Below are 115,343 nucleotides of genomic sequence, written 5' to 3'. Positions count from 1 at the left end.
GTTTTCAAAGGCGAAGTGTAGCCTGTTTCCTTATCTAATCCCAGCCGGTCGATCACCCTCGCAGTAAAAGTAAAAAAGTGTCCATAACGTGGCACAAACGGCAATGACTGGTTAGCATAAATCTATTAGGCGGCATGACGCTGCATTGATGTATTTACACTTAGAGGATGCGCTTGTGGAAAAAGCCAAACAAGTTACCTGGCGGCTGTTGGCTGCCGGTGTCTGTCTGCTGACGGTCAGCAGCGTGGCGCGAGCCGACTCACTGGATGAGCAGCGTAGCCGTTACGCGCAAATCAAGCAGGCCTGGGATAATCGACAAATGGATGTGGTCGAACAAATGATGCCTGGACTGAAGGATTATCCGCTTTATCCCTACCTGGAATACCGCCAGATTACCGATGACCTGATGAATCAACCGGCGGTCAAGGTCACTAACTTTGTTCGCGCTAACCCCACGCTTCCTCCCGCTCGCACGCTACAATCTCGCTTCGTCAATGAACTGGCGCGGCGTGAAGACTGGCGTGGTCTGTTAGCTTTTAGCCCGGAAAAACCAGGGACTACCGAAGCGCAATGTAATTATTACTATGCGAAATGGAATATCGGGCAGAGCGAAGAAGCCTGGCAGGGGGCGAAAGAACTTTGGCTAACCGGAAAGAGTCAGCCTAACGCTTGCGATAAGTTGTTTAGCGTCTGGCGCGCGTCCGGTAAGCAAGAACCACTGGCTTATTTAGAGCGTATCCGCCTGGCGATGAAAGCGGGCAATACCGGGCTGGTGACGGTACTCGCAGGGCAGATGCCTGCCGATTATCAAACTATCGCCTCGGCGATTATTTCGCTGGCGAACGATCCTAATACAGTGCTGACCTTCGCGCGTACTACCGGAGCGACTGATTTTACCCGCCAGATGGCAGCGGTGGCGTTTGCCAGCGTGGCGCGCCAGGATGCAGAAAACGCACGGCTGATGATCCCGTCGCTTGCCCAGGCGCAGCAGCTTAATGAAGATCAGATTCAGGAGCTACGCGATATCGTCGCCTGGCGTCTGATGGGCAACGACGTCACCGACGAGCAGGCGAAATGGCGCGATGACGCCATTATGCGTTCGCAATCCACGTCGTTAATTGAACGACGCGTGCGGATGGCGCTTGGCACTGGCGACCGTTCTGGCCTGAATACCTGGCTGGCACGCTTGCCGATGGAAGCGAAAGAGAAAGATGAATGGCGTTACTGGCAGGCGGATTTACTGCTGGAACGCGGTCGTGAAGCGGAAGCAAAAGAGATTTTGCATCAACTCATGCAACAGCGTGGTTTCTACCCGATGGTTGCTGCACAGCGGATCGGCGAAGAGTATGAGCTGAAGATTGATAAAGCGCCGCAGAATGTTGACAGCGCCCTGACTCAGGGGTCGGAGATGGCGCGCGTGCGCGAGTTGATGTACTGGAATCTCGATAATACCGCGCGTAGCGAGTGGGCCAATCTTGTGAAGAGCAAGTCAAAAGCAGAGCAGGCTCAACTGGCGCGATATGCTTTCAATAACCAATGGTGGGATCTTAGCGTTCAGGCAACGATCGCCGGGAAGCTGTGGGATCATCTGGAAGAGCGATTCCCGCTGGCCTACAACGATCTTTTCAAACGCTACACCAATGGCAAAGATATCCCGCAAAGCTATGCAATGGCGATTGCCCGCCAGGAGAGCGCCTGGAATCCGAAAGTGAAGTCGCCGGTAGGCGCCAGCGGCCTGATGCAGATTATGCCTGGCACAGCGACCCATACGGTGAAGATGTTCTCAATTCCAGGTTACAGCAGCCCAGGACAATTGCTTGATCCGGAAACGAACATCAACATTGGCACCAGTTACCTGCAATATGTTTATCAGCAGTTTGGTAATAACCGTATTTTCTCATCGGCAGCCTATAACGCGGGACCAGGGAGAGTGCGTACCTGGCTTGGCAACAGCGCCGGACGTATCGACGCGGTGGCATTTGTCGAGAGTATCCCGTTCTCCGAGACGCGCGGTTATGTGAAGAACGTGCTGGCTTATGACGCGTACTATCGCTATTTCATGGGCGATAAACCGACGCTTTTGAGCGCCACAGAATGGGGGCGTCGTTACTGAACCGCCCGTTTATGATATGCTATCGTACTCTTTTGCGAGTACAACCGGGGGAGGCATCAGGCTTCCCCCGCTAACAATGGCGACACACTATGGCTCAACAATCACCCTATTCAGCAGCGATGGCAGAACAGCGTCACCAGGAGTGGTTACGTTTTGTTGACCTGCTTAAGAATGCCTACGAAAACGATCTCCATTTACCGTTGCTAAACCTGATGCTGACGCCGGATGAGCGCGAAGCGTTGGGGACTCGCGTGCGTATCGTAGAAGAGTTGTTGCGCGGTGAAATGAGCCAGCGTGAGTTAAAAAATGAACTCGGCGCGGGCATTGCGACCATTACTCGTGGATCTAACAGTCTGAAAGCCGCGCCTGTCGAATTGCGCCAGTGGCTGGAAGAAGTGCTGCTGAAAAGCGATTGATTTTGTAGGCCTGATAAGACGCGTCAGCGTCGCATCAGGCATTGCGCACCGAATGCCGGATGCGTCGTGAACGCCTTATCCGTCCTACAATGGCTGATATACCGCATTATGAAACGGACTTAGCGCCAGGATCACCGCCTGGTGATAGACGCTGGCGCGGGTGAGTTTCCCGGCGGTAAACACGCCGATCGCGCCCTCTTTACGGCCAATCTCATCAATGCCGGTATAACGCGACATCACGGGGCCAAGCGCCTCGCCCTCACGCACTTTCTCCAGAATCACCGCAGGTAACGGCAAAGTTGCCGAACGCGCTTCACCGCGCTGGCTCGCGTTTTCAATCACCACCCAACTGAAGGTGCTGTCACCATCAATACCCGCTTCAATTGCTACCCAAAAATCAGCCTCTGGGCGTAAACGACGAGAATTTGCTACCCGATTTCGTGCGCCAGCGCGCGTTTCCTCACTGCCAAAGGGCTGTTCCGGTACGCCGCTCTCGACGGCAACGGACTCAATGTGGCAGGATCCTTCGCCGAAGATCTCGTGAAATGCCTGCAGAATGGCCTGAATTTTAGCGGGATTGGTGGTCGCACAGACAACATGGTGCATAATCAGGATTACTCACAAAATTAACGTTAAAGCAGTATACGGAAAAAAAGCATGTTACAGGTATACCTTGTCCGCCACGGTGAAACACAGTGGAACGCCGAGCGACGTATTCAGGGCCAGTCTGACAGCCCGCTGACTGCAAAAGGTGAGCAACAGGCAATGCAGGTGGCGAACCGTGCCAAAGAGCTTGGCATTACGCATATCATCAGTAGTGATTTAGGCCGCACCCGGCGTACGGCGGAAATCATCGCCCAGGCTTGTGGTTGTGACATCATCTTTGATTCCCGCTTGCGTGAGTTAAATATGGGCGTGCTGGAGAAAAGACACATTGACTCTCTGACTGAAGAAGAAGAGAACTGGCGTCGTCAACTCGTCAATGGCACCGTTGACGGGCGTATTCCTGAAGGCGAGTCGATGCAGGAACTTAGCGATCGCGTTAACGCAGCACTGGAATCTTGTCGGGATTTACCACCGGGAAGTCGACCACTGCTGGTGAGTCACGGTATCGCGCTGGGATGCCTGGTGAGTACCATTCTGGGCTTACCGGCATGGGCAGAACGCCGCTTACGTCTGCGTAACTGTTCTATTTCGCGCGTGGATTATCAGGAAAGCCTGTGGCTGGCATCTGGCTGGGTAGTTGAAACCGCAGGGGACATCTCGCATCTGGACGCCCCTGCATTAGACGAGCTACAGCGTTAACGACGTATTGGAATAAGCAGCTCGCAGCGCAGATTAATTGGGCGATCACCCGCTTTGGCATCTTCTGCCGGGTAGTATCGCTCAATATCCTGACCTTTACGGCGGGTCAGGTTGAGCATCGGCATACAGGTTCCGTATACCGTCAGAATAAACTCCTGCACGCCGGTTCCCAGACCTTCGTAGGTAAACATCACATAGTCGCCACCCTGCAACAGTACCGGATGTCCCGTCAGTACATAGCCGTCAGCTTGATCCCGAGCCAGAGCCGTGGTGTAAAACACTTCTTGCTCGTCATCTTTATCCTGGCTTGGACGCGTTTCGTTCAAACCGTAAAGCACTGGTGGAATGGTTGGCGAGTTGCCGAGAAAATCGTGCCAGAACTGGTAGCGCATTTCGTGGCGGAAATCAGAGATTTGCTCCAGCGAACAGGAGTAGCTCTGGGTAACACCAATCAGCGGCGTATCTTCCAGGGTGACAAATTTGTGCTCTGGCATGGTAAATTCACCCAGACGCAGCGGCGGGCGAATACCAAAGGCGCTCCATTCAGGAGAACGGCGGTAAAGTGCGGGAGTCTGGGCAAACTGCTTCTTGAATGCGCGGGTAAATGTCTGTTGAGAGTCGAAGCGGTATTGCAGCGCGATATCCAGAATCGGACGCGCAGTCAGGCGTAGTGCGACCGCCGATTTCGACAAACGACGAGCACGAATATACGCGCCAATAGCATGGCCAGTGACATCTTTAAACATTCTCTGTAAGTGCCACTTGGAATAACCTGCTTTCGCCGCTACATTGTCGAGCGACAGGGGCTGATCCAGATGACCTTCCAGCCAGATTAAAAGGTCGCGAATAATGCCGGCCTGATCCATAAAATATCCTCATCCTTTCAACAACGAGCACCTGACATCAGGTAATTGGATAATAGCATTTTTTGTTGTTTTAGCATTCAGTGTTTTTTTTCTTAGCAGAGTATGTTTTAGGTCTTGACGGAGATAAAAATATTGAGTTTTTGTTCTTAATCAATATGTTATTTATCATGGCGAACTAATTGCTCAGTGTAACTTATAAAAATGGTAACAATATGAAATACAAGCATTTGATCTTGTCCTTAAGCCTGATAATGCTGGGACCATTGGCTCATGCGGAAGAAATTGGTTCGGTCGACACCGTATTTAAAATGATCGGCCCGGATCACAAAATTGTCGTGGAAGCCTTTGACGATCCCGATGTAAAAAATGTCACTTGTTATGTGAGTCGGGCGAAAACCGGCGGTATTAAAGGGGGATTAGGTCTGGCGGAAGATACTTCCGATGCGGCCATTTCCTGCCAGCAGGTAGGGCCGATTGAACTGTCGGATCGCATTAAAAACGGCAAAGCTCAAGGCGAAGTCGTGTTCAAAAAACGGACTTCTCTGGTCTTTAAGTCGTTACAGGTCGTGCGTTTCTATGACGCCAAACGCAACGCGCTCGCTTACCTGGCTTACTCCGACAAAGTTGTCGATGGTTCACCGAAAAATGCCATCAGCGCCGTTCCTGTCATGCCGTGGCGACAATAACAGAGGCGATTTATGCAACGGGAAACGGTCTGGTTAGTGGAAGACGAGCAAGGGATAGCCGACACGCTGGTCTACATGTTGCAGCAGGAAGGTTTTGCCGTCGAGTTCTTTGAACGGGGCTTATCGGCGCTGGATAAAGCGCGCCTGCAGGTTCCTGACGTTATCATTCTCGATGTCGGCCTGCCTGATATTAGCGGTTTCGAACTGTGTCGCCAGTTGCTGGCGCTCCATCCTGCGTTGCCTGTACTGTTTCTGACCGCCCGTAGTGAAGAGGTGGATCGCCTGCTTGGGCTGGAGATTGGCGCTGACGACTACGTGGCTAAACCGTTTTCACCTCGCGAAGTGTGCGCCAGGGTGCGCACCTTACTGCGTCGGGTGAAGAAGTTTTCTACGCCGTCTCCCGTCATCCGTATTGGTCATTTTGAACTGAATGAACCTGCGGCGCAGATCAGCTGGTTTGACACGCCATTAACGCTGACGCGGTACGAATTTCTGTTGTTGAAAACGTTACTCAAGTCGCCAGGCCGCGTCTGGTCACGCCAGCAATTGATGGATAGCGTCTGGGAAGATGCACAGGACACTTACGATCGCACTGTCGATACTCACATCAAAACGCTGCGCGCCAAACTGCGCGCTATAAATCCCGACCTTTCGCCAATTAATACTCATCGCGGAATGGGATACAGCCTGAGGAGCCTGTAATGCGCATCGGGATGCGCCTGTTGCTGGGCTATTTTTTACTGGTGGCGGTGGCAGCCTGGTTCGTACTGGCAATTTTTGTCAAAGAAGTTAAACCGGGTGTGCGAAGGGCGACGGAAGGTACGCTGATCGACACCGCAACGTTGCTGGCGGAGCTGGCGCGTCCCGATTTGCTCTCTGGTGACCCCGAGCATGGACAACTGGCGCAGGCGTTTAACCAGCTACAAAATCGCCCGTTTCGCGCCAATATCGGCGGCATTAACAAAGTGCGCAATGAATACCATGTCTATATGACTGATGCGCAGGGCAAAGTATTGTTCGATTCGGCAAACAAAGCCGTGGGACAGGATTATTCCCGCTGGAATGATGTCTGGCTAACGTTGCGTGGTCAGTATGGTGCGCGCAGCACGTTGCAAAATCCTGCCGACCCCGAAAGTTCTGTGATGTATGTCGCCGCGCCGATTATGGACGGTTCACGGCTTATTGGCGTTTTGAGCGTAGGCAAACCGAACGCGGCGATGGTACCGGTCATTAAACGCAGCGAGCGACGAATTTTATGGGCGAGTACCATTTTGCTGGGGATTGCGCTGGTGATTGGTGCGGGAATGGTTTGGTGGATCAACCGCTCCATTGCCCGACTCACCCGCTATGCTGATTCCGTTACCGACAATAAACCCGTTCCTCTCCCTGAACTCGGCAGTAGCGAGCTGCGTAAGTTAGCGCAGGCGCTGGAAAGTATGCGCGTGAAGCTGGAAGGGAAAAACTATATTGAGCAGTATGTTTACGCATTAACTCATGAGCTAAAAAGCCCACTGGCGGCGATTCGTGGCGCAGCGGAAATTTTACGTGAAGGCCCGCCGCCAGAAGTGGTGGCTCGCTTTACCGATAATATTTTGACGCAAAATGCGCGAATGCAGGCACTGGTGGAAACGTTATTACGCCAGGCAAGATTGGAGAATCGCCAGGAAGTGGTTCTTTCTGCGGTTGACGTAGCGGCATTATTTAACCGCATCAGCGAAGCGCGCACCGTGCAGTTGGCAGAAAAAAATATCACTCTGCATGTTATGCCTACAGAGGTTAAGGTTGCTGCTGAACCTGCGTTACTGGAGCAGGCGCTGGGGAATTTACTGGATAACGCCATCGATTTTACTCCCGATCATGGCTGCATAACGCTTAGTGCTGTGGCAGATGAGGAGCAAGTTACGCTTAAGGTGCAGGATACCGGCAGTGGCATTCCTGACTACGCGCTGTCGCGCATTTTTGAACGCTTTTACTCTTTACCGCGTGCAAATGGGCAAAAAAGCAGTGGTCTTGGGCTGGCGTTTGTCAGCGAAGTTGCCCGTTTGCTCAATGGCGAAGTCACGCTGCACAACATGCCGGAAAGCGGTGTGCTGGCCTCGCTTCGGCTTCACCGTCACTTCACATAACTTCAAATTCTTCTCACATAGCCTTCATACACTGCCGTCATTGCAAAGGAGAAGACTATGTTGAAATCCCCCCTGTTCTGGAAAATGACCACTTTGTTTGGCACGGTGTTGCTGTTGTTAATTCCATTAATGTTGATTCGGCAGGTGATTGTCGAACGTGCCGATTACCGGAGCGATGTGGAAGATGCGATTCGCCAAAGCACCAGCGGACCGCAAAAACTCGTTGGGCCGCTCATCGCTATTCCTGTGACCGAGCTTTATACGGTGCAGGAAGAGGATAAAACCGTGGAGCGGAAACGAAGTTTTATCCATTTTTGGTTACCTGAGTCGTTGATGGTTGATGGCAATCAGAACGTGGAAGAACGGAAGATCGGTATTTATTCCGGCCAGGTCTGGCACAGTGATTTAACGCTGAAAGCCGATTTTGACGTTTCGCGTCTTAGCGAACTTAATGCGCCAAATATCACCTTAGGCAAGCCGTTTATCGTGATTAGCGTTGGTGATGCGCGTGGCATTGGCGTGGTGAAAGCGCCTGAACTTAACGGAACTGCGCTGAGCATTGAACCTGGCACCGGGTTAGAGCAAGGCGGGCAGGGCGTGCATATCCCTTTACCCGAAGGAGACTGGCTGAAGCAGAACCTGAAGCTGAATATGGCGCTGAATTTAAGCGGTACTGGTGATTTTTCTGTGGTGCCGACGGGACGTAATAGCGAGATGACCTTAACCAGCAACTGGCCGCACCCCAGTTTTTTAGGCGATTTTTTGCCAACGAAACGGGAGTTAAGTGCATCCGGTTTTCAGGCACAATGGCAAAGTAGCTGGTTTGCTAATAATCTCGGTGAGCGTTTTGCTTCAGGCAATGATAGCGGCTGGGAAAATTTCCCGGCGTTTAGCGTCGCAGTCACTACGCCAGCCGATCAGTATCAATTAACGGATCGGGCGACCAAGTACGCCATTTTGCTGATCTCGCTAACTTTTATGGCCTTCTTTGTCTTTGAAACATTAACGGCAAAGCGTTTACACCCGATGCAATATTTGCTGGTAGGGCTGTCATTGGTGATGTTTTATTTGCTCTTGCTGGCGCTTTCTGAACATACCGGTTTTACCGTGGCATGGATAATCGCCAGTCTGATTGGGGCGTTAATGAACGGTATTTACTTGCAGGCAGTATTAAAAGGCTGGCGCAACAGCATGTTGTTTACTCTCGCGCTGTTGTTGCTGGATGGCGTGATGTGGGGACTGCTGAATTCTGCCGATAGCGCGCTGTTGTTGGGAACCTGTGTGCTGGTGGTGGCGCTGGCTGGCATGATGTTTGTGACACGTGATATCGACTGGTATGCATTTTCACTACCGAAAATGAAAACCAGTAAAGAAGTCACAACAGACGATGAGTTACGCATCTGGAAATAATGTTGAAAAATAAAAACGGCGCTAAAAAGCGCCGTTTTTTTGACGGTGGTAAACCGATTAATCTTCCAGATCACCGCAGAAACGATAACCTTCACCGTGAATGGTGGCGATGATTTCCGGCGTATCCGGCGTAGATTCGAAATGCTTACGAATACGACGGATTGTCACGTCTACAGTACGGTCGTGCGGCTTCAGCTCACGGCCGGTCATTTTCTTCAGCAGTTCAGCACGGGACTGAATTTTGCCTGGGTTTTCACAGAAGTGAAGCATGGCGCGGAACTCGCTGCGCGGCAGTTTGTACTGCTCGCCATCAGGGCCGATCAACGAACGGCTGTTGATGTCCAGTTCCCAACCATTGAACTTGTAGCTTTCAACGCTACGACGTTCTTCGCTGACAGTACCCAGATTCATGGTACGAGACAGCAGGTTGCGTGCACGGATAGTCAGTTCACGCGGGTTGAACGGTTTGGTGATGTAATCGTCTGCACCGATTTCGAGGCCGAGAATTTTATCGACTTCGTTGTCACGGCCAGTCAGGAACATCAACGCAACATTCGCCTGCTCGCGCAGTTCACGCGCTAACAGAAGACCGTTCTTACCCGGCAGATTGATATCCATGATCACCAGGTTGATGTCATATTCAGAGAGGATCTGATGCATTTCCGCGCCATCTGTCGCTTCGAAAACATCATAGCCTTCCGCTTCGAAAATACTTTTCAACGTGTTGCGTGTTACCAACTCGTCTTCAACGATAAGAATGTGCGGGGTCTGCATGTTTGCTACCTAAATTGCCAACTAAATCGAAACAGGAAGTACAAAAGTCCCTGACCTGCCTGATACATGCTGCAAATTAACATGATCGGCGTAACATGACTAAAGTACGTAATTGCGTTCTTGATGCACTTTCCATCAACGTCAACAACATCATTAGCTTGGTCGTGGGTACTTTCCCTCAGGACCCGACAGTGTCAAAAACGGCTGTCATCCTAACCATTTTAACAGCGACATAACAGGCTAAGACGTGCCGGACACCCAATAAAACTACGCTTCGTTGACATATATCAAGTTCAATTGTAGCACGTTAACAGTTTGATGAAATCATCGTATCTAAATGCTAGCTTTCGTCACATTATTTTAATAATCCAACTAGTTGCATCCTACAACTAATAAACGTGGTGAATCCAATTGTCGAGATTTATTTTTTATAAAATTATCCTAAGTAAACAGAAAGATATGTAGCGTTTTTTAACAATTGAACGGTTAGTACAGTCAAGAAATAGTTTAGCTTTTTTTAAGTTAAGTAAAGGGCTTTTTCTGCGATTTGCGTTAATATTTTGTAAATTCTCTCCGCGCAGTAAGTTGACATTCATCACTCTATTCGCGGTTATTTGGTCAAGAAGAGTAGCAACATGCGTTTGACGATTATTCTGGTTGCACCCGCCAGAGCAGAAAATATTGGGGCAGCAGCGCGGGCAATGAAAACGATGGGTTTTAGCGAACTGCGGATTGTCGATAGCCAGGCGCACCTGGAGCCAGCCACCCGATGGGTTGCTCATGGCTCCGGTGATATTATTGATAATATTAAAGTTTTTCCGACGCTGGCTGAATCGTTACATGACGTAGATTTCACGGTCGCCACTACAGCGCGTAGTCGGGCGAAATATCATTACTACGCGACACCGGTGGAACTGGTGCCATTGTTGGAAGAAAAATCGGCGTGGATGAATCATGTGGCGCTGGTCTTTGGTCGTGAAGATTCCGGGCTGACCAACGAGGAACTGGCACTGGCTGATATTCTTACCGGTGTGCCAATGGTGGCAGATTACCCTTCGCTCAATCTGGGGCAGGCGGTGATGGTCTATTGCTATCAATTAGCAACATTAATACAACAACCGACGAAAAGTAACGCAACGGCAGACCAACATCAACTGCGCGCTTTACGCGAACGTGCCATGTCGTTGTTAACGACGTTAGCGGTGGCAGATGACACAAAACTGGTCGACTGGTTACAGCAACGTCTGGGGCTTTTAGAGCAACGAGATACCGCAATGTTGCATCGTTTGTTGCATGATATTGAAAAAAATATCACCAAATAAAAAACGCCACGTCATGTTGTTTTTAGGTTTTCATTCTGACTGCAACGGGAAATCTGTCTCTGAATGGATTAAAAAAGAGCATCTGCCAGCAGCTTATGAACTGGTTGCCTTCCGTGAGTAAATTAAAATTTTATTGACTTAGGTCACTAAATACTTTAACCAATATAGGCATAGCGCACAGACAGATAAAAATTACAGAGTACACAACATCCATGAAACGCATCAGCACCACCATTACCACCACCATCACCATTACCACAGGTAACGGTGCGGGCTGACGCGTACAGGAAACACAGAAAAAAGCCCGCACCTGACAGTGCGGGCTTTTTTTTCGACCAAAGGTAACGAGGTAACAACCATGCGAGTGTTGAAGTTCGGCGGTACATCAGTGGCAAATGCGGAACGTTTTCTGCGGGTTGCCGATATTCTGGAGAGCAATGCCAGGCAGGGGCAGGTGGCTACAGTCCTCTCTGCTCCCGCCAAAATAACCAACCATCTGGTGGCGATGATTGAAAAAACGATTAGCGGCCAGGATGCTTTGCCCAATATCAGCGATGCCGAACGTATTTTTGCCGAACTTCTGACGGGACTCGCCGCCGCCCAGCCGGGATTTCCGCTGGCGCAACTGAAAACGTTCGTCGATCAAGAATTTGCCCAAATTAAACATGTTCTGCATGGTATCAGCCTGTTGGGACAGTGCCCGGACAGCATCAACGCTGCGTTGATCTGCCGTGGTGAAAAAATGTCGATCGCCATTATGGCCGGTGTACTGGAAGCGCGCGGACATAACGTTACCGTTATCGATCCGGTCGAAAAACTGCTGGCAGTCGGTCATTACCTCGAATCTACCGTCGATATTGCTGAGTCCACCCGCCGTATTGCGGCAAGCCGCATTCCGGCTGACCACATGGTGCTGATGGCAGGTTTCACCGCCGGTAATGAAAAAGGCGAACTGGTGGTGCTGGGACGTAACGGTTCCGACTACTCCGCTGCGGTACTGGCCGCCTGTTTACGTGCCGATTGTTGCGAGATCTGGACGGACGTCGACGGTGTCTATACCTGCGACCCGCGTCAGGTGCCCGATGCGAGGTTGTTAAAGTCGATGTCCTATCAGGAAGCGATGGAGCTTTCCTACTTCGGCGCTAAAGTTCTTCACCCCCGCACCATTACCCCCATCGCTCAGTTCCAGATCCCTTGCCTGATTAAAAACACCGGAAATCCACAAGCGCCAGGGACGCTCATCGGTGCCAGCCGTGATGAAGACGAATTACCGGTCAAGGGCATTTCCAATCTGAATAACATGGCAATGTTCAGCGTTTCCGGTCCAGGAATGAAAGGGATGGTCGGCATGGCGGCGCGCGTCTTTGCAGCAATGTCACGCGCCCGCATTTCAGTGGTGCTGATTACGCAATCGTCTTCCGAATACAGCATCAGTTTCTGCGTTCCACAAAGCGACTGTGTGCGAGCTGAACGGGCAATGCAGGAAGAGTTCTATCTTGAACTGAAAGAAGGTTTACTGGAGCCGCTGGCGGTGACGGAACGACTGGCCATTATCTCGGTGGTGGGCGATGGTATGCGCACGCTGCGTGGGATCTCGGCGAAATTCTTTGCCGCGCTGGCTCGTGCCAATATCAACATTGTCGCCATTGCTCAGGGTTCTTCTGAACGCTCAATCTCTGTCGTGGTAAATAACGATGACGCGACGACTGGCGTGCGCGTTACCCACCAGATGCTGTTCAATACCGATCAGGTTATCGAAGTGTTTGTGATTGGCGTTGGCGGTGTTGGCGGCGCGCTGCTGGAGCAACTAAAGCGTCAGCAAAGCTGGCTGAAGAACAAACATATTGATTTACGAGTCTGTGGCGTTGCTAACTCGAAGGCGTTGCTGACTAATGTGCATGGCCTCAACCTGGAAAACTGGCAGGAAGAACTGGCGCAAGCCAAAGAGGCGTTCAACCTTGGGCGCTTAATTCGCCTGGTGAAAGAATATCATCTGCTGAACCCGGTCATTGTTGACTGCACCTCCAGCCAGGCGGTGGCGGATCAATATGCCGACTTCCTGCGCGAAGGTTTCCACGTTGTCACGCCGAACAAAAAGGCCAACACCTCGTCGATGGATTACTACCACCAGTTGCGTTATGCGGCGGAAAAATCGCGACGTAAATTCCTCTATGACACCAACGTCGGTGCGGGATTACCGGTCATTGAGAATCTGCAAAACCTGCTCAATGCAGGTGATGAGTTGATGAAATTCTCCGGCATTCTTTCTGGTTCGCTTTCATACATCTTCGGCAAGCTAGACGAAGGCATGAGTTTCTCTGAGGCGACCACGCTGGCGCGGGAAATGGGGTATACCGAACCGGATCCGCGTGATGATCTTTCTGGTATGGATGTGGCGCGCAAACTGTTGATTCTCGCCCGTGAAACTGGACGTGAACTGGAGCTGGCGGATATCGAGATCGAACCTGTGCTGCCCGCAGAGTTTAACGCAGAGGGTGATGTTGCAGCTTTTATGGCGAATCTGTCACAGCTCGACGATCTCTTTGCCGCGCGCGTGGCGAAGGCTCGTGATGAGGGTAAAGTTTTGCGCTATGTTGGCAATATTGATGACGATGGCGTCTGCCGCGTGAAAATTGCTGAAGTGGACGGTAACGATCCGCTGTTCAAAGTGAAAAATGGCGAAAACGCCCTGGCCTTCTATAGCCACTATTATCAGCCGCTGCCGTTGGTTCTGCGCGGATACGGCGCGGGCAATGACGTTACGGCTGCCGGTGTCTTTGCCGATCTGCTACGCACCCTCTCATGGAAGTTAGGAGTCTGACATGGTTAAAGTTTATGCTCCGGCTTCCAGTGCCAATATGAGCGTCGGGTTTGATGTGCTTGGCGCGGCGGTAACGCCTGTTGATGGCGAGTTGCTTGGGGATGTGGTGACGGTTGCGGCGGCAGAGACATTCAGCCTCAACAACCTTGGACGGTTTGCCGACAAGTTACCGTCAGAACCTCGAGAAAATATCGTTTATCAGTGCTGGGAGCGTTTTTGCCAGGAGTTGGGCAAGCAAATTCCAGTGGCGATGACCCTGGAAAAGAATATGCCGATCGGTTCTGGTTTAGGTTCCAGCGCCTGTTCGGTGGTCGCGGCACTGGTAGCGATGAATGAACACTGCGGCAAGCCGCTCAATGATACCCGTTTGCTGGCTTTGATGGGCGAGCTGGAAGGACGTATCTCTGGCAGCATTCATTATGACAACGTGGCACCGTGCTTTCTTGGTGGTATGCAGTTGATGATCGAAGAAAATGGCATCATCAGTCAGCAAGTGCCGGGGTTTGATGAGTGGCTGTGGGTGCTGGCGTATCCGGGGATTAAAGTCTCGACGGCAGAAGCACGAGCTATATTACCGGCGCAGTATCGCCGCCAGGATTGCATTGCGCACGGGCGACATCTGGCGGGCTTCATTCACGCCTGCTATTCCCGTCAGCCTGAGCTTGCCGCGAAGCTGATGAAAGATGTTATCGCTGAACCCTACCGTGAACGTTTATTGCCAGGCTTCAGGCAGTCGCGGCAGGCGGTTGCGGAAATAGGCGCGGTAGCGAGCGGTATCTCCGGCTCCGGTCCGACATTGTTCGCTCTGTGTGACAAGCCGGATACCGCCCAGCGCGTTGCCGACTGGTTGGGTAAGAACTACCTGCAAAATCAGGAAGGTTTTGTTCATATTTGCCGGCTGGATACGGCGGGCGCACGAGTACTGGAAAACTAAATGAAACTCTACAATCTGAAAGATCACAACGAGCAGGTCAGCTTTGCGCAAGCCGTAACCCAGGGGTTGGGCAAAAATCAGGGGCTGTTTTTTCCGCACGACCTGCCGGAATTCAGCCTGACTGAAATTGATGAGATGCTGAAGCTGGATTTTGTCACCCGCAGTGCGAAGATCCTTTCGGCGTTTATTGGTGATGAAATCCCGCAGGAAATACTGGAAGAGCGCGTGCGCGCGGCGTTTGCCTTCCCGGCTCCGGTCGCCAATGTTGAAAGCGATGTCGGTTGTCTGGAATTGTTCCACGGGCCAACGCTGGCATTTAAAGATTTCGGCGGTCGCTTTATGGCGCAAATGCTGACCCATATTGCGGGTGATAAGCCAGTGACCATTCTGACCGCGACCTCCGGCGATACCGGGGCGGCAGTGGCTCACGCTTTTTACGGTTTACCGAATGTAAAAGTGGTTATCCTCTATCCACGCGGCAAAATCAGTCCCCTGCAAGAAAAGCTGTTCTGTACGCTGGGCGGCAATATTGAAACCGTTGCCATCGACGGCGATTTCGATGCCTGTCAGGCGCTGGTGAAGCAGGCGTTTGATGATGAAGAACTGAAAGTGGCGCTGGGGTTAAACTCCGCTAACTCCATTAACATCAGCCGGTTGCTGGCGCAAATTTGCTACTACTTTGAAGCTGTGGCGCAGTTGCCGCAAGAAGCGCGCAACCAGCTGGTTGTCTCGGTGCCGAGCGGTAACTTCGGCGATTTGACGGCAGGCCTACTGGCGAAATCTCTTGGCCTGCCGGTGAAGCGTTTTATTGCTGCGACCAACGTGAACGATACCGTGCCGCGTTTCCTGCACGACGGGCAGTGGTCGCCAAAAGCCACCCAGGCGACGTTATCCAACGCGATGGACGTGAGTCAGCCGAACAACTGGCCGCGCGTGGAAGAGTTGTTCCGCCGCAAAATCTGGCAACTGAAAGAGCTGGGTTATGCGGCGGTGGATGATGAAACCACGCAACAGACGATGCGTGAGTTAAAAGAGCTGGGCTATACCTCAGAACCGCACGCTGCTGTGGCTTACCGTGCGCTGCGTGACCAGTTGCATCCAGGCGAATATGGTCTGTTCCTTGGCACCGCACATCCGGCGAAGTTTAAAGAGAGTGTGGAAGCGATTCTCGGTGAATCGCTGGCGCTGCCAAAAGAGCTGGCAGAACGAGCTGAATTACCGCTGCTTTCTCATAATCTGCCCGCCGATTTTGCCGCGTTGCGCAAGCTGATGATGAATCATAAGTAGTATCCATTAATTTCCTGAAAATGGCCGGGCTTGCGTTTATGCAGTTCGGCTTTTTTATGGAGAAAACATGAGAAAAATCGACAGAAAAAAAGGAGAAATTTTCAATAAATGCGGTAACTTAGCTCTTTGAATTGTAGAGAATGACAACGGGGATTCTTTTACCGTAAGCTCCTCATATCGGCCCATAACTGGCAATGATAAAAGGAGTCACCTGTGAAAAAGATGCAACCTATCTTACTCGCACTTTCCCTGATTCTGGTCGCTCCTATGGCAGCGCAGGCTGGGGAAATAATGCTAGTACCATCAGTGAAATTACAGATTGGCGATCGCGACCACCGTGGTTACTACTGGGATGGCGGTTACTGGCGTGACCGTGACTGGTGGTATCGAAATTATGAATGGCGAGACAATCGCTGGCACCCACACGGAGCGCCGCGTCATAATTGGTATAATGATCATCGAAATGATCACCGTGGAGATCATCGACACGATCACGGCGGCGATCATCGTCCGGGTCCGGACAGGCACCATCGGTAAATACAAATGCCGGATGACCTCCGGCATTTACCGCAAACTTAACGCAGTTCGTAGCGTTTAAACACCAGTTCGCCATTGCTGGAACTGGCTTCATCGAAGAAGTAACCTTCACTATTAAAACCAGTCAGTTGCTCTGGTTTGGTCAGGCGATTTTCAATAATAAAACGACTCATCAGGCCACGCGCTTTCTTAGCGTAGAAGCTAATAACCTTAAACTTACCGTTCTTCTCATCGAGGAACACCGGCTTGATAATCTCAGCATTCAGTTTCTTCGGTTTCACTGATTTAAAATACTCATCTGACGCCAGATTAATCACTACCTGATCGCCTTGCGCTTCGAGCGCCTCGTTCAGCTTGTTTGTGATCACATCACCCCAGAATTGGTACAGATCTTTACCCCTGGCGTTCTCAAGACGAATACCCATCTCCAGACGATATGGCTGCATTAAATCAAGTGGGCGCAGTACGCCATACAAACCGGAAAGCATACGCAGGTGCTGCTGGGCAAAAGCGAAATCTTCTTCACTGAAGGTTTCGGCCTGCAAACCTGTGTAGACATCGCCTTTGAACGCCAGAATCGCCTGTCGGGCATTCTCCGGGGTGAAATCTGGCTGCCAGTCTTGAAAGCGAGCGGCGTTGATACCCGCCAGTTTGTCACTGATGCGCATCAGCGTGCTAATCTGCGGGGGCGTCAGCTTCCGCGCTTCGTGAATAAGCTGCTGAGAGTTGTCTAACAGCTCCGGCAACGTATAGCGCGTGGTAGCCAACGGGCTTTGATAATCAAGCGTTTTCGCAGGTGAAATCAGAATCAGCATATCCAGTCCTTGCAGGAAATTTACAGCGACTGTAGCAAAAAAAGCGGATGAATTGATCGATAGTTGTGATTAGTCCCGCGAAACATCATCCCACGTATCAGGCGCGAGTTGCTGGTCGATATCCGGGTAGCGCAGCGGATCAAACACCGGACGCACACCAAGTTTGCGCTGGCGAAGATAATCACTGGCAATGGTATGCACTACCGGAGAGAGCAGCAAAATAGCGGTCAGATTAGTGATAGCCATACACGCCATAATAATATCAGCCAGTTGCCACATCATGGGCAGACTAAGTAACGTGCCACCAATCACGGTGGTAAAGATGCAGATACGCAGGCACCAGATCGCTTTGGGGCTGTTCAGGCGTAAAAAGAAAAGATTATTTTCTGCATAAATGTAATTGGCGACGATGGAGCTGAAGGCAAACAGAATTACCACTATTGTAACAAACTCTGCTCCCCAGGAACCCATTAGTGCTCGCATCGCTTTCTGGAGAAGTTGTATACCCTCCAGCGGCATATAGGTTGTACCGTTTCCGGCCAGTAATATCAGCATGGCGCTCGCCGTGCAGATGACCAGGGTGTCGATGAAAATGCCGATCATCTGGACAATGCCTTGCGCAGCCGGATGCGGCGGCCAGGATGCCGCTGCCGCTGCTGCGTTTGGTGTCGAACCCATTCCCGCCTCATTAGAAAACATACTGCGCTGAAAGCCGTTTGTAACCGCCTGACTCAGGGTGTAGCCCGCCGCGCCGCCTGCCGCTTCCTGCCAGCCAAAGGCGCTTTCAAAAATAGACCAAATGACGTGAGGAAGTTGCTCGATATTCATCGCACAAATGGCCAGACTGGTGAGTACCCAGATTAATGCCATCGCAGGGACAAACCATTGCATCAGTCGGGCTACGCCATGAATACCGTGGGTTATCGCCAACAGAGTAAAGACGGCGAGAATGATGCCAGTTACTAATGGTGGAACATCAAACGCAAAATTCATCGCGCGGGCAACGGCGTTTGCCTGAACACCGCTGAAAATCAATCCGTAGGCAATGAGCAAAAAGATAGCGAATAGCACGCCCATCCAGCGCATCCCCAATCCACGTGCCATATACCATGCTGGACCACCGCGAAACTGCCCATTAGCGTCACGTTCTTTATAAAGCTGGGCAAGGGAACATTCTGCAAAAGAGGTTGCCATGCCGATAAACGCGGCAATCCACATCCAGAAGATAGCCCCGGGGCCACCGGCAGTAATGGCCAACGCAACACCTGCGAGGTTACCGCTGCCGACGCGCGCGGCAAGACTAGTGCACAGTGACTGAAAAGAGGTTAAGCCACCCGGTTGGGGATGAACGCTATTTTTGAGACTTTTGCCAAACTGGCGAATGTAGCGAAACTGAACGAATCCGGTGCGAAAAGTGAACCAGCAACCTGCACCGAAGAGCAGGTAGATCATCACTGATCCCCATAGTACATTGTTAATAAAAGAGAAAAAATCAGGCATTCGTATCCCTCTTGTCGCCGGCACGCGGTTACATTCCTGTGTAAACGTTACCAATTGATTAAGAATTATATACGATGTGCATTGGTAGATAACGCCTGTGTAGCATACTCGAGTTTTTGTTTAAAAATGGCGAGCGATATCAACGCAGTGTCAGAAAACTTAAACAGTCTCGCCTGGCTATAACCCTCTCGTCTGCGGTTGCGCTGTCGTTGCGTCGTGATATCATCAGGGCAGACCGGTTACATCCCCCTAACAAGCTGTTTAAAGAGAAATACTATCATGACGGACAAATTGACCTCCCTTCGTCAGTACACCACTGTAGTGGCCGACACTGGGGACATCGCGGCAATGAAGCTGTATCAACCGCAGGATGCCACAACCAACCCTTCTCTCATTCTTAACGCAGCGCAGATTCCGGAATACCGTAAGTTGATTGATGATGCTGTCGCCTGGGCGAAACAGCAGAGTAACGATCGCGCGCAGCAGATCGTGGACGCGACCGACAAACTGGCAGTAAATATTGGTCTGGAAATCCTTAAACTGGTTCCGGGTCGTATCTCCACTGAAGTTGATGCGCGTCTTTCTTATGACACTGAAGCGTCAATTGCGAAAGCAAAACGCCTGATCAAACTCTACAACGATGCGGGTATCAGCAACGATCGTATTCTGATCAAACTGGCGTCTACCTGGCAGGGTATCCGTGCTGCTGAACAGCTGGAAAAAGAAGGTATCAACTGTAACCTGACTCTGCTGTTCTCCTTCGCTCAGGCGCGTGCTTGTGCGGAAGCGGGCGTGTTCCTGATCTCTCCGTTCGTTGGTCGTATTCTGGATTGGTACAAAGCGAATACCGATAAGAAAGAGTACGCTCCGGCAGAAGATCCGGGCGTGGTTTCTGTATCTGAAATCTACCAGTACTACAAAGAGCACGGCTATGAAACCGTGGTTATGGGCGCAAGCTTCCGTAACATCGGCGAAATTCTGGAACTGGCAGGCTGCGACCGTCTGACCATCGCACCGGCACTGCTGAAAGAGCTGGCTGAGAGCGAAGGGGCTATCGAACGTAAACTGTCTTACACCGGCGAAGTGAAAGCGCGTCCGGCGCGTATCACCGAGTCTGAGTTCCTGTGGCAGCACAACCAGGATCCAATGGCAGTAGATAAACTGGCGGAAGGTATCCGTAAGTTTGCTGTTGACCAGGAAAAACTGGAAAAAATGATCGGCGATCTGCTGTAATCATTCTTAGCGTGACCGGGAAGTCGGTCACGCTACCTCTTCTGAAGCCTGTCTGTCACTCCCTTCGCAGTGTATCATTCTGTTTAACGAGACTGTTTAAACGGAAAAATCTTGATGAATACTTTACGTATTGGCTTAGTTTCCATCTCTGATCGCGCATCCAGCGGCGTTTATCAGGATAAAGGTATCCCTGCACTGGAAGAATGGCTGACATCGGCGCTAACCACGCCGTTTGAACTGGAAACCCGCTTAATCCCCGATGAGCAGGCGATCATCGAGCAAACGTTGTGTGAGCTGGTGGATGAAATGAGTTGTCATCTGGTGCTCACCACGGGCGGAACTGGCCCGGCGCGTCGTGACGTAACGCCCGATGCGACGCTGGCAGTAGCTGACCGCGAGATGCCGGGCTTTGGTGAACAGATGCGCCAGATTAGCCTGCATTTTGTACCAACCGCGATCCTTTCGCGTCAGGTGGGTGTGATTCGCAAACAGGCACTGATCCTTAACTTACCCGGTCAGCCGAAGTCCATCAAAGAGACGCTGGAAGGTGTGAAGGATGCTGAGGGTAACGTCGTGGTGCACGGTATTTTTGCCAGCGTACCGTACTGCATTCAGTTGCTGGAAGGGCCATACGTTGAAACGGCACCGGAAGTGGTAGCGGCATTCAGACCAAAGAGTGCAAGACGCGAAGTTAACGAATAAAAAAATCCCCCCGAGCGGGGGGATCTCAAACAATTAGTGGGATTCACCAATTGGCAGAACGGTGCGGCCAAACTGCTCGTTCAGCACTTCACCCATCGCCAGATAGATTGCGCTGGCACCGCAGATCAAACCAATCCAGCCGGCAAAGTGGATGATCGCAGCATTACCGGCAATGTTACCGATCGCCAGCAGGGCAAACAGCACGGTCAGGCTAAAGAAAACGAATTGCAGAACGCGTGCGCCTTTCAGCGTGCCGAAGAACATAAACAGCGTAAATACGCCCCACAGACCCAGGTAGACACCAAGGAACTGTGCATTTGGCGCATCGGTCAGACCCAGTTTCGGCATCAGCAGAATCGCAACCAGCGTCAGCCAGAAAGAACCGTAAGAGGTGAATGCGGTTAAACCGAAAGTGTTGCCTTTTTTGTACTCCAGCAGACCGGCAAAAATTTGCGCAATGCCGCCGTAGAAGATACCCATGGCAAGAATAATACCGTCCAGAGCGAAATAACCCACGTTGTGCAGGTTAAGCATAATGGTGGTCATGCCGAAGCCCATCAGGCCCAGCGGTGCCGGATTAGCCAACTTAGTGTTGCCCATAATTCCTCAAAAATCATCATCGAATGAATGGTGAAATAATTTCCCTGAATAACTGTAGTGTTTTCAGGGCGCGGCATAATAATCAGCCAGTGGGGCAGTGTCTACGATCTTTTGAGGGGAAAATGAAAATTTTCCCCTGTGTCAGGTATCAGGGCTGAGTGGCGCTAATCATTCGTCGCAGACAGGCGATTTGTAACACCGCTGGAATTGTCACCCGAAAGGCAGTGCCGCTAACGGCTTTAACCCCATTTAATGCTGCACCCACCGGCCCTCCCAGACCCGCGCCGCGTAGCAGACCATGCCCAAGCACGCTCATCGCAGCGTGGGTACGCAAAATGCGGGTCAGCTGGCTGGAAAGCAGATGCGACACGCCTTTGGCCAGTTGCTTGTCTTTCATCAATAACGGCAGCAGCTCTTCCAGTTCGTTAACCTTCGCGTTGACGGTCTGCAAAAACTCCTTTTTATGCGTCTCGTCCATTTTCTTCCAGGTGTTGCGCAGAAAATGTTCGAGTAACTGTTGCTCTATTTCAAAGGTAGACATCTCTTTATCGGCTTTCAGTTTCAGCCGTTTGGAGACGTCGAGTAAAATAGCGCGATACCGTTTGCCGTGTCCGCGCAGTTTGTTAGCGATGCTATCGCCGCCGAAATGTTGTAATTCCCCGGCAATTAGCTGCCAGTTGCGGCGATGCTGCTCTGGATGCCCTTCCATCGATTTAAACAGTTCGTTGCGCATTAATACGCTGGACAGGCGGGTTTTGCCTTTTTCATTATGAGTGAGTAAGCGGGTAAAGTTTGCCAGCTGTTCTTCGCTGCAATGCTGTAGAAAATCTAAGTCCGAATCATGTAGATAATTGACGTTCATGTCATTGTGGCTTCTGTATTAAAAGATTAGTCGTCGCCGATAATTTTCAGCGTGGCCATATCCGATGAGTTCACCGTATGACCGGAAAAGGTGATTTTTGACACGCAGCGTTTGTTGTCGTTATCGCTGTTAATGTTGATCCAGCCGGTGGTTTGCCCTTCTTTGATTTCAGCCGGAATGTTCAGGCTTTGGCTGGCGCTACGGGCTGCTTTGAAATAAACCGACGCGGCGCTTAACTGTAAATCGCCATGATCGGCAGTGAGTTGTATGCGTTTTACAATGCGGCAAACGGGGAGTTTCAACGTCAGATCGTTGGTTTCGTTACGCGGCATGGCAATGACGCCGAGGATTTTATGGCCGTTGGCCTGCGCGGTGCAGCACAGCATCAGGCCGAGCACGAGGCTGGCGGAAATCATAAAAATGGATTTCATGAAGATTCTCTTAGCGGGGAGCAGTCGGGGGAAGAATAGCCACTAGTTTACTGCTGACGAAAAGAAGATTCAGGTGAGTAATCTTTTCTTTTTATTACAATTTTTTAGTGAATGATTTGTGTGAAATTCATTTTTTACGTGAATATTATTGCTCCCTTTTTTTCACTTCTTCCGGCATATCGTGAAATTTCTGCGCAAAAGCACAAAAAATTTTTGCATCTCCCCCTTGATGACGTGGGTTACGACCCCATTTAGTAGTCAACCGCAGTGAGTGAGTCTGCAAAAAAATGAAATTGGGCAGTTGAAACCAGACGTTTCGCCCCTATTACAGACTCACAACCACATGATGACCGAATATATAGTGGAGACGTTTAGATGGGTAAAATAATTGGTATCGACCTGGGTACTACCAACTCTTGTGTAGCGATTATGGATGGCACCACTCCTCGTGTGCTGGAGAACGCCGAAGGCGATCGCACCACGCCTTCTATCATTGCCTATACCCAGGATGGTGAAACTCTGGTTGGTCAGCCGGCTAAACGTCAGGCAGTGACGAACCCGCAAAACACCCTGTTTGCGATTAAACGCCTGATTGGCCGCCGCTTCCAGGACGAAGAAGTGCAGCGTGATGTTTCCATCATGCCGTTCAAAATTATTGCTGCTGATAACGGCGACGCTTGGGTCGAAGTTAAAGGCCAGAAAATGGCACCGCCGCAGATCTCTGCTGAAGTGCTGAAAAAAATGAAGAAAACCGCTGAAGATTACCTGGGTGAACCGGTAACTGAAGCTGTTATTACCGTACCGGCATACTTTAACGATGCTCAGCGTCAGGCAACCAAAGACGCAGGCCGTATCGCTGGTCTGGAAGTAAAACGTATCATCAACGAACCGACCGCTGCTGCACTGGCTTACGGTCTGGACAAAGGTACTGGCAACCGTACTATCGCGGTTTATGACCTGGGTGGTGGTACTTTCGATATTTCTATTATCGAAATCGACGAAGTTGACGGCGAAAAAACCTTCGAAGTTCTGGCAACCAACGGTGATACCCACCTGGGTGGTGAAGACTTCGACAGCCGTCTGATCAACTACCTGGTTGAAGAATTCAAGAAAGATCAGGGCATTGACCTGCGCAACGATCCGCTGGCAATGCAGCGCCTGAAAGAAGCGGCAGAAAAAGCGAAAATCGAACTGTCTTCCGCTCAGCAGACCGACGTTAACCTGCCGTACATCACCGCAGATGCGACTGGTCCGAAACACATGAACATCAAAGTGACTCGTGCAAAACTGGAAAGCCTGGTCGAAGACCTGGTGAACCGTTCCATTGAGCCGCTGAAAGTTGCTCTGCAGGATGCTGGCCTGTCCGTATCTGATATCGACGATGTTATCCTCGTTGGTGGTCAGACTCGTATGCCGATGGTTCAGAAGAAAGTTGCTGAGTTCTTTGGTAAAGAGCCGCGTAAAGACGTTAACCCGGACGAAGCTGTGGCAATCGGTGCTGCCGTTCAGGGTGGTGTACTGACTGGCGACGTGAAAGACGTACTGCTGCTGGACGTTACCCCGCTGTCTCTGGGTATCGAAACCATGGGTGGTGTGATGACGACGCTTATCGCGAAAAACACCACTATCCCGACCAAGCACAGCCAGGTGTTCTCTACCGCTGAAGACAACCAGTCTGCGGTAACCATCCACGTGCTGCAGGGTGAACGTAAACGTGCGGCTGATAACAAATCTCTGGGTCAGTTCAACCTGGATGGTATCAACCCGGCTCCGCGCGGTATGCCGCAGATCGAAGTTACCTTCGATATCGATGCTGACGGTATCCTGCACGTTTCCGCGAAAGACAAAAACAGCGGTAAAGAGCAGAAGATCACCATCAAGGCTTCTTCTGGTCTGAACGAAGATGAAATCCAGAAAATGGTACGCGACGCGGAAGCTAACGCCGAAGCAGACCGTAAGTTTGAAGAGCTGGTACAGACTCGCAACCAGGGCGACCATCTGCTGCACAGCACCCGTAAGCAGGTTGAAGAAGCAGGCGACAAACTGCCGGCTGACGACAAAACTGCTATCGAGTCTGCGCTGACTGCACTGGAAACTGCTCTGAAAGGTGAAGACAAAGCCGCTATCGAAGCGAAAATGCAGGAACTGGCACAGGTTTCCCAGAAACTGATGGAAATCGCCCAGCAGCAACATGCACAGCAGCAGACTGCCGGTGCTGATGCTTCTGCAAACAACGCGAAAGATGACGATGTTGTCGACGCTGAGTTTGAAGAAGTCAAAGACAAAAAATAATCGCCCTATAAACGGGTAATTATACTGACACGGGCGAAGGGGATTTTCCTCTCCGCCCGTGCATTCATCTAGGGGCAAATCAAAAAAAATGGCTAAGCAAGATTATTACGAGATTTTAGGCGTTTCCAAAACAGCGGAAGAGCGTGAAATCAAAAAGGCCTATAAACGCCTGGCCATGAAATATCACCCGGACCGTAACCAGGGTGACAAAGAGGCCGAGGCGAAATTTAAAGAGATCAAGGAAGCTTATGAAGTTCTGACCGACTCGCAAAAACGCGCGGCATATGATCAGTACGGTCATGCGGCATTTGAGCAAGGCGGCATGGGCGGCGGCGGTTTTGGCGGCGGCGCAGACTTCAGCGATATTTTTGGTGACGTTTTCGGCGATATTTTTGGCGGCGGACGTGGTCGTCAACGTGCGGCGCGCGGTGCTGATTTACGCTATAACATGGAGCTCACCCTCGAAGAAGCTGTACGTGGCGTGACCAAAGAGATCCGCATTCCGACTCTGGAAGAGTGTGACGTTTGCCACGGTAGCGGTGCAAAACCAGGTACACAGCCGCAGACCTGTCCGACCTGTCATGGTTCTGGTCAGGTGCAGATGCGCCAGGGTTTCTTTGCCGTGCAACAGACCTGTCCACACTGTCAGGGGCGCGGTACGCTTATCAAAGATCCGTGCAACAAATGTCATGGTCATGGTCGTGTTGAGCGCAGCAAAACGCTGTCCGTTAAAATCCCGGCAGGGGTGGACACTGGAGACCGCATCCGTCTTGCGGGCGAAGGTGAAGCGGGTGAACACGGCGCACCGGCAGGCGATCTGTACGTTCAGGTTCAGGTTAAACAGCACCCGATTTTCGAGCGTGAAGGCAACAACCTGTATTGCGAAGTCCCGATCAACTTCGCTATGGCGGCGCTGGGTGGTGAAATCGAAGTACCGACCCTTGATGGTCGCGTTAAACTGAAAGTGCCTGGCGAAACCCAGACCGGTAAGCTGTTCCGTATGCGCGGTAAAGGCGTCAAGTCTGTCCGCGGTGGCGCACAGGGTGATTTGCTGTGCCGCGTTGTCGTCGAAACACCGGTAGGCCTGAACGAGAAGCAGAAACAGCTGCTGCAAGAGCTGCAGGAAAGCTTCGGTGGCCCAACCGGCGAGCACAACAGCCCGCGCTCAAAGAGCTTCTTTGATGGTGTGAAGAAGTTTTTCGACGACCTGACTCGCTAACCTCCCCAAAAGCCTGCTCGTGGGCAGGCCTGGGTAAAAATAGGGTGCGTTGAAGATATGCGAGCACCAATAAAGTGGCGGGGAGCACTCCCCGCCGTTGCTCTTACTCGGATTCGTAAGCCGTGAAAACAGCAACCTCCGTCTGGCCAGTTCGGATGTGAACCTCACAGAGGTCTTTTCTCGTTACCAGCGCCGCCACTACAGCGGTGATACAGATGACGATCAGGGCGACAATCATCGCCTTATGCTGCTTCATTGCTCTCTTCTCCTTGACCTTACGGTCAGTAAGAGGCACTCTACATGTGTTCTGCATATAGGGGGCCTCGGGTTGATGGTAAAATATCACTCGGGGCTTTTCTCTATCTGCCGTTCAGCTAATGCCTGAGACAGACAGCCTCAAGCACCCGCCGCTATTATATCGCTCTCTTTAACCCATTCTGTTTTATCGATTCTAATCCTGAAGACGCCTCGCATTTTTATGGCGTAATTTTTAAAGGATTCAATTAATTAACGTTGATTTCTCCCTTTATTGCAATTATTGACAAATAAGTTGGATATATTTGAAATATTGCCCTAACAAACAGCTCCGGCTTACAACAAATTACTTATTCCGAATAAACCCCTCAGAAATCTTGACATTAGGCTATGATTATCAGGGTTTGAGGTCATCAGCCACCGCTTTCGAGCGCCAACAACACTTCCTCTGCTAGTGACATAATCTTCTTTATAGATCGTTAAAAGCGAATTGTTCCTACACTATAATCTGATTTTAACGATGATTCGTGCAGAGTAAAATAGTAAAAACGATCTATTCACCTGAAAGAGAAATAAAAAGTGAAACATCTGCATCGATTCTTTAGCAGTGATGCCTCGGGAGGCATTATTCTCATCATTGCCGCTGTTCTGGCGATGATTATGGCCAATAGCGGTGCAACCAGTGGATGGTATCACGACTTTCTTGAGACGCCGGTTCAGCTGCGGGTAGGTTCTCTTGAAATCAATAAAAACATGCTGTTATGGATAAATGACGCGCTAATGGCGATATTTTTCCTGTTAGTTGGTCTGGAAGTTAAACGCGAGCTGATGCAAGGATCGTTGGCCAGTTTGCGCCAGGCTGCGTTTCCGGTTATTGCCGCAATCGGCGGGATGATTGTCCCGGCATTGCTCTATTTGGCCTTTAACTACGCCGATCCTATCACTCGTGAAGGGTGGGCAATCCCGGCGGCGACTGATATTGCCTTTGCCCTCGGTGTCCTGGCGTTATTGGGAAGCCGTGTACCGTTAGCACTGAAGATTTTTTTGATGGCGCTGGCTATTATTGACGATCTTGGAGCCATCATTATCATCGCCTTGTTTTACACTAATGACTTGTCAATGGCCTCTCTTGGCGTTGCTGCTGTAGCAATTGCGGTGCTCGCGGTGCTGAACATTTGTGGTGTTCGCCGCACGGGAGTTTATATTCTGGTCGGCGTGGTGTTGTGGACTGCAGTGTTGAAATCAGGCGTCCACGCAACGCTGGCAGGCGTCATTGTCGGTTTCTTTATTCCATTGAAAGAGAAGCATGGTCGTTCTCCGGCGAAGCGCCTGGAGCATGTATTGCACCCGTGGGTGGCTTATCTGATTTTGCCGTTGTTTGCTTTTGCCAATGCCGGCGTTTCTCTGCAAGGCGTGACGCTGGATGGCCTGACCTCCATCCTGCCATTAGGGATCATCGCCGGTTTGCTGATTGGCAAGCCGTTGGGTATTAGTTTGTTCTGCTGGCTGGCGCTGCGTTTGAAACTGGCGCATTTGCCGGAGGGAACCACTTATCAGCAAATTATGGCGGTTGGTATCCTGTGCGGTATCGGTTTTACTATGTCTATCTTTATCGCCAGCCTGGCTTTTGGTAGCGTAGATCCAGAACTGATTAACTGGGCGAAATTGGGCATTCTGGTTGGCTCAATCTCTTCGGCGGTAATTGGATATAGCTGGTTACGCATTCGTTTACGTCCATCAGTTTGACAGGACGATGTTCCGGGGAGCCATAAATGGCTCCCTTTTCATTCTTATCAGGGAGAGAAATGAGCATGTCTCATATCAATTACAACCACTTGTATTACTTCTGGCATGTCTACAAAGAAGGCTCTGTGGTTGGCGCAGCGGAGGCGCTTTATTTAACACCACAAACCATTACCGGACAGATCCGGGCGCTGGAAGAGCGCCTGCAAGGGAAATTATTTAAGCGTAAAGGACGCGGTCTGGAACCCAGTGAACTGGGGGAACTGGTCTATCGCTATGCCGATAAAATGTTCACATTAAGCCAGGAAATGCTGGATATCGTCAACTATCGCAAAGAGTCCAACTTATTGTTTGATGTTGGTGTGGCAGATGCCCTTTCCAAACGCCTGGTCAGCAGTGTTCTGGATGCAGCCGTTGTAGAAGACGAGCAGATCCATCTACGCTGTTTCGAATCGACGCACGAGATGCTGTTAGAGCAGTTGAGTCAGCATAAGCTGGATATGATCATCTCTGACTGTCCGATAGACTCCACCCAACAGGAAGGGCTGTTTTCCATGAAAATTGGCGAGTGTGGCGTCAGTTTCTGGTGCACTAACCCGCTGCCGGAAAAGCCGTTTCCTGCCTGTCTGGAAGAGCGTCGCTTACTTATTCCGGGGCGTCGCTCAATGTTGGGACGCAAGCTATTAAACTGGTTTAACTCTCAGGGCTTAAACGTTGAAATTCTGGGGGAGTTTGATGATGCGGCGTTGATGAAAGCCTTTGGGGCGACGCATAACGCTATTTTCGTTGCGCCTTCGCTGTATGCCAATGATTTTTATAATGATAACTCGGTTGTGGAGATAGGGCGAGTTGAGAACGTCATGGAAGAGTACCATGCGATTTTTGCCGAAAGGATGATTCAACACCCTGCGGTACAGCGTATTTGCAATGCCGATTACTCTGCGCTGTTTACGCCAGCCACGAAATAACTATTCGTACTTTGCAGGCTGCAGTTTTGGCCTGCTGGAGACATAAAAAAACCCGCTTACGCGGGTTTTTTTACAAAGCTGACAACAAAAGGCGATTAAGCCAGTTTGTTGATCTGCGCAGTCAGGTTAGCCTTATGACGTGCAGCTTTGTTTTTGTGGATCAGACCTTTAGCAGCCTGACGGTCCACGATCGGTTGCATTTCGTTAAATGCTTTCAGTGCAGCAGCTTTGTCGCCAGCTTCGATAGCTGCGTATACTTTCTTGATGAAAGTACGCATCATAGAGCGACGGCTTGCGTTGTGCTTACGAGCCTTTTCAGACTGAATGGCGCGCTTCTTAGCTGATTTGATATTAGCCAAGGTCCAACTCCCAAATGTGTTCTATATGGACAATTCAAAGGCCGAGGAATATGCCCTTTTAGCCTTCTTTTGTCAATGGATTTGTGCAAATAAGCGCCGTTAATATGGCGGCGCTCGTTACGTAGTGATGGCGCAGGATTCTACCAGCTTGCGTGGTGTGAATACAGCTTTTCCGCGATAAAATTGCAGCGGGTCGTTAGTTTCTTACCGTGATTTGCGCCATGGCAATGAAAAGCCACTTCTTTCTGATTTCAGTACTCAATCGCCGGTTAACCTTGACCGCTGTACAAGGTATACTCGGACGATTTTCACTGTTTTGAGCCAGACATGAAGCTGATACGCGGCATACATAATCTCAGCCAGGCCCCGCAAGAAGGGTGTGTGCTGACTATTGGTAATTTCGACGGCGTGCATCGTGGTCATCGCGCGCTGTTGCAAGGGTTGCAGGAAGAAGGGCGCAAGCGCAACTTACCGGTGATGGTGATGATTTTTGAGCCTCAACCGCTGGAACTGTTTGCTACCGACAAAGCCCCGGCACGTCTGACCCGACTGCGGGAAAAACTGCGTTACCTTGCAGAGTGTGGCGTTGATTACGTGCTGTGCGTGCGTTTCGACAGACGTTTCGCGGCGTTAACCGCGCAAAATTTCATCAGCGATCTTCTGGTGAAGCATTTGCGGGTAAAATTTCTGGCTGTTGGTGATGATTTCCGCTTTGGCGCTGGTCGTGAAGGTGATTTCTTGTTATTACAGAAAGCGGGCGCGGAATACGGCTTCGACATCACCAGTACGCAAACTTTTTGCGAAGGCGGCGTGCGTATCAGCAGTACCGCTGTGCGTCAGGCATTGGCAGATGACAACCTTGCTTTGGCGGAAAGTTTACTGGGGCACCCGTTTGCCATCTCCGGGCGCGTTGTCCACGGTGATGAGTTAGGGCGCACTATTGGTTTCCCGACGGCGAATGTACCGCTACGCCGTCAGGTCTCCCCGGTGAAAGGGGTTTATGCGGTGGAAGTGCTGGGCCTCGGTGAAAAGCCGTTACCCGGCGTTGCAAACATCGGAACACGCCCAACGGTTGCCGGTATTCGCCAGCAGCTGGAAGTGCATTTGTTAGATGTTGCAATGGACCTGTACGGTCGCCATATACAAGTAGTGTTGCGTAAAAAAATACGCAGTGAGCAGCGATTTGCGTCGCTGGACGAACTGAAAGCGCAGATTGCGCGTGATGAATTAACCGCCCGCGAATTTTTTGGGCTAACAAAACCGGCTTAAGCCTGTTATGTAATCAAACCGAAATACGGAACCGAGAATCTGATGAGTGACTATAAATCAACCCTGAATTTGCCGGAAACAGGGTTCCCGATGCGTGGCGATCTTGCCAAACGCGAACCGGGAATGCTGGCGCGTTGGACTGATGATGACCTGTACGGCATCATTCGTGCGGCTAAAAAAGGCAAAAAAACCTTCATTCTGCATGATGGCCCTCCATATGCGAATGGCAGCATTCATATTGGTCACTCGGTTAACAAGATTCTGAAAGACATAATCATCAAGTCCAAAGGGCTTTCCGGTTATGACTCGCCGTATGTGCCAGGCTGGGACTGCCACGGTCTGCCAATCGAGCTAAAAGTAGAGCAAGAATACGGTAAGCCGGGTGAGAAATTCACCGCCGCCGAGTTCCGCGCCAAGTGCCGCGAATACGCTGCGACCCAGGTTGACGGTCAGCGCAAAGACTTTATTCGTCTGGGCGTGCTGGGCGACTGGTCACACCCGTACCTGACCATGGACTTCAAAACTGAAGCCAATATCATCCGCGCGCTGGGTAAAATCATCGGCAACAGTCACCTGCACAAAGGTGCGAAGCCGGTGCACTGGTGTGTTGACTGCCGTTCTGCGCTGGCAGAAGCGGAAGTTGAGTATTACGACAAAACCTCCCCGTCCATCGACGTTGCTTTCCAGGCAGTCGATCAGGATGCGCTGAAAGCGAAATTTGGCGTCAGCAACGTTAACGGCCCAATCTCGCTGGTTATCTGGACTACTACGCCGTGGACTCTGCCTGCAAACCGCGCAATCTCCATTGCACCGGATTTCGACTATGCGCTGGTGCAGATCGACGGTCAGGCCGTGATTCTGGCGAAAGATCTGGTTGAAAGCGTAATGCAACGTATCGGCGTGACCGATTACACCATTCTCGGCACGGTGAAAGGTGCAGAGCTTGAGCTGCTGCGCTTTACTCATCCGTTTATGGGCTTCGACGTTCCCGCAATCCTCGGCGATCACGTTACCCTGGATGCCGGTACTGGTGCTGTTCACACCGCGCCTGGCCACGGCCCGGACGACTATGTGATTGGTCAGAAATACGGCCTGGAAACCGCTAACCCGGTTGGTCCGGACGGCACTTATCTGCCGGGTACTTACCCGACGCTGGATGGTGTGAACGTCTTCAAAGCGAACGACATCGTCGTTGCGCTGTTGCAGGAAAAAGGCGCGCTGCTGCACGTTGAGAAAATGCAGCATAGCTATCCGTGCTGCTGGCGTCACAAAACGCCGATCATCTTCCGCGCGACGCCGCAGTGGTTCGTCAGCATGGATCAGAAAGGTCTGCGTGCGCAGTCACTGAAAGAGATCAAAGGCGTGCAGTGGATCCCGGACTGGGGTCAGGCGCGTATCGAGTCGATGGTCGCTAACCGTCCTGACTGGTGTATCTCCCGTCAGCGTACCTGGGGCGTACCGATGTCACTGTTCGTGCACAAAGACACTGAAGAGCTGCATCCGCGTACTCTCGAACTGATGGAAGAAGTGGCAAAACGCGTTGAAGTTGACGGCATCCAGGCGTGGTGGGATCTTGATGCGAAAGAGATCCTCGGCGATGAAGCTGATCAGTACGTGAAAGTGCCGGACACATTGGATGTATGGTTTGACTCCGGATCTACCCACTCTTCTGTTGTTGACGTGCGTCCGGAATTTGCCGGTCACGCAGCGGACATGTATCTGGAAGGTTCTGACCAGCACCGTGGTTGGTTCATGTCTTCCCTAATGATCTCCACCGCGATGAAAGGCAAAGCGCCGTATCGTCAGGTACTGACTCACGGCTTTACCGTGGATGGTCAGGGTCGCAAGATGTCTAAATCCATCGGCAACACCGTTTCGCCGCAGGATGTGATGAACAAACTTGGCGCGGATATTCTGCGTCTGTGGGTGGCATCAACCGACTACACCGGCGAAATGGCTGTTTCTGACGAGATCCTGAAACGTGCTGCTGACAGCTATCGTCGTATCCGTAACACCGCGCGCTTCCTGCTGGCAAACCTCAATGGTTTCGATCCAGCAAAAGATATGGTGAAACCGGAAGAGATGGTGGTACTGGACAGATGGGCCGTGGGTTGTGCGAAAGCGGCTCAGGAAGACATCCTCAAGGCTTACGAAGCATACGATTTCCACGAAGTGGTACAGCGCCTGATGCGCTTCTGCTCCGTTGAGATGGGCTCTTTCTACCTCGACATCATCAAAGACCGTCAGTACACCGCTAAAGCGGACAGCGTGGCGCGTCGTAGCTGCCAGACTGCGCTGTATCACATTGCAGAAGCGCTGGTGCGCTGGATGGCGCCGATCCTCTCCTTCACCGCTGATGAAGTGTGGGGCTACCTGCCGGGCGAGCGTGAAAAATACGTCTTCACCGGTGAGTGGTACGAAGGCCTGTTTGGTCTGGCAGACAGCGAAGCGATGAACGATGCATTCTGGGACGAGCTGCTGAAAGTGCGTGGCGAAGTGAACAAAGTCATCGAGCAGGCTCGTGCGGATAAGAAAGTCGGCGGTTCTCTGGAAGCGGCAGTGACCCTGTACGCGGAACCCGAACTGGCGGCGAAACTGACCGCGCTGGGTGATGAATTACGATTTGTCCTGTTGACCTCTGGCGCTGCCGTTGCAGACTATAACGACGCACCTGCTGATGCGCAGCAGAGCGAAGTACTCAAAGGGCTGAAAGTCGCGTTGAGTAAAGCCGAAGGTGATAAGTGCCCACGCTGCTGGCACTACACCCAGGATGTCGGCAAGGTGGCGGAACACGCAGAAATCTGCGGCCGCTGTGTCAGCAACGTCGCCGGCGACGGTGAAAAACGTAAGTTTGCCTGATGAGTCAATCGATCTGTTCAACAGGGCTACGCTGGCTGTGGCTGGTGGTAGTCGTGCTGATTATCGATCTGGGCAGCAAATACCTGATCCTCCAGAACTTTTCTCTGGGGGATACGGTTCCGCTGTTCCCGTCGCTTAATCTGCATTATGCGCGTAACTATGGCGCGGCGTTTAGTTTCCTTGCCGATAGCGGCGGCTGGCAGCGTTGGTTTTTTGCCGGTATTGCGATTGGTATTAGTGTGATCCTGACGGTGATGATGTATCGCTCGAAGGCTACGCAAAAGCTAAACAATATCGCTTACGCGCTGATTATTGGCGGCGCACTGGGCAACCTGTTCGACCGTCTGTGGCACGGCTTTGTGGTCGATATGATCGACTTCTACGTCGGCGACTGGCATTTCGCCACCTTCAACCTCGCCGATAGCGCAATCTGTGTCGGTGCGGCATTGATTGTGCTGGAAGGTTTTTTACCTTCTAAAGCGAAAAAACAATAATAAACCCTGCCGGATGCGATGCTGACGCATCTTATCCGGCCTACCGATTGCTGCGAAATCGTAGGCCGCATCCGGCAAAAATCCTCAAATACAAGAGCAAACCTGCATGTCTGAATCTGTACAGAGCAATAGCGCCGTCCTGGTGCACTTCACGCTAAAACTCGACGATGGCACTACCGCCGAGTCTACCCGCAACAACGGTAAACCGGCGCTGTTCCGCCTGGGTGATGCTTCTCTTTCCGAAGGGCTGGAGCAACATCTGCTGGGGCTGAAAGTGGGCGATAAAACCACCTTCTCGCTGGAGCCAGATGCGGCGTTTGGCGTGCCGTCACCAGACCTGATTCAGTACTTCTCCCGCCGTGAGTTTATGGATGCAGGCGAGCCAGAAATTGGCGCAATTATGCTTTTTACCGCAATGGATGGCAGTGAGATGCCTGGCGTGATCCGCGAAATTAACGGCGACTCCATTACCGTTGATTTCAACCATCCGCTGGCCGGGCAGACCGTTCATTTTGATATTGAAGTGCTGGAAATCGATCCGGCACTGGAGGCGTAACATGCAGATCCTGTTGGCCAACCCGCGTGGTTTTTGTGCCGGGGTAGACCGCGCTATCAGCATTGTTGAAAACGCGCTGGCCATTTACGGCGCACCGATATATGTCCGCCACGAAGTGGTGCATAACCGCTACGTGGTCGATAGCCTGCGCGAGCGTGGGGCTATCTTTATTGAGCAGATCAGCGAAGTGCCGGACGGTGCGATCCTGATTTTCTCTGCGCATGGCGTTTCCCAGGCGGTACGCAACGAAGCGAAAAGTCGCGATCTGACGGTATTCGACGCCACCTGCCCGCTGGTGACCAAAGTGCATATGGAAGTTGCCCGCGCTAGTCGTCGTGGTGAAGAATCTATTCTCATCGGCCACGCCGGGCACCCGGAAGTAGAAGGTACGATGGGTCAGTACAGCAACCCGGAAGGGGGAATGTATCTGGTTGAATCGCCAGACGATGTGTGGAAGCTGACGGTCAAAAACGAAGAGAAACTCTCCTTTATGACCCAGACCACGCTGTCGGTGGATGACACGTCTGATGTTATCGACGCGCTGCGTAAACGCTTCCCGAAAATTGTCGGGCCGCGCAAAGATGACATTTGTTACGCCACTACCAACCGTCAGGAAGCAGTACGCGCCCTGGCAGAGCAGGCGGAAGTTGTGCTGGTGGTCGGTTCGAAAAACTCCTCCAACTCCAACCGTCTGGCGGAACTGGCACAGCGTATGGGCAAACGCGCGTTTTTAATTGACGATGCGGCAGATATCCAGGAAGAGTGGGTGAAAGAAGCGAAATGCGTCGGTGTGACTGCGGGCGCATCAGCTCCGGATATTCTGGTACAGAACGTCGTCGCACGTTTACAGCAGCTTGGCGGTGGTGAAGCCATTTCGCTTGAAGGCCGTGAAGAAAACATTGTTTTCGAAGTGCCGAAAGAGCTGCGTGTCGATATTCGTGAAGTTGATTAAGTCATTAGCAGCCTAAGTTATGCGAAAATGCCGGTCTTATTACCGGCATTTTTTATGGAGAAAACATGCGCTTGCCGATTTTTTTGGATACCGACCCTGGTATCGACGATGCCGCAGCGATTGCTGCCGCGATCTTTGCCCCACAACTCGATCTCCAATTGATGACGACTGTCGGAGGCAATGTATCGGTGCAGAAAACTACCCGAAATGCGCTGCAATTGCTGCATTTCTGGGATGCGGATATCCCACTCGCCCAGGGGGCGGCAACACCGTTGGTACGCGCACCGCGTGATGCGTCTTATGTTCATGGCGAATCCGGCATGGATGGTTATGACTTCGTTGAGCACAATCGAAAACCACTGGAGAAACCGGCGTTTCTGGCGATTCGTGATGCGCTAATGTGCGCGCCTGAACCCGTTACCCTGGTGGCGATCGGGCCGTTGACGAATATCGCGCTATTGCTTTCACAGTGCCCGGAATGCAAACCGCATATTCGTCGTCTGGTGATCATGGGCGGTTCTGCCGGTCGTGGCAATTTCACGCCGAATGCCGAGTTTAATATTGCGATTGATCCTGAAGCGGCGGCCCAGGTCTTCCAGAGCGGACTGGAGATTGTGATGTGTGGCCTGGACGTCACCAATCAGGCGATGCTCACTCCCGAATATCTCACCACACTACCGGAATTGAATCGCACCGGAAAAATGCTTCATGCACTGTTTAGTCACTACCGCAGCGGCAGTATGCAAAGTGGCCTGCGAATGCACGATCTCTGTGCCATTGCCTGGCTGGTTCGCCCGGACTTGTTCACTCTCAAGCCGTGTTTTGTGGCGGTAGAAACACAAGGTGAATTTACTACGGGTACGACAGTCGTCGATATTGACGGTCGGCTGGATAAACCGGCAAATGTTCAGGTTGCGCTGGATCTGGACGTGAAAGGTTTCCAGCAGTGGGTGGCGGAGGTGCTGGCGCTGGCGCCGTAACCTGTCACATGTTATCGGCATGTAGTCATTCACTGACTCATGCCTTTCACTGATATCCCTCCCTGTTTATCATTAATTTCTAATTATCAGCGTTTTTGGCTGGCGGCGTAGCGATGCGCTGGTTACTCTGAAAACGGTCTATGCAAATTAACAAAAGAGAATAGCTATGCATGATGCAAACATCCGCGTTGCCATCGCGGGAGCCGGGGGGCGTATGGGCCGCCAGTTGATTCAGGCGGCGCTGGCATTAGAGGGCGTGCAGCTTGGCGCGGCGCTGGAACGCGAAGGATCTTCTTTACTGGGCAGCGATGCTGGCGAACTGGCTGGAGCAGGAAAAACCGGCGTTATCGTACAAAGCAGCCTTGATGTTGTAAAAGATGATTTTGATGTGTTTATCGATTTTACCCGTCCGGAAGGTACGCTGAACCATCTCGCTTTTTGCCGCCAACATGGCAAAGGGATGGTGATTGGCACCACGGGTTTTGATGACGCAGGTAAACAGGCGATTGGTGAAGCTGCCAAAGATATTGCGATTGTCTTTGCCGCCAACTTTAGCGTCGGTGTCAACGTCATGCTTAAGTTGCTGGAGAAAGCGGCTCAGGTCATGGGTGACTACACTGATATCGAAATTATCGAAGCGCATCATCGACATAAAGTCGATGCGCCGTCAGGCACTGCGCTGGCGATGGGGGAAGCGATTGCCCATGCGTTGGATAAAGATCTGAAAGATTGTGCCGTTTACAGCCGCGAAGGGCATACCGGTGAACGAGTTCCCGGAACGATAGGTTTTGCCACCGTCCGCGCCGGAGACATTGTGGGCGAGCATACTGCGATGTTTGCCGATATTGGTGAGCGTCTGGAGATCACTCATAAGGCTTCCAGCCGCATGACATTTGCTAACGGCGCAGTAAGATCGGCATTGTGGCTGAGTGGCAAGAAAAGTGGCCTTTTTGATATGAGAGATGTGCTTAATCTCAATAAATTGTAACCACAAAAAATTTGTAATGGCGCAAAAATAACACATTTAATTTATTGATTATAAAGGGCTTTGATTTTCAGCCCTTTTATTTTTGGTGTTATGTTTTTGAATTTTATTCAAGTGCTAAAAATTACATGTTTTGTCTTCTGCTTTTGTTGTTTTAATGTAAATTTTGACCATCTGGTCCACTTTTTTTCTTCGTGTTCTTTGTTTACACATTCTTCTCGCTGCGCAAGCGTTTTCCAGACCTTGTTAGATTGTGTTTTTGTCGGTTAGTGCCTGTAAAATAGGTGTGAGGCATAAAATTATATAATAAATCCCGCTATTGAGTTGACTTTTAGCGCCCATATCTCCAGAATGCCGCCGTTTGCCAGAAATTCGTCGGTAAGCAGATTTGCATTGATTCATCGCATCATTGTGAATTAATATGCAAATAAAGTGAGTGAATATTCTCTGGAGGGTGTTTTGATTAAGTCAGCGCTATTGGTTCTGGAAGACGGAACCCAGTTTCACGGTCGGGCCATAGGGGCAACAGGTTCGGCGGTTGGGGAAGTCGTTTTCAATACTTCAATGACCGGTTATCAAGAAATCCTCACTGATCCTTCCTATTCTCGTCAAATCGTTACTCTTACTTATCCCCATATTGGCAATGTCGGCACTAATGACGCCGATGAAGAATCTTCTCAGGTACATGCACAAGGTCTGGTGATTCGCGACCTGCCGCTGATTGCCAGCAACTTCCGTAATACCGAAGACCTCTCTTCTTACCTGAAGCGCCATAACATCGTAGCGATTGCCGATATCGATACCCGTAAGCTGACGCGTTTACTGCGCGAGAAAGGCGCACAGAACGGCTGCATCATCGCGGGCGACAACCCGGATGCGGCGCTGGCATTAGAAAAAGCCCGCGCGTTCCCTGGCCTCAATGGTATGGATCTGGCAAAAGAAGTGACTACCGCAGAAGCCTATAGCTGGACACAAGGGAGTTGGACGCTGACCGGCGGCCTGCCAGAAGCGAAAAAAGAAGACGAGCTGCCGTTCCACGTCGTGGCTTATGATTTCGGTGCCAAGCGCAACATCCTGCGGATGCTGGTGGACAGAGGCTGTCGCCTGACCATCGTTCCGGCGCAAACCTCTGCGGAAGACGTGTTGAAAATGAATCCGGACGGTATCTTCCTCTCCAACGGCCCTGGCGATCCGGCACCGTGCGATTACGCCATTACCGCCATCCAGAAATTCCTCGAAACCGACATCCCGGTATTTGGTATCTGCCTCGGTCATCAGCTGCTGGCGCTGGCAAGTGGGGCGAAGACCATCAAAATGAAATTTGGTCACCACGGCGGCAACCATCCGGTGAAAGATATTGAGAAAAACGTGGTGATGATCACCGCCCAGAACCACGGTTTTGCGGTGGACGAAGCAACATTACCTGCAAACCTGCGTGTTACACATAAATCCCTGTTCGACGGTACGTTACAAGGGATTCATCGCACCGATAAACCGGCGTTCAGCTTCCAGGGGCACCCTGAAGCCAGCCCAGGTCCACACGACGCAGCGCCGTTGTTCGACCACTTTATCGAGTTAATTGAGCAGTACCGTAAAACCGCTAAGTAATCAGGAGTAAAAGAGCCATGCCAAAACGTACAGATATAAAAAGTATCCTGATTCTGGGTGCGGGCCCGATTGTTATCGGTCAGGCGTGTGAGTTTGACTACTCTGGCGCGCAAGCATGTAAAGCCCTTCGCGAAGAGGGTTACCGCGTCATTCTGGTGAACTCCAACCCGGCGACCATCATGACCGACCCGGAAATGGCTGATGCGACCTACATAGAGCCGATTCACTGGGAAGTGGTACGTAAGATTATTGAAAAAGAGCGTCCGGATGCGGTGCTGCCAACGATGGGCGGTCAGACGGCGCTGAACTGTGCGCTTGAGCTTGAGCGTCAGGGCGTGCTGGAAGAGTTCGGCGTCACCATGATTGGTGCTACCGCCGACGCGATTGATAAAGCAGAAGACCGCCGCCGTTTCGACGTGGCGATGAAGAAAATCGGCCTCGAAACCGCGCGTTCTGGTATCGCACATACTATGGAAGAGGCGCTGGCGGTTGCCGCTGAAGTTGGCTTCCCGTGCATCATTCGACCTAGCTTTACTATGGGCGGTAGTGGTGGCGGTATCGCCTATAACCGCGAAGAGTTTGAAGAAATTTGCGCCCGTGGTCTGGATCTCTCCCCGACCAAAGAGTTGCTGATTGATGAGTCGCTGATCGGCTGGAAAGAGTACGAGATGGAAGTGGTGCGTGATAAAAACGACAACTGCATCATCGTCTGCTCTATCGAAAACTTCGATGCGATGGGCATCCACACCGGTGACTCCATCACCGTGGCGCCAGCCCAGACGCTGACCGACAAAGAATATCAAATCATGCGTAACGCCTCGATGGCGGTACTGCGTGAAATTGGCGTTGAAACTGGCGGTTCCAACGTTCAGTTTGCGGTTAACCCGAAAAACGGTCGCCTGATTGTTATCGAAATGAACCCGCGTGTGTCGCGTTCTTCGGCGCTGGCATCGAAAGCCACCGGCTTCCCGATTGCCAAAGTGGCGGCGAAACTGGCGGTGGGTTACACCCTTGACGAGCTGATGAACGACATCACCGGCGGGCGTACTCCGGCTTCCTTCGAACCGTCCATCGACTACGTGGTTACTAAAATTCCTCGCTTCAACTTCGAGAAATTCGCCGGTGCGAACGACCGTCTGACCACCCAGATGAAATCGGTTGGCGAAGTGATGGCGATTGGTCGCACGCAGCAGGAGTCCTTGCAAAAAGCCCTGCGCGGCCTGGAAGTGGGTGCGACCGGCTTCGACCCGAAAGTGAGCCTCGACGACCCGGAAGCCCTGACCAAAATCCGCCGCGAACTGAAAGATGCTGGCGCAGAGCGTATCTGGTACATCGCCGATGCCTTCCGTGCGGGCTTGTCTGTAGACGGCGTTTTCAACCTGACCAACATTGATCGCTGGTTCCTGGTGCAAATTGAAGAGCTGGTGCGTCTGGAAGAGAAAGTGGCAGAAGTGGGCATCACAGGCCTGAACGCTGACTTCCTGCGCCAGTTGAAACGCAAAGGCTTTGCTGATGCGCGTCTGGCAAAACTGGCGGGCGTGCGTGAAGCGGAAATCCGCAAGCTGCGCGACCAGTATGACCTACATCCGGTCTACAAACGTGTGGATACCTGTGCGGCAGAGTTTGCTACCGACACCGCTTACATGTACTCCACTTATGAAGAAGAGTGCGAAGCGAATCCGTCTACTGACCGTGAAAAAATCATGGTGCTCGGCGGCGGCCCGAACCGTATCGGTCAGGGTATCGAATTCGACTACTGCTGCGTACACGCCTCGCTGGCGCTGCGCGAAGACGGTTACGAAACCATTATGGTTAACTGTAACCCGGAAACTGTCTCTACCGACTACGACACGTCCGACCGTCTCTACTTTGAGCCGGTAACCCTGGAAGATGTGCTGGAAATCGTGCGTATTGAGAAGCCGAAAGGCGTTATCGTTCAGTATGGCGGTCAGACCCCGCTGAAACTGGCGCGCGCACTGGAAGCCGCTGGCGTGCCGGTTATCGGCACCAGCCCGGATGCCATCGACCGTGCAGAAGACCGTGAACGCTTCCAGCACGCGGTTGACCGTCTGAAACTGAAACAACCGGCGAACGCTACCGTTACCGCTATTGAAATGGCGGTTGAGAAGGCGAAAGAGATTGGCTACCCGCTGGTGGTGCGCCCATCTTACGTTCTCGGCGGTCGGGCGATGGAAATCGTCTACGATGAAGCCGACCTGCGCCGTTACTTCCAGACGGCGGTGAGTGTCTCTAACGATGCGCCGGTGCTGCTGGATCATTTCCTTGATGACGCGGTAGAAGTTGATGTGGACGCCATCTGCGACGGCGAAATGGTGCTGATTGGCGGCATCATGGAGCACATCGAGCAGGCAGGCGTGCACTCCGGCGACTCCGCGTGTTCTCTGCCTGCGTACACACTGAGCCAGGAAATTCAGGATGTGATGCGCCAGCAGGTGCAGAAACTGGCCTTCGAATTGCAGGTACGCGGCCTGATGAACGTGCAGTTTGCAGTGAAAAACAACGAAGTCTACCTGATTGAAGTTAACCCGCGTGCGGCGCGTACCGTTCCGTTCGTCTCCAAAGCCACCGGTGTACCGCTGGCAAAAGTGGCGGCGCGCGTGATGGCAGGGAAATCGCTGGCTGAGCAGGGCGTAACTAAAGAAGTTATCCCGCCGTACTACTCGGTGAAAGAAGTGGTGCTGCCGTTCAACAAATTCCCCGGCGTTGACCCGCTGTTAGGGCCAGAAATGCGCTCCACCGGGGAAGTGATGGGCGTCGGTCGCACCTTCGCTGAAGCGTTTGCTAAAGCGCAACTGGGTAGTAACTCCACCATGAAGAAACACGGTCGTGCGCTGCTCTCCGTGCGTGAAGGCGACAAAGAACGCGTGGTTGATCTGGCGGCAAAACTGCTGAAACAGGGCTTCGAGCTGGATGCGACCCACGGTACGGCGATTGTGCTGGGCGAAGCGGGTATTAATCCACGTCTGGTGAACAAAGTGCATGAAGGTCGTCCGCACATTCAGGATCGTATTAAGAATGGCGAATATACCTACATCATCAACACCACGTCAGGTCGTCGCGCGATTGAAGACTCCCGCGTGATTCGTCGCAGCGCGCTGCAATATAAAGTACATTACGACACCACCCTGAACGGCGGTTTTGCTACCGCGATGGCACTGAATGCAGATGCGACCGAAAAAGTTATTTCGGTACAGGAAATGCACGCGCAGATCAAATAATAGCGTGTCATGGCAGATATTTTTTATCCGCCAATTTGATCGAATAACTAATACGGTTCTCTGATGAGAACCGTTTTTTTTACCAGTAAGGATAATCTTTCCGGGAAACTCTATTTTTGATGATGTAAGCAGGATTTAGCTCACACTTATTGACAGGGAAGTTGCATACTATCGATATATCCACAATTTTAATATGGCCTTGTTTGATTGCTTCAAAACGAGTCATAGCCAGACTTTTAATTTGTGAAACTGGAGTTCGTATGTGTGAAGGATATGTTGAAAAACCACTCTATTTGTTAATCGCCGAATGGATGATGGCTGAAAATCGCTGGGTGATAGCAAGAGAGATCTCTATTCATTTCGATATTGAACACAGCAAGGCGATTAATACCCTAACTTATATTCTGTCGGAAGTCGCAGAAATAAGCTGCGAAGTTAAGATGATCCCTAATAAGCTGGAAGGGCGGGGATGTCAGTGCCAGCGACTGGTTAAAGTGGTCGATATTGATGAGCAAATTTACGCGCGCCTGCGCAATAACAGCCGGGAAAAATTAGTCGGCGTAAGAAAGACGCCGCGTATTCCTGCCGTCCCGCTCACAGAACTTAACCGTGAGCAGAAGTGGCAGATGATGTTGTCGAAGAGTATGCGTCGTTAATTTAATTTCGTTGATACCGTGCGGCCTGGTTGCCGGATGCGATGCTGGCGCATCTTATCCGGCCTACGGTTGCGCTCCTGGTTGGTCGGATAAGGCGTTTACGCCGCATCCGATGATGTTACCGCTTTGGCGTCACATCCGTCGTCCCCTGCAAACGGGGACGATTTTCCTCCATTTGCCTCAACGGTTGCGTTTCATGTAACGCTGCATGGCAGCGCCCGACAAGATCCTGATACTCTTTGGTATTCAATTGCTTCCAGTGCAACTCGTCATCGCTGACGCTGCGCACGGCACGGGCTGGCGTGCCCATCAACAACTGGCGTTTCTCGCCGCGAAAGCCTGCTTTGACAAAGCTCATGGCGGCAACAATGCTCTCTTCACCAATGACCGCGCCATCCATAATCACGCTGTTCATCCCGACCAATGCATCACGACCGATCACACAGCCATGCAGGATAGCGCCATGACCGATATGACCGTTTTCCCCGACAATGGTGTCAGTATCGCTGTAGCCATGCATAATGCAGCCATCCTGAATATTGGCTCCCGCTTGCACAATCAGTCGTCCGTAATCACCACGCAGCGAGGCGAGGGGGCCGATGTAGACACCGGCTCCCACAATTACATCGCCAATCAATACCGCACTGGGATGGACAAACGCCGTCGGGTGAACCACCGGAATTAATCCCTCAAAGGCGTAATAGCTCACGGTTATTAACGCCCTTTCCACACCGGATCGCGCTTCTCAGCAAACGCCAGCGGCCCTTCAATGGCATCTTCCGAATGCAGAACTGAGGGATAGTTTTTCAACACACCGCTGCGAATATAGCGATATGCCTCTTCAACCGGCATTTCGCTGGTGGTGCGATAGATCTCTTTCAGTGCCGCAATCGCCAGCGGGGCGCTGTTAACCAGCTGCTGCGCCAGTTCGCGGGCGTTATCCATCAGTTCGGTCTGGCTAACCACGCGGTTGACTATCCCCCAACGCAGCGCCTCTTCTGCGTCCATTCGTCTGCCGGTCATCACCATTTCATTGACGATGGCAGGTGGCAGGATCTTCGGCAGACGCAGCACGCCGCCGCTGTCCGGGACAATACCCAGTTTGGCTTCCGGCAGGGCGAAGCTGGCATTATCGGCACAAACAATAAAATCTGCCGCCAGCGCCAGTTCAAAGCCGCCGCCAAAGGCGTAGCCGTTCACGGCTGCGATAACCGGTTTATCGAGATTGAAAATTTCGGTTAACCCAGCAAATCCGCCTGGCCCGAAATCAGCATCCGGCGCTTCGCCTTCTGCTGCCGCTTTTAAATCCCAGCCGGCGGAAAAGAATTTCTCTCCGGCTCCGGTAATAATAGCGACGCGCAATTGCGGATCGTCACGGAAATTAAGAAATACTTCGCCCATCTCAAAGCTGGTTTTTGCATCAATAGCATTGGCTTTTGGACGATCAAGGGTAATTTCCAGAATTGATCCATTGCGGGTCAGATGTAATGATTCACTCATTCCTTTTCTCCATTTTTATTTTTTCAGGGACGACAACATCCCTGCAAAGAATGCATTTATTTTTAGAGCGTGATTATTAGCTGGCAGGATAATTCCCTGCCATTATGTTTATTTCAGATTCTTTCTGATTATTTTCCCCGAGCAATTACGCGGCAGATCTTTTCTGATCTCCAGATAAGAAGGCACTTTAAATTTCGCCATATTTTGTTCACAGAAGCAGAAAAATTCTTCCTCGCTCAATGTTTCACCTTCATTCAGCACCACAAAGGCCTTGATAGCTTCATCGCGAATAGAATCTTTAATACCAACAACCACGATATCCTGAATTTTCGGATGGGTGGCGATGATATTTTCCAGCTCCACGCAGGAAACATTCTCGCCACCGCGTTTGATCATGTTGCAGCGACGATCGACGAAATAAAAAAAGCCCTCTTCGTCGCGGTATCCGGTATCGCCAGTATGAAGCCAGCCATCGGCTTCCAGGACTTTGGCGGTGGCTTGCGGGTTGAGAAAGTACTCTTTGAAGATGGTTTTCCCCGGTTCGCCTTTAATGCAGATTTCGCCGATCTCTCCCGCCGGGAGCGGACGATTGTGATCGTCGCGGATCTCCGCTTCGTAGCAAAATCCCGCCCGGCCAATCGACGGCCAGCGCCGTTTATCGCCAGGACGGTCGCCGATAATGCCAACGATGGTTTCCGTCATCCCATAAGACGTCAGCAAACGAACGCCGAAGCGTTCACAAAAAGCGTCTTTTTCCTGCTCCGACAGGTTGAGATAAAACATCACTTCCCGCAGGCAGTGTTGTCGGTCGTTCGCAGAAGGCGGCTGCACCATCAACGTACGAATCATCATCGGAATACATTCGGTAACGGTGGCATGGTACTTCTGTACCTGTCCCCAGAAGGCGCGGGCGCTGTATTTCTCGACCAGCACAAAGGTGGCTCCGGCAGAAAACGCCGCCATCGCCGCAGTGCACTGGCAATCGATATGAAATGCAGGCATTACCGTCAGGTAGACGTCATCGTCACGCAGGGCGCACTGCCAGGCGGAGTAATATCCGGCGAAGCGCAGATTGTAATGGGTAATCACCACCCCTTTCGGTCGGGAGGTGGTGCCGGAGGTAAAGAGAATTTCCGCCGTATCGTCGGTCGATAGCGGCGGCGCATAGCACAAGGTGGCAGGTTGTTGCTCTTTCAGTTGAGTAAACGAACTGACGCCATCATCAGCGGGAAGCGCCACATCGGTCAGGCAAATGTGCCGTAGCTGCGTAGTATCTTCCTGCTGAATCTGTTGATACATGGAATAGAATTGCGCACTGGTCACCAGCAGGCACGCCTGGCTGTTTTGCAGGATCCACGCACTTTCTTCGCGCAGCAGGCGGGCGTTAATCGGCACCATAATCGCGCCAATTTTTGCCAGCCCGAACCAGCAAAAGATAAATTCCGGGCAGTTGTCCAGATGCAGCGCGACCTTGTCGCCTTTGCGGATCCCCAGCGTATAAAACAGGTTTGCCGTGCGGTTAATCTCCTGATTTAACTCAAGATAACTGTACCGGTTAACGACTCCGCCGCTGGATTCACAAATCAGCGCCGTTTTATGACCGTAAACGTCCGCCAGATCGTCCCACATTTGACGTAGATGTTGTCCGCCAATGATATCCATTGCACCTCTATCCATTTTGTTCGTTTGTTATTGAGCGGGCGCTAGTCGGGTAACCCGACCTACGCCACGCGTTTAATCCTCAACTTTGGCCAGACCTTTGCTGACCAACTCCTGAATGTCGTTTTCGCTGTAGCCGATATTTTTCAAAATGGCAGCCGTGTCCATGCCGTGCGATGGCATTCCGCGCCAGATTTGGCCGGGGTTATTTTTGAATTTCGGCATGATGTTCGGCCCTTTGCAGGTGCGACCATCCATCGTTTGCCACTGAGTGATTGATTCGCGAGCCACATACTGTGGATTGCTTTCCAGTTCCGGTACGGTCAGTACTTTGGCACAGGCGATATTCAGTTCGGCAAAGCGTTCTTTTACTTCCGCGATGGTGTGTGCTGCCAGCCAGGTATCGAGTTTCTCTTCAACCAGCGGGCCGTAAGGGCATTCGATACGGTGGATAAGCTGAGTGCCTTCCGGGATTTCCGGTGTACCAAGCAGATGCGCAAGGCCAATATCTTTAAAGCACTCTGCGATCTGAGTAATACCCACCAGTTCCATCACGATGTAGCCGTCGGCGCATTTGTACAGACCGCAACCGGCGTAGTAGGGATCTTTCCCTTTGGTCATACGCGGGCACATTTCGCCGCCGTTGAAGTAATCCATCATGAAGTACTGACCCATGCGCAGCATCACTTCATACATGGCGATGTCGATGCTTTCGCCTTTTCCGGTTTCGCGCACTTTATACAGTGCCGCCAGCGCCGCCGTGGTGGCGGTCAGGCCGGAGAAGTAGTCAGCGGTATAGGGGAAGGCAGGCATTGGCTGGTCAACATCACCGTTCTGGATCAGGTAGCCACTGAAGGCCTGGGCGATGGTGTTATAGGCCGGAAGGTTGGTGTACTCCTCGGTGCCGTACTGACCAAAACCGGACAAGTGAGCGATAACCAGTTTCGGGTTGTGCTGCCACAGGACTTCATCAGTAATGCCACGGCGGGCAAAGGCTGGGCCTTTACTGGCTTCGATGAAGATATCGGTGGTTTCCATTAATTTCAGAAACGCTTCGCGACCTTCATCTTTGAAGATATTTAACGACAGTGCGTGCAAATTGCGGCGGGAAAGCTGCGGGTAGTTCGGTTGAACGCGAATGGTGTCGGCCCAGGCGACGTTCTCGATCCAGATAACTTCCGCCCCCCATTCTGCGAACATTTGCCCGGCAAACGGTCCGGCGATTTCGATACCGGAGAAGACAACCCGTAATCCGGCCAGCGGTCCGAATTTCGGCATGGGTAGATGATCCATTATTTGCTCCTGAAAAATTTGGTTATGCCTGATAAGACGCGACAAACGCCCTATCAGGCAGCGCACGGACTTAGCGGTATTGCTTCAGCACCGCACGACCCAGCGTCAGGATCTGCATTTCGTCAGATCCCCCGGAGACGCGGTCTACACGCAGGTCACGCCAGAAGCGGCTGATGCGGTGGTTACCCGCAATCCCGACGCCGCCCAGCACCTGCATTGCGCTGTCCACCACTTCAAATGCCGCATTGGCGCAGAAGTATTTGCACATCGCAGCATCGCCAGAGGTGATGGTGCCGTTGTCTGCTTTCCACGCTGCTTCATACAGCATGTTTTTCATGGAGTTTAATTTGATCGCCATGTGGGCGAATTTTTCCTGAATCAACTGGAAACGACCAATAGCCTCGCCAAACTGCACTCGCTGATTGGCGTAGCGCGCCGCATCTTCAAAGGCGCACATCGCCGTACCGTAGTTGGTGAGGGCTACCAGGAAACGTTCATGGTCGAACTCTTCTTTCACGCGGTTAAAGCCGTTACCTTCCCGACCGAACATGTCTTTCTCGTCCAGTTCCACGTCGTCAAAGGTGATTTCACAGCAGCTATCCATACGCAGACCGAGCTTTTCAAGTTTGGTCACTTTGATGCCCGGTTTGCTCATATCAACAAACCATTCGGTGTAGACAGGTTTGTCCGGAGAAGCACCGTCGCGCGCCATCACCACGATGTACGGGGTGTAGGCGCTGCTGGTAATAAAACACTTACTACCATTAAGATAAATCTTACCATTTCTACGGGTATAAGTCGTTTTCAGGCTACCCACGTCGGAGCCCGCGCCCGGTTCGGTAATCGCTGAGTTCCACATCTGCTTACCCGTGCCACGGAACGCCATAATCTTGTCGATCTGCTCTTGTGTGCCTTCGCGCAGGAAGGTGTTAAACCCACCCGGCAACTGGTACAGCACGTAGGTTGGCGCCCCCAGACGCCCCAGTTCCATCCACACGGCGGCGAGGGTGACGAATCCTGCGTCCAGACCACCGTGTTCTTCGGGGATCAGCAGGCTATCGATACCCATATCCGCCAGTGCTTTAACAAATCGTTCCGGGTAGACGCTGTCACGGTCGCACTCGGCAAAATAGGCTTCCCAGTTTTCACTGGCCATCAGTTCACGGATACCGGCGACAAACAGTTCCTGCTCATCATTTAAATTAAAATCCATCTTTCAACCTCTTGATATTTTGGGGGTTAATTAATCTTTCCAGTTCTGTTTCGCGTCTTTAATAAAGGAGAGCGTCACCATAATGTTGACGAAGAACAGCGGGCATCCTCCGGCGATAATGGCGGTTTGAATCGGTTTCAGGCCGCCGAGCGCCAGCAGAACAATGCCGATAATGCCAACCAGAATTGACCAGCCGATACGCACCAGCAGCGGCGGCTCTTCGCCGTCGCGTACTTCGCGGCAGGTGGACATCGCCAGGGTATAAGAGCAGGCGTTAACCAGCGTAACGGTGGCAATAAAGCAAAGAATGAAGAAGCCCCACATGGTGGCGGTGCTGAGCGGCAGAGCGGCCCAGGTTTCGATGATGGCGCGCGCCACACCGTACTGTTCGATCAGGTTCGGAATGTTGATGATGTTTTTATCTATCAACAGCAAAGTGTTACTACCAAGCACGGTCCACAAGATCCAGGTGGAGGCTGTCAGCCCCAGCACCATGCCGAAGCACAGTTCACGCACGGTACGACCACGGGAAATACGCGCCAGGAAGATACTCATCTGGATAGCGTAAATCACCCACCATGCCCAGTAGAAAACCGTCCAGCCCTGCGGGAAGCCGCCTTTGGCGATAGGATCGGTATAGAACAACATGCGCGGCAGATACATCAGCAACATCCCCACCGAGTCGGTGAAGTAGTTCATGATGAAGCTGGCACCACTGACGATAAACACCCAACCCAGCATCAGGAAGCTCAGGTAGCTACGCACATCACTGGCGATACGTACCCCTTTTTGCAGGCCGCAGGCGACGCAAATGGCGTTGAGGATAATCCAGCAGGTAATGATGATGGCGTCCAGTTGCAGGGTATGCGGAATGCCAAACAACCACTGCATACACTCGGTCACCAGCGGTGTGGCAAGGCCGAGACTGGTGCCCATCGCGAAGATCAAGGCGACGAGATAGAAGTTATCGACAATAGTACCGAACAACCCTTTGGCGTGTTTTTCACCTACCAGCGGCACCAGGGTGGAGCTGGGGCGAATCACTTCCATTTTGCGGACAAAGAAGAAGTAAGCGAAGGCGACTGAAAGGAAGCTGTAAGTGGCCCACGGCAGAGGTCCCCAGTGGAACAAGCTGTAAGCCAGCCCTAACTCTTTCGCGCCGGTTGAGTTAGGTTCTAAGCCAAACGGCGGGGTGGAGATGTAGTAGTAGATCTCAATAGAGCCCCAGAACAGTACGGCAGCAGACGTACAGGAGGCGAACATCATAAAGATCCAACTGGCGGTACTAAATTCAGGCGGTTCGTTACCTAAACGCTTTTTGGCATACGGGCCAAACACCAGCCAGAACCAGCCGAAAAGCATCACCACCATATACCATTCAAATGCCCATCCCCATACATTGGTGACGTAACTGAATACAGCATTAATAACGACATTCGCCGCATCCAGATCTCTGACTGTAAGCCAGCAAAGTATGCCAACGATTATTAACGGCGGAAAGAATACCTTCGGTTCTATTCCCGTTTTTCTCTTTTTATCTTTCATGAGTTAATTCCACTGTGAAAACGAATATTTATTTTGCGTTCCCGTTTGTTTTATTTTTGTTAACATTTAATATAATTATTATTAACCTCGTAAACGCGTTAATGGCTAACTCATAATGGGTATTCAATTGGCTGCATTCTGTGATTTGAATCACATTTTTCTATCGGGTAAAAACAAGAGCTTTTGATGTTAATATTATTTATTAATCAATTAGTTATGTTTGGTTGTGCGTAAAAAAATAGCATCTGACTTTCAATATTGGTGATCCATAAAACAATATTGAAAATTTCTTTTTGCTACGCCATGTTTTCAATATTGGTGAGGGACTTAACAATATTGAAAGTTGGATTTATCTGCGTGTGACATTTTCAATATTGGTGATTAAAGTTTTATTTCCAAATTAAAGGGCGTGATATCTGTAATTAACACCACCGATATGAACGACGTTTCCTTCATGATTTCTGGAGATGCAATGAAGATTATTACTTGCTATAAGTGCGTGCCTGATGAACAGGATATTGCGATCAATAATGCTGATGGTTCATTAGACTTCAGCAAAGCCGATGCCAAAATAAGCCAATACGATCTCAACGCTATTGAAGCAGCTTGCCAGTTAAAACAACAGGCGGCAGAGGCGCAGGTGACGGCCTTAAGTGTGGGTGGTAAAGCCCTGACCAACGCCAAAGGGCGTAAAGATGTGTTGTCGCGCGGCCCGGATGAACTGATTGTAGTGATTGATGATCAGTTCGAGCAGGCACTGCCGCAACAAACTGCGACCGTACTGGCTGCGGCTGCCCAGAAAGCAGGCTTTGATCTGATCCTCTGCGGCGATGGTTCTTCCGACCTTTATGCCCAGCAGGTTGGTTTGCTGGTGGGCGAAATCCTCAATATTCCGGCAGTTAATGGCGTGGGCAAAATCCTCTCCCTGACGGCAGATACCCTCACCGTTGAGCGCGAACTGGAAGATGAAACCGAAACCTTAAGCATTCCGCTGCCTGCGGTTGTTGCTGTTTCCACTGATATCAACTCCCCACAAATTCCTTCGATGAAAGCCATTCTCGGCGCGGCGAAAAAGCCAGTCCAGGTATGGTCGGCGGCGGATATCGGTTTTAACGCAGAGGCAGCCTGGTCAGAACAACAGGTTGCCGCGCCGAAACAGCGCGAGCGTCAGCGCATCGTGATTGAAGGCGACGGCGAAGAACAGATCGCCGCATTTGCTGAAAATCTTCGCAAAGTCATTTAATTACAGGGGATGCTATGAACACGTTTTCTCAAGTCTGGGTATTCAGCGATACCCCTTCTCGTCTGCCGGAACTGATGAACGGTGCGCAGGCTTTAGCTAATCAAATCAACACCTTTGTCCTCAATGATGCCGACGGCGCACAGGCAATCCAGCTCGGCGCTAATCATGTCTGGAAATTAAACGGCAAACCGGACGATCGGATGATCGAAGATTACGCCGGTGTCATGGCTGACACTATTCGCCAGCACGGCGCAGACGGTCTGGTGCTGTTGCCAAACACCCGTCGCGGCAAATTACTGGCGGCAAAACTGGGTTATCGCCTTAAAGCGGCGGTGTCTAACGATGCTAGCACCGTCAGCGTGCTGGACGGTAAAGCGACAGTGAAACACATGGTTTACGGTGGTCTGGCGATTGGCGAAGAACGCATTGTCACGCCGTATGCGGTACTGACCATCAGCAGCGGCACGTTCGATGCGGCTCAGCCAGACGCGTCACGTACTGGCGAAACGCACACCGTGGAGTGGCAGGCTCCGGCTGTGGCGATTACCCGCACGGCAACCCAGGCGCGCCAGAGCAACAGCGTCGATCTCGACAAAGCCCGCCTGGTGGTCAGCGTCGGTCGCGGTATTGGCAGCAAAGAGAACATTGCGCTGGCAGAACAGCTTTGCAAGGCGATAGGTGCGGAGTTGGCCTGTTCTCGTCCGGTGGCAGAAAACGAAAAATGGATGGAGCACGAACGCTATGTCGGTATCTCCAACCTGATGCTGAAACCTGAACTGTACCTGGCTGTGGGGATCTCCGGGCAGATCCAGCACATGGTTGGCGCTAACGCGTCGCAAACCATTTTCGCCATCAATAAAGATAAAAATGCGCCGATCTTCCAGTACGCGGATTACGGCATTGTTGGCGACGCCGTGAAGATCCTTCCGGCGCTGACCGCAGCTTTAGCGCGTTGATCCACTCTGGCAGGGCTGCATTTCGGCCCTGCCGCTGACAGGGAGCTCTTATGTCCGAAGATATCTTTGACGCCATCATCGTCGGTGCAGGACTTGCCGGTTCGGTTGCCGCACTGGTGCTCGCCCGCGAAGGGGCGCAAGTGTTAGTTATCGAGCGTGGCAATTCCGCAGGTGCCAAGAACGTCACCGGCGGGCGTCTCTATGCCCACAGTCTGGAACACATTATTCCAGGTTTCGCCGAATCCGCCCCCGTAGAACGCCTGATTACCCATGAAAAACTCGCGTTTATGACGGAAAAGTCAGCGATGACTATGGACTACTGCAACGGTGACGAAACCTCGCCATCCCAGCGTTCTTACTCTGTTTTGCGCAGTAAATTTGATGCCTGGTTAATGGAGCAAGCCGAAGAAGCGGGCGCGCAGTTAATTACCGGGATTCGTGTCGATAACCTCGTACAGCGCGATGGTAAAGTCGTCGGTGTAGAAGCCGATGGCGATGTAATTGAAGCGAAGACGGTGATCCTTGCCGACGGGGTGAACTCCATCCTTGCCGAAAAGCTGGGGATGGCAAAACGCGTCAAACCGACGGATGTGGCGGTTGGCGTGAAGGAACTGATCGAGTTACCGAAGTCAGTTATCGAAGACCGTTTTCAGTTGCAGGGTAATCAGGGCGCGGCCTGCTTATTTGCGGGTTCCCCCACCGATGGCCTGATGGGCGGCGGTTTCCTTTATACCAATGAAAATACCCTGTCGCTGGGGCTGGTTTGCGGCCTGCATCATCTGCATGACGCGAAAAAATCGGTGCCGCAAATGCTGGAAGATTTCAAACAACATCCGGCAGTTGCACCGCTGATCGCGGGCGGCAAGCTGGTGGAATATTCTGCTCACGTCGTGCCGGAAGCGGGCATCAACATGCTGCCGGAACTGGTCGGTGACGGCGTGCTGATTGCCGGTGATGCCGCCGGAATGTGTATGAACCTCGGTTTTACCATTCGCGGTATGGATCTGGCGATTGCCGCCGGGGAAGCAGCAGCAAAAACCGTGCTTTCAGCGATGAAAAGCGACGATTTTGGTAAGCAAAAACTGGTGGAATATCGTCAGCATCTGGAGAGTGGCCCGCTGCGCGATATGCGCATGTACCAAAAACTACCAGCGTTCCTTGATAACCCACGCATGTTTAGCGGCTACCCGGAACTGGCGGTGGGCGTGGCGCGTGACCTGTTCACCATTGACGGCAGCGCGCCGGAACTGATGCGCAAGAAAATCCTCCGCCACGGTAAGAAAGTGGGCTTCATCAATCTAATCAAGGATGGCATGAAAGGAGTGACCGTTTTATGACTTCTCCCGTCAATGTGGACGTCAAACTGGGCGTCAATAAATTCAATGTCGATGAAGAGCATCCGCACATCGTTGTGAAGGCCGATGCCGATAAACAGGCGCTGGAGCTGCTGGTGAAAGCGTGCCCCGCAGGTCTGTACAAGAAGCAGGATGACGGCAGTGTGCGCTTCGATTACGCCGGATGTCTGGAGTGCGGCACCTGTCGCATTCTGGGGCTGGGGTCGGCGCTGGAACAGTGGGAATACCCGCGCGGCACCTTTGGTGTGGAGTTCCGTTACGGCTGATGTTGGTTTGATACGTAACGCCGTACTGACTCTCATTGCAAAAAAACAGGAATAATCCATGCAACCGTCCAGAAACTTTGACGATCTTAAATTCTCCTCTATTCACCGCCGCATTTTGCTGTGGGGAAGCGGTGGGCCGTTTCTGGATGGTTATGTATTGGTAATGATTGGCGTGGCGCTGGAGCAACTGACTCCGGCACTGAAACTGGATGCAGACTGGATTGGCTTGCTGGGCGCGGGAACGCTCGCCGGGCTGTTCGTCGGCACATCGCTGTTTGGTTATATCTCCGATAAAGTTGGACGGCGCAAAATGTTCCTCATTGATATTATCGCCATTGGCGTGATATCGGTGGCGACGATGTTTGTCTCATCCCCCGTCGAACTGTTGGTGATGCGGGTACTCATCGGCATTGTCATCGGCGCGGATTATCCCATCGCCACCTCGATGATCACCGAGTTCTCCAGCACCCGTCAGCGGGCGTTTTCCATCAGCTTTATTGCTGCCATGTGGTATGTCGGCGCAACCTGTGCCGATCTGGTTGGCTACTGGCTTTATGATGTGGAAGGTGGCTGGCGCTGGATGTTGGGCAGCGCGGCGATCCCCTGTTTGTTGATTTTGATTGGTCGATTCGAACTGCCTGAATCTCCCCGCTGGTTGTTACGCAAAGGGCGAGTAAAAGAGTGCGAAGAGATGATGATCAAACTGTTTGGCGAACCGGTGGCTTTCGATGAAGAGCAGCCGCAGCAAACCCGTTTTCGCGATCTGTTTAATCGCCGCCATTTTCCTTTTGTCCTGTTTGTTGCCGCCATCTGGACCTGCCAGGTGATCCCAATGTTCGCCATCTACACCTTTGGCCCGCAAATCGTTGGTTTGTTGGGATTGGGTGTTGGCAAAAACGCGGCACTGGGGAATGTGGTGATTAGCCTGTTCTTTATGCTCGGCTGTATTCCGCCGATGCTGTGGTTAAACACTGCCGGACGGCGTCCATTGTTGATTGGCAGTTTTGCCATGATGACGCTGGCGCTGGCGGTTTTAGGGCTGATCCCGGATATGGGGATCTGGCTGGTAGTAATGGCCTTTGCGGTGTATGCCTTTTTTTCTGGCGGGCCGGGTAATTTGCAGTGGCTCTATCCTAATGAACTCTTCCCGACAGATATTCGCGCCTCTGCCGTGGGCGTGATTATGTCCTTAAGCCGTATTGGCACCATTGTTTCGACCTGGGCACTGCCGATCTTTATCAATAATTACGGTATCAGTAACACGATGCTAATGGGGGCGGGGATCTCGCTGTTTGGCTTGTTGATTTCCGTAGCGTTTGCCCCGGAAACCCGTGGGATGTCACTGGCGCAGACCAGCAATATGACGATCCGCAGGCAGCGAGCGGGGTAATTTATTCAGAATTCTCTCTTTTCTGAATCAATATTATTGACTATAAGCCGCGTGAATATGTGACTACACTTTGTGGGAAAACAAAGGCGTAAACACGCGGGCTAATAACTATGATCCTCATAATTTATGCGCATCCGTATCCGCATCATTCCCATGCGAATAAACGGATGCTTGAACAGGCAAGGACGCTGGAAGGCGTCGAAATTCGCTCTCTTTATCAACTCTATCCTGACTTCAATATCGATATTGCCGCCGAGCAGGAGGCGCTGTCTCGCGCCGATCTGATCGTCTGGCAGCACCCGATGCAGTGGTACAGCATTCCACCGCTCCTTAAACTTTGGATCGATAAAGTCCTCTCGCACGGCTGGGCTTACGGTCACGGCGGTACGGCGCTGCATGGCAAACACTTGCTGTGGGCGGTGACGACCGGCGGCGGGGAAAGCCATTTTGAAATTGGTGCGCATCCGGGCTTTGATGTGCTGTCGCAGCCGCTACAGGCGACGGCAATCTACTGCGGGCTGAACTGGCTGCCGCCGTTTGCCATGCACTGCACCTTTATTTGTGACGACGAAACCCTCGAAGGGCAGGCGCGCCACTATAAGCAACGTCTGCTGGAATGGCAGGAGGCACATCATGGATAGCCATACGCTGATTCAGGCGCTGATTTATCTCGGTTCGGCGGCGCTGATTGTACCCATTGCGGTACGCCTCGGTCTGGGATCGGTACTTGGCTACCTGATCGCGGGCTGCATTATTGGCCCGTGGGGGCTGCGACTGGTGACTGATGCCGAATCTATTCTGCACTTTGCCGAGATTGGCGTGGTGCTGATGCTATTTATTATTGGCCTCGAACTCGATCCACAAAGGCTGTGGAAGCTGCGTGCGGCAGTGTTCGGCGGTGGCGCATTGCAGATGGTGATTTGTGGCGGCCTACTGGGGCTCTTCTGCATGTTACTTGGGCTGCGCTGGCAGGTAGCGGAATTGATCGGCATGACGCTGGCGCTCTCTTCTACGGCGATTGCCATGCAGGCGATGAATGAGCGTAACCTGATGGTGACGCAAATGGGACGCAGCGCCTTTGCGGTGCTGCTGTTCCAGGATATCGCCGCGATCCCTCTGGTAGCGATGATCCCGCTACTGGCGGCGAGCAGTGCCTCGACGACGATGGGCGCATTTGCTCTCTCGGCGTTAAAAGTGGCGGGGGCGCTGGTGCTGGTGGTATTGCTGGGGCGCTATGTCACGCGTCCGGCGCTGCGTTTTGTTGCCCGCTCTGGCTTGCGGGAAGTGTTTAGTGCCGTGGCTTTATTCCTCGTGTTTGGCTTTGGTTTGCTGCTGGAAGAGGTTGGCTTGTCGATGGCGATGGGCGCGTTTCTGGCGGGCGTACTGCTGGCAAGCTCGGAATACCGTCATGCGCTGGAAAGCGATATCGAACCGTTTAAAGGTTTGCTGCTGGGGCTATTTTTCATCGGTGTTGGCATGTCGATAGACTTTGGCACGCTGCTTGAAAACCCATTACGCATTGTCATTTTGCTGCTTGGTTTCCTCATCATCAAAATCGCCATGTTGTGGCTGATTGCCCGGCCATTACAGGTGCCGAATAAACAGCGTCGTTGGTTTGCGGTGCTGTTAGGGCAGGGCAGCGAGTTTGCCTTTGTGGTGTTTGGTGCGGCGCAAATGGCAAATGTGCTGGAGCCGGAGTGGGCGAAATCACTGACCCTGGCGGTGGCGCTGTCGATGGCGGCAACGCCGATTCTGCTGGTGATCCTCAATCGCCTTGAGCAATCTTCTACTGAAGAAGCGCGTGAAGCCGATGAGATCGATGAAGAACAGCCGCGCGTGATTATCGCCGGATTCGGTCGTTTTGGGCAGATCACCGGACGTTTACTGCTCTCCAGTGGGGTAAAAATGGTGGTGCTCGATCACGATCCTGACCATATCGAAACGTTGCGCAAATTCGGCATGAAAGTCTTTTACGGTGATGCCACGCGGATGGATTTACTGGAATCTGCGGGAGCGGCGAAAGCGGAAGTGCTGATTAACGCCATCGACGATCCGCAAACCAATCTGCAACTGACGGAGATGGTGAAAGAACATTTTCCGCATTTGCAGATTATTGCCCGCGCCCGCGATGTCGATCACTACATCCGTTTGCGACAGGCTGGCGTTGAAAAGCCGGAGCGTGAAACCTTTGAAGGTGCGCTGAAAACCGGGCGTCTGGCGCTGGAAAGTTTAGGTCTTGGGCCATATGAAGCGCGAGAACGTGCCGATGTGTTCCGCCGCTTTAATATTGAGATGGTGGAAGAGATGGCAATGGTTGAGAACGACACCAAAGCCCGCGCGGCGGTCTATAAACGCACCAGCGCGATGTTAAGCGAGATCATTACCGAGGATCGTGAACATCTGTCATTAATTCAACGGCATGGCTGGCAGGGAACCGAGGAAGGAAAACATACCGGCAACATGGCGGATGAGCCAGAAACTAAGCCATCGTAATCAGAAAGTGTGGTGTAGCACGCACTTTACAACTAACAGTTTGTTTTTGCGCAACTGTAATGAGGCGAGTCCACGGACATAGCGTGGACTCGCCAGCAGAATATAAAATTTTCCTCAACATCATCCTCACACCAGTCGACGACGGTTTACGCTTTACGTATAGTGGCGACAATTTTTTTTATCGGGAAATCTCAATGATCAGTCTGATTGCGGCGTTAGCGGTAGATCGCGTTATCGGCATGGAAAACGCCATGCCGTGGAACCTGCCTGCCGATCTCGCCTGGTTTAAACGTAACACCTTAAATAAACCCGTGATTATGGGGCGCCATACCTGGGAATCCATCGGCCGCCCGCTGCCAGGACGCAAGAATATTATCATCAGCAGCCAGCCGGGTACGGACGATCGCGTAACGTGGGTGAAATCGGTGGATGAAGCCATCGCGGCGTGTGGTGACGTACCGGAGATTATGGTGATTGGCGGTGGTCGCGTTTATGAGCAGTTCCTGCCAAAAGCGCAAAAACTGTATCTGACGCATATCGACGCGGAAGTGGAAGGCGACACCCATTTCCCGGATTACGAGCCGGATGACTGGGAATCGGTGTTCAGCGAATTCCACGACGCCGATGCGCAGAACTCTCATAGCTATTGTTTTGAGATTCTGGAACGGCGGTAAGTTTGTATAGAATTTACGGCTAGTGCCGGATGCGACGCCGGTCGCGTCTTATCCGGCCTTCCTGTATCAGGCTGTGTTTAAGACGCCGCCGCTTCGCCCATATCCTTATGCCGGTTCGATGGCTGGACGAAATACTGCTTATCTTCCCAGCGCAGGCAGGTTAATGTCCCACCCCAGCAGCATCCGGTATCCAGCGCGTAAATACCTTCCGGCGTACCTTTTCCTTCCAGCGATGCCCAGTGACCAAACACAATATTGTATTCTTCGCTAACTGGCCCTGGAATGGTAAACCACGGTTTCAATGGTGCTGGCGCGTCTTCTGGCGACTCTTTGCTGTACATATCCAGTTGACCGTTCGGGAAGCAAAAACGCATACGGGTAAAAGCGTTGGTGATAAAACGCAGTCGTGCCAGTCCGCGTAACTCTGGCGTCCAGTTGTTTGGCATGTCGCCGTACATGGCGTCGAGGAAGAAAGGATAGGAGTCACTCGACAATACTGCTTCTACGTCGTGAGCACACTCTTTAGCAGTCTCTAAGTCCCACTGCGGCGTGATCCCCGCGTGAGCCATCACCAGCTTTTTCTCTTCGTCGATTTGCAGCAGAGGTTGGCGACGCAGCCAGTTAAGCAGCTCATCAGCGTCGGGCGCTTCCAGCAGCGGTGTCAGGCGGTCTTTCGGTTTATTACGGCTGATCCCGGCGAATACCGCCAGCAGATGCAGATCGTGATTACCCAGCACCAGACGCACGCTGTCGCCTAAGGATTTTACATAGCGCAGAACATCAAGCGAACCAGGCCCGCGAGCGACCAGGTCACCCGTCAGCCAGAGGGTATCTTTCCCAGGGGTAAATTCTATTTTATGCAGCAAAGCGATCAGTTCATCGTAACAACCATGAACGTCGCCAATAAGGTATGTCGCCATATTATTTTAATGAATGAGTATTGGAACGGAGAGTCGAAATACAGGAATGTCGATGCTGAATGGAACGCCATTTTCATCGATCATTTCGTAGTGACCCTGCATGGTGCCCATCGGTGTTTCGATTATCGCACCGCTGGTGTACTGGTACTCTTCGCCAGGGGCGATATGCGGCTGAACGCCCACCACACCTTCGCCCTGGACTTCGGTTTCACGGCCATTGCCGTTGGTGATCAGCCAGTAACGCCCCAACAACTGCACTGGCGCTCGCCCCAGGTTGCGTATGGTTACGGTATAAGCAAAAACGTAACGTTCATTATCAGGTGAAGATTGTGCTTCAATGTAAACACTTTGGACCTGAATACACACTCGGGGCGAATTGATCATCGTTAACTCTCCTGCAAAGACGCGTTCTCCGCCAGATAGTTCGCCATCTGGCAATATTGCGCGACAGAGATATTTTCCGCTCGCATCGCCGGGTCGATGCCCATTCCCGTTAACACCTCGACGCTAAACAGGTTGCCGAGGCTGTTACGAATGGTTTTACGACGCTGGTTAAAGGCTTCGGTGGTGATACGGCTTAACACGCGAACATCTTTAACCGGGTAAGGCATCGTTGCATGAGGAACCAGGCGCACGACGGCGGAATCCACTTTTGGTGGTGGTGTAAAGGCCGATGGCGGTACTTCCAGCACCGGGATCACGTTGCAATAATATTGCGCCATGACGCTTAATCGACCATACGCTTTGCTGTTCGGTCCTGCAACCAGACGATTCACCACCTCTTTTTGCAACATAAAGTGCATGTCGGCAATGGCATCAGTATAGCTAAACAGATGGAACATCAACGGCGTGGAGATGTTATACGGCAGGTTACCGAAAACTCGTAGCGGCTGACCCATTTTCTCAGCCAGCTCACCGAAGTTAAAGGTCATCGCATCCTGCTGATAAATCGTCAGTTTCGGGCCTAAGAATGGATGCGTTTGCAGACGTGCCGCCAAATCGCGGTCAAGTTCGATGACTGTCAGTTGATCCAGACGTTCGCCGACTGGCTCGGTCAACGCTGCCAGACCGGGGCCGATTTCGACCATCGCCTGACCCTTCTGCGGGTTAATGGCAGAAACAATGCTGTCGATCACGAACTGATCGTTGAGAAAGTTTTGCCCGAAGCGTTTACGGGCTAAGTGGCCCTGGTGGACTCGTTTATTCATTGGGTATTAACAATCATTTTGATGGCGAGATTAAGCGCCGTAATAAAACTGCCGACATCGGCTTTGCCACGTCCCGCCAGTTCCAGCGCGGTGCCGTGGTCCACTGATGTGCGAATAAAGGGCAGGCCCAGCGTAATATTCACACCGCGCCCGAAGCCCTGGTATTTTAGCACGGGAAGACCCTGATCGTGGTACATCGCCAGCACCGCGTCGGCGTTGTCGAGATATTTAGGCTGAAACAGGGTATCGGCAGGCAAAGGCCCGTTGAGTTTCATCCCCTGCGCCCGTAACTCGTCGAGCACCGGAATGATGGTGTCTATCTCTTCCGTGCCCATATGACCGCCTTCGCCCGCGTGCGGATTCAGGCCACAGACCAGAATGCGCGGCTCAGCAATACCAAATTTGGTTTGCAAATCGTGATGCAAAATAGAAATGACTTCATGCAGCAGGGGCGGGGTGATGGCGTCAGCGATATCGCGCAGCGGTAAATGCGTCGTTGCCAGCGCCACGCGAAGTTCTTCGGTTGCCAGCATCATCACGACTTTTTTTGCCTGCGAACGCTCTTCGAAAAACTCGGTATGACCGGTAAACGGAATGCCAGCGTCGTTAATGACGCCTTTATGCACGGGGCCGGTAATCAGCGCGGCAAATTCACCGTTCAGACAGCCATCACACGCTCGCGCCAGCGTCTCTACCACGTAATGCCCATTTTCAACCGTTAATTGCCCCGCAGTCACAGGTGCACGTAGCGCGACAGGAAGTAGCGTTAATGTGCCCGCAGTTTGCGGTTGTGTAGGGGAGTCTGGGGAGTAAGGGCGGAGATTAAGCGGCAAACCGAGCATCGCTGCCCGGTCAGTAAGGAGAGTGGCATCGGCACAAACAACCAGTTCGACCGGCCACTCACGCTGTGCAAGCTGGACAACTAAGTCCGGGCCAATCCCGGCGGGTTCGCCGGGAGTGATCACAACACGTTGGGTTTTAACCATTAGTTGCTCAGGATTTTAACGTAGGCGCTGGCGCGTTGTTCCTGCATCCAGCTTGCTGCTTCTTCCGAGAACTTACGGTTCATCAGCATACGATAAGCACGATCTTTCTGCGCAGCGTCGGTTTTATCGACATTACGGGTATCCAGTAGTTCGATTAAATGCCAGCCGAATGAAGAGTGAACCGGTGCGCTCATTTGACCTTTGTTCAGGCGGGTCAACGCGTCACGGAAGGCCGGATCGAAAATATCTGGCGTAGCCCAGCCGAGATCGCCGCCCTGGTTGGCAGAGCCTGGATCCTGAGAGAACTCTTTCGCCGCAGCGGCAAACGTGGTTTTACCACTCTTGATGTCCGCTGCAATTTGCTCCAGTTTTACGCGAGCCTGTTCGTCAGTCATGATCGGCGACGGTTTCAGCAGAATATGGCGAGCATGAACTTCGGTTACCGAAATATTTTTGCTTTCGCCGCGCAGATCGTTAACTTTCAGGATATGGAAGCCAACGCCAGAACGAATCGGACCAACAATATCGCCTTTCTTCGCGGTGCTTAATGCCTGGGCGAAAATTCCCGGCAGTTCCTGAATGCGACCCCAGCCCATCTGGCCGCCGTTCAGCGCCTGCTGATCGGCAGAGTGAGCGATCGCCAGTTTACCGAAATCAGCGCCATTACGCGCCTGATCGACAATGGCACGCGCCTGTGTTTCCGCTTCGTTTACCTGCTCAGAAGACGGGTTTTCCGGCAGCGGGATCAGGATGTGGCTTAAGTTCAGCTCAGTGCTGGCATCGTTTTGATTACCGACTTGTTGCGCCAGAGCTTCAACTTCCTGCGGCAGGATGGTGATGCGACGACGCACTTCGTTGTTACGCACTTCAGAGATAATCATCTCTTTGCGGATCTGGTTACGATAGGTGTTGTAGTTCAGACCATCGTAGGCCAGGCGGCTGCGCATCTGATCCAGCGTCATGTTGTTCTGTTTGGCAATATTGGCAATTGCCTGATCGAGCTGCTCATCGGAGATTTTCACTCCCATTTTCTGCCCCATCTGCAAGAGGATTTGATCCATGATCAAACGCTCCATGATTTGGTGGCGCAGCGTCGCGTCATCAGGAAGTTGCTGCCTTGCCTGGGCGGCATTCATTTTTACCGACTGCATTAATCCATCAACGTCGCTTTCCAGCACGACGCCGTTATTGACGATGGCTGCGACTTTATCGACTACCTGGGGGGCAGCGAAACTGGTATTCGCGATCATCGCGATACCGAGAAGCAGCGTTTTCCAGTTCTTCATACTTTTTCCATTTCAATTAACCGCACTGCGGATTACGTGGTAAATCAACAAATCACAAAGAGTTTTGATACGGCAAAATGTTCGAACGCAGCATCTCTTGCGTACCGAGACCGTAGTTAGAGCTCAGGCCGCGAAGTTCGATGTTAAAGCCGATTGCGTTGTCATATACCGCATGTTGTTTATCGTTATCCCAACCGTTCAGCTTCCGCTCGTAACCGACGCGAATCGCATAGCAGCAGGAGCTGTATTGCACGCCTAACATTGAGTCGGCTTGCTTGTTCGCATTGGTGTCGTAGTAGTAAGCCCCGACAATTGACCAACGATCGGCGATTGGCCAGCTGGCGACTGCGCCTACCTGCGAAATACCGTTTTTGTACTGCTCGGCGGTGGAATAGTACTTAGGCAGCGTAGCCTGAATATATTCCGGGCTGGCGTAGCGGTAGTTCAGCTGTACCAGACGGTCTTCATCCCGACGGTATTCAATGCTGGTGTTACTGGTGGCTACGTTATCCAGACGAGTATCGTACTGAATGCCGCCACGCAATCCCCAGCGTTCGGAGATGCGCCAGTAGGTATCGCCTGCCCATACCAGTGAGCCCGTTTTGTCGTCATTCTCCCATGTTATGTTGTCATCGCCGGTGCGAGACTCCGTGAAGTAGTAGATTTGACCAACGGAAATATTAAAACGTTCAACGGCTGCGTCATCATATACGCGAGTTGTGACACCGGTCGTCACCTGGTTAGCCGAAGCAATACGGTCAAGACCACCGTAAGTCCGGTCCCGGAACAGGCCAGAGTAGTCAGATTGCAGCAGAGACGAGTCGTAGTTGTAGATATCGCTCTGATCGCGATACGGCACATACAGGTATTGCGCGCGCGGTTCCAGCGTCTGGGTGTAACCCGGCGCCAGCATTTCCATATCGCGTTCAAAGACCATTTTGCCGTCAACTTTGAATTGCGGCATTACACGGTTAACAGAATCTGCCAACTTATTGTTTTGTGGGTTGCTGTTATACCAGTCAAGATTGGTCTGTTGATAATGCGTCGCCATCAGTTTGGCTTCGGTATTCAGACTCCCCCAGTTATTCGACAACGGAAGATTGATTGTCGGTTCAAGGTGCAGACGTGTGGCTTCTGGCATATTGCTATTGGTATTTACAAAATGCACAGCCTGACCATAGATGCGGGTATCAAACGGACCGAGATCGTTATGGTAGTAATTGACGTCTAACTGCGGTTCAGCGGCGTAGCTGTTGCCACTGGTATCATCAAAAACCTGGAATTGTTTATGCGAAAGCGTGGCGTCAAAGTTCTGCACTGCATAGCCAACGCTGAATTTTTGCGTTGCGTAGCCGTCAGTACTGGAACCGTACTTGTTATCGAAGTCATTGAAATAGCTGGGATCGCTGACTTTGGTGTAGTCGATGTTAAAGCGCCAAACCTGGTCCATCACTCCGGAGTGTTGCCAGTAGAACAACCAACGGCGTGAATTGCTATCTTCTGGATGTTCATCTTCATAGACTTTATCCGAAGGCAGATAATCCAGTTCCATCAAGCCTGCGCCTGCCTGGGTGAGATAACGGAATTCGTTCTCCCACATGATGTTGCCACGACGATGCATATAATGCGGCGTGATGGTGGCATCCATATTTGGCGCGATGTTCCAGTAATATGGCAGATAGAACTCAAAGTAGTTGGTGGTGGTGTATTTGGCGTTCGGGATCAAGAAACCAGAACGGCGTTTATCACCCACCGGCAACTGCAAATACGGGCTGTAAAAGATCGGAACCGGACCCACTTTAAAGCGGGCGTTCCAGATCTCCGCAACTTGTTCTTCGCGGTCATGAATAATTTCGCTACCTACCACGCTCCAGGTATCAGAACCTGGCAGACAGGAAGTAAAGCTACCGTTATCCAGAATGGTGTAGCGGTTTTCGCCACGTTGTTTCATCAGGTCCGCTTTACCACGACCCTGGCGACCCACCATCTGGTAATCACCTTCCCAGACGTTGGTATCTTTGGTGTTCAGATTCGCCCAGCCTTTCGGCCCTTTGAGGATCACCTGGTTATCGTCGTAATGGACATTACCGAGCGCATCAACAGTACGTATCGGCTCCGGTTGTCCTGGTGCCTCTTTTTGATGGAGCTGCACTTCGTCGGCCTGCAGACGGCTGTTACCCTGCATGATATCTACGCTGCCAGTAAACACGGCGTCATCGGGGTAATTCCCCTTTGCGTGGTCAGCATTAATCGTCACGGGTAAGTCGTTAGTATCGCCCTGTACCAGAGGACGGTCATAGCTTGGCACGCCCAACATGCACTGTGAGGCGAGGTCGGCTGCCAGTCCCTGTTGACTATAAAGGGCGGTGGCAATCATGGTGGCCAGGAGAGTGGGGATACGTTTTTTCATACGTTGATTTTATTGTTCCATCATCGGTAACGTTGCGCGTGACAAACGGTCAGAGACTAACGTACTCGTCATCTCTACGCTAGTGTTAATCCTGTCCGAATAGCGTCAGTGGTGTTAGGCACGGCATTGAATGACAGGTATGATAATGCAAATTATAGGCGATGTCCCACAATTGACCGCAGCCGGAAAACGGTAAAAGCACCTTTATATTGTGGGAGATAGCCCTGATATCCGTGTGTCGATTTGGGGAATATATGCAGTATTGGGGAAAAATCATTGGCGTGGCCGTGGCCTTACTGATGGGCGGCGGCTTTTGGGGCGTTGTATTAGGTCTGTTAATCGGCCATATGTTTGATAAAGCCCGCAGCCGCAAAATGGCGTGGTTCGCCAACCAGCGCGAGCGTCAGGCGCTGTTTTTTGCCACCACTTTTGAAGTAATGGGGCATTTAACCAAATCCAAAGGACGTGTTACTGAGGCTGATATTCATATTGCCACATTGCTCATGGATCGGATGAATTTACACGGTGCTTCCCGTACTGCGGCGCAAAATGCATTTCGGGTGGGAAAATCAGACAATTACCCGCTGCGCGAAAAGATGCGTCAGTTTCGTAGTGTTTGCTTTGGTCGTTTCGACTTAATTCGTATGTTTCTGGAGATCCAGATTCAGGCGGCGTTTGCTGATGGTTCACTGCACCCGAATGAACGGGCGGTGCTGTATGTGATTGCTGAAGAGTTAGGGATCTCCCGCGCCCAGTTTGACCAGTTTCTGCGCATGATGCAGGGTGGGGCGCAATTTGGCGGCGGTTATCAGCAGCAATCTGGCGGTGGTAACTGGCAGCAAGCGCAGCGTGGCCCGACACTGGAAGATGCCTGTAACGTGCTGGGCGTGAAGCCGACGGACGATGCAACCACCATTAAACGAGCCTACCGTAAGCTGATGAGCGAACACCATCCCGATAAGCTGGTAGCGAAAGGTCTGCCGCCAGAAATGATGGAGATGGCGAAGCAGAAAGCGCAGGAAATTCAGCAGGCGTATGAGCTGATTAAGCAGCAGAAAGGGTTTAAATAAGTTTCAGAGCGAGTGAGAAATTGTAGGCCGGATAAGACGCGTCAGCGTCGCATCCGGCGGCACAAATTGCCGGATGCGGCGTGAACGCCTTATCCGGACTACCGGACTGCGCCGTCGTCACTATCAAAAATCCGCTGGCGCCTTAAACGTCATACTATTGCCATATGCCGGATGGGTAATCGTCAACATCTCTGCATGTAGCAGCAAACGCGGTGCCATCGCCCTGGCTTCTGGTGAAGCATAAAAACGATCGCCGAGAATCGGATGCCCCAGCGCCAGCATATGCACACGTAGCTGATGCGAACGTCCGGTAATCGGCCTTAACACCACTCTTGCCGTGTTATCCGCCGCATAATCCACGACTTCATATTCTGTCTGCGCAGGCTTACCCGTTTCGTAACAGACTTTCTGTTTCGGGCGGTTTGGCCAGTCGCAAATCAACGGCAGATCCACCAGACCTTCCGCAGGGGATGGATGCCCCCAGACGCGAGCCACATACTGTTTTTTCGGCTCGCGCTCGCGGAACTGGCGTTTTAATTCCCGCTCCGCAGCTTTAGTCAGCGCCACTACAATCACGCCGCTGGTGGCCATATCCAGACGATGCACCGATTCCGCCTGCGGATAATCACGCTGAATGCGCGTCATCACGCTGTCTTTGTGCTCTTCCAGGCGCCCCGGCACAGACAACAAACCGCTCGGCTTGTTGACCACCATAATGTGATCATCCTGATACAGGACAACCAGCCAGGGTTCCTGCGGCGGATTGTAGTTTTCCATCCCCATCTTCGGCTCCGTTACTGATGCGTCACAACGATTAAACGCAGGGCATCCAGACGCCAGCCTGCCTGATCCAGACTTTCCATTACCTGCTGACGGTTGCTTTCAATGGCGGCCAGTTCGTCGTCACGAATGTTCGGGTTCACTGCGCGCAGTGCTTCCAGACGCGACAGTTCCGCAGACAGTTTTTCGTCAGCTTCGTTACGCGCCGCATCGATCAGTGCACGGGCAGACTTCTCAATCTGCGCTTCACCCAGTTGCAGGATAGCGTGAACCTCTTGCTGTACGGCGTTAACCAGCTTGCTACCGGTGTGGCGATTCACTGCGTTAAGCTGACGGTTAAAGGTTTCAAACTCCACCTGTGCCGCCAGGTTGTTGCCGTTTTTATCCAGCAGCATACGTACCGGCGTCGGTGGCAGGAAGCGGTTAAGCTGCAACTGCTTCGGCGCTTGTGCTTCAACCACGTAAATCAGCTCCACCAACAGCGTACCTACCGGCAACGCTTTGTTTTTCAACAGTGAAATCGTGCTGCTACCAGTATCGCCAGAAAGGATCAGATCCAGACCGTTGCGGATCAGCGGATGTTCCCAGGTAATAAACTGCGCATCTTCACGCGCCAGCGCCACTTCACGATCAAAGGTGATGGTAATACCGTCTTCCGACAAGCCCGGGAAGTCCGGCACCAGCATATGATCGGACGGCGTCAGCACGATCATGTTGTCGCCGCGATCGTCCTGATTAATACCGATAATATCGAACAGGTTCATGGCGAAGGCGATCAGGTTGGTATCGTCATCCTGCTCTTCAATGCTTTCTGCCAGTGCCTGGGCTTTTTCGCCACCGTTGGAGTGGATCTCCAGCAGGCGGTCACGACCCTGCTCCAGTTGTGCTTTCAGGGCTTCGTGTTGCTCGCGGCAGTTTTTGATCAGATCGTCAAAGCCTTCGGTTTGATCGGGTGAAGCCAGGTAGTTAATCAGATCGTTGTACACGCTATCGTAGATAGTACGTCCGGTCGGGCAGGTGTGCTCGAACGCATCCAGACCTTCGTGATACCAGCGTACCAGCACCGACTGAGCGGTTTTTTCCAGATAAGGTACGTGGATCTGAATATCGTGCGCCTGACCGATACGATCCAGACGACCAATACGCTGCTCCAGCAGGTCTGGGTTGAACGGTAGATCGAACATTACCATGTGGCTGGCGAACTGGAAGTTACGTCCTTCAGAACCGATTTCCGAGCACAGCAGCACCTGTGCGCCGGTATCTTCTTCGGCGAACCAGGCGGCTGCGCGGTCACGTTCGATAATCGACATGCCTTCGTGGAACACAGCTGCGCGAATACCTTCACGTTCGCGAAGCACCTGCTCTAGTTGCAGCGCGGTGGCGGCTTTGGCGCAGATCACCAACACTTTCTGTGAGCGATGACTGGTCAGATAGCCCATCAGCCACTCAACGCGCGGATCAAAGTTCCACCAGGTGGCGTTATCGCCTTCAAATTCCTGATAAATACGCTCCGGATAGAGCATATCGCGGGCGCGGTCTTCCGCACTTTTACGTGCGCCCATAATGCCGGACACTTTAATAGCCGTCTGATACTGCGTCGGCAGCGGCAGCTTAATGGTGTGCAGCTCGCGTTTCGGGAAGCCTTTTACGCCGTTACGGGTGTTACGGAACAGCACGCGGCTGGTGCCGTGGCGATCCATCAGCATCGAAACCAGTTCCTGACGGGCGCTCTGGGCATCTTCGCTGTCGCTGTTTGCTGCTTGCAACAGCGGCTCGATATCCTGTTCGCCGATCATCTCACCGAGCATGTTCAGTTCGTCATTGCTCAGTTTGTTACCTGCCAGCAGCATGGCAACGGCGTCCGCAACCGGACGATAATTTTTCTGCTCTTCAACGAATTGCGCGAAATCGTGGAAACGGTTCGGGTCCAGCAGACGCAGACGGGCGAAGTGGCTTTCCATCCCCAGCTGTTCCGGGGTTGCGGTCAGCAGCAGAACGCCCGGCACATGCTCTGCCAGTTGTTCAATGGCCTGATATTCACGGCTCGGCGCATCTTCGCTCCACACCAGGTGATGCGCTTCATCGACCACCAGCAGGTCCCACTCGGCTTCACAGAGATGTTCCAGACGCTGTTTGCTACGACGGGCAAAATCCAGCGAGCAAATCACCAACTGTTCGGTATCGAACGGGTTGTAAGCATCGTGCTGAGCTTCGGCATAACGCTCATCATCAAACAGAGCAAAACGCAGGTTGAAACGGCGCAGCATTTCTACCAGCCACTGATGCTGTAAAGTTTCCGGGACGATAATCAGCACACGTTCAGCAGCGCCAGAGAGCAACTGCTGATGCAGGATCATCCCAGCTTCAATGGTTTTCCCTAAACCCACTTCGTCAGCGAGCAGAACGCGCGGCGCGTGGCGGCGACCAACATCATGAGCGATGTTGAGCTGGTGCGGGATCAGACTGGTACGCTGACCGCGCAGGCCGCTGTACGGCATACGGAACTGTTCGCTGGAATACTTACGCGCGCGATAACGCAGCGCAAAGCGGTCCATACGGTCAATCTGCCCGGCAAACAGACGGTCCTGCGGTTTGCTGAACACCAGTTTGCTATCAAGGAAAACTTCGCGCAGGGCCACGCCGGCTTCTTCAGTATCCAGGCGAGTACCGATATAGGTCAGCAAGCCATTTTCTTCTTTTACTTCTTCAACTTGCATCTGCCAGCCATCGTGGCTGGTAATGGTATCACCAGGGTTGAACATCACGCGGGTCACGGGGGAATCACTGCGTGCGTACAGACGGTTTTCACCCGTAGATGGGAAAAGCAGAGTGACAGTTCGCGCATCCACCGCGACAACGGTTCCAAGTCCCAATTCGCTTTCTGTATCGCTGATCCAGCGTTGACCAAGTGTAAAAGGCATATGTGTTCGGCTCTATATCTTTAATTGCAGGCAATAACTACCCGCTACCGGGCTTATGTGGTAGTGGCGTTATTCAGGTCCAGGAATGGAAAGGGCGCTATGGTACTGGATGGCAAAGGATTCGTCACGCATCAAAATGGTATCTGACGAACTCTTTTTTTTGCTCAAAATAGCCCAAGTTGCCCGGTCATAAGTGTAGCAAAATTATCCTCAATAAAAGGGAGTATTCCTTCCGCCACCGGTTGAAGCTGGCGAGTCAGATAGTGTTCGTAATCCAGCGGTGAACGTTGATAGTCCAGCGGTTCCGGGCCGTTTATGGTCCAGACATATTTAATCGTGCCACGGTTCTGATATTGCAAAGGACGACCACGCTTTTGGTTTTCTTCATCGGCAAGGCGTGCGGCGCGTACATGAGGCGGCACATTACGCTGATATTCGCTCAGCGGACGGCGAAGGCGTTTACGGTAAACCAGCCGCGCATCCAGTTCACCTGCCATCAGTTTGTCGATGGTCTCGCGGATATAATCCTGATATGGCTCGTTGCGAAAGATGCGCAAATACAGCTCCTGCTGAAACTGCTGAGCCAGTGGCGTCCAGTCGGTGCGCACCGTTTCCAGCCCTTTAAATACCATCCGCTGTTTGTCACCCTCCTGAATCAGCCCGGCATAACGCTTTTTACTGCCGGTATCGGCTCCGCGAATGGTTGGCATCAGAAAACGGCAGAAATGAGTTTCATACTCCAGTTCCAGTGCGCTGGTCAGCCGTTGTTTTTGCAGCGTTTCAGCCCACCAGGCGTTAACGTGCTGCACCAGTGTACGACCGATTTTCGCCGCCCCTTCTTCCGAATGTGCGCCTTTCAGCCAGACAAACGTTGAGTCGGTGTCGCCGTAGATCACGTCATAGCCTTGCGCTTCAATTAACGCTTTGGTTTGCCGCATGATCTGATGTCCGCGCATGGTGATCGACGACGCCAGGCGCGGATCGAAGAACCGGCAGGCGGTCGTACCAAGCACGCCATAAAAGGCATTCATAATGATCTTCAGCGCCTGCGACAGCGGCTTATTGCCCTGACGTTTGGCTTCATCGCGTCCATGCCAGATGTTAGTTACGATCTCTGGCAGGCAATGTTTTTCCCGCGAGAACCAGGCTTCGAGAAAACCTTCGGTACTGTGCTCTGGATCGGGGTGCGCCATGCCTTCCACCAGCCCGACGGGATCAATCAGAAAGGTGCGGATGATCGACGGGTACAGGCTTTTGTAGTCCAGCACCAGCACCGAATCATACAGCCCTGGTCGCGAATCCATCACGTAGCCGCCAGGGCTGGCGTGCGGCGGCACTTCGCCGAGATTAGGCGCGACATAACCAGCGCGATGCATTCGCGGAAAATAGAGATGACCAAACGCCGCCACCGAACCCCCGTGGCGATCTACAGGCAGGCCGTTAACCGTCGCCCGTTCGAGTAAAAACGGCATGATTTCGGTTTTGTGGAAGATCTGGGTGACCAGCTCGCAATCTTTCAGGTTATAAGTCGCAAGCGCAGGTTTATCTTCGGCGAAACGGCGGTCAATCTCGTCCATCCGATCCCACGGGTTATCGATAGATTTGCCTTCGCCTAACAGCTCCTGAGCGACAGTTTCCAGCGAGAATGAAGAGAAATTCCAGAACGCGGATTTTAGCGCCTCGATACCGTCGATAATTAGCCGGCCTTTGGCCTGGGCAAAAAAGACGCCGTTTTTAAAGCCGTGCTCACGCCACTCCAGCTCGCTGTTATCACGCCCCAGACGCAGCGGAATGCGGTATCTCTCAGCATGTTTTTGCAGCATTCGCAGATCGAACTGCACCACGTTCCAGCCGATGATCACATCGGGATCGTGGTTGGCAAACCAGGCGTTGAGTTTTTCCAGTAGCTGCGGGCGGCTGGCGACGTATTCCAGTTCGAAATCGAGCGAGGAGGCGTCGCCATTCTCTGGCCCCAGCATATAAACGATGCGCTGCCCGCAACCTTCCAGGCCGATGCAGTACAGCTCACCGTGGCGGGTGGTTTCAATATCTATAGAGACCCACTTGAGCGGCGGGCGGTAGTCGGGATGCGGTTTCAGGCGAGCATTAACGATAGCGCCATCACGCAAATCACCCTCGACCCACACCGGAGCGGTAATAAACCGTTCCATCAGATAGCGTTCTGGCGGGCGCACATCGGCCTCGTAAACGGTAACGCCAGCTTCACGCAGGCGCTTTTCGTAATTCATCAACTGGCGATGGGCGCGACAATAAAGGCCATACACCGGCTGGCGGTGAAAATCCTTTAACGCCAGCGGCGTCAGGCGAAATCCTTGCTCACCCTGCAAAATATGTTGAGTGCGGGGAACGTGATCAGCGGGAATAAACGCCACGGACTCTTGCGGCGCAAGCGTGACCTGCAACGGCCCGTTGTCCGTCGCTAACCAAAAGGAAACTTCGGTTCCTTGCGGGGTGTCCCGCCAGTGTCGGGTTAAGATAAAACCTGCCTGCGCCACGCTGAAAATCCAATAAAAAACCAGGCTTGAGTATAGCCTGGTTTTGGTTGACTGGCTGTGGTTTTATACAGTCATTACTGGCCGTAATATGCCTTCGCGCCATGCTTACGCAGATAGTGCTTATCCAGCAATGTTTGTTGCATATCCGGTAACTGCGGCGCTAACTGACGGCAGAAAATCCCCATATAAGCAACTTCTTCCAGCACGATGGCGTTGTGCACCGCATCTTCGGCATTTTTACCCCACGCAAACGGACCGTGAGAATGCACCAGCACGCCTGGCATTTGCGCCGCATCGATACCCTGTTTTTCGAAGGTTTCTACGATGACGTTACCGGTTTCCCACTCATATTCACCGTTGATTTCTGCGTCGGTCATTTTGCGGGTGCAGGGAATGGTGCCGTAGAAATAGTCGGCGTGGGTGGTGCCGGTTGCTGGAATCGACTGACCCGCCTGCGCCCAGATGGTGGCGTGGCGCGAGTGCGTATGCACAATGCCGCCAATGGACGGGAATGCCTGATAGAGCAACCGGTGAGTTGGCGTGTCGGAGGAGGGCTTTTTCTTGCCCTCAACCACTTCACCGGTTTCGATACTGACCACGACCATATCGTCGGCGGTCATGACGCTGTAATCGACGCCGGAAGGTTTGATCACAAAGACGCCGCGCTCGCGATCAACGGCGCTGACGTTGCCCCAGGTCAGCGTGACCAGGTTGTGTTTTGGGAGCGCCAGATTGGCTTCTAATACCTGGCGTTTGAGATCTTCTAACATGTTGACTCCAGAGAGGTCATTTCCCCTCACCCCGGCCCTCTCCCCAAAGGGGCGAGGGGGAAAAGAATGCCGGATGCGCTTTGCTTATCCGGCCTACAAAATCGCAGCGTGTAGGCCTGATAAGACGCGCTAGCGTCGCATCAGGCGTTGAATGCCGAATGTGTTTTGCTTATCCGGCCTACAAAATCGCAGCGTGTAGGCCTGATAAGACGCGCCAGCGTCGCATCAGGCGTTGAATGCCTGATGCGACTACTTAGCGACGAAATCCGTAATACACTTCGTTCCAGCGCAGCGCGTCTTTAAACGCAGGCAGGCGGGTGTCGTTATCAATCACCGTGATTTCAATGTCGTGCATCTCGGCAAACTGGCGCATATCGTTCAGGTTCAGCGCATGGCTGAAGACGGTATGGTGCGCGCCGCCGGCGAGGATCCACGCTTCGGAAGCGGTTGGCAGATCTGGCTGCGCTTTCCACAGCGCATTCGCCACCGGTAGTTTCGGCAAGGAGTGCGGGGTTTTCACCGTGTCGATGCAGTTAACCAGCAGACGGTAACGATCGCCGAGATCAATCAAGCTGGCGACAATCGCAGGGCCGGTTTGGGTGTTGAAGATCAGGCGGGCAGGATCGTCTTTACCGCCAATGCCAAGGTGCTGAACGTCGAGGATCGGTTTCTCTTCTGCGGCGATCGATGGGCAGACTTCCAGCATATGGGAGCCGAGCACCAGATCATTACCTTTCTCGAAGTGATAGGTGTAGTCCTCCATAAAGGAGGTGCCGCCCTGCAGACCGGTTGACATCACCTTCATGATGCGAAGCAGGGCGGCAGTTTTCCAGTCGCCTTCGCCCGCAAAGCCGTAACCCTGCTGCATCAGACGCTGTACGGCGAGACCCGGAAGCTGTTTCAGGCCGTGCAAATCTTCAAAGGTGGTGGTGAACGCGTGGAAGCCACCTTGTTCCAGGAAACGCTTCATCCCCAGCTCAATACGTGCCGCTTCCAGCACGTTCTGCCGTTTTTCGCCGTGGATTTGTGTGGCAGGCGTCATGATGTAGCTGCTTTCGTACTCATCGACCAGCGCGTTAACATCGCCATCGCTGATGGAGTTTACCACCTGCACCAGATCGCCAACCGCCCAGGTATTCACCGAGAAACCGAACTTGATCTGTGCGGCAACTTTATCGCCGTCAGTGACCGCCACTTCACGCATGTTGTCGCCAAAACGGCAGACTTTCAGATGACGGGTATCCTGTTTAGATACCGCCTGACGCATCCAGGAGCCGATACGCTCATGCGCTTGCTTATCCTGCCAGTGACCGGTAACGACGGCATGTTGCTGACGCATACGCGCGCCGATGAAGCCGAACTCGCGGCCGCCGTGCGCGGTCTGGTTCAGGTTCATAAAGTCCATGTCGATGCTGTCCCACGGCAGCGCCGCGTTGAACTGGGTGTGGAATTGCAGCAACGGTTTGTTGAGCATGGTCAGGCCGTTGATCCACATTTTTGCCGGGGAGAAAGTGTGCAGCCACACCACCAGACCGGCGCAACGATCGTCGTAATTGGCGTCGCGGCAAATAGCGGTGATTTCATCCGGCGTGGTGCCCAGCGGTTTCAGCACCAGTTTGCAGGGCAGTTTCGCTTCAGTATTCAGCGCATTAACGACGTGCTCGGCATGTTGGGTGACCTGACGCAGAGTCTCTGGGCCGTAAAGATGTTGGCTGCCAATGACAAACCACACTTCATAATTATCAAAAATCGTCATAGTCGTGTCCTTATAGAGTCGGAACGGCCTGGGCAGCCTGTGCCGGGGCGGAAGTTGGAAGATAGTGTTGTTCGGCGCTCATCGCCCATTGCTGATAGCGGCGATAAAGCTGTTCAAAGCGTTGTGCCTGTTCGGTGCGCGGTTGCAGGGTTTTTTCTACCGCACTGGCCATTTTTTGCTGTGCTGATGGGATGTCTGCGTGCACTTTCGCGGCGACGGCAGCGAAAATCGCCGCACCGAGCGCACAGCACTGATCAGAGGCAACAATTTGCAGCGGGCGATTCAGCACGTCGCAGCAGGCCTGCATAATGACCTGGTTTTTCCGCGCGATGCCGCCCAGCGCCATCACGTTATTGACGGCGATCCCCTGATCGGTGAAGCATTCCATAATCGCGCGAGCGCCAAAGGCGGTGGCGGCAATCAAACCGCCGAACAGCGCCGGGGCGTCGGTAGCGAGATTGAGATCGGTAATCACCCCTTTCAGGCGTTGGTTTGCGTTCGGTGTGCGGCGGCCGTTAAACCAGTCGAGCACCACCGGCAGGTGATCCAGAGACGGATTTTTGGCCCACGCCTCGGTCAGCGCCGGAAGCAGTTGTTTCTGGCTGGCGTTGATTTGCTCTTTCAGTTCCGGATGCTGGGCGGCAAGCTGTTCCAGCGGCCAGCCGAGTACGCGACCAAACTAGGCGTAGATATCACCAAAGGCCGATTGGCCTGCTTCCAGACCGATAAATCCAGGCACCACGCTGCCATCAACCTGGCCGCAAATACCTTTCACCGCGCGTTCACCGACGCTGTGTTTGTTGGCAATCAGAATGTCGCAGGTGGAAGTGCCGATAACTTTTACCAGCGCGTTAGGCTGTGCGCCTGCGCCAACTGCGCCCATATGGCAGTCAAACGCGCCGCCGGAAATCACCACGCTTTCAGGCAGGCCGAGACGCTGCGCCCATTCCGGACATAAGGTGCCCACCGGAATATCGGCAGTCCAGGTATCAGTGAATAGCGGGGAAGGTAAATGACGGTTGAGGATTGGATCCAGCTCATCAAAGAAACTGGCTGGTGGCAGGCCGCCCCAGCTTTCGTGCCACAGTGATTTATGCCCGGCGCTGCAACGTCCACGACGGATATCCTGCGGGCGGGTGGTGCCGGAAAGCAGGGCTGGCACCCAATCGCACAGCTCAACCCACGATGCGGCAGATTGCGCAACAGCGTTGTCCTGACGGGTAACGTGGAGAATTTTCGCCCAGAACCATTCGCTGGAATAAATACCGCCAATATAGCGGGAGTAGTCAACGTTGCCCGGTGTGTGACATAAGCGGGTGATCTCTTCTGCTTCTTCAACCGCAGTGTGGTCTTTCCACAATACGAACATCGCGTTCGGGTTTTCGGCAAACTCCGGGCGCAGCGCCAGCACGTTACCGTCAGCGTCAATCGGTGCGGGCGTCGAGCCGGTGCTGTCCACGCCAATTCCGACCACAGTTGCGCGCTGTTCGGCGCTAAGCTCTGCAAGCACGGTTTTCAGCGCCGCTTCCATTGACTCAATGTAGTCACGCGGATGATGACGGAACTGGTTATTCGGGGCATCACAAAATTGCCCTTTCTGCCAACGGGGATACCACTCTACGCTGGTGGCGATCTCTTCACCGGTGGCGCAGTCCACCGCCAAAGCTCGCACAGAATCACTGCCAAAATCGAGGCCAATTGCAATCGCCATCGTTTCACTCCATCCAAAAAAAACGGGTATGGAGAAACAGTAGAGAGTTGCGATAAAAACAGTCAGGCAGTATTCGCTAATCTTATGGATAAAAATGCTATTGCATAGCAAAGTGTGACGCCGTGCAAATAATCAATGTGGACTTTTCTGCCGCGATTATAGACACTTTTGTTACGCGTTTTTGTCATGGCTTTCGTCCCTCCTTGTTACAAAATGCTTTTCACAAGCGGGGTTGCCGGTTGGATTAGTGAAGATAGCCCACCAGAGACGCAATGCTGATGATGTTTAATGCAATATGGACAATTGGTTTCTTCTCTGATTGGCGGGAGTATGAAAAGTATGGCTGAAGCGCAAAATGATCCCCTGCTGCCGGGTTACTCGTTTAACGCCCATCTGGTGGCGGGGTTAACGCCGATTGAGGCCAACGGTTATCTCGATTTTTTTATCGACCGACCGCTGGGAATGAAAGGTTATATCCTCAATCTCACCATTCGCGGTCAGGGGGTGGTAAAAAATCAGGGGCGAGAATTTGTCTGTCGGCCGGGCGATATTTTGCTGTTCCCGCCGGGAGAAATTCATCACTACGGTCGTCATCCGGAGGCTCGTGAATGGTATCACCAGTGGGTTTACTTTCGTCCGCGCGCTTACTGGCATGAATGGCTTAACTGGCCGTCAATATTTGCCAATACCGGTTTCTTTCGCCCGGATGAAGCGCACCAGCCGCATTTCAGCGATCTGTTCGGGCAAATCATTAATGCCGGACAAGGGGAAGGGCGCTATTCGGAATTACTGGCGATAAATCTTCTTGAGCAATTGTTATTGCGGCGTATGGAAGCGATTAATGAGTCGCTCCATCCGCCGATGGATAATCGGGTACGCGAGGCTTGTCAGTACATCAGCGATCACCTGGCGGACAGCAATTTTGATATCGCCAGCGTCGCGCAGCATGTCTGCCTGTCGCCGTCGCGTCTGTCACATCTGTTCCGCCAGCAGTTAGGGATTAGCGTCTTAAGCTGGCGCGAGGACCAGCGCATTAGTCAGGCGAAGCTGCTTTTGAGCACCACCCGGATGCCTATCGCCACCGTCGGGCGCAATGTCGGCTTTGATGATCAACTCTATTTTTCCAGGGTATTTAAAAAATGTACCGGGGCGAGTCCTAGTGAGTTCCGTGCCGGTTGTGAAGAAAAAGTGAATGATGTAGCTGTCAGGTTGTCATAACTGGTAACGAATCAGACAATTGATGGCTTGACGGAGTGGCAATGGGTTTGCAGAATCCCTGCTTCGTCCCTTTGACAGGCACATTATGCAAGCATTGCTGGAACACTTTATTACCCAATCCACCGTGTACTCATTGATGGCGGTGTTATTGGTGGCTTTTCTGGAGTCGCTGGCGCTGGTCGGGTTGATTCTACCCGGTACGGTGCTGATGGCGGGGCTGGGGGCGCTGATTGGCAGTGGCGAGTTAAGTTTCTGGCACGCCTGGCTGGCAGGGATTATTGGCTGCCTGATGGGTGACTGGATCTCCTTCTGGCTGGGCTGGCGTTTTAAAAAGCCGTTGCATCGTTGGTCATTTCTGAAGAAAAACAAAGCACTACTCGACAAAACCGAACATGCGCTGCATCAGCACAGCATGTTCACCATTCTGGTCGGTCGTTTTGTCGGCCCGACGCGTCCGCTGGTGCCAATGGTGGCGGGGATGCTGGATCTGCCGGTGGCGAAATTTATCACGCCAAATATTATCGGCTGTTTGTTGTGGCCGCCGTTTTACTTCCTGCCGGGGATTCTGGCGGGCGCGGCGATTGATATTCCTGCCGGAATGCAGAGCGGTGAGTTTAAGTGGCTGTTGCTGGCGACGGCGGTGTTTTTGTGGGTTGGCGGCTGGCTGTGTTGGCGGTTATGGCGCAGCGGTAAAGCAACTGACCGTTTAAGTCATTATTTGTCGCGTGGTCATTTGTTGTGGCTGACACCGTTGATATCTGCCACTGGCGTGGTGGCGCTGGTGGTGTTAATTCGCCATCCGTTGATGCCGGTGTATATCGATATTTTGCGTAAAGTGGTTGGGGTTTAGGGGATAGTTTGCACCGGCGCTGGTTTGTTCCCCTCACCCTAACCCTCTCCCCAGAGGGGCGAGGGGACTGTCCGTGCGCTTTTAACCTGTAATTCCCAACAGCGCCGAAGCACTCGCCTTACCGCTCAACAACTCATCAGTCTTACCCTGCCAGGCGATGCGCCCGTCGGCGACCACCACCGAGCGCGTGGCGATCCGCGCCGCATCTTCCACACTGTGCGATACCATCAACAGCGTCATTTTTTGCTGCTGGCAGCTCGTGCTCACCAGCGTCAACATCTCCTGACGTAACGCCGGATCGAGCGCGGAGAACGGTTCATCAAGCAATAAAATCGGCTGTTCGCGTACCAGACAACGCGCTAACGCTACGCGCTGCCGCTGACCGCCGGAAAGCTCGCCAGGCAACCGCGCCATTAAATTATCAATCCCCATCTGACGGGCGATAGCGTGCATTTTCTCCTGTTGTACCGCGTTCAACTTCAATCCCGGATTTAGCCCCAGCCCGATGTTCTGCGCTACCTTCAGGTGACTGAACAGGTTGTTTTCCTGAAACAGCATTGACACCGGACGGCGTGACGGCGGCGTCGTGGTGTGCTCAACGCCGTCGATAGTCAGCGAACCGCTGGCTGGCGTCAGAAAACCGGCGATCAAATTCAGCAGGGTACTTTTACCTGCGCCGCTTGGCCCGAGGATCGCCACCTGCTCGCCGCGTTCCACCGTTAAGCTAAAACGCATCGGCAAATGGTGGTAAAGCCAGGTGATATCAGTCAGTTTTAACATTTCGCCCCGGTAGTTTTTCAATCACGGTAAACAGCAGAAAACAGAGCAGCAGCAGAATTAACGCGGTGACCGCACCGTCCTGGCTGCGATAAGAGCCAATTTGCTGGTAGAGATAAAACGGCAGGGTGCGGAAATCGTCGTTACCGAACAACGCCACCACGCCAAAATCACCAATCGACAGCACACAGGCAAAGGCCAACGCCTGCGCCAGCGGGCGTTTCAGCGCGCGAAACTCGACCACTTTTAAGCGCGACCAGCCTTCAATGCCCAGCGACTGACACAACATGCTGTAGCGGGTGGTGATATCGCGCATCGGATTTTCCAGCACCTTCAGCGCGTAAGGGATCGCCATTAACGCATTGGTGAAAATCACAATGCCGTCAGCAGATTGCGGCAGGCCAGTCGTATTGTTGAGCAGCAAAAAGAAACCCGTTGCCAGTACAATACCCGGCATGGCGAGGATCAACATGCCGCTCATCTCCAGCGCCTGACCCGCCAGTATTTTTTGCCGCGCCCGCAGTTCGCGACTGCTCCACAGCAGCATCATGGTCAGCACCACGCACAATACGCCTGCCGCCAGCGCAATACGCAACGAGGTCCACAGCGCCTGCCACAGCACCGGTTGCGTCAGCACTTCCGGTAGCTGGCGATTTACCCCATCGACGATCACCGCCAGCAACGGTGGCAGCAACAGCAGCAGCGCCAGCACAATTAACATCGTGTCGCAAATGCGGCTATGCAGACGATCGTCCGGGTCGCGCCAGCCTTGCAGCAGCGTGGTGCCGGGCGCAATGGCCTTACTCAGTCGCTGACTCAACAGCACCAGCCCAAGGCAACACACCATCTGGATCAGCGCCAGCATCGCCGCGCGGGCAGGATCGTAGTCGTAACTCAGCGCCTGATAGATTGCCAGCTCGATAGTGGTCGCCTGCGGACCGCCGCCCAGCGACAGTACGGTGGCGAAGCTGGCGAAACAGAGCATAAAGATAAGCGCGGCAACCGGCGGGATTTGTCGGCGTAACCACGGCCATTCGACGAAACGAAAGAAGTGCCAGCCGCGCATCCCAAGCTGGGCGGCAAGCTGACGTTGTTCGCCGGGAATGTTTTCCAGTGCCTGGAGTAATAAGCGGCTCGCCATCGGCAGATTAAAAAATACATGCGCCAGCAAAATGCCTTGCAGGCCGTAGGGCGAAAATGTCCATTCCAGACCAAGCGTTTGCCAGAGTGATGCCAGCCAGCCCTGACGACCATAGACGCTAAGAATGCCGAAAACGGCCACCAGCACCGGGAGGATCAAGGTCATGGCGCACAGACGCAACAGCGCCAGCCGTCCTGGAAAGCGCCTGCGGTAGAGGGCGCGGGCAAGGAATATCGCGGGCACGACAGAGAGCAGCGCCGAGAGAAACGCCTGCCAGAAGGAGAAGCGCACCACATGCCACAGGTAGCTGTCCTGCCAGATTGTAACCCAGTCACCCTGCGGCGCGTTCCACCACAGGGCAAGAAACGCCGCCAGTGCAACCGCCACCACAAGCGTAGCGGCGCTTATGCCTGGAATTAACCAGCCGGGAATTAACGGCTGACGGCGCGTTGCCATTCGCTAATCCATGCCTGACGTTGTGCCGCCACTTCGGCGGGCGTGAACTCCAGCGTGGTTGCCGGTTTGGTCAATTGTTCAAACCCGGCTGGCAGCGTGATATTTGCCACCGGATACATCCAGTTGCCGGTTGGGATCGCATTCTGAAAAGCCGGAGAAACCATAAACTGGAGGAATTTTTGCGCCAGCTCCGGCTGTTTGCTGGCAGCGGTGCGGGCGGCGACTTCCACTTGCAAATAGTGACCTTCGCTGAAGTTCGCGGCGGCGTAGTTATCTTTCTTCTCTTCGAGAATGTGATAAGCCGGAGAGGTGGTGTAACTCAGTACCAGATCGCTTTCGCCTTTTAAAAACAGGCCGTAGGCTTCGCTCCAGCCTTTGGTGACCGTGACCGTTTTCTTCGCCAGTTTCTGCCAGGCTTGTGGGGCGTCATCGCCATAGACTTTTTGCATCCACAACAGCAGGCCCAGCCCCGGCGTACTGGTGCGCGGATCCTGATAAATCACCCGCCAGTTTTGATCGCTTTCAACCAGCTCTTTCAGGCTTTGCGGAGGATTTTTCAGTTTGTTCTTGTCATAGACGAAGGCGAAATAGCCGTAATCAAACGGGACGAAAGTGTCATTATTCCAGCCGCCGGGAACGTTAACGGCATCCGCTGCCATACCGCTTTTAGCAAACAGCCCGGTTTTGCTGGCGGCGTCTAGCAGGTTGTTATCCAGCCCCAGCACCACATCGGCTTTGCTGTTTTTGCCTTCCATCCGCAGACGGTTGAGAAGCGAAACGCCATCTTCCAGCGCCACCAGTTTCAGTTCGCAATTACAGTCGGCTTCAAAGGCTTTTTTAACCACCGGACCAGGCCCCCAGTCGGCGGCGAAGGAGTCGTAGGTATAAACAGTCAGAACGGGTTTAGCAAAAACGGGCGCTGTGCACAGCAACAGCAGGGGAAGACATTTTTTTAACACTTTGCACCTCAAAAAAGAGTGGCAAAGGACTTGAGAAGGAGCCTCAAATCCCTTCGCCGGCGTTATCCGGATCAGGTTCGACGGGTATTTTCTCAGCGCACGCGTCTGCGTGGCACCCCGTTGAGAACGGCGTTAGTGTAGTGATTTTGTTATCAACCAGCAATCATGGATCCGGCGGCGCAAACCACGCCGATTTAAAATCGAACCAACCGAGGGTATTCATGCGCAGGCCGCGCATACTGCGTTGCCCCTGAATAATCAGCCAGTGATGGATCAGCGGCACCATTGCTTTGCTGGCGACCAGTTGCTGGCACCAGTTCGCCAGATTCATCTCGCCATTGCGCCAGCGGGCGGCGTCGGCTTGCCAGTCGATCTGAATACAGTGTTGTAGCAACGGCACCTCGCACAAGTGCGCGAACAGCGAAAAATCTAGCGGTAGCGTAAAGTTGGCGCTGTTAAGCCAGATGTCGCTTTCGATCTCACCTTCGTGCCACTGATCGTAGCTGATCTCTTTGATTTCCAGCGTGACATGGTGACTTGCCAGAATCTGCTGCATGATCCTGGCAATGACCCGATGTTCAATATGATCCTGGTAAAAGGTCAGGGTGAGATGTTCCAGTCCGGCTGGTTTTTCGCAATGTGTCGGGCGGGCATGGTGCCAGCGGGGGAGCATTCCATAAGCCGGGAACCACAGTTGCTGGTACTGTTCCTCGGCGAAATAAACCAGATTGGTCGGAGAAAGCACATAGCTTACCCAGTTTCTGACTTGCTGATTCGCCCCGCGATGGGTGCGGCTGTCGAACAGTAAATAGTAGCAACCTTCCTCCAGACGGCTTTCAATCTCTTTTTCCTCGCCCTGTGGTCCTTTCAGCATCAGCCCTCCGGCTGGCTCGTCGGCAATTTCCGGCAAGACCCAGACGTTAACCTCGTCGATTAGCGCGCGATAACCGAAGAAGTCATCGAATGCCTGAATTTTCAGTTGATTGGCGCTGTTACGCATTACCGCATACGGACCGGTGCCGATGGGATGGCTGGCAAAGTTGCTGAGGTTTTCCCATTCACGCGGCAGGATCATCGCCGGAACTTGCCCCAGCAGTAACGGCAACCAGCGGTCTGGCTGCGTGAGATGGATATCCAGCGTCCAGGGCGTCGGCGATACAATTTCAGCAATATGCGAATAGAGCGGCAGCGTATTGATCCGTTTCAATGAGGCGATCACGTCGTCCATTTCCAGTTCACGCCCATGATGAAAATGAACTCCCGGGCGTAAAAAGAAACGCCAGTGAAGCGGGGAAATTTGTTGCCAGTGGTGGGCGATGTCCGCTTCCAGTTCCCCATTTTCCTCATTTATGCGGGTTAACGCGCTGAAGATTTGCCGGGCGATATGCGTTTCGGAACGGCGTAATGCGCTGCCAGGCAGCAGGTTGCGCAACGGACGATAGTAGAGGACGCGCAGGATGTGTCGCCCCTGGCGGAAGCTACGCCCCAGATGAGAGACCAGCATTTGCCGCACGGCGCTTTTATCACCGACAAGTTGTACCAGTTGGTCGATGCGATCCTGCTCCAGCAGATCCTCTGCCCGCTGTTGTTGTAGCGCCAGCCCGGTATAGAGGAACGTTAAACGCGAGCGTTTGCCGCGCCCGACTTCCGCTTCCCACGTCAGCCAGCCGCGATCCTGCATGGTGTTGAGCAGGGTGCGCATATGACGACGGGAGCAGCTCAATAACTCCGCCAGTTCGTTCAGCGTTGTCTCCTGAGATTTACCCTCACAGCATTGCCACAGGCGGATGAACTGTTGTTGCAGACGAGCAGATGGCATAAAAGGGGAACTCCTGCGCAAAAGTCAGCAATTTTATTTTCCCTATATTAAGTCAATAATTCTTAACGATGAAGCAATGAGGTATCCCATGCGTCAGTTTTAGCGGCACTATTTTATCGTGACAGAGAAGATGTGCTGGCTTCGCGGGTTAAGCGTTCTACAACGTTTAGCTATGCCTGAAGAACAAGATGCAGTGGGAGGGGAGTGATTCTGACTACTGATTTGCAGACATCATGTGTGACTGAGTATTGGTGTTAATCGCCACGCCAGCAGTGAATACCTGCTGGCTTTTTTCTTTTTAGCGATTGAGTGCCGGACGGTGTACAAACTAACGCATAAACGCCGGTTGCTTCTCTTCATAAGCCGCAATGGCGTCGTCGTGCTGCAGGGTCAGACCGATGCTGTCCAGACCATTCATCATGCAGTGGCGGCGGAAGGCATCGATGGTAAAGCGATAGGTTTTCTCTCCCGCTTTCACCTCTTGCGCCTCCAGATCCACATCGAAGTGAATCCCCGGATTGGCTTTCACCAGGGCAAACAGCTCGTCCACTTCTTCATCGCTTAATTTCACCGGCAGCAACTGGTTATTAAAGCTGTTACCGTAAAAGATATCGGCGAAACTCGGCGCAATCACCACTTTAAAACCGTAATCGGTCAACGCCCACGGCGCGTGCTCACGCGAGGAACCGCAGCCGAAGTTTTCTCGCGCCAGCAAAATGGAAGCCCCTTGATATTGCGGGAAGTTCAGCACAAAGTCCGGGTTTGGCTGTTGGCCTTTTTCATCGAGAAAACGCCAGTCGTTAAACAGATGCGCGCCAAAACCAGTGCGCGTCACTTTCTGCAAAAACTGTTTCGGGATAATCGCATCGGTATCGACATTGGCGGCATCCAGCGGAACCACCAGGCCTGTGTGTTTGATAAATTTCTCTGCCATAGTGTGCTCCTTATTTGATGTTGCGAATGTCGGCGAAATGTCCGGTCACGGCAGCGGCGGCCGCCATTGCCGGGCTGACCAGATGCGTGCGCCCGCCGCGCCCCTGGCGGCCTTCAAAGTTACGGTTGCTGGTAGAGGCACAACGCTCGCCCGGATTCAGACGGTCGTTGTTCATCGCCAGACACATTGAGCAGCCAGGCAAGCGCCATTCAAAACCGGCTTCAATAAAGATTTTGTCCAGACCTTCTGCTTCTGCCTGGGCTTTTACCGGACCGGAGCCGGGAACCACCAGTGCCTGTACGCCTGGCGCGACTTTCCGGCCTTTGGCGATTTCCGCCGCCGCGCGTAAATCTTCAATACGTGAGTTGGTACAGGAGCCGATAAACACTTTGTCGATAGCCACTTCGGTCAGCGGAATACCCGGTTTCAGCCCCATATAGGCCAACGCTTTTTCTGCCGACGCGCGTTCAACCGGATCGGTAAACGAAGCGGGATCAGGGATATTCTCGTTAACGGAGATCACCTGTCCTGGGTTAGTTCCCCAGGTCACCTGCGGGGCGATCTCTTCTGCCTGTAAAGTAACAACGGTATCGAAAGTTGCGCCTTCGTCGGTTTGCAGGGTTTTCCAGTAGGCGACGGCGTCGTCGAAATCTTTGCCTTTCGGCGCATGAAGACGGCCTTTGACATAGTTAAAGGTGGTTTCGTCCGGCGCAACCAGACCAGCTTTCGCACCCATTTCGATTGCCATATTGCACAGAGTCATGCGGCCTTCCATGCTTAAATCACGGATTGCTTCGCCGCAAAACTCCACCACATGTCCGGTGCCGCCTGCGCTGCCGGTTTTACCGATGATCGCCAGCACGATATCTTTCGCGGTAATGCCAGGCGCAGCTTTGCCCTGGACTTCAATTTTCATGGTCTTCGCACGACCCTGTTTCAGGGTTTGCGTTGCCAGTACGTGTTCAACTTCGGAAGTACCGATACCAAACGCCAGTGCGCCAAACGCGCCGTGAGTGGCGGTATGTGAGTCACCGCAAACAATGGTCATCCCCGGCAAGGTGACACCCTGTTCTGGCCCCATCACGTGGACGATCCCCTGATACGGGTGATTCAGGTCATACAGCTCAACGCCAAACTCTTTGCAGTTTTTGATCAGTTCCTGCATCTGGATGCGCGCCATTTCACCGCAGGCATTAATGTCTTTGGTCTGGGTAGAGACGTTGTGATCCATGGTGGCGAAGGTTTTACCTGGCTGACGCACCGGGCGGCCGTGGGCGCGCAGGCCATCGAACGCCTGCGGTGAGGTCACTTCATGTACCAGATGGCGGTCGATATATAACAGAGGGGTTTCGTTTTCAGCTTCGTAGACTACGTGAGCGTCGAACAATTTTTCGTATAACGTCTTAGCCATGATTACACCCCTTCTGCCACATAGCGGGCAATGATATCGCCCATTTCATCGGTACTAACGGCGGCAGCGCCACGGGCTAAATCCCCGGTGCGAATGCCTTCTTCTAATGCGCGGTTAATGGCGCGTTCAATGGCGGAAGCCGCATCATCGGCATCCAGGCTGTAGCGCAGCAGCAGTGCCAGCGACAGAATTTGCGCAATCGGGTTGGCGATGTTTTTGCCTGCGATATCTGGTGCTGAGCCGCCCGCCGGTTCATACAGTCCAAAACCTTGTTCGTTCAGGCTGGCGGAAGGCAACATCCCCATCGAGCCAGTGATCATCGCGCACTCATCAGAAAGAATGTCGCCAAACAGGTTGGAGCACAGCAGAACGTCAAACTGCGATGGATCTTTAATCAGCTGCATGGTGGCATTGTCGATGTACATATGCGCCAGTTCGACATCCGGATATTCAATGGCGATCTCGTTAACGATCTCCCGCCATAAAATAGAGGATTGCAGCACGTTGGCTTTATCGATCGACGTCACTTTGTGGCGACGCTTGCGGGCAGATTCAAACGCGATGCGAGCGATACGCTCGATCTCAAAACGGTGATACACCTCGGTATCAAACGCTTTTTCATATTGTCCGCTACCTTCGCGGCCTTTGGGCTGACCGAAATAGATGCCGCCGGTCAGTTCGCGCACGCACAGGATGTCGAAGCCGTTAGCGGCAATGTCTGCTCGCAGCGGGCAGAACGCTTCCAGTCCCTGATACAGTTTTGCCGGACGCAGGTTGCTGAATAATTTGAAGTGCTTACGCAAAGGCAACAGCGCGCCGCGTTCCGGTTGCTGGTCTGGTGGTAAATGTTCCCACTTCGGGCCACCAACTGAGCCAAACAGCACGGCATCGGCTTGCTCACAACCTTCAACCGTCGCAGGCGGCAGTGGTTGCCCGTGGTTATCAATGGCTGCGCCGCCTACATCGTAATGGCTGGTGGTGATGCGCATCGCAAAGCGGTTGCGCACGGCGTCCAGCACTTTCAGCGCCTGGGTCATCACTTCCGGCCCGATCCCATCTCCGGGCAATACGGCAATATGATAATTCTTCGACATCACACGGTTTCCTTGTTGTTTTCGTTGTGTTGAGCTTTGCGTTGCAACTCTTTTTCGACTTCTGCGGCGCGCCAGATATTGTTCAGCACGTGTACCATCGCTTTGGCGGATGACTCGACAATATCAGTGGCCAGGCCGACGCCGTGGAAGCGGCGACCATTGTAGTTGGCGACAATATCCACCTGACCCAGCGCATCTTTACCGTGACCTTTGGCGGTCAGGCTGTATTTCACCAGTTCGACGTTGTAGTCAGTGATGCGGTTAATTGCCTGGTAGACGGCATCGACCGGGCCGTTGCCGTTGGCGGCTTCCGCTTTTACTTCCTCGCCACAGACCAGTTTGACGGCGGCGGTGGCGATATCGTTAGAGCCAGACTGCACGCTGAAGTAATCCAGACGGAAATGCTCCGGTTCTTCTTGCTGTTTACCGATGAAGGCCAGCGCCTCCAGGTCGTAATCAAACACCTGACCTTTCTTATCTGCCAGTTTCAGGAACGCGTCGTACAGGTTGTCTAAATTATATTCACTTTCTTTATATCCCATCTCATCCATGCGGTGTTTCACCGCCGCACGACCGGAACGAGAGGTCAAATTCAACTGGATTTGGTTCAGACCAATAGATTCTGGTGTCATGATTTCGTAGTTTTCGCGGTTTTTCAGCACACCATCCTGGTGAATACCTGAGGAGTGTGCGAACGCACCGCTGCCGACAATGGCTTTGTTTGCCGGGATCGGCATATTACAAATCTGGCTAACTAGCTGGCTGGTGCGCCATATTTCCTGGTGATTAATGGCGGTGTGGACGTTGAGAATATCCTTACGTACCTTAATCGCCATGATCACTTCTTCCAGCGAACAGTTACCGGCACGCTCGCCGATCCCGTTCATCGCGCCTTCTACCTGCCGCGCTCCGGCATGTACCGCCGCCAGTGAGTTGCCGACCGCCAGGCCTAAGTCGTCGTGGGTATGCACGGAAATAATGGCTTTATCGATGTTCGGTACACGTTCATACAGGCCGCTGATGATTCCGGCGAACTCAAACGGCATGGTGTAGCCCACGGTATCCGGAATGTTGATGGTGGTGGCGCCGGCGTTAATTGCCGCTTCGACCACTCGCGCCAGGTCGGCAATCGGTGTGCGTCCGGCATCTTCACAAGAAAACTCAACGTCATCAGTGTAATTACGTGCGCGTTTCACCATATAAATAGCACGTTCGATAACCTCATCCAGCGTACTGCGCAGCTTGGTGGCGATGTGCATTGGGGAGGTAGCAATAAAGGTATGAATACGGAAGGCTTCGGCGACTTTCAGGGATTCGGCCGCCACGTCGATATCTTTCTCCACGCAGCGGGCTAACGCACATACGCGGCTATTTTTGATCTGGCGGGCGATGGTTTGCACCGATTCAAAATCGCCCGGCGAAGAGACGGGGAAACCAACTTCCATCACGTCAACCCCCATACGCTCAAGACCCAGCGCAATTTGCAGTTTTTCTTTCACACTCAAGCTTGCCTGTAACGCCTGTTCACCGTCGCGCAATGTGGTATCGAAAATAATGACTTGCTGGCTCATGGTTTGGGTCCTTATCTCTTTTAGAGCGCCTCGCTTCGGGCATAAAAAAACCCGCGCAATGGCGCGGGTTTTTTGTTTGACTGCGTGCTGGCTTAATGCTGAATGCCGCTCACTCGTCTACCGCGCAAAGAAGATGCGTTTAGTAGTAGTAGACCGATAAAGCGAACGATGTGAGTCATTAAATCAGCTCCAGATGAATGCGATATGCTTTTAGAGTTACTGGATACAAAAACGGATGTCAACCCTGACGCAACAAAAACGTCCCGTCAGTGTGAGTTCTGCATGAGTTGAATTAGCTAATTGTGCTGCGCGGGTTAAAACAGTCGATATTAATTTCTGCTTAACCACACATACCTTTCATTGGTGGACATACTTCAGAATAATTTATGGCATTTAATCAATGAGGTAAGAAGGAGGGAAATTTATTCTTTACCCTATCTATCCTGATGATTTGTATTGAATTATATTTTGAGTGAATGTTTTGATATTGATTTTATGAATATTATTGATCGATTAATGTTAAGAATTAATGCATCAAATATATAAATGAATTATTAAATGCGCACGTTTAATCCATTTTTTGGATGATTGAGTATTCGCGGAACTTATGATTAGATTGTTTTCGCAACAAAAACATTATGGATTATTATGCTGTGGTGAATGACTCTTCGCACGGCAATGGATTCTGTTTTTATCAGAACCCGTATCTTTATGTTTTCCTAATTTTACGCATTTTTCTTTTTCTTATTTTATATGCATGGTAAATCATATTTTTCAGGATTATTTCTCTGCATTCCAATAAGGGAAAGGGAGTTAAGTGTGACAGTGGAGTTAACTATGTCAGAGGTAAAAACAGATCATCCAGAAATTGCGGAGTTAAGTAAGCCACAGCTACGCATGGTCGATCTAAACTTATTAACCGTTTTCGATGCCGTGATGCAGGAGCAGAACATTACCCGTGCCGCGCATGTTCTGGGCATGTCGCAACCTGCGGTCAGTAACGCTGTTGCACGCCTGAAGGTGATGTTTAATGACGAGCTTTTTGTTCGTTATGGGCGTGGTATCCAACCGACTGCCCGCGCTTTTCAACTTTTTGGCTCTGTGCGTCAGGCGCTGCAATTAGTGCAAAACGAATTACCAGGTTCAGGTTTTGAGCCGGCCAGCAGCGAACGTGTATTCCATCTTTGCGTTTGCAGCCCGTTAGATAGCATTCTTACCTCGCAGATTTATAATCACATTGAGCAAATCGCGCCAAATATTCATGTGATATTCAAGTCTTCATTAAATCAGAACACCGAACATCAGCTACGTTATCAGGAAACGGAGTTTGTTATTAGTTATGAAGACTTCCATCGTCCTGAATTTACCAGTGTGCCATTATTTAAAGATGAAATGGTGCTGGTAGCCAGCAAGAACCATCCGACTATTAAAGGCCCATTACTGAAACATGACGTTTATAACGAACAACATGCGGCGGTTTCGCTTGATCGTTTCGCGTCATTTAGTCAACCGTGGTATGACACGGTAGATAAGCAAGCCAGTATCGCGTATCAGGGCATGGCAATGATGAGCGTTCTTAGCGTGGTGTCGCAAACGCATCTGGTTGCTATTGCGCCGCGTTGGCTGGCTGAAGAGTTCGCTGAGTCCTTAGAGTTACAGGTATTACCGCTGCCATTAAAACAAAATAGCAGAACCTGTTACCTCTCCTGGCATGAGGCTGCCGGGCGTGATAAAGGCCATCAATGGATGGAAGAGCAATTAGTCTCTATTTGTAAACGTTAAACAAAGGCAGAATAAATCAGGCGCGTAATTCTGGTTTATTCTGCATTTTTTATTAAATGTAGAATTTTATTCTGAATACGTGTTTGCCCTGATTTTAGAAATAATGAAAAAATAGAGAAATTGCTGTAACTGGTCGAATTTGACCGATTTATTATCAATTCTGTCCGCCATTCTGGATTATTTTATCGTTTATTTTCTCCTTTCCTCCTGTTTATTCTTATTTCTTCACGCTTGTGACTCTGCTTGTCAATTGCTTAAGCAAGATCGGACGGTTAATGTGTTTTACACATTTTTTCCGCCAAATAGTGAGGCAAGCCATGGAGATGTTGTCTGGAGCCGAGATGGTCGTCCGATCGCTTATCGATCAGGGCGTTAAGCAAGTATTCGGTTATCCCGGAGGCGCGGTCCTTGATATTTACGATGCATTGCATACCGTGGGCGGTATTGATCACGTATTAGTTCGTCATGAGCAGGCAGCGGTACATATGGCCGATGGCCTGGCGCGGGCGACCGGAGAAGTGGGCGTTGTGCTGGTGACATCGGGTCCTGGAGCCACCAACGCAATTACCGGTATCGCCACCGCCTATATGGACTCCATTCCGCTGGTTATCCTTTCCGGGCAGGTGGCAACCTCGCTGATAGGTTACGATGCCTTTCAGGAGTGTGACATGGTGGGAATTTCCCGACCGGTGGTTAAACACAGTTTTCTGGTTAAGCAAACGGAAGACATTCCGCAGGTGCTGAAAAAGGCTTTCTGGCTGGCGGCAAGCGGGCGTCCTGGTCCGGTGGTGGTTGATTTACCGAAAGATATTCTTAATCCGGCGAACAAATTACCTTACGTCTGGCCGGAATCGGTCAGTATGCGCTCGTATAACCCGACAACGTTGGGTCATAAAGGGCAGATTAAACGTGCACTACAAACGCTGGCTGCGGCGAAAAAACCGGTCGTTTACGTAGGCGGTGGTGCAGTGACTGCGGCTTGCCATCAACAACTCAAACAGATTATTGAGCAACTTAATCTTCCTGTCGTCTCGTCATTAATGGGATTAGGCGCGTTTCCGGCAACGCATCGTCAGGCGCTGGGAATGTTGGGAATGCACGGCACTTACGAAGCCAATATGACAATGCATAATGCCGATGTCATTTTTGCGGTTGGTGTACGCTTTGATGACCGCACTACTAACAATCTGGCAAAGTACTGCCCAAATGCGACGGTGTTACATATTGATATCGATCCTACCTCGATCTCAAAAACCGTGACCGCCGACATCCCGATCGTTGGCGATGCGCGGCTGGTGTTGGATCAAATGCTGGAGTTGTTGGCACAAGAAACGGCTCACCAACCGTTGGATGAAATCCGCGACTGGTGGCAGAAAATTGAACAGTGGCGCGCTCGCCAGTGCCTGAAATACGACACTCAGAGCGAAAAGATTAAACCGCAGGCGGTGATAGAGACGCTCTGGCGACTGACGAAGGGGGACGCTTACGTTACGTCCGACGTCGGGCAGCACCAGATGTTCGCCGCACTTTATTATCCTTTCGACAAACCGCGTCGCTGGATCAACTCCGGTGGCCTCGGCACCATGGGGTTTGGTTTACCTGCGGCGCTGGGCGTCAAAATGGCGTTGCCGGAAGAAACTGTGGTCTGCGTTACTGGCGACGGCAGTATTCAGATGAATATTCAGGAGCTGTCTACAGCCTTGCAATACGAGCTTCCGGTGCTGGTGGTGAATCTTAATAACCGCTATCTGGGGATGGTGAAACAGTGGCAGGACATGATCTATTCCGGCCGTCATTCACAATCTTATATGCAATCTCTGCCAGATTTCGTCCGCCTGGCAGAAGCCTATGGTCATGTTGGTATCCAGATTTCGCGCCCGGATGAGCTGGAAAGTAAACTTGGCGAGGCGCTGGAACAGGTACGAAATAATCGCCTGGTATTTGTTGATGTCACCGTCGATGGCAGTGAGCACGTTTATCCGATGCAGATTCGCGGGGGCGGAATGGATGAAATGTGGTTAAGCAAAACGGAGAGAACCTGATTATGCGCCGGATATTATCAGTATTACTCGAAAATGAATCAGGCGCGTTATCCCGCGTGATCGGCCTTTTTGCCCAGCGTGGCTATAACATTGAAAGCCTGACCGTTGCGCCAACCGACGATCCGACATTATCGCGCATGACTATCCAGACCGTGGGCGATGAAAAAGTGCTTGAGCAAATCGAAAAGCAATTACACAAGCTGGTCGATGTGTTGCGCGTGAGCGAGCTAGGGCAGGGCGCGCACGTTGAGCGGGAGATTATGCTGGTGAAAATTCAGGCCAGCGGCTATGGACGTGACGAAGTGAAACGCAATACGGAAATATTTCGTGGGCAAATCATTGATGTCACGCCTTCGCTTTATACCGTTCAACTGGCAGGCACCAGCGATAAACTCGACGCATTTTTAGCATCGATTCGCGATGTGGCGAAAATTGTTGAAGTTGCCCGCTCCGGCGTCGTCGGTCTTTCGCGCGGCGATAAAATAATGCGTTGAGAATGATCTCAATGTGCAATTTGCAGCCCAATAAGTCACGTTGGGCTTTTTTTGCGAATTTAGTAGGAACCTGGAATAAAAGCAGTTGCCGCAGTTAATTTTCTGCGCTTAGATGTTAATGAATTTAATCCATACCAGTACAATGGTTATGGTTTTTACATTTTACGCAAGGGGCAATTGTGAAACTGGATGAAATCGCTCGGCTGGCGGGAGTGTCGCGAACCACTGCAAGCTATGTTATTAACGGCAAAGCGAAGCAATACCGTGTGAGCGACAAAACCGTTGAGAAAGTCATGGCAGTGGTGCGTGAGCACAATTACCACCCGAATGCCGTGGCGGCTGGGCTTCGTGCTGGACGCACACGTTCTATTGGTCTTGTTATCCCCGATCTTGAGAACACAAGTTATACCCGCATTGCTAACTATCTTGAACGCCAGGCGCGTCAACGCGGCTATCAGCTACTCATTGCTTGTTCCGAAGATCAGCCAGACAACGAAATGCGTTGTATTGAGCATCTTTTACAGCGTCAGGTCGATGCCATCATTGTTTCGACTTCGCTGCCGCCAGAGCATCCTTTCTATCAACGCTGGGCTAATGACCCGTTCCCAATTGTCGCGCTGGATCGCGCCCTCGATCGTGAACATTTCACCAGCGTGGTTGGTGCCGACCAGGATGATGCCGAAATGTTGGCGGAAGAGTTACGTAAGTTTCCGGCCGAAACAGTACTTTATCTTGGCGCGCTGCCGGAGCTTTCTGTCAGCTTCCTGCGTGAGCAGGGTTTCCGAACTGCCTGGAAAGATGATCCGCGCGAAGTGCATTTCCTTTATGCCAATAGCTATGAGCGGGAAGCTGCTGCCCAGTTATTCGAAAAATGGCTGGAAACGCATCCGATGCCGCAGGCGCTGTTCACTACCTCTTTTGCATTGTTGCAGGGAGTGATGGATGTCACGTTGCGTCGCGATGGTAAACTGCCTTCCGATCTGGCGATTGCCACCTTTGGCGATAACGAATTGCTCGACTTCTTACAATGTCCTGTGCTGGCCGTGGCTCAGCGTCATCGGGATGTCGCTGAGCGCGTGCTGGAGATTGTCCTGGCGAGTCTGGACGAGCCGCGTAAGCCAAAACCAGGCTTAACGCGCATCAAACGAAATCTCTATCGTCGCGGCGTACTCAGTCGTAGCTAAACGTTAAACAAAAAATGATGCGCCGGTTGATTGCGGCTGGCGCATTGAGTACGTAATTGGACATCAATATCCTTTATGTAAATAAGACTATTCCTGACTATTATCCATAAGACCTTCTAAATATCTCACCAATTAACTTCATTCGATGTGCTTAATGATAATTAAGTCGTAACGATGGATTGCGATTGCATTATTTTGTTACATGCAAATCGGCAATTGCCGATTAAACAAACACTTTTCTAATCTTTTACGCAAAGTCGCTGACGTCAGGCATGGCGCGTGCGCAACAGGGACTGTTATCCGGGGGCGATATGTCCTAAAATGCCGCTCGCGTCGCAAACTGACACTTTATATTTTCATTAAGGAAAAAGAAGTCGTTTTTAAAACGGTAATGATGAGTGGGATTTTTTCTTACAACTATTCATAACGTTAATTTGCTTCGTTCGTTGGGCGATTTTTAAACAATGCAGATATTAGTCGTAAACATCGGGTTTTTTGCTTCGGTAAGGAATGTTCCTGGCTTGACAAGCTTTTCCTCCGCTCCGTAAACTCCTTTTAGTGGGAATTTGTGGGATAAAGTGGTAATTGGGGGAAGACTGGCATGTTCCGGGGAGCAACGTTAGTCAATCTCGACAGTAAAGGGCGCTTATCGGTGCCCACCCGTTATCGGGAAGAGCTGCTCGGGAACGCTGCCGGTCAAATGGTGTGTACCATTGACATTCATCACCCATGTCTGCTGCTTTACCCCCTTCCTGAATGGGAAATTATCGAGCAAAAATTATCGCGTCTGTCGAGCATGAACCCGGTTGAGCGCCGTGTGCAGCGCCTTCTGTTAGGTCATGCCAGCGAATGTCAGATGGATGGCGCAGGTCGATTGTTAATCGCGCCAGTACTGCGGCAACATGCCGGGCTGACAAAAGAAGTGATGTTGGTTGGACAGTTCAATAAGTTTGAACTGTGGGATGAAACAACCTGGCATCAACAAGTCAGGGAAGATATCGACGCAGAACAGTTGGCTACCGAAAACTTATCGGAGCGGCTGCAGGACTTGTCTCTATAAAATGATGGAAAACTATAAACACACTACGGTGCTGCTGGATGAAGCCGTAAATGGCCTCAATATCCGTCCTGACGGTATCTACATTGATGGAACTTTTGGTCGCGGTGGTCACTCACGTCTGATCCTCTCGCAGCTTGGCGAAGAGGGACGTTTGCTGGCGATCGATCGCGATCCGCAGGCTATTGCCGTTGCGAAGACTATTGATGATCCGCGCTTCTCCATCATACATGGACCTTTCTCCGCGCTGGGCGAATATGTCGCCGAGCGTGATCTTATCGGCAAGATTGACGGCATTCTCCTCGATCTTGGCGTCTCTTCACCACAACTCGATGATGCTGAACGCGGTTTTTCCTTTATGCGCGATGGCCCGCTGGACATGCGTATGGATCCGACGCGCGGTCAATCCGCTGCCGAATGGCTACAAACTGCCGAAGAAGCCGATATCGCCTGGGTATTGAAAACGTATGGCGAAGAACGTTTCGCTAAACGTATTGCGCGCGCCATTGTCGAGCGTAACCGCGAACAGCCGATGACACGCACCAAAGAACTGGCAGAAGTGGTGGCGGCGGCAACGCCGGTGAAGGACAAATTCAAACATCCCGCGACCCGTACCTTCCAGGCGGTGCGCATCTGGGTAAACAGTGAACTGGAGGAGATAGAGCAGGCGCTAAAAAGCTCGCTCAACGTGCTGGCGCCAGGTGGGCGGCTTTCGATCATCAGTTTTCATTCGCTGGAAGACCGTATTGTGAAACGCTTTATGCGTGAAAACAGTCGTGGTCCGCAGGTTCCGGCAGGATTACCGATGACCGAAGAGCAGCTCAAAAAACTGGGTGGCCGTCAGTTGCGAGCACTAGGCAAGTTGATGCCGGGCGAAGAAGAGGTGGCAGAGAACCCTCGCGCCCGTAGTTCAGTTCTGCGTATTGCAGAGAGGACGAACGCATGATCAGCAGAGTGACAGAAGCTCTAAGCAAAGTTAAAGGATCGATGGGAAGTCACGAGCGCCATGCCTTGCCTGGCGTCATTGGTGACGATCTTTTGCGATTTGGGAAGCTGCCACTCTGCCTGTTCATTTGCATTATTTTGACGGCGGTGACTGTGGTGACCACAGCACACCATACCCGTTTGCTGACCGCTCAGCGCGAACAATTGGTGCTGGAGCGAGACGCTTTAGACATTGAATGGCGCAACCTGATTCTTGAAGAGAATGCGCTCGGCGACCATAGCCGGGTGGAAAGGATCGCCACGGAGAAGCTGCAAATGCAGCATGTCGATCCATCACAAGAAAATATCGTAGTGCAAAAATAAGGATAAACGCGACGCATGAAAGCAGCGGCGAAAACGCAGAAACCAAAACGTCAGGAAGAACATGCCAACTTTATCAGTTGGCGTTTTGCGTTGTTATGCGGCTGTATTTTACTGGCGCTGGCTTTTCTGCTCGGGCGCGTAGCGTGGTTACAGGTTATCTCCCCGGATATGCTGGTTAAAGAGGGCGACATGCGCTCTCTTCGCGTTCAACAAGTATCCACCTCACGCGGCATGATTACTGACCGCTCTGGTCGCCCATTAGCAGTAAGTGTGCCGGTAAAAGCGATCTGGGCTGACCCAAAAGAAGTGCATGACGCTGGTGGTATCAGCGTCGGTGACCGCTGGAAGGCGCTGGCTAACGCGCTTAACATTCCGCTGGATCAGCTCTCAGCCCGCATTAACGCCAACCCGAAAGGACGCTTTATTTATCTGGCGCGTCAGGTAAACCCTGACATGGCGGACTACATCAAGAAACTAAAACTACCGGGGATTCATCTGCGTGAAGAATCTCGCCGTTATTATCCGTCTGGCGAAGTGACCGCTCACCTCATCGGCTTTACCAACGTCGATAGTCAGGGGATTGAGGGTGTCGAGAAGAGTTTCGATAAATGGCTTACCGGGCAGCCGGGCGAACGCATTGTGCGAAAAGACCGCTACGGTCGCGTAATTGAAGATATTTCTTCCACCGACAGCCAGGCAGCGCACAACCTGGCGCTGAGTATTGATGAACGCTTGCAGGCGCTGGTTTATCGCGAACTGAACAACGCGGTGGCCTTTAACAAGGCGGAATCCGGTAGTGCCGTGCTGGTGGATGTCAACACCGGTGAAGTGCTGGCGATGGCTAACAGCCCGTCATATAACCCAAACAATCTGAGTGGCACGCCGAAAGAGGCGATGCGTAACCGTACCATCACCGACGTGTTTGAACCAGGTTCAACCGTCAAGCCGATGGTGGTGATGACTGCGCTGCAACGCGGCGTCGTGCGGGAAAACTCGGTACTGAATACCGTTCCTTATCGAATTAACGGCCACGAAATCAAAGACGTGGCGCGCTACAGCGAATTAACCCTGACCGGGGTATTACAGAAGTCGAGTAACGTCGGTGTTTCCAAGCTGGCGTTAGCGATGCCGTCCTCAGCGTTAGTAGACACTTACTCACGTTTTGGACTGGGAAAAGCGACCAATTTGGGGTTGGTCGGAGAACGCAGTGGCTTATATCCTCAAAAACAACGGTGGTCTGACATAGAGAGGGCCACCTTCTCTTTCGGCTACGGGCTAATGGTAACACCGTTACAGTTAGCGCGAGTCTACGCAACTATCGGCAGCTACGGCATTTATCGCCCGCTGTCGATTACTAAAGTTGACCCCCCGGTTCCCGGTGAACGTGTCTTCCCGGAATCCATTGTTCGCACCGTGGTGCATATGATGGAAAGCGTGGCGCTACCGGGCGGCGGTGGCGTGAAGGCGGCGATTAAAGGCTATCGTATCGCCATTAAAACCGGTACTGCGAAAAAGGTCGGGCCGGATGGTCGCTACATCAATAAATATATTGCTTATACCGCAGGCGTTGCGCCTGCGAGTCAGCCGCGCTTCGCGCTGGTTGTTGTTATCAACGATCCGCAGGCGGGTAAATACTACGGCGGCGCCGTTTCCGCGCCGGTCTTTGGTGCCATCATGGGCGGCGTATTGCGTACCATGAACATCGAGCCGGATGCGCTGACAACGGGCGATAAAAATGAATTTGTGATTAATCAAGGCGAGGGGACAGGTGGCAGATCGTAATTTGCGCGACCTTCTTGCTCCGTGGGTGCCAGACGCACCTTCGCGAGCACTGCGAGAGATGACACTCGACAGCCGTGTGGCTGCGGCGGGCGATCTCTTTGTAGCTGTAGTAGGTCATCAGGCGGACGGGCGTCGATATATCCCGCAGGCGATAGCGCAAGGTGTGGCTGCCATTATTGCAGAGGCGAAAGATGAGGCGACCGACGGTGAAATCCGTGAAATGCACGGCGTACCGGTCATCTATCTCAGCCAGCTCAATGAGCGTTTATCTGCACTGGCGGGCCGCTTTTACCATGAACCCTCTGACAATTTACGTCTCGTGGGCGTAACGGGCACCAACGGCAAAACCACGACTACCCAGCTTCTGGCGCAGTGGAGCCAACTGCTTGGCGAAACCAGCGCGGTAATGGGCACCGTTGGTAACGGCCTGCTGGGGAAAGTCATCCCGACGGAAAATACAACCGGATCGGCAGTTGACGTTCAGCATGAGCTGGCGGGGCTGGTGGATCAGGGCGCGACTTTTTGCGCGATGGAAGTTTCCTCCCACGGGCTGGTACAGCACCGTGTGGCGGCATTGAAATTTGCGGCATCGGTCTTTACTAATTTAAGCCGCGATCACCTTGATTATCATGGTGATATGGAACACTACGAAGCGGCGAAATGGTTGCTTTATTCTGAACATCATTGCGGTCAGGCGATTGTTAACGCTGATGATGAAGTGGGTCGTCGCTGGTTGGCAAAACTGCCGGACGCGGTTGCGGTGTCGATGGAAGACAATATCAATCCGAACGGTCATGGCCGCTGGTTGAAAGCGATCGACGTGAACTATCACGACAGTGGCGCGACTATTCGCTTTAGCTCAAGTTGGGGCGATGGGGAAATAGAAAGCCGCTTGATGGGCGCTTTTAACGTCAGCAACCTGATGCTGGCGCTGGCGACACTGCTGGCGCTGGGCTATCCGCTGGCCGATCTGCTGAAAACCGCCGCGCGTCTGCAACCGGTTTGCGGACGTATGGAAGTGTTCACTGCACCAGGCAAACCGACGGTGGTGGTGGATTACGCGCATACGCCGGATGCACTGGAAAAAGCCTTACAGGCGGCGCGCCTGCACTGTGCGGGCAAGCTGTGGTGCGTCTTCGGCTGCGGCGGCGATCGTGATAAAGGCAAACGTCCACTGATGGGCGCAATTGCTGAAGAATTTGCTGACGTGGCGGTGGTGACGGACGATAACCCGCGTACCGAAGAACCGCGCGCTATCATCAACGATATTCTGGCGGGAATGTTAGACGCCGGACATGTCAAAGTGATGGAAGGCCGCGCTGAAGCGGTAACGTGCGCCGTTATGCAGGCTAAAGAGAATGATGTGGTGCTGGTCGCGGGCAAAGGCCATGAAGATTATCAGATTGTTGGCAATCAGCGTCTGGACTACTCCGATCGCGTCACGGTGGCGCGTCTGCTGGGGGTGATTGCATGATTAGCGTAACCCTTAGCCAACTTACCGATATTCTCAACGGTGAACTGCAAGGTGCAGATATCACCCTTGATGCTGTAACCACTGACACGCGAAAACTGACGCCGGGCTGCCTGTTTGTTGCCCTGAAAGGCGAACGTTTCGATGCTCATGACTTTGCTGACCAGGCGAAAGCTGGCGGCGCGGGCGCACTACTGGTTAGCCGTCCGCTGGATATCGATCTGCCGCAGTTAATCGTTAAAGATACGCGTCTGGCGTTTGGTGAACTGGCTGCATGGGTTCGCCAGCAAGTTCCGGCGCGCGTGGTTGCTCTGACAGGTTCCTCCGGCAAAACCTCCGTTAAAGAGATGACGGCGGCGATTTTAAGCCAGTGCGGCAACACGCTTTATACGGCAGGCAATCTCAACAACGACATCGGCGTGCCGATGACGCTGTTGCGCTTAACGCCGGAATACGATTACGCAGTTATTGAACTTGGCGCGAACCATCAGGGCGAAATTGCCTGGACTGTGAGTCTGACTCGCCCGGAAGCGGCGCTGGTCAACAACCTGGCGGCGGCGCATCTGGAAGGCTTCGGTTCTTTGGCGGGCGTGGCAAAAGCGAAAGGCGAAATCTTTACCGGCCTGCCGGAAAACGGTATCGCCATTATGAACGCCGACAACAATGACTGGCTGAACTGGCAGAGTGTGATTGGCTCACGCAAAGTGTGGCGCTTCTCACCGAATGCTAACAACAGCGATTTTACCGCCACCAATATCCATGTGACTTCGCACGGTACGGAATTTACCCTGCAAACCCCAACGGGTAGCGTGGATGCTCTGCTACCGCTACCAGGGCGTCACAATATTGCGAATGCGCTGGCAGCCGCTGCGCTCTCCATGTCCGTGGGCGCAACGCTTGATGCTATCAAAGCGGGGCTGGCAAATCTGAAAGCTGTTCCAGGTCGTTTGTTCCCCATTCAACTGGCGGAAAACCAGTTGCTGCTTGACGACTCCTACAACGCTAACGTCGGTTCCATGACCGCCGCTGTTCAGGTTCTGGCTGAGATGCCGGGCTACCGTGTACTGGTTGTCGGCGATATGGCGGAACTGGGCGCTGAAAGCGAAGCCTGCCATGTACAGGTGGGCGAAGCGGCAAAAGCTGCCGGTATTGACCGTGTATTAAGCGTGGGTAAACAAAGCCATGCTATCAGCACCGCCAGCGGTGTTGGCGAACATTTTGCTGATAAATCCGCGTTAATTACGCGTCTTAAGTCACTGATTGCAGAGCAACAGGTGATTACGATTTTAGTTAAGGGTTCACGTAGTGCTGCCATGGAAGAGGTAGTACGCGCTTTACAGGAGAATGGGACATGTTAGTTTGGCTGGCCGAACATTTGGTCAAATATTATTCCGGCTTTAACGTCTTTTCCTATCTGACGTTTCGCGCCATCGTCAGCCTGCTGACCGCGCTGTTCATCTCATTGTGGATGGGGCCGCGCATGATTGCTCATCTGCAAAAACTCTCCTTTGGTCAGGTGGTGCGTAACGATGGCCCGGAATCGCACTTCAGCAAGCGCGGTACGCCGACTATGGGCGGGATTATGATCCTGACGGCGATTGTGATCTCCGTACTGCTGTGGGCTTACCCGTCTAACCCGTATGTCTGGTGCGTACTGGTGGTGCTGGTTGGTTACGGCATCATTGGCTTCGTTGATGACTATCGCAAAGTCGTGCGCAAAGACACCAAAGGGTTGATCGCACGCTGGAAGTATTTCTGGATGTCGGTCATTGCGCTGGGTGTTGCTTTCGCTTTGTACCTTGCCGGGAAAGACACGCCAGCAACGCAATTGGTTGTACCGTTCTTTAAAGATGTGATGCCGCAGTTAGGTTTGTTCTACATCCTGCTGGCCTACTTCGTTATTGTCGGCACCGGTAACGCAGTAAACCTGACCGATGGTCTTGATGGCCTGGCGATTATGCCGACCGTATTTGTCGCTGGTGGTTTTGCGCTGGTGGCGTGGGCGACCGGCAACATGAACTTTGCCAGCTATTTACACATACCGTATCTGCGACATGCAGGGGAACTGGTCATTGTCTGTACCGCGATAGTCGGAGCAGGGCTGGGCTTCCTGTGGTTTAACACCTATCCGGCACAGGTCTTTATGGGCGATGTTGGTTCGTTGGCATTAGGCGGCGCGTTGGGCATTATCGCCGTACTGCTGCGTCAGGAATTCCTGCTGGTGATTATGGGCGGCGTGTTTGTCGTCGAAACCCTGTCGGTTATTTTGCAAGTCGGCTCCTTTAAACTGCGCGGGCAACGTATTTTCCGCATGGCGCCGATTCATCACCACTATGAACTGAAAGGCTGGCCGGAACCGCGCGTCATTGTGCGTTTCTGGATTATTTCGCTGATGCTGGTCCTGATTGGTCTGGCAACGCTGAAGGTACGTTAATCATGGCTGATTACCTGGGTAAAAATGTCGTTATTATCGGCCTGGGCCTCACCGGGCTTTCTTGCGTGGACTTTTTCCTCGCTCGCGGCGTGACGCCGCGCGTTATGGATACGCGTATGACACCGCCTGGCCTGGATAAATTACCCGAAGCGGTGGAGCGCCATACTGGCGGTCTCAATGATGAATGGCTGATGGCGGCAGATCTGATTGTCGCCAGCCCCGGCATTGCGCTGGCGCATCCGTCCCTAAGCGCCGCTGCCGATGCCGGAATTGAAATTGTTGGCGATATCGAGCTGTTCTGCCGCGAAGCACAAGCGCCGATTGTGGCGATCACCGGTTCTAACGGCAAAAGCACTGTCACTACCTTAGTGGGCGAAATGGCGAAAGCAGCAGGTGTTAACGTTGGCGTGGGTGGCAACATTGGCCTGCCAGCCTTGATGCTGCTGGATGCTGAGTGCGAACTGTACGTGCTGGAACTGTCAAGCTTCCAGCTGGAAACGACTTCCAGCTTACAGGCGGTGGCGGCGACCATTCTGAACGTGACTGAAGATCATATGGATCGCTATCCATTTGGTTTACAGCAGTATCGTGCGGCAAAACTGCGTATTTACGAAAACGCAAAAGTTTGCGTGGTTAATGCCGATGATGCCTTAACGATGCCGATTCGCGGTGCAGATGAACGTTGTGTCAGCTTCGGCGTCAATATGGGTGACTATCACCTGAACCATCAGCAGGGTGAAACCTGGCTGCGGGTGAAAGGCGAGAAAGTGTTGAACGTGAAAGAGATGAAACTTTCCGGGCAGCATAACTACACCAATGCGCTGGCAGCACTGGCGCTGGCAGATGCCGCTGGTTTGCCGCGTGCCAGCAGCCTGAAAGCATTAACCACCTTTACCGGTCTGCCGCATCGCTTTGAAGTGGTGCTGGAGCATAACGGTGTGCGCTGGATTAACGATTCGAAAGCGACCAACGTCGGTAGTACCGAAGCGGCGCTGAATGGCCTGCACGTAGACGGCACGCTGCATTTGTTGCTGGGCGGCGATGGTAAATCGGCAGACTTCAGCCCACTGGCGCGCTATCTGAATGGCGATAACGTGCGTCTGTATTGTTTCGGTCGTGATGGCGCACAGTTGGCGGCGTTACGCCCGGAAGTGGCAGAGCAAACCGAAACGATGGAACAGGCGATGCGCTTGCTGGCTCCGCGTGTTCAGCCGGGCGATATGGTTCTGCTCTCCCCGGCATGTGCCAGCCTTGATCAGTTCAAGAACTTTGAACAACGAGGCAATGAGTTTGCTCGTCTGGCGAAGGAGTTAGGTTGATGCGTTTATCTCTCCCTCGCCTGAAAATGCCGCGCCTGCCGGGATTCAGTATCCTGGTCTGGATCTCCACGGCGCTAAAGGGCTGGGTGATGGGCTCGCGGGAAAAAGATACCGACAGCCTGATCATGTACGATCGCACCTTGCTGTGGCTGACCTTCGGCCTCGCGGCGATTGGCTTTATCATGGTGACCTCGGCGTCAATGCCCATAGGGCAACGCTTAACCAACGATCCGTTCTTCTTCGCGAAGCGTGATGGCGTCTATCTGATCCTGGCGTTCATTCTGGCGATCATTACGCTGCGTCTGCCGATGGAGTTCTGGCAACGCTACAGTGCCACGATGCTGCTCGGATCAATCATCCTGTTGATGATCGTGCTGGTGGTGGGTAGCTCGGTTAAAGGGGCATCGCGTTGGATCGATCTTGGCTTGTTGCGTATCCAGCCAGCCGAACTGACCAAGCTGTCGCTGTTTTGCTATATCGCCAACTATCTGGTGCGCAAAGGCGACGAAGTGCGTAATAACCTGCGTGGCTTCCTGAAACCGATGGGCGTGATTCTGGTGCTGGCGGTGTTGCTGCTGGCGCAGCCAGACCTCGGTACGGTGGTGGTGCTGTTTGTGACCACGCTGGCAATGCTATTCCTGGCGGGGGCGAAATTGTGGCAGTTCATTGCCATTATCGGTATGGGGATTTCAGCGGTTGTGTTGCTGATCCTCGCTGAACCGTACCGTATCCGCCGTGTTACCGCATTCTGGAACCCGTGGGAAGATCCCTTCGGCAGCGGCTATCAGTTAACGCAATCGCTGATGGCGTTTGGTCGCGGCGAACTGTGGGGGCAAGGTTTAGGTAACTCGGTACAAAAACTGGAGTATCTGCCGGAAGCGCACACTGACTTTATTTTCGCCATTATCGGCGAAGAACTGGGGTATATCGGTGTGGTGCTGGCGCTTTTAATGGTATTCTTCGTCGCTTTTCGCGCGATGTCGATTGGTCGTAAAGCGTTAGAAATTGACCATCGTTTTTCCGGTTTTCTCGCTTGTTCAATTGGCATCTGGTTTAGTTTCCAGGCACTGGTTAACGTAGGCGCGGCGGCAGGGATGTTACCGACTAAAGGTTTGACATTGCCGCTAATCAGTTACGGTGGTTCGAGCTTACTGATTATGTCAACAGCCATCATGATGCTGTTGCGTATTGATTATGAAACGCGTCTGGAGAAAGCGCAGGCGTTTGTACGAGGTTCACGATGAGTGGTCAAGGGAAGCGATTAATGGTGATGGCTGGCGGCACTGGCGGACATGTGTTCCCGGGGCTTGCGGTTGCGCATCATTTAATGGCCCAGGGGTGGCAAGTTCGCTGGCTGGGTACTGCCGATCGTATGGAAGCGGACTTAGTACCGAAGCACGGTATCGAGATCGACTTTATTCGTATCTCTGGTCTACGCGGTAAGGGTATTAAAGCGTTACTCGCAGCTCCGTTGCGTATCTTTAACGCCTGGCGTCAGGCGCGGGCGATTATGAAAGCGTATAAACCTGACGTGGTGCTCGGTATGGGCGGCTACGTATCAGGTCCAGGTGGTCTGGCCGCGTGGTCGTTAGGCATTCCGGTCGTACTTCATGAACAAAACGGTATTGCGGGCTTAACCAATAAATGGCTGGCGAAGATTGCGACCAAAGTGATGCAGGCGTTTCCAGGCGCTTTCCCTAATGCGGAAGTGGTGGGTAATCCTGTTCGTACCGATGTGCTGGCGCTGCCGTTGCCGCAGCAACGTTTGGCTGGACGTGAAGGTCCGGTTCGTGTGTTGGTAGTGGGTGGTTCTCAGGGCGCACGCATTCTTAACCAGACAATGCCGCTGGTTGCAGCAAAGCTGGGCGATTCAGTCACTATCTGGCATCAGAGCGGCAAAGGTTCGCAACAATCCGTTGAACAAGCGTATGCCGAAGCAGGGCAACCGCAGCATAAAGTGACGGAATTTATTGATGATATGGCGGCGGCGTATGCGTGGGCGGATGTTGTCGTTTGCCGCTCTGGTGCGTTGACGGTGAGTGAAATCGCTGCGGCGGGGTTACCAGCATTGTTTGTGCCGTTTCAGCATAAAGACCGCCAGCAATACTGGAATGCACTGCCGCTGGAAAAAGCGGGCGCAGCCAAAATTATCGAGCAACCACAGCTTACTGTGGATGCTGTCGCCAACACCCTGGCCGGGTGGTCGCGAGAAACCTTATTAACCATGGCAGAACGCGCCCGTGCTGCATCCATCCCGGATGCCACCGAGCGAGTGGCAAATGAAGTGAGCCGGGCTGCCCGGGCGTAATTGTGGCGATGCCTTTTGCATCGCATGAATTTGAGAAGTTAATGGCGTAAAGAATGAATACACAACAATTGGCAAAACTGCGTTACATCGTGCCCGAAATGCGTCGCGTTCGGCACATTCACTTTGTCGGCATCGGTGGTGCCGGTATGGGCGGTATTGCCGAAGTTCTGGCCAATGAAGGGTATCAGATCAGTGGTTCAGATTTAGCGCCAAATCCGGTCACGCAGCAGTTAATGAATCTGGGGGCGACGATTTACTTCAACCATCGCCCGGAAAATGTGCGCGACGCCAGCGTGGTCGTTGTTTCCAGTGCAATTTCTGCCGATAACCCGGAAATTGTTGCTGCCCATGAAGCGCGTATTCCGGTGATCCGTCGCGCGGAAATGCTGGCTGAGTTAATGCGTTTTCGTCATGGCATCGCCATTGCCGGAACGCACGGCAAAACGACAACCACCGCGATGGTTTCCAGCATCTATGCGGAAGCGGGTCTCGATCCAACTTTCGTTAACGGTGGGCTGGTAAAAGCGGCTGGCGTTCATGCACGTTTGGGGCATGGCCGCTACCTGATTGCCGAAGCGGATGAGAGCGATGCATCGTTCCTGCATCTGCAACCCATGGTGGCGATTGTCACCAATATCGAAGCCGACCATATGGATACCTACCAGGGCGACTTTGAGAATTTAAAACAGACCTTTATTAATTTTCTGCACAACCTGCCGTTTTATGGGCGTGCGGTAATGTGTGTTGACGATCCGGTGATCCGCGAATTGTTACCGCGCGTGGGGCGTCAGACCACAACTTACGGCTTCAGTGAAGATGCCGACGTGCGTGTAGAAGATTATCAGCAGATTGGTCCGCAGGGACACTTTACGCTGCTACGCCAGGACAAAGAGCCAATGCGCGTAACCCTGAATGCGCCTGGTCGTCATAATGCGCTGAACGCGGCGGCTGCGGTTGCGGTTGCTACGGAAGAGGGGATTGACGACGACGCTATTCTGCGTGCGCTGGAGAGCTTCCAGGGAACCGGTCGTCGCTTCGATTTCCTCGGTGAATTCCCGCTGGAGCCGGTCAACGGTAAAAGTGGTACAGCAATGCTGGTCGATGACTACGGTCACCACCCGACCGAAGTGGACGCCACCATTAAGGCGGCGCGTGCAGGCTGGCCGGATAAAAACCTGGTAATGCTGTTTCAGCCGCACCGTTTTACCCGTACGCGCGACCTGTATGATGATTTCGCCAATGTGCTGACGCAGGTTGATACCCTGTTGATGCTGGAAGTGTATCCGGCTGGCGAAGCGCCAATTCCGGGAGCGGACAGCCGTTCGCTGTGTCGCACGATTCGTGGACGTGGGAAAATTGACCCCATTCTGGTGCCGGACCCGGCGCAGGTAGCCGAGATGCTAGCACCGGTATTAACCGGTAACGACCTGATTCTCGTTCAGGGGGCTGGTAATATCGGAAAAATTGCCCGTTCTTTAGCTGAAATCAAACTGAAGCCGCAAACTCCGGAGGAAGAACAACATGACTGATAAAATCGCGGTTCTGTTGGGCGGAACCTCCGCAGAACGGGAAGTTTCTTTGAACTCTGGTGCCGCAGTGTTAGCCGGGCTGCGCGAAGGCGGCGTCGACGCGCATCCTGTCGACCCGAAAGAAGTTGACGTGACGCAACTGAAATCGATGGGATTTCAGAAAGTATTTATCGCTCTGCACGGGCGCGGCGGTGAAGACGGCACATTGCAGGGGATGCTTGAGCTGATGGGACTGCCTTATACCGGCAGCGGAGTGATGGCATCTGCGCTTTCAATGGATAAACTACGCAGCAAACTGCTGTGGCAAGGTGCTGGTTTACCCGTAGCGCCGTGGGTAGCGTTAACCCGCGCAGAGTTTGAAAAAGGCATTAGCGATAAGCAGTTAGCCGAAATTTCTGCTCTGGGTTTACCATTAATCGTTAAGCCGAGCCGCGAAGGTTCCAGCGTGGGAATGTCAAAAGTAGTAGCAGAAAATGCTCTACAAGATGCATTAAGATTGGCATTTCAGCACGATGAAGAAGTATTGATTGAAAAATGGCTAAGTGGGCCGGAGTTCACTGTTGCGATACTCGGTGAAGAAATTTTACCGTCAATACGTATTCAACCCGCCGGAACCTTCTATGATTATGAGGCGAAGTATCTCTCTGATGAGACACAGTATTTCTGCCCCGCAGGTTTAGACGCGGCACAAGAGGCCAATTTGCAGGCATTAGTGCTGAAAGCATGGACGACGTTAGGTTGCAAAGGATGGGGGCGTATTGATGTCATGCTGGACAGCGATGGACAGTTTTATCTGCTGGAAGCCAATACCTCTCCGGGTATGACCAGCCACAGTCTGGTGCCGATGGCGGCACGTCAGGCAGGCTTAAGCTTCTCGCAGTTGGTAGTACGAATTCTGGAACTGGCGGACTAATATGTCGCAGGCTGCTCTGAACACGCGAAACAGTGAAGAAGAAATTTCTTCTCACCGCAATAATGGAACGCGTCTGGCGGGGATACTTTTCCTGCTGACGGTTTTAACGACTGTGTTGGTGAGCGGCTGGGTCGTGTTGGGCTGGATGGAAGATGCGCAACGCCTGCCGCTCTCAAAGCTGGTGTTGACCGGTGAACGCCATTACACGCGTAATGACGATATCCGGCAGTCGATCCTGGCATTGGGTGAGCCGGGTACTTTTATGACTCAGGATGTCAACATCATCCAGACGCAAATTGAACAACGCCTGCCGTGGATTAAGCAGGTGAGCGTCAGAAAGCAGTGGCCTGATGAATTGAAGATTCATCTGGTTGAATATGTGCCGATTGCGCGGTGGAATGATCAACACATGGTAGACGCGGAAGGAAACACCTTCAGCGTGCCGCCAGATCGCACCAGCAAGCAGGTGCTTCCAATGCTGTATGGCCCGGAAGGCAGCGCCAATGAAGTGTTGCAGGGCTATCGCGAAATGGGGCAGATGCTGGCAAAGGACAGATTTACTCTGAAGGAAGCGGCGATGACCGCGCGGCGTTCCTGGCAGTTGACGCTGAATAACGATATTAAGCTCAACCTTGGCCGGGGCGATACGATGAAACGTTTGGCTCGCTTTGTAGAACTTTATCCGGTTTTACAGCAGCAGGCGCAAACCGATGGCAAACGGATTAGCTACGTTGATTTGCGTTATGACTCTGGAGCGGCAGTAGGCTGGGCGCCCTTGCCGCCGGAGGAATCTACTCAGCAACAAAATCAGGCACAGGCAGAACAACAATGATCAAGGCGACGGACAGAAAACTGGTAGTAGGACTGGAGATCGGCACCGCGAAGGTTGCCGCTTTAGTAGGGGAAGTTCTGCCCGACGGTATGGTCAATATCATTGGTGTGGGCAGCTGCCCGTCACGTGGTATGGATAAAGGCGGGGTTAACGACCTCGAATCTGTGGTCAAATGCGTACAACGCGCCATTGACCAGGCAGAATTAATGGCAGATTGCCAGATCTCTTCGGTATATCTGGCGCTTTCTGGTAAGCACATCAGCTGCCAGAATGAAATTGGTATGGTGCCCATTTCTGAAGAAGAAGTGACGCAAGAAGATGTGGAAAACGTCGTCCATACCGCGAAATCGGTGCGTGTGCGCGATGAACATCGTGTGCTGCATGTGATCCCGCAAGAATATGCGATTGACTATCAGGAAGGGATCAAAAATCCGGTAGGACTTTCGGGCGTGCGAATGCAGGCAAAAGTGCACCTGATCACATGTCACAACGATATGGCGAAAAACATCGTCAAAGCGGTTGAACGTTGTGGGCTGAAAGTTGACCAACTGATATTTGCCGGACTGGCATCAAGTTATTCGGTATTGACGGAAGACGAACGTGAACTGGGAGTCTGCGTCGTCGATATCGGTGGTGGTACAATGGATATCGCCGTTTATACCGGTGGGGCATTGCGCCACACCAAGGTAATTCCTTATGCTGGCAATGTGGTGACCAGTGATATCGCCTATGCCTTTGGCACGCCGCCAAGCGACGCCGAAGCGATTAAAGTTCGCCATGGCTGCGCGTTGGGTTCCATCGTCGGTAAAGATGAGAGCGTGGAAGTGCCGAGCGTAGGTGGGCGACCACCGCGTAGTCTGCAACGTCAGACGCTGGCGGAGGTGATTGAGCCACGGTATACCGAGTTGCTCAACCTGGTCAACGAAGAGATATTGCAGCTGCAGGAAAAGCTTCGCCAACAAGGCGTGAAACATCACCTGGCGGCGGGCATTGTATTAACCGGTGGCGCGGCGCAGATCGAAGGACTTGCCGCCTGCGCTCAGCGCGTGTTTCATACGCAGGTGCGTATTGGCGCGCCGCTGAATATCACCGGTTTAACTGATTATGCTCAGGAGCCGTATTACTCGACGGCTGTGGGATTGCTTCACTACGGGAAAGAGTCACATCTTAACGGTGAAGCGGAAGTAGAAAAACGTGTTACAGCATCAGTTGGCTCGTGGATCAAGCGACTCAATAGTTGGCTGCGAAAAGAGTTTTAATTTTTATGAGGTCGACGGTGATTACGGCCTCAGGCGACAGGCACATATCGGAGAGAAACTATGTTTGAACCAATGGAACTTACCAACGACGCGGTGATTAAAGTCATCGGCGTCGGCGGCGGCGGCGGTAATGCTGTTGAGCACATGGTGCGTGAGCGCATTGAAGGTGTTGAATTTTTCGCGGTAAATACCGATGCACAGGCGCTGCGTAAAACGGCGGTTGGGCAGACGATTCAGATCGGTAGTGGTATCACCAAAGGACTGGGCGCTGGCGCTAATCCAGAAGTTGGCCGTAATGCGGCTGATGAGGATCGCGATGCACTACGTGCGGCGCTGGAAGGTGCAGACATGGTATTTATTGCAGCAGGTATGGGGGGTGGTACTGGTACAGGTGCTGCGCCGGTCGTTGCTGAAGTGGCAAAAGATTTGGGTATCCTGACCGTTGCTGTCGTGACTAAGCCTTTCAACTTTGAAGGCAAGAAGCGTATGGCCTTCGCGGAGCAGGGGATCACTGAATTGTCCAAGCATGTGGACTCATTGATCACCATCCCGAACGACAAACTGCTGAAAGTGCTGGGTCGCGGTATCTCCCTGCTTGATGCGTTTGGCGCCGCGAACGATGTGCTGAAAGGCGCAGTTCAGGGTATCGCCGAACTGATTACTCGTCCGGGTCTGATGAACGTGGACTTTGCAGACGTACGTACCGTGATGTCTGAAATGGGCTACGCAATGATGGGTTCTGGCGTGGCGAGCGGTGAAGATCGTGCGGAAGAAGCGGCTGAAATGGCTATCTCTTCTCCATTGCTGGAAGACATCGACCTGTCTGGTGCGCGCGGCGTGCTGGTTAACATCACGGCGGGCTTCGACTTGCGTCTGGATGAGTTCGAAACCGTAGGTAACACCATCCGTGCATTTGCTTCGGATAACGCGACTGTGGTTATCGGTACTTCTCTTGACCCGGATATGAACGACGAACTGCGTGTAACCGTGGTTGCAACAGGTATCGGCATGGACAAACGTCCTGAAATCACTCTGGTGACCAATAAACAAGTTCAGCAGCCGGTGATGGATCGTTACCAGCAGCACGGTATGGCACCGCTGACGCAAGAGCAGAAACCGGTAGCTAAAGTGGTGAACGACAATACGCCGCAAACTGCGAAAGAGCCGGATTATCTGGATATCCCTGCTTTCCTGCGTAAGCAAGCTGACTAAGATTAAGCTGGAATTTGGGTTACCAGGCTCTTTGTGCTAAACTGGCCTGCCGAATGTATAGTACACTTCGGTTGGATAGGTAATTTGGCGAGATAATACGATGATCAAACAAAGGACACTTAAACGTATCGTTCAGGCGACGGGTGTCGGTTTACATACCGGCAAGAAAGTCACTCTGACGTTACGCCCTGCGCCGGCCAACACCGGGGTCATCTATCGTCGCACCGACTTGAATCCACCGGTAGATTTTCCGGCCGATGCCAAATCTGTGCGTGATACCATGCTCTGTACGTGTCTGGTCAACGAGCATGATGTACGGATTTCAACCGTTGAGCACCTGAATGCTGCGCTCGCGGGCTTAGGCATCGATAACATTGTTATCGAAGTTAACGCACCGGAAATCCCGATCATGGACGGTAGTGCCGCTCCGTTTGTTTACCTGCTGCTTGATGCGGGTATCGACGAGCTGAACTGCGCCAAGAAATTTGTTCGCATCAAAGAGACTGTTCGTGTCGAAGATGGCGATAAGTGGGCTGAATTTAAGCCATACAATGGTTTTTCGCTGGATTTCACCATCGATTTCAACCATCCGGCTATCGATTCCAGCAATCAACGTTATGCGATGAACTTCTCTGCTGATGCGTTTATGCGCCAGATCAGCCGTGCGCGTACGTTCGGTTTCATGCGTGATATCGAATACCTGCAGTCCCGTGGTTTGTGCCTGGGCGGCAGTTTCGATTGTGCCATCGTTGTTGACGATTATCGCGTACTGAACGAAGACGGTCTGCGTTTTGAAGACGAATTTGTTCGTCACAAAATGCTCGACGCGATCGGTGACTTGTTCATGTGTGGTCACAACATTATTGGTGCATTCACCGCTTATAAATCCGGTCATGCACTGAATAATAAATTGTTGCAGGCTGTCCTGGCAAAACAGGAAGCCTGGGAATATGTGACCTTCCAGGACGACGCAGAACTGCCGTTGGCCTTCAAAGCGCCTTCAGCCGTACTGGCATAACGACATTTATACTGTCGTATAAAATTCGACTGGCAAATCTGGCACTCTCTCCGGCCAGGTGAACCAGTCGTTTTTTTTGAGCTTTTATCAGAGCCGTAAGAAACGGTGCGAACGCTGTTTTCTTAAGCACTTTTACGCACAACTTATCTTCATTCCTGCTGTGGACTTCAGGCTTTAATGGTAAGATTTGTGCGCTAAAAACGTTTGAATACGATCGGGATGGCAATAACGTGAGTGGAATACTGACGCGCTGGCGACAGTTTGGTAAACGCTACTTCTGGCCGCATCTCTTGTTAGGGATGGTCGCGGCGAGTTTAGGTCTGCCTGCGCTCAGCAACGCCGCCGAACCAAATGCGCCCGCAAAAGCGACAACCCGCAACCACGAGCCTTCCGCCAAAGTTAACTTTGGTCAGTTGGCCTTGCTGGAAGCGAACACGCGCCGCCCGAACTCAAACTATTCTGTTGATTACTGGCATCAGCACGCAATTCGCACGGTAATCCGTCATCTTTCCTTCGCAATGGCACCGCAAACGCTGCCCGTTGCCGAAGAATCTTTGCCTCTTCAGGCGCAACATCTTGCTTTACTGGATACGCTCAGCGCGCTGCTGACCCAGGAAGGCACGCCGTCTGAAAATGATTATCGCATTGATTATGCGCATTTTACCCCACAAGCAACATTCAGCACGCCCGTCTGGATAAGCCTGGCGCAAGGCATCCGTGCTGGCCCTCAACGCCTCAGCTAACAACAATAAACCTTTATTTCATTTTATTAACTCCGCAACGCGGGGCGTTTGAGATTTTATTATGCTAATCAAATTATTAACTAAAGTTTTCGGTAGTCGTAACGATCGTACCCTGCGCCGGATGCGCAAAGTGGTGAACATCATCAATGCCATGGAACCGGAGATGGAAAAACTCTCCGACGAAGAACTGAAAGGGAAAACCGCAGAGTTCCGCGCGCGCCTGGAAAAAGGCGAAGTGCTGGAAAATCTGATCCCGGAAGCCTTCGCCGTCGTGCGTGAAGCAAGTAAGCGCGTCTTTGGTATGCGTCACTTCGATGTACAGTTGCTCGGCGGTATGGTTCTTAATGAACGTTGCATCGCGGAAATGCGTACTGGTGAAGGTAAAACTCTGACCGCAACGCTGCCTGCTTACCTGAACGCATTAACCGGTAAAGGTGTGCACGTTGTTACCGTCAACGACTACCTGGCGCAACGTGACGCCGAAAACAACCGTCCGCTGTTTGAATTTCTCGGCCTGACCGTCGGCGTCAACCTGCCGGGAATGCCTGCGCCGGCAAAGCGTGAGGCTTACGCGGCTGACATCACTTACGGTACGAACAATGAATACGGCTTTGACTACCTGCGCGACAACATGGCGTTCAGCCCTGAAGAACGTGTACAGCGTAAACTGCACTATGCGCTGGTGGACGAAGTGGACTCCATCCTGATCGATGAAGCGCGTACACCGCTAATTATTTCCGGCCCGGCTGAAGACAGCTCGGAAATGTATAAACGTGTGAATAAAATCATTCCGCACCTGATCCGTCAGGAAAAAGAAGACTCCGAAACCTTCCAGGGTGAAGGCCACTTCTCGGTTGATGAAAAATCTCGCCAGGTGAACCTGACCGAACGTGGTCTGGTGCTGATTGAAGAACTGCTGGTGAAAGAAGGCATCATGGATGAAGGGGAGTCGCTGTACTCTCCGGCCAACATCATGCTGATGCATCACGTAACGGCGGCGCTGCGCGCTCATGCGCTGTTTACTCGCGACGTCGATTACATCGTTAAAGATGGCGAAGTTATCATCGTTGACGAACACACCGGTCGTACCATGCAGGGGCGTCGCTGGTCCGATGGTCTGCACCAGGCTGTTGAAGCTAAAGAAGGTGTGCAGATCCAGAACGAAAACCAGACGCTGGCTTCTATCACCTTCCAGAACTACTTCCGTTTGTATGAAAAACTGGCGGGGATGACCGGTACTGCTGATACCGAAGCATTCGAATTCAGCTCAATTTACAAGCTGGATACCGTCGTCGTTCCGACCAACCGTCCGATGATTCGTAAAGATTTGC

Annotated in this window: 100 protein-coding genes, 2 pseudogenes, 1 riboswitch and 1 other annotated feature (1 of these 104 only partly in view); of the genes and pseudogenes, 65 read left to right on the top strand and 37 right to left on the bottom strand. The window is 52.5% G+C overall.

Annotated elements, in window-relative coordinates; genetic code table 11:
- Positions 1-175: 175 nt before the first annotated feature.
- On the top strand, positions 176-2,113 hold the full coding sequence (gene sltY, locus A7Z29_RS09950) for a murein transglycosylase (protein ID WP_000409436.1): 1,938 nt from the start codon (positions 176-178) through the stop codon (positions 2,111-2,113).
- Positions 2,114-2,202: 89 nt separating this feature from the next.
- Positions 2,203-2,529, top strand: coding sequence for a trp operon repressor (trpR, locus tag A7Z29_RS09945; RefSeq protein WP_000068670.1), 327 nt, complete (start codon positions 2,203-2,205; stop codon positions 2,527-2,529).
- Positions 2,530-2,613: 84 nt separating this feature from the next.
- Here the strand turns inward: trpR and yjjX are convergent, their stop codons facing one another.
- Positions 2,614-3,135 (bottom strand): inosine/xanthosine triphosphatase, encoded by a 522-nt coding sequence (gene yjjX / locus A7Z29_RS09940; RefSeq protein ID WP_032224345.1) that lies wholly within the window; start codon positions 3,133-3,135, stop codon positions 2,614-2,616.
- Positions 3,136-3,186: 51 nt separating this feature from the next.
- Between yjjX and gpmB the strand changes: the two genes are divergently transcribed.
- Positions 3,187-3,834, top strand: a complete 648-nt coding sequence (gene gpmB, locus A7Z29_RS09935) for a 2,3-diphosphoglycerate-dependent phosphoglycerate mutase GpmB (protein WP_000942335.1) — start codon at positions 3,187-3,189, stop codon at positions 3,832-3,834.
- On the opposite strand, the gene robA is transcribed toward gpmB, so the two are convergent.
- Entirely contained in the window at positions 3,831-4,700 is an 870-nt protein-coding gene (gene robA, locus A7Z29_RS09930; protein WP_000371672.1) for an MDR efflux pump AcrAB transcriptional activator RobA, read from the bottom strand. The two genes, gpmB and robA, sit on opposite strands and share 4 nt — an antisense overlap.
- Before the next feature lie 212 nt (positions 4,701-4,912).
- Between robA and creA the strand changes: the two genes are divergently transcribed.
- From creA to creD, 4 genes are read left to right on the top strand one after another with little or no spacing between them, the layout of a single operon-like run.
- Positions 4,913-5,386, top strand: a complete 474-nt coding sequence (gene creA, locus A7Z29_RS09925) for a protein CreA (protein ID WP_000875485.1) — start codon at positions 4,913-4,915, stop codon at positions 5,384-5,386.
- A 12-nt stretch (positions 5,387-5,398) separates the two neighbouring features.
- The gene (creB, locus tag A7Z29_RS09920; RefSeq protein ID WP_105290155.1) at positions 5,399-6,088 is read left to right on the top strand and encodes a two-component system response regulator CreB; all 690 of its coding nucleotides are present in this window, start codon (positions 5,399-5,401) and stop codon (positions 6,086-6,088) included.
- Positions 6,088-7,512, top strand: a complete 1,425-nt coding sequence (creC, locus tag A7Z29_RS09915; RefSeq protein WP_105290154.1) for a two-component system sensor histidine kinase CreC — start codon at positions 6,088-6,090, stop codon at positions 7,510-7,512. The genes creB and creC overlap by 1 nt, the downstream gene beginning before the upstream one ends.
- Before the next feature lie 57 nt (positions 7,513-7,569).
- On the top strand, positions 7,570-8,922 hold the full coding sequence (gene creD / locus A7Z29_RS09910) for a cell envelope integrity protein CreD (protein WP_000920370.1): 1,353 nt from the start codon (positions 7,570-7,572) through the stop codon (positions 8,920-8,922).
- Positions 8,923-8,979: 57 nt separating this feature from the next.
- Here the strand turns inward: creD and arcA are convergent, their stop codons facing one another.
- Positions 8,980-9,696 carry a two-component system response regulator ArcA gene (gene arcA / locus A7Z29_RS09905; protein WP_001194358.1) on the bottom strand — a complete coding sequence of 239 codons (717 nt, stop codon included), beginning with the start codon at positions 9,694-9,696 and terminating at the stop codon, positions 8,980-8,982.
- 95 nt (positions 9,697-9,791) lie between these two features.
- Here arcA and yjjY point away from each other — a divergent pair, with 95 nt between their 5' ends.
- The 7 genes from yjjY to A7Z29_RS09870 all read left to right on the top strand — a co-directional run bounded on the left by yjjY (position 9,792) and on the right by A7Z29_RS09870 (position 16,597).
- Positions 9,792-9,932, top strand: coding sequence for a YjjY family protein (yjjY, locus tag A7Z29_RS09900; protein WP_001303782.1), 141 nt, complete (start codon positions 9,792-9,794; stop codon positions 9,930-9,932).
- 399 nt (positions 9,933-10,331) lie between these two features.
- On the top strand, positions 10,332-11,018 hold the full coding sequence (locus A7Z29_RS09895) for a tRNA/rRNA methyltransferase (RefSeq protein WP_016159428.1): 687 nt from the start codon (positions 10,332-10,334) through the stop codon (positions 11,016-11,018).
- A 212-nt stretch (positions 11,019-11,230) separates the two neighbouring features.
- Entirely contained in the window at positions 11,231-11,296 is a 66-nt protein-coding gene (gene thrL / locus A7Z29_RS09890) for a thr operon leader peptide (RefSeq protein WP_001386572.1), read from the top strand.
- Positions 11,232-11,351: a sequence feature (Thr leader region), on the top strand. (Overlaps the previous gene by 65 nt.)
- Before the next feature lie 25 nt (positions 11,352-11,376).
- A complete protein-coding gene (thrA, locus tag A7Z29_RS09885) occupies positions 11,377-13,839 on the top strand; it encodes a bifunctional aspartate kinase/homoserine dehydrogenase I (protein ID WP_105290153.1) in 2,463 nt (820 codons plus the stop codon).
- Position 13,840: 1 nt separating this feature from the next.
- Positions 13,841-14,773, top strand: a complete 933-nt coding sequence (gene thrB, locus A7Z29_RS09880; RefSeq protein WP_000241673.1) for a homoserine kinase — start codon at positions 13,841-13,843, stop codon at positions 14,771-14,773.
- The gene (thrC, locus tag A7Z29_RS09875; protein WP_000781060.1) at positions 14,774-16,060 is read left to right on the top strand and encodes a threonine synthase; all 1,287 of its coding nucleotides are present in this window, start codon (positions 14,774-14,776) and stop codon (positions 16,058-16,060) included. It abuts the gene before it with no gap.
- Between the two features lie 213 nt (positions 16,061-16,273).
- The gene (locus tag A7Z29_RS09870) at positions 16,274-16,597 is read left to right on the top strand and encodes a DUF2502 domain-containing protein (protein WP_032224357.1); all 324 of its coding nucleotides are present in this window, start codon (positions 16,274-16,276) and stop codon (positions 16,595-16,597) included.
- Positions 16,598-16,635: 38 nt separating this feature from the next.
- Here the strand turns inward: A7Z29_RS09870 and yaaA are convergent, their stop codons facing one another.
- Positions 16,636-17,412, bottom strand: a complete 777-nt coding sequence (yaaA, locus tag A7Z29_RS09865) for a peroxide stress protein YaaA (protein ID WP_000906161.1) — start codon at positions 17,410-17,412, stop codon at positions 16,636-16,638.
- A gap of 69 nt (positions 17,413-17,481) precedes the next feature.
- A complete protein-coding gene (locus tag A7Z29_RS09860) occupies positions 17,482-18,912 on the bottom strand; it encodes an alanine/glycine:cation symporter family protein (RefSeq protein ID WP_001112545.1) in 1,431 nt (476 codons plus the stop codon).
- A gap of 279 nt (positions 18,913-19,191) precedes the next feature.
- On the opposite strand from A7Z29_RS09860, the gene tal reads away from it, so the two are divergent.
- Both tal and mog read left to right on the top strand, forming a co-directional pair.
- Positions 19,192-20,145 carry a transaldolase gene (gene tal, locus A7Z29_RS09850; RefSeq protein WP_000130187.1) on the top strand — a complete coding sequence of 318 codons (954 nt, stop codon included), beginning with the start codon at positions 19,192-19,194 and terminating at the stop codon, positions 20,143-20,145.
- A gap of 114 nt (positions 20,146-20,259) precedes the next feature.
- Positions 20,260-20,847 carry a molybdopterin adenylyltransferase gene (mog, locus tag A7Z29_RS09845; protein WP_024212610.1) on the top strand — a complete coding sequence of 196 codons (588 nt, stop codon included), beginning with the start codon at positions 20,260-20,262 and terminating at the stop codon, positions 20,845-20,847.
- 33 nt (positions 20,848-20,880) lie between these two features.
- Here the strand turns inward: mog and satP are convergent, their stop codons facing one another.
- The 3 genes from satP to A7Z29_RS09830 all read right to left on the bottom strand — a co-directional run bounded on the left by satP (position 20,881) and on the right by A7Z29_RS09830 (position 22,740).
- The gene (satP, locus tag A7Z29_RS09840; protein WP_105290151.1) at positions 20,881-21,447 is read right to left on the bottom strand and encodes an acetate uptake transporter; all 567 of its coding nucleotides are present in this window, start codon (positions 21,445-21,447) and stop codon (positions 20,881-20,883) included.
- 148 nt (positions 21,448-21,595) lie between these two features.
- The gene (msyB, locus tag A7Z29_RS09835; RefSeq protein WP_001102347.1) at positions 21,596-22,309 is read right to left on the bottom strand and encodes an acidic protein MsyB; all 714 of its coding nucleotides are present in this window, start codon (positions 22,307-22,309) and stop codon (positions 21,596-21,598) included.
- Between the two features lie 26 nt (positions 22,310-22,335).
- The gene (locus A7Z29_RS09830; protein WP_105290150.1) at positions 22,336-22,740 is read right to left on the bottom strand and encodes a DUF2541 family protein; all 405 of its coding nucleotides are present in this window, start codon (positions 22,738-22,740) and stop codon (positions 22,336-22,338) included.
- A gap of 375 nt (positions 22,741-23,115) precedes the next feature.
- Between A7Z29_RS09830 and dnaK the strand changes: the two genes are divergently transcribed.
- Together dnaK and dnaJ are read left to right on the top strand one after the other, a co-directional pair.
- Complete coding sequence (dnaK, locus tag A7Z29_RS09825) at positions 23,116-25,032, top strand: molecular chaperone DnaK (RefSeq protein WP_000516135.1); 1,917 nt, start codon at positions 23,116-23,118, stop codon at positions 25,030-25,032.
- 88 nt (positions 25,033-25,120) lie between these two features.
- Positions 25,121-26,251, top strand: coding sequence for a molecular chaperone DnaJ (gene dnaJ / locus A7Z29_RS09820; RefSeq protein ID WP_001118464.1), 1,131 nt, complete (start codon positions 25,121-25,123; stop codon positions 26,249-26,251).
- Between the two features lie 103 nt (positions 26,252-26,354).
- Here dnaJ and mokC read toward each other — a convergent pair whose 3' ends face one another.
- Positions 26,355-26,507 carry a type I toxin-antitoxin system toxin MokC gene (mokC, locus tag A7Z29_RS09815; protein WP_000809168.1) on the bottom strand — a complete coding sequence of 51 codons (153 nt, stop codon included), beginning with the start codon at positions 26,505-26,507 and terminating at the stop codon, positions 26,355-26,357.
- 578 nt (positions 26,508-27,085) lie between these two features.
- On the opposite strand from mokC, the gene nhaA reads away from it, so the two are divergent.
- Both nhaA and nhaR read left to right on the top strand, forming a co-directional pair.
- On the top strand, positions 27,086-28,252 hold the full coding sequence (nhaA, locus tag A7Z29_RS09810; RefSeq protein ID WP_000681376.1) for a Na+/H+ antiporter NhaA: 1,167 nt from the start codon (positions 27,086-27,088) through the stop codon (positions 28,250-28,252).
- A gap of 59 nt (positions 28,253-28,311) precedes the next feature.
- Complete coding sequence (nhaR, locus tag A7Z29_RS09805; RefSeq protein WP_105290149.1) at positions 28,312-29,217, top strand: transcriptional activator NhaR; 906 nt, start codon at positions 28,312-28,314, stop codon at positions 29,215-29,217.
- Between the two features lie 95 nt (positions 29,218-29,312).
- Here nhaR and rpsT read toward each other — a convergent pair whose 3' ends face one another.
- Positions 29,313-29,576 (bottom strand): 30S ribosomal protein S20, encoded by a 264-nt coding sequence (gene rpsT / locus A7Z29_RS09800; RefSeq protein WP_001274019.1) that lies wholly within the window; start codon positions 29,574-29,576, stop codon positions 29,313-29,315.
- A gap of 102 nt (positions 29,577-29,678) precedes the next feature.
- Between rpsT and A7Z29_RS09795 the strand changes: the two are divergent.
- The 11 genes and pseudogenes from A7Z29_RS09795 to caiF all read left to right on the top strand — a co-directional run bounded on the left by A7Z29_RS09795 (position 29,679) and on the right by caiF (position 43,174).
- Positions 29,679-29,896: pseudogene (locus A7Z29_RS09795) on the top strand (DUF2575 domain-containing protein).
- 7 nt (positions 29,897-29,903) lie between these two features.
- Positions 29,904-30,845: a bifunctional riboflavin kinase/FAD synthetase gene (gene ribF / locus A7Z29_RS09790; protein ID WP_032224365.1), complete on the top strand. Its 942-nt coding sequence runs from the start codon at positions 29,904-29,906 to the stop codon at positions 30,843-30,845.
- A gap of 42 nt (positions 30,846-30,887) precedes the next feature.
- Entirely contained in the window at positions 30,888-33,704 is a 2,817-nt protein-coding gene (gene ileS / locus A7Z29_RS09785; RefSeq protein WP_105290148.1) for an isoleucine--tRNA ligase, read from the top strand.
- Positions 33,704-34,198 carry a signal peptidase II gene (gene lspA / locus A7Z29_RS09780; protein ID WP_105290147.1) on the top strand — a complete coding sequence of 165 codons (495 nt, stop codon included), beginning with the start codon at positions 33,704-33,706 and terminating at the stop codon, positions 34,196-34,198. The genes ileS and lspA overlap by 1 nt, the downstream gene beginning before the upstream one ends.
- A gap of 106 nt (positions 34,199-34,304) precedes the next feature.
- Positions 34,305-34,754 (top strand): FKBP-type peptidyl-prolyl cis-trans isomerase, encoded by a 450-nt coding sequence (fkpB, locus tag A7Z29_RS09775; protein WP_000004655.1) that lies wholly within the window; start codon positions 34,305-34,307, stop codon positions 34,752-34,754.
- A 1-nt stretch (position 34,755) separates the two neighbouring features.
- Entirely contained in the window at positions 34,756-35,706 is a 951-nt protein-coding gene (gene ispH / locus A7Z29_RS09770; protein ID WP_001166392.1) for a 4-hydroxy-3-methylbut-2-enyl diphosphate reductase, read from the top strand.
- Positions 35,707-35,771: 65 nt separating this feature from the next.
- A complete protein-coding gene (rihC, locus tag A7Z29_RS09765) occupies positions 35,772-36,686 on the top strand; it encodes a ribonucleoside hydrolase RihC (RefSeq protein WP_105280687.1) in 915 nt (304 codons plus the stop codon).
- A gap of 166 nt (positions 36,687-36,852) precedes the next feature.
- A complete protein-coding gene (gene dapB, locus A7Z29_RS09760; RefSeq protein WP_105290146.1) occupies positions 36,853-37,674 on the top strand; it encodes a 4-hydroxy-tetrahydrodipicolinate reductase in 822 nt (273 codons plus the stop codon).
- A 456-nt stretch (positions 37,675-38,130) separates the two neighbouring features.
- Positions 38,131-39,279, top strand: a complete 1,149-nt coding sequence (carA, locus tag A7Z29_RS09755) for a glutamine-hydrolyzing carbamoyl-phosphate synthase small subunit (RefSeq protein WP_010345452.1) — start codon at positions 38,131-38,133, stop codon at positions 39,277-39,279.
- Between the two features lie 17 nt (positions 39,280-39,296).
- Complete coding sequence (carB, locus tag A7Z29_RS09750) at positions 39,297-42,518, top strand: carbamoyl-phosphate synthase large subunit (protein ID WP_001126394.1); 3,222 nt, start codon at positions 39,297-39,299, stop codon at positions 42,516-42,518.
- A gap of 260 nt (positions 42,519-42,778) precedes the next feature.
- Positions 42,779-43,174 (top strand): carnitine metabolism transcriptional regulator CaiF, encoded by a 396-nt coding sequence (caiF, locus tag A7Z29_RS09740; RefSeq protein ID WP_000333116.1) that lies wholly within the window; start codon positions 42,779-42,781, stop codon positions 43,172-43,174.
- 118 nt (positions 43,175-43,292) lie between these two features.
- Here the strand turns inward: caiF and caiE are convergent, their stop codons facing one another.
- The 6 genes from caiE to caiT all read right to left on the bottom strand — a co-directional run bounded on the left by caiE (position 43,293) and on the right by caiT (position 50,384).
- On the bottom strand, positions 43,293-43,883 hold the full coding sequence (caiE, locus tag A7Z29_RS09735; protein WP_085460304.1) for a carnitine operon protein CaiE: 591 nt from the start codon (positions 43,881-43,883) through the stop codon (positions 43,293-43,295).
- Positions 43,884-43,888: 5 nt separating this feature from the next.
- Positions 43,889-44,674, bottom strand: coding sequence for a crotonobetainyl-CoA hydratase (caiD, locus tag A7Z29_RS09730; RefSeq protein WP_000004395.1), 786 nt, complete (start codon positions 44,672-44,674; stop codon positions 43,889-43,891).
- A gap of 108 nt (positions 44,675-44,782) precedes the next feature.
- Positions 44,783-46,336 carry a crotonobetaine/carnitine-CoA ligase gene (gene caiC, locus A7Z29_RS09725; protein WP_032224378.1) on the bottom strand — a complete coding sequence of 518 codons (1,554 nt, stop codon included), beginning with the start codon at positions 46,334-46,336 and terminating at the stop codon, positions 44,783-44,785.
- A gap of 72 nt (positions 46,337-46,408) precedes the next feature.
- The gene (gene caiB / locus A7Z29_RS09720) at positions 46,409-47,626 is read right to left on the bottom strand and encodes an L-carnitine CoA-transferase (protein WP_105290145.1); all 1,218 of its coding nucleotides are present in this window, start codon (positions 47,624-47,626) and stop codon (positions 46,409-46,411) included.
- A gap of 70 nt (positions 47,627-47,696) precedes the next feature.
- Positions 47,697-48,839, bottom strand: a complete 1,143-nt coding sequence (gene caiA / locus A7Z29_RS09715) for a crotonobetainyl-CoA dehydrogenase (protein ID WP_000347117.1) — start codon at positions 48,837-48,839, stop codon at positions 47,697-47,699.
- Positions 48,840-48,869: 30 nt separating this feature from the next.
- The gene (gene caiT / locus A7Z29_RS09710) at positions 48,870-50,384 is read right to left on the bottom strand and encodes an L-carnitine/gamma-butyrobetaine antiporter (RefSeq protein ID WP_032224380.1); all 1,515 of its coding nucleotides are present in this window, start codon (positions 50,382-50,384) and stop codon (positions 48,870-48,872) included.
- A 472-nt stretch (positions 50,385-50,856) separates the two neighbouring features.
- On the opposite strand from caiT, the gene A7Z29_RS09705 reads away from it, so the two are divergent.
- The 8 genes from A7Z29_RS09705 to folA all read left to right on the top strand — a co-directional run bounded on the left by A7Z29_RS09705 (position 50,857) and on the right by folA (position 58,761).
- Positions 50,857-51,627 (top strand): electron transfer flavoprotein FixA, encoded by a 771-nt coding sequence (locus A7Z29_RS09705; RefSeq protein WP_105290144.1) that lies wholly within the window; start codon positions 50,857-50,859, stop codon positions 51,625-51,627.
- A 14-nt stretch (positions 51,628-51,641) separates the two neighbouring features.
- The gene (locus tag A7Z29_RS09700; RefSeq protein ID WP_032224383.1) at positions 51,642-52,583 is read left to right on the top strand and encodes an electron transfer flavoprotein subunit alpha/FixB family protein; all 942 of its coding nucleotides are present in this window, start codon (positions 51,642-51,644) and stop codon (positions 52,581-52,583) included.
- Between the two features lie 50 nt (positions 52,584-52,633).
- Positions 52,634-53,920 carry an FAD-dependent oxidoreductase gene (locus A7Z29_RS09695; RefSeq protein WP_105290143.1) on the top strand — a complete coding sequence of 429 codons (1,287 nt, stop codon included), beginning with the start codon at positions 52,634-52,636 and terminating at the stop codon, positions 53,918-53,920.
- Positions 53,917-54,204: a ferredoxin-like protein FixX gene (gene fixX / locus A7Z29_RS09690; RefSeq protein ID WP_000203741.1), complete on the top strand. Its 288-nt coding sequence runs from the start codon at positions 53,917-53,919 to the stop codon at positions 54,202-54,204. Before A7Z29_RS09695 ends, fixX begins: the two co-directional genes overlap by 4 nt.
- A gap of 58 nt (positions 54,205-54,262) precedes the next feature.
- The gene (locus tag A7Z29_RS09685; RefSeq protein ID WP_001183199.1) at positions 54,263-55,594 is read left to right on the top strand and encodes an MFS transporter; all 1,332 of its coding nucleotides are present in this window, start codon (positions 54,263-54,265) and stop codon (positions 55,592-55,594) included.
- A 110-nt stretch (positions 55,595-55,704) separates the two neighbouring features.
- The gene (kefF, locus tag A7Z29_RS09680; RefSeq protein ID WP_000600737.1) at positions 55,705-56,235 is read left to right on the top strand and encodes a glutathione-regulated potassium-efflux system oxidoreductase KefF; all 531 of its coding nucleotides are present in this window, start codon (positions 55,705-55,707) and stop codon (positions 56,233-56,235) included.
- Positions 56,228-58,087, top strand: coding sequence for a glutathione-regulated potassium-efflux system protein KefC (gene kefC, locus A7Z29_RS09675; RefSeq protein WP_000377116.1), 1,860 nt, complete (start codon positions 56,228-56,230; stop codon positions 58,085-58,087). The genes kefF and kefC overlap by 8 nt, the downstream gene beginning before the upstream one ends.
- Before the next feature lie 194 nt (positions 58,088-58,281).
- On the top strand, positions 58,282-58,761 hold the full coding sequence (gene folA, locus A7Z29_RS09665; protein WP_024212612.1) for a type 3 dihydrofolate reductase: 480 nt from the start codon (positions 58,282-58,284) through the stop codon (positions 58,759-58,761).
- A gap of 77 nt (positions 58,762-58,838) precedes the next feature.
- Here the strand turns inward: folA and apaH are convergent, their stop codons facing one another.
- Genes apaH through lptD form a run of 6 tightly spaced genes read right to left on the bottom strand, consistent with a single transcriptional unit; the run spans position 58,839 to position 65,571 of the window.
- On the bottom strand, positions 58,839-59,681 hold the full coding sequence (gene apaH, locus A7Z29_RS09660) for a bis(5'-nucleosyl)-tetraphosphatase (symmetrical) ApaH (protein WP_000257166.1): 843 nt from the start codon (positions 59,679-59,681) through the stop codon (positions 58,839-58,841).
- Positions 59,682-59,687: 6 nt separating this feature from the next.
- Entirely contained in the window at positions 59,688-60,065 is a 378-nt protein-coding gene (gene apaG, locus A7Z29_RS09655) for a Co2+/Mg2+ efflux protein ApaG (RefSeq protein WP_000610899.1), read from the bottom strand.
- Between the two features lie 2 nt (positions 60,066-60,067).
- Positions 60,068-60,889 carry a 16S rRNA (adenine(1518)-N(6)/adenine(1519)-N(6))-dimethyltransferase RsmA gene (rsmA, locus tag A7Z29_RS09650; RefSeq protein WP_001042779.1) on the bottom strand — a complete coding sequence of 274 codons (822 nt, stop codon included), beginning with the start codon at positions 60,887-60,889 and terminating at the stop codon, positions 60,068-60,070.
- Positions 60,886-61,875, bottom strand: a complete 990-nt coding sequence (gene pdxA, locus A7Z29_RS09645; protein ID WP_105290142.1) for a 4-hydroxythreonine-4-phosphate dehydrogenase PdxA — start codon at positions 61,873-61,875, stop codon at positions 60,886-60,888. The genes rsmA and pdxA overlap by 4 nt, the downstream gene beginning before the upstream one ends.
- A complete protein-coding gene (gene surA / locus A7Z29_RS09640) occupies positions 61,875-63,161 on the bottom strand; it encodes a peptidylprolyl isomerase SurA (protein WP_105290141.1) in 1,287 nt (428 codons plus the stop codon). Before surA ends, pdxA begins: the two co-directional genes overlap by 1 nt.
- Positions 63,162-63,213: 52 nt before the next feature.
- Complete coding sequence (gene lptD, locus A7Z29_RS09635; RefSeq protein ID WP_105290140.1) at positions 63,214-65,571, bottom strand: LPS assembly protein LptD; 2,358 nt, start codon at positions 65,569-65,571, stop codon at positions 63,214-63,216.
- 254 nt (positions 65,572-65,825) lie between these two features.
- Between lptD and djlA the strand changes: the two genes are divergently transcribed.
- Positions 65,826-66,641 (top strand): co-chaperone DjlA, encoded by an 816-nt coding sequence (djlA, locus tag A7Z29_RS09630; protein ID WP_001200584.1) that lies wholly within the window; start codon positions 65,826-65,828, stop codon positions 66,639-66,641.
- A gap of 123 nt (positions 66,642-66,764) precedes the next feature.
- On the opposite strand, the gene rluA is transcribed toward djlA, so the two are convergent.
- The 6 genes and pseudogenes from rluA to araB all read right to left on the bottom strand — a co-directional run bounded on the left by rluA (position 66,765) and on the right by araB (position 77,095).
- On the bottom strand, positions 66,765-67,424 hold the full coding sequence (rluA, locus tag A7Z29_RS09625) for a bifunctional tRNA pseudouridine(32) synthase/23S rRNA pseudouridine(746) synthase RluA (protein ID WP_105290139.1): 660 nt from the start codon (positions 67,422-67,424) through the stop codon (positions 66,765-66,767).
- 11 nt (positions 67,425-67,435) lie between these two features.
- Entirely contained in the window at positions 67,436-70,342 is a 2,907-nt protein-coding gene (gene rapA, locus A7Z29_RS09620; protein ID WP_085460313.1) for an RNA polymerase-associated protein RapA, read from the bottom strand.
- A 164-nt stretch (positions 70,343-70,506) separates the two neighbouring features.
- Positions 70,507-72,858, bottom strand: coding sequence for a DNA polymerase II (gene polB, locus A7Z29_RS09615; protein WP_105290138.1), 2,352 nt, complete (start codon positions 72,856-72,858; stop codon positions 70,507-70,509).
- Between the two features lie 74 nt (positions 72,859-72,932).
- Complete coding sequence (gene araD, locus A7Z29_RS09610) at positions 72,933-73,628, bottom strand: L-ribulose-5-phosphate 4-epimerase (protein ID WP_000888664.1); 696 nt, start codon at positions 73,626-73,628, stop codon at positions 72,933-72,935.
- Between the two features lie 253 nt (positions 73,629-73,881).
- Positions 73,882-75,384, bottom strand: coding sequence for an L-arabinose isomerase (araA, locus tag A7Z29_RS09605; protein WP_000151749.1), 1,503 nt, complete (start codon positions 75,382-75,384; stop codon positions 73,882-73,884).
- A 10-nt stretch (positions 75,385-75,394) separates the two neighbouring features.
- Positions 75,395-77,095: pseudogene (araB, locus tag A7Z29_RS09600) on the bottom strand (ribulokinase).
- Positions 77,096-77,434: 339 nt separating this feature from the next.
- Between araB and araC the strand changes: the two are divergent.
- Together araC and A7Z29_RS09585 are read left to right on the top strand one after the other, a co-directional pair.
- A complete protein-coding gene (gene araC / locus A7Z29_RS09590; RefSeq protein ID WP_016159393.1) occupies positions 77,435-78,313 on the top strand; it encodes an arabinose operon transcriptional regulator AraC in 879 nt (292 codons plus the stop codon).
- 85 nt (positions 78,314-78,398) lie between these two features.
- Positions 78,399-79,163, top strand: coding sequence for a DedA family protein (locus A7Z29_RS09585; protein WP_001148380.1), 765 nt, complete (start codon positions 78,399-78,401; stop codon positions 79,161-79,163).
- An 81-nt stretch (positions 79,164-79,244) separates the two neighbouring features.
- On the opposite strand, the gene thiQ is transcribed toward A7Z29_RS09585, so the two are convergent.
- The 9 genes from thiQ to leuL form a co-directional block, all read right to left on the bottom strand.
- The gene (gene thiQ / locus A7Z29_RS09580; RefSeq protein ID WP_105290137.1) at positions 79,245-79,943 is read right to left on the bottom strand and encodes a thiamine ABC transporter ATP-binding protein ThiQ; all 699 of its coding nucleotides are present in this window, start codon (positions 79,941-79,943) and stop codon (positions 79,245-79,247) included.
- Positions 79,927-81,537, bottom strand: coding sequence for a thiamine/thiamine pyrophosphate ABC transporter permease ThiP (gene thiP / locus A7Z29_RS09575; RefSeq protein WP_105290136.1), 1,611 nt, complete (start codon positions 81,535-81,537; stop codon positions 79,927-79,929). Before thiP ends, thiQ begins: the two co-directional genes overlap by 17 nt.
- Positions 81,513-82,496, bottom strand: a complete 984-nt coding sequence (gene thiB / locus A7Z29_RS09570) for a thiamine ABC transporter substrate binding subunit (protein WP_105290135.1) — start codon at positions 82,494-82,496, stop codon at positions 81,513-81,515. The genes thiP and thiB overlap by 25 nt, the downstream gene beginning before the upstream one ends.
- A gap of 30 nt (positions 82,497-82,526) precedes the next feature.
- A riboswitch (TPP riboswitch) is annotated at positions 82,527-82,626 on the bottom strand.
- Positions 82,627-82,659: 33 nt separating this feature from the next.
- Positions 82,660-84,315, bottom strand: a complete 1,656-nt coding sequence (gene sgrR / locus A7Z29_RS09565; protein WP_024212614.1) for a DNA-binding transcriptional regulator SgrR — start codon at positions 84,313-84,315, stop codon at positions 82,660-82,662.
- A gap of 328 nt (positions 84,316-84,643) precedes the next feature.
- Positions 84,644-85,249 carry a 3-isopropylmalate dehydratase small subunit gene (gene leuD / locus A7Z29_RS09555; RefSeq protein WP_000818244.1) on the bottom strand — a complete coding sequence of 202 codons (606 nt, stop codon included), beginning with the start codon at positions 85,247-85,249 and terminating at the stop codon, positions 84,644-84,646.
- A gap of 10 nt (positions 85,250-85,259) precedes the next feature.
- The gene (gene leuC / locus A7Z29_RS09550) at positions 85,260-86,660 is read right to left on the bottom strand and encodes a 3-isopropylmalate dehydratase large subunit (protein ID WP_105290134.1); all 1,401 of its coding nucleotides are present in this window, start codon (positions 86,658-86,660) and stop codon (positions 85,260-85,262) included.
- A gap of 2 nt (positions 86,661-86,662) precedes the next feature.
- Complete coding sequence (gene leuB, locus A7Z29_RS09545) at positions 86,663-87,754, bottom strand: 3-isopropylmalate dehydrogenase (protein WP_000042349.1); 1,092 nt, start codon at positions 87,752-87,754, stop codon at positions 86,663-86,665.
- On the bottom strand, positions 87,754-89,325 hold the full coding sequence (gene leuA / locus A7Z29_RS09540; protein WP_000082869.1) for a 2-isopropylmalate synthase: 1,572 nt from the start codon (positions 89,323-89,325) through the stop codon (positions 87,754-87,756). Before leuA ends, leuB begins: the two co-directional genes overlap by 1 nt.
- Before the next feature lie 92 nt (positions 89,326-89,417).
- Entirely contained in the window at positions 89,418-89,504 is an 87-nt protein-coding gene (leuL, locus tag A7Z29_RS09535; RefSeq protein WP_001300467.1) for a leu operon leader peptide, read from the bottom strand.
- 658 nt (positions 89,505-90,162) lie between these two features.
- On the opposite strand from leuL, the gene leuO reads away from it, so the two are divergent.
- The 23 genes from leuO to secA all read left to right on the top strand — a co-directional run.
- On the top strand, positions 90,163-91,107 hold the full coding sequence (gene leuO / locus A7Z29_RS09530) for a transcriptional regulator LeuO (protein ID WP_010345415.1): 945 nt from the start codon (positions 90,163-90,165) through the stop codon (positions 91,105-91,107).
- Positions 91,108-91,424: 317 nt separating this feature from the next.
- Positions 91,425-93,149 (top strand): acetolactate synthase 3 large subunit, encoded by a 1,725-nt coding sequence (gene ilvI / locus A7Z29_RS09525; protein WP_032224415.1) that lies wholly within the window; start codon positions 91,425-91,427, stop codon positions 93,147-93,149.
- 2 nt (positions 93,150-93,151) lie between these two features.
- Entirely contained in the window at positions 93,152-93,643 is a 492-nt protein-coding gene (ilvN, locus tag A7Z29_RS09520; protein WP_010355142.1) for an acetolactate synthase small subunit, read from the top strand.
- Between the two features lie 11 nt (positions 93,644-93,654).
- Positions 93,655-93,741, top strand: coding sequence for a hypothetical protein (locus A7Z29_RS23210; RefSeq protein ID WP_032224418.1), 87 nt, complete (start codon positions 93,655-93,657; stop codon positions 93,739-93,741).
- An 81-nt stretch (positions 93,742-93,822) separates the two neighbouring features.
- Entirely contained in the window at positions 93,823-94,827 is a 1,005-nt protein-coding gene (gene cra, locus A7Z29_RS09515) for a catabolite repressor/activator (protein WP_000762401.1), read from the top strand.
- Between the two features lie 601 nt (positions 94,828-95,428).
- Positions 95,429-95,887 (top strand): division/cell wall cluster transcriptional repressor MraZ, encoded by a 459-nt coding sequence (mraZ, locus tag A7Z29_RS09510; RefSeq protein WP_000488288.1) that lies wholly within the window; start codon positions 95,429-95,431, stop codon positions 95,885-95,887.
- A 1-nt stretch (position 95,888) separates the two neighbouring features.
- Positions 95,889-96,830 (top strand): 16S rRNA (cytosine(1402)-N(4))-methyltransferase RsmH, encoded by a 942-nt coding sequence (rsmH, locus tag A7Z29_RS09505; RefSeq protein ID WP_000970479.1) that lies wholly within the window; start codon positions 95,889-95,891, stop codon positions 96,828-96,830.
- The gene (gene ftsL / locus A7Z29_RS09500) at positions 96,827-97,192 is read left to right on the top strand and encodes a cell division protein FtsL (RefSeq protein ID WP_000625658.1); all 366 of its coding nucleotides are present in this window, start codon (positions 96,827-96,829) and stop codon (positions 97,190-97,192) included. The genes rsmH and ftsL overlap by 4 nt, the downstream gene beginning before the upstream one ends.
- 15 nt (positions 97,193-97,207) lie before the next feature.
- On the top strand, positions 97,208-98,974 hold the full coding sequence (gene ftsI, locus A7Z29_RS09495; RefSeq protein WP_000642204.1) for a peptidoglycan glycosyltransferase FtsI: 1,767 nt from the start codon (positions 97,208-97,210) through the stop codon (positions 98,972-98,974).
- The gene (gene murE / locus A7Z29_RS09490) at positions 98,961-100,448 is read left to right on the top strand and encodes a UDP-N-acetylmuramoyl-L-alanyl-D-glutamate--2,6-diaminopimelate ligase (protein ID WP_105290133.1); all 1,488 of its coding nucleotides are present in this window, start codon (positions 98,961-98,963) and stop codon (positions 100,446-100,448) included. The genes ftsI and murE overlap by 14 nt, the downstream gene beginning before the upstream one ends.
- Positions 100,445-101,803, top strand: a complete 1,359-nt coding sequence (gene murF / locus A7Z29_RS09485; protein WP_105290132.1) for a UDP-N-acetylmuramoyl-tripeptide--D-alanyl-D-alanine ligase — start codon at positions 100,445-100,447, stop codon at positions 101,801-101,803. The genes murE and murF overlap by 4 nt, the downstream gene beginning before the upstream one ends.
- A complete protein-coding gene (mraY, locus tag A7Z29_RS09480; RefSeq protein WP_000964122.1) occupies positions 101,797-102,879 on the top strand; it encodes a phospho-N-acetylmuramoyl-pentapeptide-transferase in 1,083 nt (360 codons plus the stop codon). Before murF ends, mraY begins: the two co-directional genes overlap by 7 nt.
- A gap of 2 nt (positions 102,880-102,881) precedes the next feature.
- On the top strand, positions 102,882-104,198 hold the full coding sequence (gene murD / locus A7Z29_RS09475; protein WP_000796424.1) for a UDP-N-acetylmuramoyl-L-alanine--D-glutamate ligase: 1,317 nt from the start codon (positions 102,882-102,884) through the stop codon (positions 104,196-104,198).
- Positions 104,198-105,442 (top strand): cell division protein FtsW, encoded by a 1,245-nt coding sequence (gene ftsW / locus A7Z29_RS09470; protein ID WP_010345404.1) that lies wholly within the window; start codon positions 104,198-104,200, stop codon positions 105,440-105,442. The genes murD and ftsW overlap by 1 nt, the downstream gene beginning before the upstream one ends.
- A complete protein-coding gene (gene murG, locus A7Z29_RS09465; RefSeq protein ID WP_000016572.1) occupies positions 105,439-106,506 on the top strand; it encodes an undecaprenyldiphospho-muramoylpentapeptide beta-N-acetylglucosaminyltransferase in 1,068 nt (355 codons plus the stop codon). The genes ftsW and murG overlap by 4 nt, the downstream gene beginning before the upstream one ends.
- Before the next feature lie 53 nt (positions 106,507-106,559).
- On the top strand, positions 106,560-108,035 hold the full coding sequence (murC, locus tag A7Z29_RS09460; protein WP_001096083.1) for a UDP-N-acetylmuramate--L-alanine ligase: 1,476 nt from the start codon (positions 106,560-106,562) through the stop codon (positions 108,033-108,035).
- On the top strand, positions 108,028-108,948 hold the full coding sequence (gene ddlB, locus A7Z29_RS09455; RefSeq protein ID WP_032224424.1) for a D-alanine--D-alanine ligase: 921 nt from the start codon (positions 108,028-108,030) through the stop codon (positions 108,946-108,948). The genes murC and ddlB overlap by 8 nt, the downstream gene beginning before the upstream one ends.
- Before the next feature lies 1 nt (position 108,949).
- Positions 108,950-109,780 (top strand): cell division protein FtsQ, encoded by an 831-nt coding sequence (gene ftsQ, locus A7Z29_RS09450; protein ID WP_000075731.1) that lies wholly within the window; start codon positions 108,950-108,952, stop codon positions 109,778-109,780.
- Complete coding sequence (gene ftsA, locus A7Z29_RS09445; RefSeq protein WP_000588474.1) at positions 109,777-111,039, top strand: cell division protein FtsA; 1,263 nt, start codon at positions 109,777-109,779, stop codon at positions 111,037-111,039. The genes ftsQ and ftsA overlap by 4 nt, the downstream gene beginning before the upstream one ends.
- Before the next feature lie 60 nt (positions 111,040-111,099).
- Positions 111,100-112,251 (top strand): cell division protein FtsZ, encoded by a 1,152-nt coding sequence (gene ftsZ / locus A7Z29_RS09440; protein WP_000462777.1) that lies wholly within the window; start codon positions 111,100-111,102, stop codon positions 112,249-112,251.
- A 100-nt stretch (positions 112,252-112,351) separates the two neighbouring features.
- Positions 112,352-113,269 (top strand): UDP-3-O-acyl-N-acetylglucosamine deacetylase, encoded by a 918-nt coding sequence (gene lpxC / locus A7Z29_RS09435; protein ID WP_000595482.1) that lies wholly within the window; start codon positions 112,352-112,354, stop codon positions 113,267-113,269.
- Positions 113,270-113,499: 230 nt separating this feature from the next.
- Positions 113,500-114,012 carry a secA translation cis-regulator SecM gene (secM, locus tag A7Z29_RS09430; protein WP_000014323.1) on the top strand — a complete coding sequence of 171 codons (513 nt, stop codon included), beginning with the start codon at positions 113,500-113,502 and terminating at the stop codon, positions 114,010-114,012.
- A 61-nt stretch (positions 114,013-114,073) separates the two neighbouring features.
- Positions 114,074-115,343: the 5' end (the start) of a preprotein translocase subunit SecA gene (gene secA, locus A7Z29_RS09425; RefSeq protein ID WP_000905801.1), read on the top strand. 1,436 nt of this gene lie beyond the right edge of the window; 1,270 of the gene's 2,706 nt are visible here — the first part of the coding sequence; it begins with the start codon at positions 114,074-114,076; its stop codon lies beyond the right edge, outside the window.

It is taken from the genome of Escherichia sp. MOD1-EC6842 (assembly GCF_002965705.1).
GTDB lineage: Bacteria > Pseudomonadota > Gammaproteobacteria > Enterobacterales > Enterobacteriaceae > Escherichia > Escherichia ruysiae.
This window is presented reverse-complemented; position numbering and strand designations above follow the sequence as displayed.

Bases quoted from the DNA above. Each gene is read 5' to 3' on its own strand.
- araA (WP_000151749.1), bottom strand. From the start codon at position 75,384: ATGACGATTTTTGATAATTATGAAGTGTGGTTTGTCATTGGCAGCCAA.
- A7Z29_RS09685 (WP_001183199.1), top strand. From the start codon at position 54,263: ATGCAACCGTCCAGAAACTTTGACGATCTTAAATTCTCCTCTATTCAC.
- ftsL (WP_000625658.1), top strand. From the start codon at position 96,827: ATGATCAGCAGAGTGACAGAAGCTCTAAGCAAAGTTAAAGGATCGATG.
- thrB (WP_000241673.1), top strand. From the start codon at position 13,841: ATGGTTAAAGTTTATGCTCCGGCTTCCAGTGCCAATATGAGCGTCGGG.
- murF (WP_105290132.1), top strand. From the start codon at position 100,445: ATGATTAGCGTAACCCTTAGCCAACTTACCGATATTCTCAACGGTGAA.
- murC (WP_001096083.1), top strand. From the start codon at position 106,560: ATGAATACACAACAATTGGCAAAACTGCGTTACATCGTGCCCGAAATG.
- arcA (WP_001194358.1), bottom strand. From the start codon at position 9,696: ATGCAGACCCCGCACATTCTTATCGTTGAAGACGAGTTGGTAACACGC.
- satP (WP_105290151.1), bottom strand. From the start codon at position 21,447: ATGGGCAACACTAAGTTGGCTAATCCGGCACCGCTGGGCCTGATGGGC.
- robA (WP_000371672.1), bottom strand. From the start codon at position 4,700: ATGGATCAGGCCGGCATTATTCGCGACCTTTTAATCTGGCTGGAAGGT.
- lspA (WP_105290147.1), top strand. From the start codon at position 33,704: ATGAGTCAATCGATCTGTTCAACAGGGCTACGCTGGCTGTGGCTGGTG.
- ispH (WP_001166392.1), top strand. From the start codon at position 34,756: ATGCAGATCCTGTTGGCCAACCCGCGTGGTTTTTGTGCCGGGGTAGAC.
- rihC (WP_105280687.1), top strand. From the start codon at position 35,772: ATGCGCTTGCCGATTTTTTTGGATACCGACCCTGGTATCGACGATGCC.
- dapB (WP_105290146.1), top strand. From the start codon at position 36,853: ATGCATGATGCAAACATCCGCGTTGCCATCGCGGGAGCCGGGGGGCGT.
- leuA (WP_000082869.1), bottom strand. From the start codon at position 89,325: ATGAGCCAGCAAGTCATTATTTTCGATACCACATTGCGCGACGGTGAA.
- mokC (WP_000809168.1), bottom strand. From the start codon at position 26,507: ATGAAGCAGCATAAGGCGATGATTGTCGCCCTGATCGTCATCTGTATC.
- gpmB (WP_000942335.1), top strand. From the start codon at position 3,187: ATGTTACAGGTATACCTTGTCCGCCACGGTGAAACACAGTGGAACGCC.
- A7Z29_RS09585 (WP_001148380.1), top strand. From the start codon at position 78,399: ATGCAAGCATTGCTGGAACACTTTATTACCCAATCCACCGTGTACTCA.
- ftsQ (WP_000075731.1), top strand. From the start codon at position 108,950: ATGTCGCAGGCTGCTCTGAACACGCGAAACAGTGAAGAAGAAATTTCT.
- murG (WP_000016572.1), top strand. From the start codon at position 105,439: ATGAGTGGTCAAGGGAAGCGATTAATGGTGATGGCTGGCGGCACTGGC.
- ftsW (WP_010345404.1), top strand. From the start codon at position 104,198: ATGCGTTTATCTCTCCCTCGCCTGAAAATGCCGCGCCTGCCGGGATTC.
- caiA (WP_000347117.1), bottom strand. From the start codon at position 48,839: ATGGATTTTAATTTAAATGATGAGCAGGAACTGTTTGTCGCCGGTATC.
- folA (WP_024212612.1), top strand. From the start codon at position 58,282: ATGATCAGTCTGATTGCGGCGTTAGCGGTAGATCGCGTTATCGGCATG.
- surA (WP_105290141.1), bottom strand. From the start codon at position 63,161: ATGAAGAACTGGAAAACGCTGCTTCTCGGTATCGCGATGATCGCGAAT.
- creB (WP_105290155.1), top strand. From the start codon at position 5,399: ATGCAACGGGAAACGGTCTGGTTAGTGGAAGACGAGCAAGGGATAGCC.
- leuO (WP_010345415.1), top strand. From the start codon at position 90,163: ATGTCAGAGGTAAAAACAGATCATCCAGAAATTGCGGAGTTAAGTAAG.
- yaaA (WP_000906161.1), bottom strand. From the start codon at position 17,412: ATGCTGATTCTGATTTCACCTGCGAAAACGCTTGATTATCAAAGCCCG.
- sgrR (WP_024212614.1), bottom strand. From the start codon at position 84,315: ATGCCATCTGCTCGTCTGCAACAACAGTTCATCCGCCTGTGGCAATGC.
- ftsI (WP_000642204.1), top strand. From the start codon at position 97,208: ATGAAAGCAGCGGCGAAAACGCAGAAACCAAAACGTCAGGAAGAACAT.
- leuD (WP_000818244.1), bottom strand. From the start codon at position 85,249: ATGGCAGAGAAATTTATCAAACACACAGGCCTGGTGGTTCCGCTGGAT.
- caiD (WP_000004395.1), bottom strand. From the start codon at position 44,674: ATGAGTGAATCATTACATCTGACCCGCAATGGATCAATTCTGGAAATT.
- ftsA (WP_000588474.1), top strand. From the start codon at position 109,777: ATGATCAAGGCGACGGACAGAAAACTGGTAGTAGGACTGGAGATCGGC.
- kefF (WP_000600737.1), top strand. From the start codon at position 55,705: ATGATCCTCATAATTTATGCGCATCCGTATCCGCATCATTCCCATGCG.
- fixX (WP_000203741.1), top strand. From the start codon at position 53,917: ATGACTTCTCCCGTCAATGTGGACGTCAAACTGGGCGTCAATAAATTC.
- araD (WP_000888664.1), bottom strand. From the start codon at position 73,628: ATGTTAGAAGATCTCAAACGCCAGGTATTAGAAGCCAATCTGGCGCTC.
- thrC (WP_000781060.1), top strand. From the start codon at position 14,774: ATGAAACTCTACAATCTGAAAGATCACAACGAGCAGGTCAGCTTTGCG.
- leuB (WP_000042349.1), bottom strand. From the start codon at position 87,754: ATGTCGAAGAATTATCATATTGCCGTATTGCCCGGAGATGGGATCGGG.
- A7Z29_RS09705 (WP_105290144.1), top strand. From the start codon at position 50,857: ATGAAGATTATTACTTGCTATAAGTGCGTGCCTGATGAACAGGATATT.
- A7Z29_RS09700 (WP_032224383.1), top strand. From the start codon at position 51,642: ATGAACACGTTTTCTCAAGTCTGGGTATTCAGCGATACCCCTTCTCGT.
- pdxA (WP_105290142.1), bottom strand. From the start codon at position 61,875: ATGGTTAAAACCCAACGTGTTGTGATCACTCCCGGCGAACCCGCCGGG.
- A7Z29_RS09860 (WP_001112545.1), bottom strand. From the start codon at position 18,912: ATGCCTGATTTTTTCTCTTTTATTAACAATGTACTATGGGGATCAGTG.
- tal (WP_000130187.1), top strand. From the start codon at position 19,192: ATGACGGACAAATTGACCTCCCTTCGTCAGTACACCACTGTAGTGGCC.
- creC (WP_105290154.1), top strand. From the start codon at position 6,088: ATGCGCATCGGGATGCGCCTGTTGCTGGGCTATTTTTTACTGGTGGCG.
- leuL (WP_001300467.1), bottom strand. From the start codon at position 89,504: ATGACTCACATCGTTCGCTTTATCGGTCTACTACTACTAAACGCATCT.
- apaG (WP_000610899.1), bottom strand. From the start codon at position 60,065: ATGATCAATTCGCCCCGAGTGTGTATTCAGGTCCAAAGTGTTTACATT.
- mraY (WP_000964122.1), top strand. From the start codon at position 101,797: ATGTTAGTTTGGCTGGCCGAACATTTGGTCAAATATTATTCCGGCTTT.
- nhaR (WP_105290149.1), top strand. From the start codon at position 28,312: ATGAGCATGTCTCATATCAATTACAACCACTTGTATTACTTCTGGCAT.
- caiC (WP_032224378.1), bottom strand. From the start codon at position 46,336: ATGGATATCATTGGCGGACAACATCTACGTCAAATGTGGGACGATCTG.
- A7Z29_RS09830 (WP_105290150.1), bottom strand. From the start codon at position 22,740: ATGAAATCCATTTTTATGATTTCCGCCAGCCTCGTGCTCGGCCTGATG.
- A7Z29_RS09695 (WP_105290143.1), top strand. From the start codon at position 52,634: ATGTCCGAAGATATCTTTGACGCCATCATCGTCGGTGCAGGACTTGCC.
- fkpB (WP_000004655.1), top strand. From the start codon at position 34,305: ATGTCTGAATCTGTACAGAGCAATAGCGCCGTCCTGGTGCACTTCACG.
- dnaK (WP_000516135.1), top strand. From the start codon at position 23,116: ATGGGTAAAATAATTGGTATCGACCTGGGTACTACCAACTCTTGTGTA.
- ribF (WP_032224365.1), top strand. From the start codon at position 29,904: ATGAAGCTGATACGCGGCATACATAATCTCAGCCAGGCCCCGCAAGAA.
- lptD (WP_105290140.1), bottom strand. From the start codon at position 65,571: ATGAAAAAACGTATCCCCACTCTCCTGGCCACCATGATTGCCACCGCC.
- yjjX (WP_032224345.1), bottom strand. From the start codon at position 3,135: ATGCACCATGTTGTCTGTGCGACCACCAATCCCGCTAAAATTCAGGCC.
- yjjY (WP_001303782.1), top strand. From the start codon at position 9,792: ATGACTAAAGTACGTAATTGCGTTCTTGATGCACTTTCCATCAACGTC.
- lpxC (WP_000595482.1), top strand. From the start codon at position 112,352: ATGATCAAACAAAGGACACTTAAACGTATCGTTCAGGCGACGGGTGTC.
- rluA (WP_105290139.1), bottom strand. From the start codon at position 67,424: ATGGGGATGGAAAACTACAATCCGCCGCAGGAACCCTGGCTGGTTGTC.
- caiT (WP_032224380.1), bottom strand. From the start codon at position 50,384: ATGAAAGATAAAAAGAGAAAAACGGGAATAGAACCGAAGGTATTCTTT.
- rsmA (WP_001042779.1), bottom strand. From the start codon at position 60,889: ATGAATAAACGAGTCCACCAGGGCCACTTAGCCCGTAAACGCTTCGGG.
- dnaJ (WP_001118464.1), top strand. From the start codon at position 25,121: ATGGCTAAGCAAGATTATTACGAGATTTTAGGCGTTTCCAAAACAGCG.
- caiB (WP_105290145.1), bottom strand. From the start codon at position 47,626: ATGGATCATCTACCCATGCCGAAATTCGGACCGCTGGCCGGATTACGG.
- apaH (WP_000257166.1), bottom strand. From the start codon at position 59,681: ATGGCGACATACCTTATTGGCGACGTTCATGGTTGTTACGATGAACTG.
- carB (WP_001126394.1), top strand. From the start codon at position 39,297: ATGCCAAAACGTACAGATATAAAAAGTATCCTGATTCTGGGTGCGGGC.
- ilvN (WP_010355142.1), top strand. From the start codon at position 93,152: ATGCGCCGGATATTATCAGTATTACTCGAAAATGAATCAGGCGCGTTA.
- creD (WP_000920370.1), top strand. From the start codon at position 7,570: ATGTTGAAATCCCCCCTGTTCTGGAAAATGACCACTTTGTTTGGCACG.
- A7Z29_RS23210 (WP_032224418.1), top strand. From the start codon at position 93,655: ATGTGCAATTTGCAGCCCAATAAGTCACGTTGGGCTTTTTTTGCGAAT.
- rapA (WP_085460313.1), bottom strand. From the start codon at position 70,342: ATGCCTTTTACACTTGGTCAACGCTGGATCAGCGATACAGAAAGCGAA.
- ileS (WP_105290148.1), top strand. From the start codon at position 30,888: ATGAGTGACTATAAATCAACCCTGAATTTGCCGGAAACAGGGTTCCCG.
- leuC (WP_105290134.1), bottom strand. From the start codon at position 86,660: ATGGCTAAGACGTTATACGAAAAATTGTTCGACGCTCACGTAGTCTAC.
- caiF (WP_000333116.1), top strand. From the start codon at position 42,779: ATGTGTGAAGGATATGTTGAAAAACCACTCTATTTGTTAATCGCCGAA.
- ddlB (WP_032224424.1), top strand. From the start codon at position 108,028: ATGACTGATAAAATCGCGGTTCTGTTGGGCGGAACCTCCGCAGAACGG.
- ftsZ (WP_000462777.1), top strand. From the start codon at position 111,100: ATGTTTGAACCAATGGAACTTACCAACGACGCGGTGATTAAAGTCATC.
- murD (WP_000796424.1), top strand. From the start codon at position 102,882: ATGGCTGATTACCTGGGTAAAAATGTCGTTATTATCGGCCTGGGCCTC.
- thiP (WP_105290136.1), bottom strand. From the start codon at position 81,537: ATGGCAACGCGCCGTCAGCCGTTAATTCCCGGCTGGTTAATTCCAGGC.
- thiQ (WP_105290137.1), bottom strand. From the start codon at position 79,943: ATGTTAAAACTGACTGATATCACCTGGCTTTACCACCATTTGCCGATG.
- mog (WP_024212610.1), top strand. From the start codon at position 20,260: ATGAATACTTTACGTATTGGCTTAGTTTCCATCTCTGATCGCGCATCC.
- araC (WP_016159393.1), top strand. From the start codon at position 77,435: ATGGCTGAAGCGCAAAATGATCCCCTGCTGCCGGGTTACTCGTTTAAC.
- rsmH (WP_000970479.1), top strand. From the start codon at position 95,889: ATGATGGAAAACTATAAACACACTACGGTGCTGCTGGATGAAGCCGTA.
- djlA (WP_001200584.1), top strand. From the start codon at position 65,826: ATGCAGTATTGGGGAAAAATCATTGGCGTGGCCGTGGCCTTACTGATG.
- ilvI (WP_032224415.1), top strand. From the start codon at position 91,425: ATGGAGATGTTGTCTGGAGCCGAGATGGTCGTCCGATCGCTTATCGAT.
- thrA (WP_105290153.1), top strand. From the start codon at position 11,377: ATGCGAGTGTTGAAGTTCGGCGGTACATCAGTGGCAAATGCGGAACGT.
- trpR (WP_000068670.1), top strand. From the start codon at position 2,203: ATGGCTCAACAATCACCCTATTCAGCAGCGATGGCAGAACAGCGTCAC.
- msyB (WP_001102347.1), bottom strand. From the start codon at position 22,309: ATGAACGTCAATTATCTACATGATTCGGACTTAGATTTTCTACAGCAT.
- mraZ (WP_000488288.1), top strand. From the start codon at position 95,429: ATGTTCCGGGGAGCAACGTTAGTCAATCTCGACAGTAAAGGGCGCTTA.
- creA (WP_000875485.1), top strand. From the start codon at position 4,913: ATGAAATACAAGCATTTGATCTTGTCCTTAAGCCTGATAATGCTGGGA.
- A7Z29_RS09895 (WP_016159428.1), top strand. From the start codon at position 10,332: ATGCGTTTGACGATTATTCTGGTTGCACCCGCCAGAGCAGAAAATATT.
- kefC (WP_000377116.1), top strand. From the start codon at position 56,228: ATGGATAGCCATACGCTGATTCAGGCGCTGATTTATCTCGGTTCGGCG.